This window comes from Acidobacteriota bacterium, from assembly GCA_035471785.1.
Taxonomy (GTDB): domain Bacteria; phylum Acidobacteriota; class UBA6911; order RPQK01; family DATIPO01; genus JANQFM01.
The window spans coordinates 1-98,358 of record DATIPQ010000083.1 but is presented as its reverse complement, the minus strand read 5'-3'; the positions used below and the strand labels follow the sequence as shown (position 1 = coordinate 98,358).

At 62.2% G+C, this 98,358-nt stretch carries 67 protein-coding genes; 42 read left to right on the top strand and 25 right to left on the bottom strand.

Annotation, left to right across the window (positions count from 1 at the left end):
- Positions 1–822: 822 nt before the first annotated feature.
- Genes VLU25_11980 through VLU25_11965 form a run of 4 tightly spaced genes read right to left on the bottom strand, consistent with a single transcriptional unit; the run spans position 823 to position 5,140 of the window.
- Positions 823–1,797 (bottom strand): glycosyltransferase family 9 protein, encoded by a 975-nt coding sequence (locus VLU25_11980; GenBank protein ID HSR68649.1) that lies wholly within the window; start codon positions 1,795–1,797, stop codon positions 823–825.
- A complete protein-coding gene (locus VLU25_11975) occupies positions 1,794–2,819 on the bottom strand; it encodes a hypothetical protein (GenBank protein ID HSR68648.1) in 1,026 nt (341 codons plus the stop codon). The genes VLU25_11980 and VLU25_11975 overlap by 4 nt, the downstream gene beginning before the upstream one ends.
- A 6-nt stretch (positions 2,820–2,825) precedes the next feature.
- Positions 2,826–3,977 carry a radical SAM protein gene (locus tag VLU25_11970; GenBank protein ID HSR68647.1) on the bottom strand — a complete coding sequence of 384 codons (1,152 nt, stop codon included), beginning with the start codon at positions 3,975–3,977 and terminating at the stop codon, positions 2,826–2,828.
- Entirely contained in the window at positions 3,977–5,140 is a 1,164-nt protein-coding gene (locus VLU25_11965) for an HEXXH motif-containing putative peptide modification protein (protein HSR68646.1), read from the bottom strand. The genes VLU25_11970 and VLU25_11965 overlap by 1 nt, the downstream gene beginning before the upstream one ends.
- 223 nt (positions 5,141–5,363) lie before the next feature.
- Here VLU25_11965 and VLU25_11960 point away from each other — a divergent pair, with 223 nt between their 5' ends.
- The 10 genes from VLU25_11960 (at position 5,364) to VLU25_11915 (ending at position 21,058) form a co-directional block, all read left to right on the top strand.
- Positions 5,364–8,435, top strand: coding sequence for a glycosyl hydrolase (locus VLU25_11960; protein HSR68645.1), 3,072 nt, complete (start codon positions 5,364–5,366; stop codon positions 8,433–8,435).
- A 105-nt stretch (positions 8,436–8,540) separates the two neighbouring features.
- Positions 8,541–8,705: a hypothetical protein gene (locus VLU25_11955; GenBank protein HSR68644.1), complete on the top strand. Its 165-nt coding sequence runs from the start codon at positions 8,541–8,543 to the stop codon at positions 8,703–8,705.
- Between the two features lie 68 nt (positions 8,706–8,773).
- A complete protein-coding gene (locus VLU25_11950) occupies positions 8,774–8,902 on the top strand; it encodes a hypothetical protein (protein HSR68643.1) in 129 nt (42 codons plus the stop codon).
- Positions 8,903–8,995: 93 nt separating this feature from the next.
- A complete protein-coding gene (locus tag VLU25_11945) occupies positions 8,996–10,885 on the top strand; it encodes a RiPP maturation radical SAM C-methyltransferase (protein HSR68642.1) in 1,890 nt (629 codons plus the stop codon).
- Positions 10,886–10,909: 24 nt separating this feature from the next.
- On the top strand, positions 10,910–11,677 hold the full coding sequence (locus VLU25_11940) for a class I SAM-dependent methyltransferase (protein HSR68641.1): 768 nt from the start codon (positions 10,910–10,912) through the stop codon (positions 11,675–11,677).
- A gap of 33 nt (positions 11,678–11,710) precedes the next feature.
- Positions 11,711–13,621: a S9 family peptidase gene (locus VLU25_11935; protein HSR68640.1), complete on the top strand. Its 1,911-nt coding sequence runs from the start codon at positions 11,711–11,713 to the stop codon at positions 13,619–13,621.
- A gap of 431 nt (positions 13,622–14,052) precedes the next feature.
- Positions 14,053–14,385: a DUF4920 domain-containing protein gene (locus tag VLU25_11930; GenBank protein ID HSR68639.1), complete on the top strand. Its 333-nt coding sequence runs from the start codon at positions 14,053–14,055 to the stop codon at positions 14,383–14,385.
- A 16-nt stretch (positions 14,386–14,401) separates the two neighbouring features.
- Positions 14,402–14,779: a DUF2007 domain-containing protein gene (locus VLU25_11925; GenBank protein HSR68638.1), complete on the top strand. Its 378-nt coding sequence runs from the start codon at positions 14,402–14,404 to the stop codon at positions 14,777–14,779.
- An 885-nt stretch (positions 14,780–15,664) separates the two neighbouring features.
- On the top strand, positions 15,665–18,709 hold the full coding sequence (locus tag VLU25_11920; GenBank protein HSR68637.1) for an Ig-like domain-containing protein: 3,045 nt from the start codon (positions 15,665–15,667) through the stop codon (positions 18,707–18,709).
- Between the two features lie 42 nt (positions 18,710–18,751).
- Entirely contained in the window at positions 18,752–21,058 is a 2,307-nt protein-coding gene (locus tag VLU25_11915; protein HSR68636.1) for a DUF3105 domain-containing protein, read from the top strand.
- A gap of 2 nt (positions 21,059–21,060) precedes the next feature.
- Here VLU25_11915 and VLU25_11910 read toward each other — a convergent pair whose 3' ends face one another.
- Entirely contained in the window at positions 21,061–21,975 is a 915-nt protein-coding gene (locus VLU25_11910) for a serine hydrolase (protein HSR68635.1), read from the bottom strand.
- 622 nt (positions 21,976–22,597) lie between these two features.
- On the opposite strand from VLU25_11910, the gene VLU25_11905 reads away from it, so the two are divergent.
- From VLU25_11905 to VLU25_11790, 24 genes are all read left to right on the top strand, one after another.
- Positions 22,598–23,227, top strand: a complete 630-nt coding sequence (locus VLU25_11905; protein ID HSR68634.1) for a bacterial transcriptional activator domain-containing protein — start codon at positions 22,598–22,600, stop codon at positions 23,225–23,227.
- A gap of 117 nt (positions 23,228–23,344) precedes the next feature.
- Positions 23,345–25,426 carry a SidA/IucD/PvdA family monooxygenase gene (locus tag VLU25_11900; protein ID HSR68633.1) on the top strand — a complete coding sequence of 694 codons (2,082 nt, stop codon included), beginning with the start codon at positions 23,345–23,347 and terminating at the stop codon, positions 25,424–25,426.
- Entirely contained in the window at positions 25,407–25,628 is a 222-nt protein-coding gene (locus VLU25_11895; GenBank protein HSR68632.1) for an MbtH family NRPS accessory protein, read from the top strand. The genes VLU25_11900 and VLU25_11895 overlap by 20 nt, the downstream gene beginning before the upstream one ends.
- A gap of 26 nt (positions 25,629–25,654) precedes the next feature.
- Positions 25,655–30,277, top strand: a complete 4,623-nt coding sequence (locus VLU25_11890) for a condensation domain-containing protein (protein HSR68631.1) — start codon at positions 25,655–25,657, stop codon at positions 30,275–30,277.
- Positions 30,261–32,894: an amino acid adenylation domain-containing protein gene (locus VLU25_11885; protein ID HSR68630.1), complete on the top strand. Its 2,634-nt coding sequence runs from the start codon at positions 30,261–30,263 to the stop codon at positions 32,892–32,894. The genes VLU25_11890 and VLU25_11885 overlap by 17 nt, the downstream gene beginning before the upstream one ends.
- A gap of 189 nt (positions 32,895–33,083) precedes the next feature.
- Positions 33,084–33,974, top strand: coding sequence for a chlorinating enzyme (locus tag VLU25_11880; protein ID HSR68629.1), 891 nt, complete (start codon positions 33,084–33,086; stop codon positions 33,972–33,974).
- Between the two features lie 12 nt (positions 33,975–33,986).
- Positions 33,987–34,841, top strand: a complete 855-nt coding sequence (locus VLU25_11875) for an aspartyl/asparaginyl beta-hydroxylase domain-containing protein (protein HSR68628.1) — start codon at positions 33,987–33,989, stop codon at positions 34,839–34,841.
- Between the two features lie 28 nt (positions 34,842–34,869).
- Complete coding sequence (locus VLU25_11870) at positions 34,870–35,577, top strand: iron-containing redox enzyme family protein (protein HSR68627.1); 708 nt, start codon at positions 34,870–34,872, stop codon at positions 35,575–35,577.
- A gap of 13 nt (positions 35,578–35,590) precedes the next feature.
- A complete protein-coding gene (locus VLU25_11865; protein ID HSR68626.1) occupies positions 35,591–36,760 on the top strand; it encodes a fatty acid desaturase in 1,170 nt (389 codons plus the stop codon).
- The gene (locus tag VLU25_11860) at positions 36,741–37,556 is read left to right on the top strand and encodes a PhzF family phenazine biosynthesis protein (GenBank protein ID HSR68625.1); all 816 of its coding nucleotides are present in this window, start codon (positions 36,741–36,743) and stop codon (positions 37,554–37,556) included. The genes VLU25_11865 and VLU25_11860 overlap by 20 nt, the downstream gene beginning before the upstream one ends.
- Positions 37,549–38,625 (top strand): amidinotransferase, encoded by a 1,077-nt coding sequence (locus tag VLU25_11855; GenBank protein HSR68624.1) that lies wholly within the window; start codon positions 37,549–37,551, stop codon positions 38,623–38,625. The genes VLU25_11860 and VLU25_11855 overlap by 8 nt, the downstream gene beginning before the upstream one ends.
- 4 nt (positions 38,626–38,629) lie before the next feature.
- Positions 38,630–39,121 (top strand): GNAT family N-acetyltransferase, encoded by a 492-nt coding sequence (locus tag VLU25_11850; GenBank protein HSR68623.1) that lies wholly within the window; start codon positions 38,630–38,632, stop codon positions 39,119–39,121.
- A gap of 153 nt (positions 39,122–39,274) precedes the next feature.
- On the top strand, positions 39,275–40,243 hold the full coding sequence (locus VLU25_11845; protein HSR68622.1) for a fatty acid desaturase: 969 nt from the start codon (positions 39,275–39,277) through the stop codon (positions 40,241–40,243).
- The gene (locus tag VLU25_11840) at positions 40,240–41,241 is read left to right on the top strand and encodes a fatty acid desaturase (GenBank protein HSR68621.1); all 1,002 of its coding nucleotides are present in this window, start codon (positions 40,240–40,242) and stop codon (positions 41,239–41,241) included. Before VLU25_11845 ends, VLU25_11840 begins: the two co-directional genes overlap by 4 nt.
- On the top strand, positions 41,238–42,023 hold the full coding sequence (locus VLU25_11835; protein ID HSR68620.1) for a formylglycine-generating enzyme family protein: 786 nt from the start codon (positions 41,238–41,240) through the stop codon (positions 42,021–42,023). Before VLU25_11840 ends, VLU25_11835 begins: the two co-directional genes overlap by 4 nt.
- 6 nt (positions 42,024–42,029) lie before the next feature.
- Positions 42,030–43,274, top strand: a complete 1,245-nt coding sequence (locus VLU25_11830) for a CmpA/NrtA family ABC transporter substrate-binding protein (GenBank protein ID HSR68619.1) — start codon at positions 42,030–42,032, stop codon at positions 43,272–43,274.
- Positions 43,271–44,131, top strand: coding sequence for a nitrate ABC transporter permease (gene ntrB / locus VLU25_11825; protein HSR68618.1), 861 nt, complete (start codon positions 43,271–43,273; stop codon positions 44,129–44,131). The genes VLU25_11830 and ntrB overlap by 4 nt, the downstream gene beginning before the upstream one ends.
- Entirely contained in the window at positions 44,124–45,086 is a 963-nt protein-coding gene (locus VLU25_11820) for an ABC transporter ATP-binding protein (protein HSR68617.1), read from the top strand. Before ntrB ends, VLU25_11820 begins: the two co-directional genes overlap by 8 nt.
- A 123-nt stretch (positions 45,087–45,209) precedes the next feature.
- Positions 45,210–46,634, top strand: coding sequence for an alginate export family protein (locus VLU25_11815; protein HSR68616.1), 1,425 nt, complete (start codon positions 45,210–45,212; stop codon positions 46,632–46,634).
- 139 nt (positions 46,635–46,773) lie between these two features.
- Positions 46,774–47,640 carry a hypothetical protein gene (locus VLU25_11810; protein HSR68615.1) on the top strand — a complete coding sequence of 289 codons (867 nt, stop codon included), beginning with the start codon at positions 46,774–46,776 and terminating at the stop codon, positions 47,638–47,640.
- A 143-nt stretch (positions 47,641–47,783) separates the two neighbouring features.
- Positions 47,784–48,014 carry a hypothetical protein gene (locus VLU25_11805; GenBank protein HSR68614.1) on the top strand — a complete coding sequence of 77 codons (231 nt, stop codon included), beginning with the start codon at positions 47,784–47,786 and terminating at the stop codon, positions 48,012–48,014.
- A 79-nt stretch (positions 48,015–48,093) separates the two neighbouring features.
- Positions 48,094–53,097 (top strand): amino acid adenylation domain-containing protein, encoded by a 5,004-nt coding sequence (locus VLU25_11800; GenBank protein HSR68613.1) that lies wholly within the window; start codon positions 48,094–48,096, stop codon positions 53,095–53,097.
- A 2-nt stretch (positions 53,098–53,099) separates the two neighbouring features.
- Entirely contained in the window at positions 53,100–57,116 is a 4,017-nt protein-coding gene (locus VLU25_11795) for an amino acid adenylation domain-containing protein (GenBank protein HSR68612.1), read from the top strand.
- An 8-nt stretch (positions 57,117–57,124) separates the two neighbouring features.
- Positions 57,125–66,805, top strand: a complete 9,681-nt coding sequence (locus VLU25_11790; GenBank protein HSR68611.1) for an amino acid adenylation domain-containing protein — start codon at positions 57,125–57,127, stop codon at positions 66,803–66,805.
- 19 nt (positions 66,806–66,824) lie between these two features.
- Here VLU25_11790 and VLU25_11785 read toward each other — a convergent pair whose 3' ends face one another.
- Positions 66,825–67,415 (bottom strand): response regulator transcription factor, encoded by a 591-nt coding sequence (locus tag VLU25_11785; protein HSR68610.1) that lies wholly within the window; start codon positions 67,413–67,415, stop codon positions 66,825–66,827.
- 1,182 nt (positions 67,416–68,597) lie between these two features.
- On the opposite strand from VLU25_11785, the gene VLU25_11780 reads away from it, so the two are divergent.
- Complete coding sequence (locus VLU25_11780; GenBank protein HSR68609.1) at positions 68,598–69,134, top strand: helix-turn-helix transcriptional regulator; 537 nt, start codon at positions 68,598–68,600, stop codon at positions 69,132–69,134.
- A gap of 27 nt (positions 69,135–69,161) precedes the next feature.
- Here the strand turns inward: VLU25_11780 and rlmD are convergent, their stop codons facing one another.
- Positions 69,162–70,565: a 23S rRNA (uracil(1939)-C(5))-methyltransferase RlmD gene (gene rlmD / locus VLU25_11775; protein HSR68608.1), complete on the bottom strand. Its 1,404-nt coding sequence runs from the start codon at positions 70,563–70,565 to the stop codon at positions 69,162–69,164.
- Positions 70,566–70,666: 101 nt separating this feature from the next.
- Between rlmD and VLU25_11770 the strand changes: the two genes are divergently transcribed.
- The 3 genes from VLU25_11770 to VLU25_11760 are packed head-to-tail and all read left to right on the top strand — an operon-like array spanning position 70,667 to position 73,920.
- Positions 70,667–71,845, top strand: coding sequence for an acyl-CoA dehydrogenase (locus tag VLU25_11770; GenBank protein HSR68607.1), 1,179 nt, complete (start codon positions 70,667–70,669; stop codon positions 71,843–71,845).
- Positions 71,842–72,888, top strand: coding sequence for an A/G-specific adenine glycosylase (gene mutY, locus VLU25_11765; protein ID HSR68606.1), 1,047 nt, complete (start codon positions 71,842–71,844; stop codon positions 72,886–72,888). Before VLU25_11770 ends, mutY begins: the two co-directional genes overlap by 4 nt.
- Before the next feature lie 57 nt (positions 72,889–72,945).
- Positions 72,946–73,920 (top strand): alpha/beta hydrolase-fold protein, encoded by a 975-nt coding sequence (locus VLU25_11760; GenBank protein ID HSR68605.1) that lies wholly within the window; start codon positions 72,946–72,948, stop codon positions 73,918–73,920.
- 261 nt (positions 73,921–74,181) lie between these two features.
- Here VLU25_11760 and VLU25_11755 read toward each other — a convergent pair whose 3' ends face one another.
- The 13 genes from VLU25_11755 to nrdR form a co-directional block, all read right to left on the bottom strand.
- Positions 74,182–74,718, bottom strand: coding sequence for a hypothetical protein (locus tag VLU25_11755; protein ID HSR68604.1), 537 nt, complete (start codon positions 74,716–74,718; stop codon positions 74,182–74,184).
- Positions 74,719–74,855: 137 nt separating this feature from the next.
- Complete coding sequence (locus VLU25_11750) at positions 74,856–75,332, bottom strand: CBS domain-containing protein (GenBank protein ID HSR68603.1); 477 nt, start codon at positions 75,330–75,332, stop codon at positions 74,856–74,858.
- A 16-nt stretch (positions 75,333–75,348) separates the two neighbouring features.
- On the bottom strand, positions 75,349–76,347 hold the full coding sequence (locus VLU25_11745; protein HSR68602.1) for a dihydroorotate dehydrogenase-like protein: 999 nt from the start codon (positions 76,345–76,347) through the stop codon (positions 75,349–75,351).
- On the bottom strand, positions 76,344–79,895 hold the full coding sequence (gene nifJ / locus VLU25_11740) for a pyruvate:ferredoxin (flavodoxin) oxidoreductase (protein HSR68601.1): 3,552 nt from the start codon (positions 79,893–79,895) through the stop codon (positions 76,344–76,346). Before nifJ ends, VLU25_11745 begins: the two co-directional genes overlap by 4 nt.
- Positions 79,896–80,003: 108 nt before the next feature.
- On the bottom strand, positions 80,004–80,513 hold the full coding sequence (locus VLU25_11735; protein HSR68600.1) for a hypothetical protein: 510 nt from the start codon (positions 80,511–80,513) through the stop codon (positions 80,004–80,006).
- Between the two features lie 128 nt (positions 80,514–80,641).
- The gene (locus VLU25_11730) at positions 80,642–81,493 is read right to left on the bottom strand and encodes a LiaF domain-containing protein (GenBank protein HSR68599.1); all 852 of its coding nucleotides are present in this window, start codon (positions 81,491–81,493) and stop codon (positions 80,642–80,644) included.
- Positions 81,494–81,514: 21 nt separating this feature from the next.
- Positions 81,515–83,257: a DUF4097 family beta strand repeat-containing protein gene (locus tag VLU25_11725; GenBank protein HSR68598.1), complete on the bottom strand. Its 1,743-nt coding sequence runs from the start codon at positions 83,255–83,257 to the stop codon at positions 81,515–81,517.
- Between the two features lie 3 nt (positions 83,258–83,260).
- The gene (locus VLU25_11720) at positions 83,261–84,112 is read right to left on the bottom strand and encodes a DUF5668 domain-containing protein (protein HSR68597.1); all 852 of its coding nucleotides are present in this window, start codon (positions 84,110–84,112) and stop codon (positions 83,261–83,263) included.
- 36 nt (positions 84,113–84,148) lie between these two features.
- Entirely contained in the window at positions 84,149–84,817 is a 669-nt protein-coding gene (locus VLU25_11715) for a zf-HC2 domain-containing protein (GenBank protein HSR68596.1), read from the bottom strand.
- A 72-nt stretch (positions 84,818–84,889) separates the two neighbouring features.
- The gene (locus VLU25_11710) at positions 84,890–85,408 is read right to left on the bottom strand and encodes a sigma-70 family RNA polymerase sigma factor (GenBank protein ID HSR68595.1); all 519 of its coding nucleotides are present in this window, start codon (positions 85,406–85,408) and stop codon (positions 84,890–84,892) included.
- 193 nt (positions 85,409–85,601) lie between these two features.
- On the bottom strand, positions 85,602–86,069 hold the full coding sequence (locus VLU25_11705) for a DUF2062 domain-containing protein (protein HSR68594.1): 468 nt from the start codon (positions 86,067–86,069) through the stop codon (positions 85,602–85,604).
- On the bottom strand, positions 86,062–87,108 hold the full coding sequence (gene thiL, locus VLU25_11700) for a thiamine-phosphate kinase (GenBank protein ID HSR68593.1): 1,047 nt from the start codon (positions 87,106–87,108) through the stop codon (positions 86,062–86,064). Before thiL ends, VLU25_11705 begins: the two co-directional genes overlap by 8 nt.
- A gap of 15 nt (positions 87,109–87,123) precedes the next feature.
- Positions 87,124–87,639: a transcriptional regulator NrdR gene (gene nrdR, locus VLU25_11695; protein HSR68592.1), complete on the bottom strand. Its 516-nt coding sequence runs from the start codon at positions 87,637–87,639 to the stop codon at positions 87,124–87,126.
- Positions 87,640–87,689: 50 nt separating this feature from the next.
- On the opposite strand from nrdR, the gene VLU25_11690 reads away from it, so the two are divergent.
- Both VLU25_11690 and VLU25_11685 read left to right on the top strand, forming a co-directional pair.
- Positions 87,690–89,240 (top strand): hypothetical protein, encoded by a 1,551-nt coding sequence (locus VLU25_11690; GenBank protein HSR68591.1) that lies wholly within the window; start codon positions 87,690–87,692, stop codon positions 89,238–89,240.
- 27 nt (positions 89,241–89,267) lie between these two features.
- Positions 89,268–90,125: a radical SAM protein gene (locus VLU25_11685; GenBank protein ID HSR68590.1), complete on the top strand. Its 858-nt coding sequence runs from the start codon at positions 89,268–89,270 to the stop codon at positions 90,123–90,125.
- A gap of 17 nt (positions 90,126–90,142) precedes the next feature.
- Here VLU25_11685 and udk read toward each other — a convergent pair whose 3' ends face one another.
- The gene (gene udk / locus VLU25_11680) at positions 90,143–90,796 is read right to left on the bottom strand and encodes a uridine kinase (GenBank protein ID HSR68589.1); all 654 of its coding nucleotides are present in this window, start codon (positions 90,794–90,796) and stop codon (positions 90,143–90,145) included.
- Positions 90,797–90,804: 8 nt separating this feature from the next.
- Complete coding sequence (locus VLU25_11675) at positions 90,805–91,542, bottom strand: hypothetical protein (protein HSR68588.1); 738 nt, start codon at positions 91,540–91,542, stop codon at positions 90,805–90,807.
- 118 nt (positions 91,543–91,660) lie between these two features.
- Here VLU25_11675 and VLU25_11670 point away from each other — a divergent pair, with 118 nt between their 5' ends.
- Positions 91,661–92,647, top strand: a complete 987-nt coding sequence (locus VLU25_11670) for an NAD(P)H-quinone oxidoreductase (GenBank protein ID HSR68587.1) — start codon at positions 91,661–91,663, stop codon at positions 92,645–92,647.
- A gap of 2 nt (positions 92,648–92,649) precedes the next feature.
- Here VLU25_11670 and VLU25_11665 read toward each other — a convergent pair whose 3' ends face one another.
- Positions 92,650–93,438, bottom strand: coding sequence for a DUF2071 domain-containing protein (locus tag VLU25_11665; GenBank protein ID HSR68586.1), 789 nt, complete (start codon positions 93,436–93,438; stop codon positions 92,650–92,652).
- Positions 93,439–93,494: 56 nt separating this feature from the next.
- Between VLU25_11665 and VLU25_11660 the strand changes: the two genes are divergently transcribed.
- A complete protein-coding gene (locus tag VLU25_11660; protein ID HSR68585.1) occupies positions 93,495–95,252 on the top strand; it encodes a DUF3592 domain-containing protein in 1,758 nt (585 codons plus the stop codon).
- Positions 95,253–95,292: 40 nt separating this feature from the next.
- On the opposite strand, the gene VLU25_11655 is transcribed toward VLU25_11660, so the two are convergent.
- The gene (locus VLU25_11655) at positions 95,293–96,978 is read right to left on the bottom strand and encodes a CRTAC1 family protein (GenBank protein ID HSR68584.1); all 1,686 of its coding nucleotides are present in this window, start codon (positions 96,976–96,978) and stop codon (positions 95,293–95,295) included.
- Positions 96,975–98,358 (bottom strand): sigma-54 dependent transcriptional regulator (locus VLU25_11650; GenBank protein HSR68583.1); only part of this gene is annotated, 1,384 nt, incomplete at its 5' end. The genes VLU25_11655 and VLU25_11650, both read right to left, overlap by 4 nt.

Here is a 98,358-nt window from a genome sequence, read left to right as displayed (position 1 = left end):
CGACCAAGTCCGTCAGCCGCTTTTTCACTTGGTCGACTCCTCTATGGTAAGCCCGTGGTAATAATCCACAACGAATAACAGTGTACTCGTTTGAAAGCCCCTGCGCAATAGAAAGGCAATAAATCTCCCCAAGACAGTGACTTAGGTGCGCTGCTTGAGATCCCTTGCACCATCATGAGAACGTGGAGGCACCTGAATGGGGTTCAGGGGGTCGCGAGTTCGAATCTCGCCGTCCCGACCAATCTTAAGCACTCTATCTTCAAATATTTCTGATCGGATGTGTTTGGGCCAGCCGGGCACTTGTACCTCAGCCCCCCCACCATCCACTCGCACAAGAAAAGGCTGATGCGCAGGCTTCGCGTGGGCAACCAGATAGGTGTGATCAACCGAGCCCGCGAGATAGGCGCCATCTAATCGCAAAGGGGAAGCTGGCAAAGGGTTCCTTTTGCCTCACGCTCGCGAAGCATGCGAGTCGACGGAACCTTTACCGCCTCCGCTTGCCCTCAGGGTTCTCGGTTTCCCCCGCTTCAGGCGGCAGGGCAACCAGATTGAAGCCTAGGAAGTTGTCGAATTTCCCCACCTTCAAGGTCCCCGTCAAAACGGGGCGCTCCCAGGTGGCCGAGATGGTTCCGGCACGGATCTACTCCAACCAGGCTTCCCCTCGGTCCCTGGGGTCTTGTTGCACGGACACAGATCCGTCGACGAAGAATAACTCCCAAGGTCCCAGCTTCACAAGATGCGTCCGGCGATCCGAAGTCGCGCGTCGGATCTGGTACGTCAAAGCTGCGATAGGTAAGGCGCTTGACCGGAGGCGCTGTCCTCTCAAGCGCTTGCAGATCTGAGTTTCTCCTCCTCCAGCACCGACTCCATGGCGGATAGGACATCGTTTACTTTAACGGCTTTCATGGAGCCGTTGGCGGAGATGTGTTTGCCGGGGGCTACCAGGAAGCCCCATTCGACCGGGTCGGTGGGGCCGAAGAGGGCTACGCCGGGGATGCGGAAGAGGTCGGCGGCGTGGAGGAAGAAGGAATCCACGCCTAAGAAGAGGGAGGATTTGGAGACTAGAGAGAGGGCTGTTGCTTTGGGTACCTCGTTGCAGTAGGAGATGACACGGTCGGAGGCCAGGGCCTGTTCGAGACCCTGGTCGTCCAGGCCCAGGATGAGGGCGTGGAAGTGGGGGTGGCGGGTTAGGAAACGGTCGAGCAGGCGATGAAACTTCGGGCGGGGCCACATCTTCTCGGGCTGGGTGTCGACATGCAGGGTCAGGACCCGGGCGTTGGCGGGTAGCGAGTTGAGGATGCGCTCGGCCTGGCGTTGGAACTCTCGGGGGATTTCGGGGGGAGCGGTGAAGTCCTCGATGCGGAGGGAGGCGTCGAGTGTTAGAGGGACGTCGAAGGCTAGCTTGGCGGAATGCTTGCTGAAGTCTCGTTCCAGGGTTGTGTCGAAAGGTGGGAAGAATCCGATGGAGGGAGGATGCCGGAAGAGCTCCATCAGGCGGTCGACCGAGGGGCTGTGCCATGGGTTGAGGGAAAGCAGCAAGTCGCAGGGCGCCAGGCGGGCTGCTACGGTTTCGGCATCGAAGAGCTTCCCCTTGCCGCTGATCTCCATCTCTACCTCGCAGACATCGCGAAAGTGCAAGCCTGAGAAGAAGGTCTGGTGGGCGCCGGTTTCGCAGATTAGGGCGAGGCGGCCCGGGAAGAGAGAGGCCAGCGCCCGCAAGGCGGGAAGGTTGACCAGGTGATCGCCGAGTCCGTTGGAAAAGATGACCACTGGGCGGCGTACCTTCAGCATTCTCATCGGCCCCCTTGAAGGGCGGGAGCTGAAGCCAGCAGCCGGACTCCGCTTCGCAGGCGATCCACCGCTACGGGCCAGAAACGGGCGGGGAAGAATGACGGCGACAGGGCCGCCGAGATGTCTTCGACTCGCCGTACTAAATGGCTTGAGGTTAAGGCGGCAAAGAGGGTGTCGATGGCTTCCACGATCTCGTCCTGGCCCGGGTCGTGACGGTCGCCAGCCGCCTCCCAGTCGGGATTGCCGTCGTAGCGGTTGTTGAAATAGTCCAGGTCGAGATGGAGAAGCAGGGGGCCCGCTGGGATATTATCCAGCAGCGAATCCAGGTCGCCGCCCAGCAGGTAGGTCCCCATCAGGGGGTCGGATCGCTCGCTGGAAGGAGTCAATTCGATCTGCGGTCGACGGGCGTGCTCAAAGAGGGGATCGTCGCCTCCCAAGACCGGCTTCATGGCGTAGCGTCCGGGAGGGCGCTGGAGGCAGTGCCGGTGGCAGAGGTGGAAAAGGTTGAGGCTCGGCACTTCGTGAAGCAGAGGACAGATGAAGCTGCCGATGCCCACGGCGCCGCTGCCGATGGCCGACGCCACGGTGCCGGGTTGCTTCAGGTCGAAGGTCTTGCCCGAGATCAAGTCGACCCACTTCCCGGAGCGGCGCGACAGCCGCGGACTCATCAAGTCGCCGTGGCTGTCGAGATGCAGAATGCTGAGCACCGCCGGGGGTTGAACTCGCCCCGAGAGCCAGCAGCTCCAGGAAAGCAGCGTCCAGTTGTCGTTGAGCGAGAGTTGGAAGCCGTCCTCCTGGCGCACCGCCAGCGGGATCGCGCTCACGCTCATATCGTCCGACCACCAGCGAAGGCCCCCTTCCAGGTCGGGGTCGATGTAGAAGCCGGCCGAGGCCGGCACTGCCAGATCGATGGCCCAGCCTTGCTCAACTCTGCGCGAGGAAGCCACTTGACGCTGAAAATAGCGTCCCAAGATCTTGGAGCGCTCGCCGGCGTCCTGGGGGAGAGACTGAAGAGGCACGATCAGCATTGCGCCTCAGCTCCTGTAGCCGGCTTGAGTGTCTTCGGGCTGGTTGAGGGGCGGACGCAGGATGCCGGTCCGGGCCCGCACGTGATCGAAAAAGCGCAGGATGTCCCGGCACCAGACCGAGGGATTGTCGAAGCCGTTGGACAGCGAGTAGCGATGGGGCAGGTGCCCTCCGCCGCAGACATCCCGCTCAGGGCAGGCTTGGCAGAGCTCGGCCAACTCGAAGCCATGGGTGACGGCCTTGTGCACCAAAGGAAGCCCCAGGTGGAGATCGTCGAAGCCGTTCCGGGTGATGTTGAGCTTGCTCTGGGCGAGACCCTCGCGACAAACGCGCAAGGCGTCGAGGGCCTCGATGGAACCGTCGGTATCGATGATGAGGTAGCTCATGAGCGGGTTGCCGAAGGCGTCCGAGCCGGGGCCGGCTCCCAGGAAGCTCTTGATCAAGTCGCCGAAGAGCCGCACCTCCACCTGCGGATTGTCTTCCTCGAACCAGGCGTCGAAGGCGCCGATGAGGAAATCCGCCACCGGGGTGGGTGGGAGTCCGCCGTAGAAGGTGTCGCGGCTGTCGTGTGTGACGTCGGGAAAGAGAAAGTCCATCGACTCGATTCCCAGCGATCTCAGGTGCCGGTAGGCGGCGGCTCCGCAGCGGCCAGGGTTGACCACCGAGAGGATCTTGGGAGTCATTCCCTGCGAGATGAGAAGCTCGATTCCGGCCACCGTCTGGGCGTGGCTGCCGCGGCCCTTATGATCGACCCGCACCGAGTCATGAATCTCCGCAGGGCCGTCCAGACTCACGTGGACTTCGACGTTATGGCGGCGGAAGGCGTCGATCCACTCAGGAGTGAGCAGTATGGCGTTGGTCTGAATGCCGAGCAGCGAAAGGCGTTCGCCCAGCACTTCCCTGGCGCGGGCGGCCAGTTTCCGAAACCGCTCGACCCCGACCAGAGTGGGCTCGCCGCCATGAAAGATCAGAGCCATCGAGCGCTGACCGTGGCTCCGGCAATAATCCCGCATGGCCTCCAGGGTATGACCGAAGACCCTGTCGCTGATGAACTTAGGCTGCTGCAGGTAGCTTTGGTCTTCATGGTTGTACATATAGCAGTAGCTGCAGTTCAGGTTGCAGCGGGAAGCTATCTTGAGAACGATGGCGGAGATGCCCACTAGCTGCTCTCCTCCAGTCGCTGGGCTAGGGGCCGCCACAGGGAAACCCCCAGCTCGGTTAAGCCGCGGGTCTGTCGCAGGGGCTTCTCCAGCTCTTCCACTTCGGGCAACAGCTTGGCTTCCTCGGCACGAGTCTCCAGCCCCGCCTCTCTGCACCGGCGATACATCAGGATGACGTTGGCAAAGGCGTGGTAGGCCAGGAGGATCTTGTCCAGCGGCCTCTCCTTCTTCTTGGCGGGCGAATAGTAGAGCTTGCGGTCGGAACCGTCCTCCACGTTGGAGAGCATGCATCCGATCAAGTAATACTGGTGGCTGGACTCGTGGACCAGCATCTCGGCGAACTTGAGCGGTTCCAGAATCGAGGTCATGAAGACCTCGCCCCAGTGCATGTTGTGGCTGCCGCTGACCATGGCCTGGTTGGGCACCTTGAGCGGGATGATGTCCTGGATGACCCGGTCCACCCAGTCCAGGTACTCCGGCGCCTGCTCTCCCAGCAGTTGGAAGGCCGCCCGCCAGGCCGCCGCCGTCTTCTCTCCCGAGGCATCGATGGGGAAGGGGAAGTTGAGATCATATCCGCCCTCGAAAACGGAATCGGACAGGAAGGTGACCTGATTGTCGCCCATCTGAACCTGGGTCAGTTCTTCCAAGCCGCCGCCGGAGCGCTCCAGCCGCCAAGCGGAACCGCTGGGTCTGCGCAGTGCCAGTGGCCGCACGCCGGTATCGCCCAGCCTGATATCGACGGATCCTCGGCCGCATTCGGCCGCAACTCCGGTGGCCGCGGGCAGGCACCAACGGTCGAATCTGAGGCGTACGGGATCTTCAAACTTGACCTGGAAACGTCCTTCCAGCCCGGCCGCCATCATGGAAAGAGCCAGTTGCGCTGCGCTGAAGAGCACGTTCGATGCAGAGGGGTCCTCAGACGAAGCCAGCCTCTCAACGGCCCCGAAGCTTGTGTTCCAGACGTCGTGCAGAGCCGCGTTATGTTCGAGCCAGCCTGTCAGGCAAGAGGCCAAGCCGTCGCCGGACTGCTCAAGGGTGCTGTCGAAGCGGTTCAAAAAAGTCTCGACCACCCCCCGTGCATGCTCCGAAGTGATTGCATCCAGAATGGTCGGGTCCAAGGGAAGACCCGGATGCGACAATCCTCTGTATATGCTTTCCAGCATTCTTCAACCTCTCCTCATCGGCAAGCGTGGGCTCCAGGTCAAATAGCTTACCCACTTCAGGAAAAGCGGGTTAAGTTTTAAATACCGATTCTGCAAAGAATTCTAGCGGAAGGCTGTCGCAGAAGCAAGAGTCGATGCTTTGGCCTGAAGTGCGGCGGAAACCTTGCGCTGACAGCCGCTCTTCAGTATAAAGAACCGGCCAGAACCGGCTGAAAGACCGTTGATGAGCAGAGCAGCAAAGCACTCACTGGACCTTCCCCTCGAACGAGCCCTTCGCTGGCGCAATATCGGTCCCTTTGCGGGCGGACGAGTGACTGCGGTAGCGGGTGTCGTCACGAAACCGCTGAGGTTCCTCTGCGGAGCGGCCGGAGGGGGCGTATGGAAGACCGAGGACGCCGGCCTCACCTGGGAGAATCTTTCAGACGGCTACTTCAAGACCGGCTCGGTGGGGGCGCTGGCCGTGGCCGAATCGAATCCCGACGTTGTCTACGCGGGCCTGGGAGAAGCGCAGATCCGAGGGGCCGCCACCTCCCACGGAGACGGGGTCTACCGATCCAACGACGGAGGCGGCAGTTGGCAAAGCCTGGGACTGGAAAAGACGCGCCAGATATCCAGGGTCCGGATCGATCCTCAAGACCCCGACCGGGTCTACGTGGCCGCTCAGGGAAGCCCCTGGACACCCAACCCCGAACGGGGAATCTACCGTTCCTGCGACGGCGGCCAGTCCTGGGACCAAGTCCTTTTCGTCGACAAGCAGAGCGGGGCCAGCGATCTGTGCATGGACCCCTCCAATCCCCGCACGCTCTACGCGGCTGTGTGGGATCATCAGCGGCTGCCTTGGAAGATACGAAGCGGCGGTGAGGGCAGCGGCATCCACAAGACAGAGGACGGGGGCGATTCCTGGCAGCAGCTAAGCCGAGGGCTGCCTGAATTGATGGGAAAGATCGGCATCGCTGTTTCCCCCGCCCGCCCGCAGCGAGTGTGGGCGGTGATCGAGGCCGAAGAGGGGGGGCTCTACCGCTCCGAGGACGCCGGCCGGAGCTGGAGACGCGTCAATGAGGAACGCCTTCCCATGGGCCGCGCCTGGTACTTCACCAAGGTGGTCGCGGACCCCCGCGATGCCGACACGGTCTATGTCCTCCACGATCCGCTCCTCAAGTCGGCGGACGGAGGCAGGAGCTTCAGCCACGTCGCCACTCCCCACACCGACCACCACGACCTGTGGATTTCCCCCCAGCACCCCGACCGCATGGTCCTCGGCAACGACGGCGGTTCCTGCGTCAGCCTCAACGGCGGCAAGACCTGGTCGACCCAGGACAACCAACCCACCGGACAGTTCTACCGGGTGATTGCGGATGAACGCTTTCCCTACCATCTCTACGGCGCTCAACAAGACCGCACGACCGTGGCCATCGCCAGCCATGGCAAAGAAGGCGGAATCGGGCGCAAGGACTGGTATACGGTAGGAGGCTGCGAAAACGCCCAGATCGCCCTCGACCCCGGCGACCCGTCCCGAGTCTACGCAAGCTGTTGCAGCGGAATCGTCACCGAATACGAGCGTGAAACCCAGCGCGTCCGCAACATCATGGCCTATCCCCGCCTGGCGCTGGGCTCCCATCCCCGCGACCTGGAATACCGCTTCAACTGGAACGTCCCCATCATCGTTTCCCGCCACGACCCGAGAGTCCTCTACCATGCCGCCAACCTGGTCTTCCGCTCCCGCGACCGCGGGCTGACCTGGCAGGAGATCTCGCCCGACCTGACCCGCTGCGAAGTTGAAAAACAAGGACCCGGTGGAGGCCCCATCACCGATGAAGCCGCCGGGGCGGAGACCTACAACACCATCACCTGCCTGGCCGAATCGCCCTTCGAGGCATCCACCCTGTGGGCGGGGACGGATGACGGACTCGTCCACTTGACCCGCGACGCGGGGACCACCTGGCGAAACGTCACCCCGCCCCGACTCGGCGAAGCGCTCGTCAATTCGATCGAGGCCTCGCCCCACGACCCCGCCACAGCCTACCTGGCCGTCAACCGCCACAAGTTCGGCGACTTCACGCCCCTGGTCTTCGTGACAGAGGATTTCGGCGCCCACTGGGAGTGCCGCTCAGGGGGGATTTCAGAGGAGGCCTTCGTGCGGGCCGTTCGCGAGGACCCCGCCTGCCGGGGACTCCTCTACGCCGGCACCGAGACGGGTACCTACTTCTCGCTGGACGGCGGCCGCGACTGGCGGTCCCTGCAGCTCAACCTTCCTGCCGTCCCCGTCACCGACCTGACGGTTGCCGCCGGCGATCTGGTGGCGTCGACCGAGGGCCGGGGCTTTTGGATCCTCGACGACTTGACTCCGCTGCAGGAGATCAAGAGACAACCCGCTTTGGGCCAGACCTTCCTGTGCAAGCCGAGGCGCTGCTACCGCGTCCAGTTCGGAGAGAGACCCGAGACGGTCGAGATGCTGGGAGAGAATCCCCCCGAGGGCGCCACGCTGCACTATTACCTTTCCCCTGACGCCGCGGCCCATCTCGCCTCTGAGCACAATCACGAGATCCAGCTGGAGATCCTCGACGAGGAGGGTAAGGCTGTCCGCAGTCTGTCAGGGCGCTGTCACAACGACAGCCGGTCGAGAGAGCAGTTCCCGCTGCCGGTCAAAGCGGGTATGAACCGCTTCATCTGGGATCTGCGTTGCCAAGAGATCAAACCTCCTTCCAGTCTCTTTCCTCTCCCGGTACGCAAGTCCTATCGGGTGGGGCCCGGCACTTACCAGGTGCGGCTAACAGTCGGTCGGTGGAAGGCCGCCCAGTCCCTGGAGGTAGCGGACGATCCGCGCAGGGGCTTGACGCGGAAGGACTTTGAGCAGCAGCAAAGCCTGCTTGCCGACATTTGGGAACACCTGGGCGCCGTCTACTCGGCAGCGGCTGCTATGGAGGATCTGAGTCGACAAGCGCAGGCTGCGGCAAAGGAGCACTCCGAAAAAGCCGAGGTCGTCCAGGCCGCTGCGCCGCTGCTGGAAAAGATCAGGCAATGGGAAGAGGAAGTGATACAGAAGCGGCAGAAGGACTTGCAGGACTTCGTGAGGTTCCCACACCGCCTCGACGCCCAGTTGTTGTTTCTCATGATCGCCGTCGATTCTTCGGGGCCGCCGGTAGGCGGCGGAGCCCTGAAACGCTTTGCAGATTTGAAAGCAGAATGGTCGCTATGCCAAGCCCAAGCCCTTGAAATCTCCCGAACAGATGTTCCCGCTTTCAATGCTATAGCCAAAAAGATGCAAGCTCGCGAATTAAATGCTTGCAATTTCTAGGCAAATTAGCTAGACTTCCGAAAATTCACACGATAATTCACAAATAGGAGAATTCTGTTCTCGCTTCGTGTGACTGGCCACATCTCCATTTGGAAAGGAGTGCCCATGGCAGATCGGAACAAAACCGAACCACTGAGCGATTACGAAAGGCACCGCCTGATCCAGATTCTGCAAGCCGAAGTCGCCAACAATTTCGACGAGCACGTCAGATCGATCGGCGACCTTGCAAATCTGACGGCGGATAAGCTGCTGCCCATCAAAAAGGGTTAGCGGACTTCCCGCCGCTGAGATCGTATCCGTTCAGAAACCCAAACTCAGAAAACCGAAAGAGGAAAGAAATGGCTACCAAGAACAAGGAAGACAAATCCAAGATCCTGGAGAAGATTCAGGCTGAAGTGAGAAGGAAGCGCGAAGAAGACGAGATGGACATGCCCCCTAGCGAAAAGCTGATCTATATCAGGTACTAGGGCCTCCTTTTTCCACAATTCTTTTCCGAACCATCCCTACGCCGGGATGGCGCTCGGCTACCCGCCTGACGGTTCTCTGAGGGAGGCGTGTGCATGAAGAACGCCGACAAGATGCTTCGCGACGGTGACGTCATCATCATCGTGCCTCCCTTCGGAAAACTGACCTATCCCTCCCTCGGGGCCCATCTGCTCCAAGCCATCGCCCGTGAGCAAGGTTTCACGGTGCGGGTGCTGTATGCCAACATGGTTTTGGCGGCGGAAATCGGCATCGAGGAATACGAAACCATCTACGACGAATCGCTCGGCATTCTCTTGGGAGAGCGGTTCTTTGCCCGGCTGGCTTTCGGGACGGCTCCACTGGCTCATCGAGGCGGAGACATGTGCAGCATGGCACGTGACTTCGGCGAGGAGAAGGCTGCCAGAGTCGATCTCGACTATGACGAGCGCCGGCGAGTTGACCTGGACCGGGTCAAACGGTTGGAAGGCAAGCTCGACGATTGGGTCGACCGCTTGGTGTCGGCCGTCGTCGAGCGAGCCTATCCCATCGTGGGATGCACCTCGATGTTCCAGCAGATCTCCGCCAGCGTGGCCCTTCTCAACCGGGTCAAGTCGCTGAGTCCAGGGACTCTGACCGTGCTGGGAGGAGCCAACTGCGAAGGCGAGATGGCCGAGGGGATGGAAAGCCTGCAAGCCGAGGTGGACTACATCTTCTCGGGAGAGAGCGAGGAGACCTTTCCCCGCTTCCTCAAGGACGCCTCGGACGGAAACCGGCCGGCCGGCAAGATCGTCCGCGGCTCTCCCTGCCGGGACATGGATGCTCTGCCGCTCCCTTCCTTCGACGACTACTATGAACAGCTCGATTTCTTTCTCGGCGGCGCGGTCTCTCCCCAGGAGACCTGGGTCATGTACGAGACCAGCCGCGGCTGCTGGTGGGGGCAGAAGCAGCATTGCACCTTCTGCGGACTCAACGGCGAAGGTATGGGATTTCGCCAGAAGTCCCCCGAGAAAACGATCGCCGAACTGGAGACGCTGAAATCCTCGGCTCCTACCCGCAACGTCATGATGACGGACAACATCATGCCCTTCGTTTACTTCAAGACGGTCGTGCCCGAAATGGCCGAGCGGGGATTGGATTTGAACCTTTTCTACGAGATGAAGGCCAACCTGTCACTGGAAAAGGTCATATCTTTGAAGCGAGCCGGCATCAACTCGATTCAACCCGGCATCGAAGCGCTGTCGTCGTCTCTGCTGAAGAGGATGCGAAAAGGCGTCAGCGCACGCCAGAACGTCATGCTGCTGCGCTACGGGAGGTCGTCCGGAGTGAATATGACTTGGAACATCCTGTGGGGATTTCCAGGAGACCAGCCCGAGGATTACGAAGAGACACTCGCCGTGGTGCCTCTGATCCATCACCTGCAGCCCCCCAACGCGGTGGGTCACCTGAGCGTCGAGCGCTTCAGTCCTTATTTCTTCCAACCCGAGCGGCACGGGGTCAGCAATATTCGTCCTCTGATGGCCTATCGGGACGTCCTTCCGGCTCACGCGGCCATCGAGAAGATGGGCTACCACTTCGTGGCCGACTATGAATCCGGGGGCTATGACCGTATCGATCTGGTCAGGGCCATCCGCCAGGACGTGGAAGAGTGGAAAGAGCAGTGGAAAAACGAGCAAGCCAGGCCGGAGTTGAGAATCGGCACTTATGAGGACCAATTTGCCTTAATCGACACTCGTGGACTGGAAGGAACCGAAGAAGTGAGGTTGCTGGACCGCCAGGAAGCGGCCTTCCTGCTCACAAGCCGCCGCTTCAGCGGAGACTCCCGAGAACGCCGGGCGGTGGAAGAAAAGCTGGCCCTGGTCATGGATGGCTATTTCGTGCCCCTTCCCGTCGCGGACGCCGAGACGGTCCTGGAATTTGAGGCGGAGGGCTGGAAATCGCCCATGACCGCCTCAGCGCAAGCCACACCCTACTCAGGTCACGCCTGACCGCTCTCTGGAAAGAATACACGCGTGCAGGGACCTGCGCCCCCCACCCCCACCCCATGGTTCTCTGAAGAAGAATTCTGGTCCAGTACCTATCCCTTTCAGTTCCCCCCCAGGACTTTCCGGGCTTGTCGGCGTGAAGTTACCAGCATCATCGAGTTAAGCGGCTGCCGGGCCGGGGCGGCCTTGGATCTGTGTTGCGGTCCCGGCCGTCACTCGGTCCCACTGGCCCAACGAGGCTTCGAGGTCACCGGCGTTGACGGCACCTCGTTTCTGCTCGACAAGGCCAGGGAATATGCTCGATCAGAGGACGTCGAAGTGGAGTGGTTGCAGGAAGACATGCGAAGCTTCAGGCGCTCCCGGCGCTACGATCTCGCCATCAACCTCACCATTTCATTCGGATACTTCGACGATCCTGACGACAACCGGGCGGTGTTGTGCAATGTGTTCGACAGCCTCAAGGCCGGCGGAGTCTTGGTTATCGACGTCGCCGGCAAAGAGGTCATCGCCCGCCAATTCGTCGAGGTCGGATATCTGGAGGAAGATGGGGCGGGACTGGCCATCCAGCGCCGCAGAGTGGTGGATGATTGGAACAGGCTGGAGATGCAATGGCTGGACCTCAGAGAGGGCAAATGCCGCTGCTTCAAACTGCGCAGTTGGATGTACTCCGGCCGCGAATTGAAAGAACTGCTGGCCGACGTGGGATTTTCCCGCGTCGACCTCTTCGGCAACTTCCAAGGCGACGAGTACGGAACCGAGGCTACCAGGCTGGTCGCCCGGGCCCGCAAGGAATAGCGGAACGCCCTCAGGAAAGATGACTTCGACAAGATGACAGCGAAAGCAGTCCCCCGCGGAGCCGATTACGGCACCTGGCCGTCGCCGATAACCTCAAAACTGATCGCCACCCATTCGATCCGGCTCGGGCAGATCGCGCTATCGGGAAAGGATGTTTATTGGGTTGAAGGGCGTCCGACCGAGAGCGGGCGCAACGTCATCGTGCGCGGCGGGGCCGGCGGCTCGGGGCAGGACGTCAATCCTTCGCCCCTCGATGCCCGGACGCGCGTTCACGAATACGGCGGCGGCGCCATGCTGGTCGATCGGGGGCGAGTCTACTTCTCCCATTTCGCCGACCAACGGCTATACCGATGCCGGCCCGGCCGCCAACCCGCGCCCGTCACTCCCGAGGGACCCTGGCGATACGCCGACGCTGTAGCCGATCCTGACCGCGACCGGCTCATCTGCATTCTTGAAGACCACTCCGGCCAGAGGCCTGAGCCCGCCAACGCCATCGCCGCCATCGACCTGGCTGAAGGCGACATTAGGGTGATCGAGCAAGGCAACGACTTTTATTCCGATCCCCGTCTCAGCCCCGATGGCATGCGCTTGGCCTGGCTGACCTGGAATCACCCCGACATGCCCTGGGACGGCACCGAACTGTGGGTCGCCGAGGTGGGCGCAGAGGGAGAGCTGAACAACCGCCGCCTGGTGGCCGGGGGACCGGGGGAATCGGTCCTTCAGCCCGAATGGTCGCCTCAAGGCCAGCTCTACTTCATTTCAGATCGGGACGGCTGGTGGAACCTTTTCAGGCAGGTCGGTTCCTCCGGCTCGGCCAAGGCCCTGCTCCCCATGCAAGCCGAGTTCGCTCATCCCAGGTGGCTTTTCGGCCAGTCGACCTACGCTTTCGAGTCAGCCGACTGCTTGGTCTGCTCTTACACCCGCGACGCCAGGTGGAGTCTGGCCCGCCTTGATACTCAACAGGGGACGCTGGAGACTCTGGACACTCCCTACTCCTACATCGCAGAGGTGCGGGCTGCACCAGGAAGGGTGGTCTTGAGGGCAAGCTCGGCAACCGAGCCGGAGTCCATCGTCGAGCTCGACATGGCGACCGGCCGCTGCTCCGTATTGAAGCGGTCTTTCCAGATCCCGGCGGAGTTCGAAGAATACTTCTCGATTCCCCAACACCTGACTTTTCCCACCGATCAGGGGCGCACGGCCTACGGGTTGTTTTACCCGCCCAGGAATCCACGCTTCCAGGCCCCGCCAGAGCAGCTCCCTCCCCTCATCGTAGTCGGCCATGGAGGCCCGACCTCCGCTTCTTCCTGCCAGCTGTCACTCGAGACCCAGTATTGGACCAGCCGCGGATTCTCCCTGTTCGAGGTCAACTACGGGGGCAGCACCGGCTACGGACGCGCCTACCGCGAACGCCTCAAGGGTGGCTGGGGCATCGTCGACGTCGACGACTGCGTCAACGCGGCCCGATACCTGATAGATCAGGGCAAGGTCGACGGCGACAAGACCGTCATCAAGGGCGGCAGCGCCGGAGGCTACACCGCACTGGCGGCCCTGGTTTTTCGAAATCTCTTCAAGTTGGGCGTCAGCTACTACGGCGTCTGCGATCTGGAACACCTGCTGCGCTTCACCCACAAGTTCGAATCGCACTACCTGGAAGGATTGATCGGTCCCTACCCGAAGCGCCGCGACCTCTACCGGGAGCGCTCTCCGCTTCATTTTGCCGACCGGCTCTCGGTCCCCGTCATTTTCTTTCAAGGGAGCGAGGATAAGGTCGTCCCCCCCGATCAGGCGGAGCAGATGGTGGCGGCCCTTCGCGACAAGGGAAGTCCTGTTGAATACCTGCTCTTTGAGGGCGAGCAGCATGGTTTTCTGCGTTCCGAAACCATTGAACGCAGCCTGCGGGCAGAAGCTGATTTCTACAACGCCCATCTCATCAAGTCCTCCTGAGTGAACGCGCACTTGAACAATAGCAGGGCTGAGGGCGTAGGATGGGGTAGTAACGAGTGACTCAAGGGAGAAAAGCAGCGAAGTGGCCCGCATCCCGGCTATCGAGTGCAAGACCTGGCCGACGACCTGCTGCTGGTCCGCAACAGGGAAGAAATGGCCGCCTTCAGGCTGCCGCTGGAAGCCGGGAAGACGGTAGGCAGTCAGCGCGTTGCCCGATAGGGCCCGGCTTGCTTCGAGGAGCGGAAAAGTTGTGGCAAAATGGCGGTGTGCAGAAAAAAGGAGCCGCTCACATGTGTATCAGACGGATGTCCGCACGGTGTCTCGTCCTTGCTGTCGTTCTCGGCGCAGGGCTTTTTGCTCAAGACTACGGCGCCGGGGTGGCGCTGGAGGAATCGGTTTCGATCGCTGAAATCCTCGCTAGCCCTGAACAGATGAAAGGCAAGCGCGTGCGTATCGACGGTGAAGTGGTGGAGGTTTGCGCCATGGCGGGTTGCTGGATCGAGGTCCGCGACCAGGCGGGCGACCGCATCCGCGTCAAGGTGGATGACGGCGTCATCGTCTTTCCCGAATCCCTCAAAGGAAAGCAAGTCAAGGCCGAGGGAACCGTGGAAGTGCTTCCCATGAGCCGGGACCAGTACGTCGACTGGCTCAAGCACCTGGCCGAGGAAACCGGCAACGAGTTCGATCCCCAATCGGTTGGCGATCCCCCCTACCAGATCGTCCGCCTGCGCGGACTGGGCGCCGAGGTGGCCCAGCCGCATTAAAGATGCGGAGGTTGTGATGTTTTGCCCCCAATGCGGTTGCGAGTACCTGGCCGGGGTCACGCAATGCGCCGACTGTCAGGTGGCGCTGACCGAGACGCTTCCCGAGGACTTCGGCAAGGAGAAGGGCGGACGATGGTTCCTGGAAGGAATCGATCCCGCCGACTGCCAAGAAATCCTTGTCTTGAATAACCCCGGACTGCTCACCGTGCTCAAGTCGGTGCTGGACTCAGAAGGCATCGCCTACTTCCTGCACGGAGAGCATTACGGCACCTACTTCATGATGAACTCGGTACGTCTGCTGGTTCCCAGCAAAGACGCCGACCGGGTGCGTCAGATTCTGGAAGAAGTGACCGCCGAGGAGATGGATGACGCGGGGCACGCTGCCCCGGCCTAGTGCTGCCGGTCGTAAGTTCTGAGCCGGGCCCTCCGTTCTTGTCCCTGACAGGGACGGATTCGCCACCCCAGCGACTGTGTTAGAAGTCAAGTCCGGGCTCGCTGAAGGCGAGCGATTCGCCAGCCCAAGGGACTGTGTTAGAAGTCAAGTCCGGGCTCGCTGAAGGCGAGCGATTCGCCAGCCCAGGGTCAGCCGCGGCGAGCGCCAGCGAGACGGCGGCGCCACCCTGGGTTTCAGACGGCAAGGGTCCGAACGCTGAAAGCGTGGGATAACGCGACAGGGTGGCTCAAAACTTCTGACGCACCGCACCAGGGCCACTAGGTGGCCAGCAAGTTCACACACGAATCAAGTTTCAGCGACCGCGCTGAAGGCCTAATTGCTCTCGGCGGTATGAGGCTGCTCGCCATTACTAGTCTCTGATGTTGCGCGAAGATTCCCATCCCAAGCCCTGCCTCGAAACATCCTGCCGACCATGCTGGCTATGGACGCAACTTGGCCCGCAAGCGCCGGCAATTGTTGTGACTTGTCTTAGGAAGCTCCTGGTGTCGATAAATAACTGGTAGCGCCTCCCCTGCATTAAGTGAATAATACTTGTTAAAGTGACCATAAGGCCTGAAATAATACTTTTCCGAGAACTTCAAGAGCGTATTCAAGTTATCTATAAATCATTGACATATCTACGATCAGGATTTTTTCGAGAAATTATTGCCGTGTTGTTTGGTTGGGCTGGCCGCTTGTAATAGAAAGGAAGTACAAGCTTTTCATTGAAAGGATGTGCGAGCCTTTCACAAAACTCAGGAGGGTACTATGCTGACCAAGCGGGCTTTTCAGATGCTCGTTCTCGCGAGTATCAGCGTGGTTGCCCTGCTTGCGGTTTTAGGCACCTTGTACGCTCAGACTGACTTGCCAAACCGCATCCCGCAACCACCCCCCTACAACACCCAGGAGACCCAGTTTTTCCCCCATCCCTTCGAAGCCGATTGGGAAGGGGTCAACGATCCTGGCACTTGCAGCAATTGCCACAGCCGCATTTACGACGAATGGAACGGATCAATGATGTCGAATTCCTGGCGGGATCCGGGCTGGCGGGGAGCTTTCCTGCTCATCGCCCGCCTGACGGCCAAAGACGGAAATTGCGACACTCCCAATCCGCCCGACGGCACGGCCCGGGCTCACATCAATCCGTTCGCCGACGGCACCAATTGCACCAGCACTTTCGACATCGGCGTGAGCAGTCACCAGACCTCCGGCTCGGGTTCGCTGCTGGACGGGTTCTGTTCCCGTTGCCACATGCCCACCAACTACGCCGACAACATCAACAACGTGATCATCGACCAGCCTTCGGGCCTGGAGCACGGCGAGTTGGATCCCAACTTCGACCCCACCAGCGATGATGGAACCGGACTGGCGTACGCCACCTTGACCTCGCAGATCCGCAACACCGAATCGGGCAAGCGGGGAATCTTCTGCGAAGTCTGCCACGCCATCGCCGAGACCCGCTACACGCCCTACCACAACTACCAGAAGTCGGGGACGGAGTATTTCCCCACCCCCGGCAGCGGAGGCCGCGGGGCTTTGCTCCCGCCCGGTCAGGCCGACATGCAGAACGTGGCCGACGCCAACAGCCCCAACCTGGGCTACGGGATCGGCGCGGGGTCCTATCGCTTTTCGCCTCACGCCATCGGATACCCGGAGCGCTTCGGTCCCCTCTCGGCCGGCGACTTCAGCAGCACGCTCGATCCCTACGTGAGCGACGTGTTCGACATCAACTTCTTCTTCCAGCAAGGGGATTTCTCAGGAAAGCATGATGGATTCCAGCAGATCATGTTCGAGCGCGCCGAGTTCTGCGCAGCCTGTCATGACGTCACCAATCCGCTCACCATCAAGAACACCGAAGGCAAGTGGGTGGGAGGATTTCCCATCGAGAGGACCTACACCGAATGGGCCGGCAGCCGCTATGCAGACCGTCCCGGCAACTCCAACTTCGATCCCGCTTTCAAGCGCGACTGCCAGACCTGCCACATGCAGCAGGACTTCGGCCGGCCGGGGACAGCCCAAACGCTCTACGACGGAGGAGGTCTTCCCGTAGAACCGCTGTCCGACGTGACCTGCAAGTCGGGTCCTGTGCGTCCGGTCTTCTACAGTCACCATTTCATCGGCGGAAACGCCTATGTTCCTCAAGTCATCGGAGCCGACCTGACCTCTCAGGGCAGCGTGCATCCCTATCCCGAGTTGTCGACCTTCAGCTATTCCTCTGAGGATTCCAGCAGCCTTTACTACAACGCTTACTGGGAGAACGTCACCGACCGCGGTCCCCCCACCCACCATGCCCGCATGGCCTGGGACCGGCTGCGCAACGTGCTCGATTTGAGCTTGAGCGGACCCGCCAGCGCGGCCGCCGGCAGCAATGCCGCCATTGACATTACTGTCGCCAACAGCGGCAGCGGACACAACTTCCCCACCGGATTTCCCGAAGGGCGCAATGCCTGGGTGGCGGTGAGAGCCTGGGATCTGGCCACCGGCGACCAACTGGAGATCTTCGATTCCTTCTGGAACCGGACTTCGCTGGGTGTGGGCTACCTGTCACAGTCGAGCGAGGTCGATCCCAACTTCCCCGGCTGCAACTGGGTCATTCCTGCGGGATCAGCCGATCCCTACTCCCGCCAATTCAAGGCCATCGCCTCGCTGGGGGACGGATGTCCCACCCTCGATCTGCCGTACGCCACGGCGCTCAACCTGGTTACCGACGCCAACGGACTCCCCATCGACTCCGGCGGCCTGGTGATCGACCGCGACAATCCGCTCGGACTGCCGCAGTTCACCGACCTGGACGGCGACGGGGATCTCTTCGACGATTCCTACCTGGCCGACTGGCGCCTGCGGCCCATGCCCCACGCCGACGCTACCGTCGACCTCGACCGCTATTCGGTGGTCATTCCGGCCGGGACGGCCGGTCCCGTGGCGGTGACGGCGGCTGTCTACTACCAGTCCTTCGAAGCCATCGTGGCCAAGAAGTTCCTGGGCAACATGGCCGACACCGATACCGATTTCCTGCTCGAGCCCTGCACGCTCAACGGAGCCTGCGACGGGCGGACTCCCACGCTGGAGCCGGCCGTCGTCGAGGGTTCCCCTCCCGTTCCCATGGAGGTGTCGAACTGGGTCATAAACGTCACCGGAGTGACGGATTCCACCGCGCCCTCGGCCACCACCTACCCGGCCAACGGCGCTCTCGACACCTACATCGACACAATTCCCAAGGCCTTCTTCTCGGAACCGGTGACGGGAGTCGACGAGACCACCTTCACCCTGGTGGACGGCGGAGGGATCACGGTTCCATCTTCGGTGTCGCAGATCGGCGACGGAGCGTGGGCCCTTTTCCCCGATCCCATCTTCCTGGAAGGACGCACCGACTACACCGCCACTATCGCGGCGGGCATCTGCGACTACAACAACAACTGCACCACCCAGGACATCGTCTGGACGTTCACCACGGCCAGGACGGCCGAGGAAGGCGTCGGAGACACCTCGGTTCCGCTGGGCTTTCCAGCCAACGGAGGCGGGCCGGGCGGCGACACGGAAGGACCGACAGTCGTCACGGTCAATCCGGCCGACGGCCAGAACAACGTCGACGTCAACAGCAACGTCGTGGTGACATTCTCTGAAGCGGTCATGAACGTGACAGCCTCCACCTTCCTGCTCAATCAAGACGGAGGAGCCGGAAATTGTTCAACGCTGGGTGCATCTGTGGCGGGAACCATCACGGGCAATGCCGGTGATGACGTTTGGACCTTCGATCCCAACGCGCCGCTGCAGAATAACCGTACCGTCTACTGCGTCACCGTCACGACGGGTGTCACCGATCTGGCTGGCAACCCGCTCAACGACGGCGCCAACGACTTCACCAGCAGTTTTCGCACCAAGAAAAACTGAGTCGTCCGAGGGCGGTACAGATTCGAATGCGGAGACTGCGATATGGAGAGTCGGGCTGGAAACGTCCAGCCCGGCTTTCCTCTCAGACTCACCCTGCCTCACTGTTCCAATGGAGGTTGCACCATGCGCTTTCTCTTTTCTCTTGTCGCCGCGGCACTGGCCATGCTGTGGGCAGGCTGCTCAAGCGAGGAGACGGTTCCTCTGGCTTACGTGGCCAGCGGCGGCAACAATCACGTCGCCGTCATCGACCTGCAGAGCGGACGCACCCTGCACAAGCACTACCTCGGTACAGCTCCCTGGAAGCTGCTCTACGACCAGCCGCGCCAGCGGCTCTGGGTGCAGCATTGGTACTCTTCCTCGACGGCGGTCCTCGACCTCCAACAGCAAAAGGTCATCCAGGTTCTTCCCTATCGCGGACCGGGCCTGCTCGATGCCGGGGGAGAACGTTTTCTGACCTTGAGCTGGCCGGGTTCGGCCTTGCACTCCGTCAATGCGCGGACTCTGACTTCCGAAGGACAGCGGGTCACCGAGGTCAACCGCGCCTACGCCTTGGCCCTCGACTCCTCTGGAGAGGATATTTGGATGGCGCAATACGACCCGATGGCTGAGGGTCCGCACAAGCGCTATGCCTATCTGGTTTCCTATCCCCTCGACGAGGATTCCAAAGCGCCTGCCCGCTCCCAGCCTACCGGCCGCAGCCCCGTGGACATCGTGCCGGTCCCCGGACAGCCCTTCATGCTCACCGCCGACCGCGGCACCAACGGGCTCAGTCTGATCAACAGGCTGGGCGACGGACGCGCCGTCCCGGCTTGTCCGGCACCCCAGGCGGTTCTCCTCTCGCCTGAGCAGACCCGCATGGTGGTCCTGTGCTGGGACCGCGGCGAAACCCGCTTCAGCCAGATGGTCAGCTACCGCACCGACTTCGCCACCCGTCCCTGGCCGGTCATCGTGCAGGAGAAGACGCGCCGCCTGCCTGCCGGCCTTACCCGGGGCGCTTTCCTGCCCGGGGGCGAGCATCTCTACCTCCTCGACGAAAGCGGCGGACGCCTGCTCGATGTTGATCCGGTCGACCTGCGGACGCTGGGCGAGATCCCGGTCGGCGATCAGCCCCGCGACCTGGTCATCGTCCCCACGCCGCTCTCAGCGCGCGACCGGCTGGCTGGCGCCGCCTTGGCGCAGCGCCACCAGCTCGAGCAAGCTCTGAGCGTCCTCTTGCAACCCGGCCACGGCTTTGGCGACCTTTCCTGGACCGAAACCACCAGTGTCAATTCCGAAGAGGAGGCGGGCGCCCGCACGCTGCGGATGGCGTTGCTGGCCCCCGACCGCATGCGCAGCGAGTCCGCCGCCGTCACCCGCCTGGCCGCCGGAGGCTGGTCTATAGCGATCGGCGACCAGGGGCGCTTTTGGACAACCCCCCGCCAGGAATTGGCCTGGCTGATTCCCTCACTGCCCAATTTTCAGTTCGCTGAAGCGGTGAGGCAGTTGGCCGGAGATGTTCCCGGCAGCCCCTTCCTGCGGGGCGGACTGGCCGTAGACCTGGTTGCCCAGGTGGAAGAGGAAGGACGCAGCTACCACGTGATTGGGGCTCTCAGCCCTGAACAGCCGCTCAGCCAGCTCTGGATCGATTCCCGGAGCGGACGTCCTGCCAAGCTGGTAGAGCGGTTCCCCGTCTATCAGGTCTCCGGGCATGGAGGCGAGTCCTTCAGCGGACTGGCGGAGACCCGCTACCACGACTGGAGCGCTCACGAAGGGGGCGTTTACCTGCCGGCCCGTCTGCAGCGTCTTTCCGCCGGACGCACGCAAGAGGTCGAGATCAGCGATATCGAGGTCGACGCCGGTTTGCCGCCCTCCCGTTTCGACTTGGCCCGCCTGGGAGGTTTGAAAGCCAGCGCCGCGTATATAAACCCCGCCCGCCCCGAACGCCCGCAAGATCAACCCGGCCTGGCCCTTCCGATCCTGCCTTTCCCCGGCTATCTCAACAATCCCAGGGCCCCGCACCTTCCCTACAACAGCAACCCGCCGACTTCCGGGCCCCGCCTGGCGGGGCTGGCCGCCTGGGGTCTGCACAGCATTCCCGTCCCGCTGGAGCTGCAAGTCCACAACCTGGAACATGGCGGCATCCTGATCCAATACAACTGCCCTCGGGATTGCCCCCAACTGGTTTCTCGCCTGCGGGCCTTCATCCAAGGCCGCGACCAGGTTCTGGTGGCGCCTTACCCCTTTATCGAAACCCGCCTGGCGTTGACGGCCTGGGGACGGCTGCTCACGTTGGAGGAATTCGATGAAGCCCGCATGGAGGCCTTCCTCAAGGCCTTCGGAGGCCATGATCATCACGCCGATGCGCCCTGATCTCAGTCCCCGTTGCTATGGGAGTAAACGAGGCGGGTCAGTGAGGCGATAAGGGCGGCGGACGCTTCACGGTCGTCGAGGCCGCGGGTGAGGACGACCAGCACGAAGGGGCGCGGGCCGTAGACGATGGCGGCGTCGTGGTGGATGCGGGTGATTTCGCCGGTCTTGTTGGCCGCCTCGACCCCCTCTGGAACCCCGGCCGGAATGGCGTCCACGAACTCCTGCCGCTTGAGGATGGCGATCATCTCACGGCTGGCCCGAGGACTGACGGCCTTCTCCTGGGCTATGGCCTCCATCAACAGGAAGAGCCCCTGGGCGTCGGTGGTGTTGCTGAGTCCTTTCTCGTAGGCTTTGATGTCTTCCAGCGGACGGATCACCTGCATGCCCGCGGCGCCCATCTTCTCCACCGTGGACTGGATGTTCTCCACCCCCAGGCGCTCGATGAGCAGGTTGGTGGCCAGGTTGCTGCTGACGGCGATCATGTGCAGGCAAAGCTCGCGCAGAGGCATGCTGCCGCCCAGTCTGGCGTAGACGGCCTGATCGGCCTCTTCCCCTACCGAAAACGGCGAACCGTCCACCAGGCTGGCGAACTCGTTCTCGACCTTGAGCGGATCGTCCAAGCCCAGCCACCCCTCTTCAGCCTGGCGGAAGAGCTCGATCATGACCGGCACCTTCATGGTGCTGGCGGCGTGAAAGCGCTCCCGCTGGTTGATGAACAGCTCCATCTCCCCGTCCAGCGTGCGGAAGGCCAACCCCACCTCGGCCCCGCTCTTTTCGATCAGGGCCTGCACCTCTTCTGGCAAGCCGCCGGGTTGAGCCAGAATCCGGTTGGGGAAAGCAGGGAACGGCCCGCCCAGCATCCATACCATGAATCCTGCTGCCAGCGCCGCTCTTCCCATCCACGCGTTCTTGTTCATAGTCAACACCTCGCAGGGTCATTGTCTCCTTTAGCGGGAGGATGTGCAGCCCGGCCGATGCTTCAACGCTTATCTACCTCAACTGAAATCGTCGAATAGATCAATTTTGACCCTGATGGTCTATTGCTTTCAAGCGCCGACCCATCAAATACTTATTTTCAACTTTTGATCGGCCAATTTCAGCCCCTCCTCCCGAATCCTTCGGGATCGAGTTGTTCTGGGGATAGTCGCTTTCTATCCGCTAGGGTCCTGTAAGCGACGGGGCGAAGCTATGCCTCTCAACTGACAGGGGTTGGAGGCTGGCCGGGAAAGCAAGGAGGACAGGGGGAGTCAGGAGGATGACCCAATGCTGCGGGTAGAGTTGTTCGGGCGGTTTTCAGCCTGTTCCGAAGAGTGTCGGATGCCGCTGCGGGACGGTTCAAAAGCGCAAGAACTGCTCGCCTATTTGCTGCTCAATGCAGGTCGTCCGCATACGCGTGAGATTGTCGCCAGCGTGCTTTGGGACCAGTGTTCGACCGTAGCCTCCAGGGCCTATCTGCGCAAGGCGTTGTGGCAGCTGCGCTCAGCGCTGGAGAGGTGCGATGAGACGTCGGTTCCATGCCTGCGGGTCGATTCTGAATGGTTGCAGTTGTGTCCAGGGCAGGCCATCTGGGCGGATGTCAGCGTTTTTGAGCAAGCTTACCGAGAGGGACGCGGCGTACAGGGGGCGTACCTCGAAGACGGCCTGGCCGAGGCCATGGAGGAGGCAGTGGAACTCTACGGTGAAGGACTGCTGCCGAACCGCTACGAGAACTGGTGTCTGGAGGAGAGGGAGAGGTTTGGCCACAAGTACTTGGCGATGCGCGACCAGCTCATGGACTACCACTTGAGCCGTACGCGTCTCGAAGAGGCCGTCGAGCAGGGAAGGCAGATCCTGCTATGCGACAACTCACACGAGCGGACCCACCGGCGGCTGATGTGGCTTCACCACCTGCGCAACGACAGGACAAGCGCGCTTCGCCAGTACGACTTGTGCACAGCGGCCCTCAAGGAGGAACTGGACGTCGACCCCTCCGAGGCCACTAGCGAGTTGTACGAGAAGATTCGCGACGAAAAGGTGCCGACTTCGATCGACAAGCGGGCATCCGCCATGGTGGCTCAATCCGCCACGGACTCGCTGCGGGAGTTCCAGGTTCATCTGTCTGGTTTGCAGTCCAGCCTGGCCGACATGGAAAGGCGCCTCAAGTCCTTGCTGCTGGAACTGAAGACCTGATCTTGCTCTGCCCCGACGCATTGGGAATGCGGGCAGATACGTCTTCGCAACGAAGCGGGACATTCTCTCCGCCTAAGTCTGAAGAGGCGCTTGACGCGCAAGTCCATGGAGAAAACCATGAATGATCCAAAGCTCCGCGTTCTCTCAGAGGCCGACCCGCGCGCCTCCAACGGTATCGCGTCGCCGGCCGGGGAAGCGGGGCCGCTTCTCGACTTCGTCGGCGTTGGGTTCGGTCCCTCCAATCTCGCTCTGGCGGTGGCGGCGCGGGAAGCGGAGGCCGGCAGGAAAGGGCTCTTCTTTGAGCGGAATTCCAAGTTTCAGTGGCATCCCGGCATGATGATCGAGGGAGCCACCATGCGAATCCCCTTCCTCAAGGACTTGGCGACCCTCCGCAACCCGTCCAGCCCATACACCTTCCTGCAATATGCCAAGGCCCGAGGACGCCTGGAGCGCTTCGTCAACCTGACGGACTTCTATCCCACCCGGTTGGAGTACAACGACTACCTCGGCTGGGTGGCGGAGGCCTTCGCTGAACAGGTGCAATACGGCACAGAGGTCACGAGGGTCTCGCTCCTGACCCGAAAGGGGGAGACCGTGCCCTGGTGCTTTTGCGTGGAGGTCACGAAGACAGCCACGGGAGACACCGCTCAGCACTTGGCACAGAACATCGTCTATGCTCCCGGAGGCCGTCCCCGAATCCCCTCAGGGACGGCTTGCTGCTCTGACCGGGTAGTGCATTCGAGCAGATTTCTTCCCCACTTCCCCAGACAGTTTGAGGACCATCGGAGGAGCTACGATTTCGCAGTCGTGGGCGGGGGCCAGAGTGCCGGCGAGATCCTCGAATACCTGCATCAACGCTACCCGCGGGCGAGCATACACATGCTGATTTCCGGCTCGGCTCCGCGCCCCACGGACGACAGCCCTTTCGTCAACGAGCACTTCTCCTCCAGGCATGCGGACGCCTTTCGTAACTATAGCCCCGAGAAACGAGCGGCGATTCTACGGGAATTGCGGACCACCAACTACGGCGTCATCGAGCTGAGCTTGCTTGAAAACCTCTACCGCAGCAGTTATCTGGACGAGGTTAAAGGCCGCCAACGTCTCTACATTCATCCCTTTTCGCGTGTGCAGGCGATTCAGGCGGGCGAGGAAAAAGTGCGCCTGACGGTAGACGCAAAATATGGCGCCTCGCCAAGTTCGATGAGCTTCGACGGCGTTGTGCTGAGCACCGGATATGATCGCTCCCTCGATCCTGAAATCTTTGCCGAGGTGCTGCCCCTGTGCAAGAAGGACTCCCAAGGCAGACTCCTTCTTTCACGCCGTCACCGGCTGCAGACCGACCCTGAGATGGGCTGCGGACTCTACGCCCAGGGGCTGGGTGAGTCCTCCTTTGGCATCGGCGAGACGCTGATGTCGCTGTTGCCGTTCCGCGCGCGAGAGATCTTCGCGGACATCTGTCGGCGGACGCCAGCCGCCGAGGAGCGTTCGGCGAAGGCCTTATCGGGCGCGTATCCGCCTGAGCGCCACCTGGAGCATTCGAGCGACAAACTCTATGCGGTGATGGAGCGGTTCAGGTTCGCTACGCTGATCTCGGCGCGCAGGGAGGATGAGCCCGTGATAACGCAGGTCCCGCTCATCCTCGACCGCGGCCGCGGAGCCAAGGGAGTCCTCTTCGGGCATATGGACCGCGCCAATCCGCACGTCGAGCTTCTTGAAGGGCGGTGCGTCACGGCCTTGTTTCACGGGCCCAACAGCTACATCTCGCCCCACGTATATGCCACCGACCAACTTCCCACTTGGAACTCGCTCACCGTGCACGTCGAAGGCCTCGCGCGTCTGATCACCGACCGCGAAGAGCTTGTCAAGGGACTCTGCGCCATCGCCGAGCATTCCGATCAGGAGATAGGCGCTTTCCGGCTCAGCCCCGACGATCCCCGAATCGAGACTCTGATCGGGTACATCGTGGGCTTTGAAATCGAGATTGACGAAATCCTCGGCCGTTTCAAGCTGTCGCAAGACCGCGACGAGGCCGACAGGCGCCGCGCCGCCCTTGCCATGGCGCGGCGGACCGAACTCGGCGAACGCGACATTATCGAGCGGGTGCTCGGCCAGTCCTTGAGGGAGGATGAAGAGCGAAGCGACGGCGAAGTCTTCCAAAACCACCAGGGAGAACGGATCTATGACCGACAACAACAGTAGCGATGACCTCTATTACGTGGTTCGCAACCACGAAGAACAGTACTCCATTTGGCGTTCCGACATGCCTGTCCCGGACGGCTGGGAAACCGTGGGATCGGCAGCTCCCAAAGAGGACTGCCTGGAGCGCATCGGCGAACTTTGGACCGACATGCGCCCCGCCAGCCTGCGCAAGAGCATGGAGGCCGCCGAATCTGCCGGGTGATTCCTCTCCAGGACAGGAAGCCTCAGATGATTGAGCAATTTCTGGCTGAGTTGCGCCAACGGCAAGTCCGAATCTGGGCCGAGGGGGACAGGCTTAGGTACCAAGCTCCGCCAGGCGCCCTCGATGAAAGCTGCAGGAGGCGGCTTCGAAAGCATCGCGAGCAGCTTCTCGAACGTCTGGGATCGGCCCTCCGCTCACTGCCGCAAGCCGTTCCCAGGGCCGACCGTAGCCATACGCTCCCGCTTTCCTCAGGACAGCAGCGGATGTGGGCGCAGTGGAAACTGGCGCCCCTCAGTCCGGCTTACAACATTGCATTCACGCTCAAGCTGGAGGGTCCTCTGAGAGTGTCCTCGATGGTGGGCGCCTTGAGCCGGGTCCGACGCCGGCAAGAAGTCCTGCAGACCTATTTCGTGGAGACGCCGGACGGTCCGATGCAGGTCGTCGATAGGGCCCCTTGCAATCTGCCTGCTGAGGAGGTCGCAGATGAAGCCGCTGCCTGGAGGCTGATGAGCGAGGATGCCTCAAAGCCCTTCAACCTGGCTCAGCGCGCCCCATTTCAAGCACGTCTGTTTCGGCAGAACGATCAGCTTCATTGGCTTTTCGTCAAGCTGCACCACATCGTGGCGGACGTCTCTTCGGTTTCCATATTTCTGCGCGAATTGGCCGCATTCTACCAAGCACCAGAAGCTTCCCTGCCCGAACCGGCACTGAGTTACGCCGACTTCGCGGTGTGGGAGCAAGGCCACTTGAAGGGGGCTCGCAAGGAGAAGCTCCTGGCCTATTGGAGGCAAAAGCTCAGCGGACAATGGACCCCCGTGAGACTGCCTTTCGCTGCTTTTTGCGCTCCCCCGGAAGAAGTTCGTGGCGAACGGGTGTCTTTTCACATCTCAAAGCAACTCGGCGCCGGCCTGGCCGAGGTCGGCCGGAGCCTGCAGGCGACGCGGTTCATGCTCCTGGTCAGCGCTTTCCGCATTCTGCTCCTTCGATACACTGAACTGACCGACGTGTTAATCGGCACGCCCGTCATCCGCCGGACTTTGCCCGGAACCGAAGCCCTGATGGGCTACTTCGGCAATACAATCGTGCTGCGCAATCCGCTCAGGCCTTCAGATACCTGGCAGGACGTGCTGGCGGGCGAGCGTGCCGCGGCGCTGGAAGCCTTCGAGCATCAGGACCTGCCCATCGAGACTCTGGCTGAAGAACTCGCCCGGCAAAACCCGCCGCGTAGCGGACCCCTCTTTCAAGTCATGCTTTCCTTCACCGAAGCCTCCTCGCAGGGATATGAGTTCCGCGGACTGCGGGCCGACTTGAGAGAAGTCGAAACTCAAACCGCCAAGTTCGACCTCCTGCTTTCGCTGCAGGAAAGCGAAGCCGGACTGAACGGCATCTTCGAATATCCTCATCACCTTTTTGATCGCAGGGCGGTCCGACGCATGGCCGGCCACTTTGAGCTGGTGTTGACGGAAATGGCCCGTAATCCTCACGGATGCATCACAACCGCCCCTCTCCTGACTCCGCCGGAAAGAGACCTGATGCTGTGGCGATGGAGGGACGCTGAAAGCACCCAAGACATCGAGACGAGCTGTCTTCACGAGTTGTTCGAGGCCCGCGTTCGGGAACGGCCAGAGGCTGTGGCTGTCCGCTTTGGGCAGGAGGTCATCTCGTACAGCAGACTCAACGATGAAGCCAACAGACTGGCAGGCCGGCTGTTGGACCGGTCCGTGAGGCCGGGACAGGTGGTGGCCCTGTGCATGCGGCGCACGCCGCGGCTAATCGCCAGCCTTCTCGGCGTCCTTAAGGCGGGCGCCGCTTTCATCTGCATCGAGCCTCACTATCCGCTGCTGAAAATCCAAGCTCTGCTCGACCAGTGCTGCACCCAGGTCCTGGTCGCTGAAGGCGAGGTGGCCGAATCTCTCCCAAGATGGGAGGGAGAGGTGCTGCTGCCGGACGAGGGGGATGCCCCGCCGCTTGATCGCGGATTGCCGGCAGCCCCCGAGAGTCTAGCCTGCATCATGCTCTCCGGGCGAGATTATCTCGGCATTCCGAAGATGGTCATGATCGAGCATCGAAGCGTCACTTCGCTCCTCGACTGGGCCCACGGCTTTTACCCGGCCGAGGATCTTGCCGCAGTGCTCGCCTCCTGCTCGCTTTGCCGCGGCCCCTCACTCTTCGAAATCTTCGTTCCGCTCTGCTCCGGGCACAGTCTGGTGCTGGCCGAGAACGCCCTCTCCCTTCCTTTCCTGCCGGCAAGGGATTCCGTCACGATGGCGAACACGACACCGGGGAGCGTGCGGGTTCTGTTGCGGAAGCACCCTGAGGCCTTGCCCGAGTCCTTGCGGGTGGTCAATCTCTACGGCGAACGCCTCGAAACCGCTCTCGCCGATCAGGTCTGTCAGCAGGCGGCCGGCTCCTTGCGGGTCTACGACCTCTACGGACTTGTCGAGGCCGGGGCCTTTGCCGCCTGCAAGTTGCGGCGGCCCGGGCAAGCGCCGGCCATCGGCCGGCCCATTTCAAACACCCGCTGCTACGTCTTGGATCAGCGCGGCCTTCCCGTTCCGGCCGGAGTGGTGGGCGAACTCTACTTGGCCGGGGCCGGCTTGGCCCGCGGTTATCTTCATCGGCCTCGACAAACCGCTGAAACATTCACCCCTCCGCCTCATGGAGACATTCCAGACAAGCGTCTCTGCCGGACCGGTGACCGAGTGCGCTGTTTGGAGAACGGCGACCTGCAATTCTGGGGACGCGACGACGAGGTGCTGGAGGACGATGGGATGCTCATCGATGGCGCCCAGGTCAGAGCCGCGTTGCTGCATTGCCAAGGCATCGACGACGCATGGATCGTAAGGGATAAGGACTCCGGTGCAGGTCTGAGGGCCTTTGTCACGGCTAGCTACGAAGGTCTTGACCTCAAATCCGTCAGGCGGCTCCTGGCCGTGCTGCTGCCCCAATCGAAGCCTCTCCTCACCATCGGACGTATCGCCGACACTCCGTTGACGGCCCAGGGCAAGGTAGACGTCTCTGGCCTCCAGACAACTGACTCAAGAGGCATAGCCGCCGCCGACCGGTCACCCCGAACTGAAACCGAGCGGCGGCTGTGCGAAATCTGGAAGCAACTCCTCAGCCTGGAGCGGCTCAGCGTTCACGACCATTTCTTCGACTTGGGCGGACATTCATTGATCGGCATCCGCGTTATGGCCCGGATCAACGAGGACCTAGGCGTTGCCTTGCCTCTGCAGGCCATCCTCAAGCATCCGACCGTTTCGGAGCTGGCAGCGGAAGTTGACCGCTCGCGGGGCCTTGCCAAGAGGTTGCCGCCTTTGCGGGCCCGTTCCGCCGCCGCCTCGCCGACGACGCTGGTGCAGCGCCATTTCTGGTCAGTGGATCGGACGGCTGAGAACCCGCACTTTCTCAACATCGCCAGCTCCTTCGCTCTCAGAGGCCCCTTCGACTTGGCCGCGGGCAAGCAGGCTCTGGAAGCACTGTCGCGGCGGCACCCGATTCTCGGCGCCAAGTTCGATCTGCGGGACGGAAGGCTCTGGCAGCAGTGGGACGACGGCACCTGTGTTGAGGCCGCCCTTTTCGATTTCGCACACATTCGCGACGAGCAGGAGAAACGCCTTTTGCTCGAGGCGGCTCAATCAGAGGCTGCCAGGCCCTTTGACCTGGCGAGAGGTCCGTGTGCCCGTTTCATGATCGCCCGTTTGCAGCAAGATCACCATGTCCTGACTTTGGTGGCCCACCACATCGTGGCCGATGAATGGAGCCTGGGCGTGTTAGGGCGGGAATTCGCCGCCGACTATGAGGCCATTGCCAGAGGACTGGATTCGCCCCTTACTCGGCCCTCCCTCACTTTTGGCGATTACGCCTTCTGGGAGAGGGAGTGCCTGGAGCAAGGCCTTTTCGACGGCCAGGTGGCGCAATGGAAAAGCATCCTGGAGCCGCCACTGGAGCGCATGCGCTTTTCTTGGCGTCCGGCGCGGGACGGCTCCGAGGAGGGGGTGGAAAGCTATCCCCTCAAGATCGCACCTGCTCTCTCTATGAAACTGGCAAAAGTGGCCCGTCGCGAGCAGACGTCCCTCTTCGTGGTCTTGCTCTCGGCCTTGAAAAGGCTTCTTCAGCGGCAAGGCGGGAGTTGCGACGTCCGCGTGGCCACCAATCTGGCGTCGCGTCATCAGCGCCCGCTCGAAAACATGGTGGGTCCGCTTACGGATACGCTGGTTCTGCGCACCAGGGTTTCTCCCCGGCAATCGCCCTTGGGAGCGCTGCGCCGGGTGCGCGAGTCGTTCCTGCACGCCTGCGGACATCACGATGTCCCCTTCGAGGAACTGATGCGACGCCTGAGTACGGAGTCCGGAATAGAACGGAGCGCACTGGCTCAGGCCTTCTTCCTTTTCGATGAACAGCCTGCCGAAATGAACGCCTTCGCCGGGCTGACCACCGAGCCGGCGCCGGTTGAGGCCCAGTCCGGCTTTTTCAAGTCGGCGGTGCACGACTACGACCTCATTCTCTACCTGGCAATGTCCGACAGCGGCTTGAGCGGGCAACTGACGCTTAAGGGCAGGCTCGGCTCGGGCACGGCGGCCGGGGCTTTGTTGGGAAGGTACAACGCATTACTTGAGGAGATCGTCGAACATGCTTTTGCAAGATGAATGGCCAGCCTCGAAGAAAAAGGCCTCCGGCTTCGTCCATGAATGGGTCAGGCATCAATCGGAAGTGCATCCCGAGCGGGCAGCCATCGTCGATAAGAACGGGCGCCCCATCAGTTATGGAAGGCTGATGCAACGCTCAAGCCGTCTCAGGGGGCAGTTGCTGGGGCTCGGTGTGGGGCCCGACAGGCCCGTGGCAGTTCTCATGAGCCGCTCGCCCCAACTGTTCGTCGCCATGCTGGCGGTTCTTGGAGCCGGCGGAGTTTATGCGCCCATCGACCCCTCTCTGCCCAGGAAGCGCATCGCCGCCATGCTCGAGAACTTGCATCCGGCCGCGATCGTGGCGGACGAGGATGCTTCGGGCTGGGATCTCCCCGCCCTTGTCGTCGGCAGCGGCGAGGACGCCGCACCGCTGCTGAATGCACGCTTTCCCCGCCCGTTCCTGCGTCCCCGGCATCTGGCCTACGTCCTCTACACTTCCGGTTCCACTGGTCCGCCCAAGGGAGTGGGCATGAGCCACCGTGGCCTGACCCGTCTGATTCGGTGGCAGATCGCCCAAGGACCTCCAGGACTCGCCACCCTGCAGTTCACCTCCTTGGGTTTTGACGTGACTTTTCAGGAGGTTTTTTCCGCCTTGTGCACGGGTGGCGCTTTGTTTCTGCTCCCCGATGAAGTGCGGCGGGACCCTGAGCGGCTGCTCTACCAATTGAAGGAAAAGTCAATTCAAAGACTGTTCCTGCCTTACGTCGCTCTGCAACAGTTGGCCAAGGCCTCGCAACGGCTTGGCCTTGTGCCGGATTCTTTGCGCCACGTCATCACCGCCGGCGAGCGCCTCATCATCACCAAACCCATTGCCCGCTTCTTTCAGGCTTTGCCGGAATGCCGCTTCGACAATCACTACGGCCCCACAGAAGCCCATCTGGTGACCAGCTACACCTTGGCTGGGAAACCTTCCGCCTGGCCGCCGCTGCCGCCGATCGGCAGCCCGGTGGACGATGTGGCGCTCTACAACCTGGACCCCAATCTGGTTCCGGTGAAACCCGGTCAAACCGGTGAGCTGTTCGTGGGCGGTGAGGGCGTGGGACGAGGCTATCTGGAGGCGCCGGCTGAAACCGCGCGGCGCTTCCTGCCTGATCCCTTCAGCGAGGGGCAGGGCGCGCGCATGTACCGCACGGGGGACTTGGCGCGGGTCGACACGAAAGGGCTTTTCCATTTTCTGGGACGCTCGGACGCCCAGGTCAAGATCAATGGATTCCGCGTCGAGCCTGCCGAGGTTGAAAAGGCCCTCACCGACCATCCCGCGGTAGGCGAAGCGGCGGTGCTGGCCCGCCCGTTGGCTGAGGACGTTTCCGCCCTGGTAGCTTTCCTTGTCGTCCACGGCGAGCGGGTGAGCGACGTCGAAGTGCTGGGGCATTTGCGCTCCCTGCTGCCAAGCTACATGATCCCGGCGCGTCTGGTCCAACTTGAGGCGTTGCCTCAGACCAGCAGCGGCAAGATCGACCGTCTGGCCTTGCAGGAACTCGAACTGCCCCCGATGGACGGCGACGTCAGCACGGGCGACTCTCTGGCCGAGGCCATCAGGCGAATCTGGGAGCGGATTCTGGGTCATGACCAACTCGCTCTGGACGACGATTTCTTCGATGTTGGCGGGGATTCCCTTCTGGCTGCCTGGGCCGTGACGGAAATCGGTCAGTTGGTGGGCAGCGAGATCGAGCTGTCTTTTCTCCTCCACAACAGCACCGTTGCTGAGCTCGCAAGGGCACTGGATACCCGTGAATTTCGGCGCGAGGGCTTGGAGCTGAGGTCGGAAGTCGTCACCATCCGTCCCGGCCCGCCCAAACGGCCTCTCTTGTTCGTCCATCCGCTGGGAGGCGAGCTCTTGGCCTATCGCGAACTGGCCCATGCGATCAGATCTCCCTTTCGCATCCTGGGGCTGCGCTGGCATTGCGGGGAGCAAGGCGATCCAGCCTGCATGGGTTCGATTGAGGAGATGGCCAAAGTCCACTTCACGCAACTCCGCGCCGTTCAACCCCGAGGACCCTACCGGCTGGCCGGATGGTCCTTCGGCGGGGTGCTGGCCTTCGAACTGGCCCGCCAACTGACCGGCTGCGGCGAGCGGGTCGATTTTCTAGGCCTCATCGACGCCAACCCTTTGCGCGATCCCATCACCGGACTCAGGATCGCAGAGAGCCCTCACCTGGATCTGCTCACCGAGGCGCTGCAAAAGATCGAGACCGGGACTGTTGACGCGGGGGATGGAAAAAACGGCCTGTCCCGGTTTTTCGCCGATCCCGCTTGGAACGGGCTGCTGGGTAATAATATCCCGCAAGGTCTGCAGGCGGCCCATCTGAAGAAGAACCTTCGTGTCGCCCGCGACAGCATGGGGGCCGCCATGAAGTATCGTCCCCTCCCCTTTGACGGCGCCGTCGACCTGTTTCAGCCTACGGGTTCATCGCAGGCGGTCCAGGACTCGCTGGCCGTCGAGCTGCACAAGATCGTCCTGGGCCCCATGCGCATTCACGCTGTGCCCGGCGACCACTGCAGCATCCTTCGCCAGCCTCTGGCGGCCTCGACGGCGCGCGCCCTGGACGAAGCCCTCAGCTCCATCCGCTCAGGTTGACGAGGAGACAGGGCAGAAGGAGAGATCGAGAACGACGGGAGATACGGGAGCGCAACGAGGCGGGACGTAGCGGATGGCTATCGTCGTCTGGCCTTTCATGCAGATAGCCGAGCCAGTGGCCTTGCCCTGGAGAGCAGAGGCCGGGCTGCCGCCTTCGAGGCGGACTCGGCCTGCATTCCACTGACGAGGATGAAAAAGATGATCGACTTCGAATCGGAAAGGGAGACCTTCAACCAACAGGGCTTCATCGGCCCCTTCAAACTGTGGGAGCCCGAGGCCATGAAGGTATGGTGGAAGGAGCAGCGGGCGGCGCTTCTCAACCCTGAGAACACCAAGCGGGCCGCTTTCGACAACCCGCTTAACTACGACCGCCACCTCGACATCCCGGGCTTGAGCAGGATCATCTCCGAGCCGGCCATCGTGCGGCGCTTTCAGTCCTTGATCGGCCCCGACGTGCTCTGCTGGCGCACAGAGTTCTTTCCCAAGAATCCGGGAGATGCCGGGACTGGTTGGCACCAGGTCGAAACCTACGCCATTGGCGAAGCCACCGAGGGGATGCTGAAGGCGACTACCCATTCCAACGGCGTCCCCATGGAGCTGACCGCCTGGGTGGCCTTCACCGAGGCCACCAAAGAGAACGGATGTCTGAGATTCCTGCCCGGCAGCCACCGCACCTGGTACTACGACGAGAAGCGCAGGCTGAACTGGGACGACACTCGGATCGAGAATACGTTTTTCGGCTACAGCTACGACGACGCCAAGCTCGACAAGACTTGGAATCCCGACGAGAAAGACATCGCCTACGCCGAGATGAAACCGGGAGAGTTCGTGATCTTTACCGCGCGCTGCGTTCACGGCTCGAATCCCAATACCAGCCGCAAGCAGAGGATGGGCTTCTCGATCCGGGTCATTCCAACCCACGTGAAAGTGTATGAGGGCATGACCGAGTTCGACGAGTTCGGGCATCACTTTGATCTCTCCCGCCACGGGTGCGTCCTGGTGGGCGGCAAGGATGTCTACGGTCACAACCGGGTCAAGAGCGCAAATGTCTGGGGCGAGCCTTTTACCTCCGTTGCCTGAAAGGAAGTCGCGATGCGTACACAAAGAGTCGGACGGTTGGAAATCGATTGGACCAAGGCCGATGCGGAGATTGAAAAAAGCGCCCGCCTCGCTTTCTCCGACGCTTACAGCGAATACCTGTGCGGCGGTCCTTGGAAAAGTTGCATGCTCTGGGCGGCCGGAGGCGACCGGGGCGACGGCCTGGTCACCAACTATGACTTCACGCAGCGCCCGGCGATTACCGAATACGGTCGACAACTGCCTTATCTTTCCGGGCTTGTTGAGCGGTACTTCAATCTCGATTTCCTCAACTTCGCGCGGCTGGCGGTCATATCCAACAGCGTGATCATTCCCCACAGGGATCTGCTGGAATTGGGAGAAATTCCCGAAAAGAAGCGCAACGCCCATCGCCTTCACCTGCCGCTTCTGACCAACGAGCATTGTTTCTTCATGGAGGAGAACACGGTTTACCGGATGCGGGCCGGCGAGGCCTGGTTCTTCGACGCTTCCTGCCCTCACAGCGCGGCTTCCTTTTCCCAGGACAAGCGGGTTCATCTCATGCTCGACTTCTCGGATGTGGATGACGGCCGCAAGCTGCTGCGCTTCATGCCGGAGAAAGAGGCAGGCATTCCGACCGACAGCATTTGCACCCGCCGTCCCATGAGCAGCCGGGAGCATGATTCCCTGCTGACGCTTTCAGGCGTCATTGACTTGGACAACTACCGGGACATATTCGCCGTCCTCATCAAAAGGCACTATCGCCGAGATGGCGGCGACAACTTCATTTGGAAGACGTTTCTCAAGATCGCGAAGGCCAGCGGAAACCGGGATCTCTACCAAAAGGCCTGCGAGTTGCACCGCTACTTCTTGATTGAACGGGCCGCTTGAGGAGCCCTGAAAGGAGACTTGAAGGAAAATGGAAAGCAAGCACAACTCTCACACCTTGACGAACCGTTTGGAGGAGAACTCCGTGCGCCGCCGTTTCGTCGGCCACGACTTCTTCCGGCGCGTGGCCGAGGCGCCGCTGGCGGTCGACAAGGCCGCTGTGATCGTGGGGCAGTGGTGGCATCCGCTGCATTACTTCCCCACCTTCCTGGCTCGCTGCATCGCGGTGCTTCCCGATATCGAATCGAAGAGCGCCATCTCGCGGATACTCGCTCAAGAGGCGGGCGGAGGAAATGTCGGCCGGGCTCACGAAGTGGTCTACATTCACACCATGGAGCGGGCCGGATTCAGCCGCCGGCAAATCACCGGACAAGCTCCCTTTCGGGAGACGGCGGCGCTGGTGGAGGGCTATCGACGGGGTTCTCGCGACCGCTGTTCAGCCCTCGGGTCCATCTTCGCCACCGAAGTGACGGATCTTTTGATGGTCTCGGCCATCGGCAAGGCGGTCGCGGGCGCGACCGGGGTCACCGACCTGGAATGGGTGGAGATTCATGTCGAGCAGGAACCTGATCACGTCGAGGAAGCCAACCACACGATGATGCACGACTTCAGCGCGGCCGAGGAGGGTCTGGTCCTGGAGAGCGCAGAAGAGATGTGGCGGTTGTGGGAGGGATTTTTCAACCGTCTCGGCAAGGAGATTTCCGCGTCTTCTCATGGGCGCCACAAGATTCCTGCCTAAGCGGAGGCTGAGAATGTCTGACGCAATCGATGTGCGGGAGTCGTTCCTGCGCTTCCCGGCTTGGACGCAGCATTTCTGGACTTGGTTCACCGGCAAGGCGTTGCCCCGCCAGCAGCCGCTGATCCGTCATACCTGGTTCAGCTACCTGGTCCTCATATTAGCGATCTACTTTGCAGGACTGTCGCTCTCGGTAGTGGCGGTTTCGCTCCGCTTTCAGTTTTGGTACCTGGCCCTGCTGGCAGGTTGGATTCTAACTCTGTCGGCAGCCCGCAGCATGATACTGGTCATCGCTCACCAGTGCATTCACAAGCGGTTTTCAGGAAACGGAAAACGCGACAACCTTGTGGGCGAGATGGTCACGGTGCTCACCTTCTATCAGGATGCCGACACCTTTCGCGTCGAGCACTTTCACTCCCATCATCGGGAAGCCGTCTTCGCTACCCACGAGGATCCTCCGGTGCAGGTTCTGCTGGGTCTCGGATTCCGGCCCGGCATGACCAGGCGGCGGCTTTGGCTGCAGGCTCTTCTGGTGTTCTTTTCTCCCGCCTTCTACCTACGCGGATTCGTCGACCGGCTGTGGTGCAATCTGGTCAAGGGGACCTGGAGGCGGGTCGGCTTCCTTTCCTGGGCCGCCTTCTGGCTCTCGCTGCCGATCTGGCTTCCCCACGGCGGGACGGTCTTGCTGCTGGCTTTCTTGATTCCGGTCATCCTGCTGGCGCAACTGAGCGCCCTGCTCGACAAGCTGGGGGAGCATGCCTGGCTGACCCAGCGCGATCCCAGGCATGGCACCCGCTACTATCACGTGGCCGCGACCTGGGGACGGTTCTGCGGACGCGCCGTGCCCTCGGCCTCCCCGTGGAAGCCGAGGGGCCTGGCTTCCTGGCTGGCCTGGAGCGCCTCCATGTTGTTTTATCATCTGCCCTCGCGGCTTCTGGTGGTGGTCGGCGACCTGCCCAACCACGATTTCCATCATCGTTATCCGGCCACTCCCGACTGGATGATTGCGGCTTATGGCAGACAGCGTGACATCGACAACGGTCTGAACGGGGGGCCGCCCTATTCCGAAGTCTGGGGATTGGGCCAGGCTATCGACCGGATGTTCCTGGGAATGAGCCAAGCGGATGCCCACCAGCCGGGGCGGGCTCGCGCGGAAGCGATTCTTCATGCAAGCCTGGATAGCTGAAACCTTCGCCGACCAACGTTTCGCGGGTAATGACGCGGCAGTGGTCGCGGCCGAGAGTTTTCCTGCCACCCGGCGGATGCAATCGATTGCCTTGGGCCTGGGCCTGCCCACTACGGCCTTCCTGGTCGGGGACGGCGGCAACTATCGCATTCGTTGGTTCACCCCCCGCAAAGAGCTGAACCTGTGCGGCCACGCCACTATCGCAAGCGCCTGCTACTTGTACGAGGTGGCGGGGGTGAGACGCTCTTCCAAATTATGCTTCCGCACCTGCAGCGGTCCCCTCTACGCCCGGCTCAGAGACGGCTTCATCTCGCTCGACCTGCCTCGGCTTGAGGTGGCTGCCTGTCCTCCTCCCCAGGGGTTGAGAGAGGCCCTGGGCGTCGAGATGGTCCAATGCGCCCGGTCGATCGACGACATCGTGATCGAATTGCACAACGAGGAGGCGGTGGCATCCCTTCGGCCGGACTTCGCTGCACTGGCCCAGATCGAATGCCGCGGCCACGTCGTCACCGCCAGGGCCGGCGCCCAGGATGCAGACTTCGTCTCGCGGTCGTTCTTTCCCGCCTTGGGGGTCGACGAAGACCAGGTTTGCGTCTCAGCCCATTGCAAGCTGGGGCCCTACTGGGGCGAACGGCTGCACAAGAGCCGGCTGGCCGCACTTCAGTTGTCGCCGAGGGGAGGCCGGCTGCTGGTCGAACTCGCCGGTCAACGCGTCAAGGTCGCAGGGCAGGCCCGCATCCGCGAGCGGGTTTCCGTTAGTGTTGGTGCGGCCCTCTGCGGAGGGCGCCATGGCTAGCCCCGGTTGTCCCGTCAACTGCCACAACGAGTGGGATCTTCTTGAAGAGGTCATTGTCGGCGTGGTGGACGGAGCCAGGTTTCCGCCCTGGCACGTTTCTGTCCGGGCGCCGCTTCCTCACCATCAGCGCGCGCTTTTCCGCGCCCGCTCCGGCAGGCCCTTTCCGGCCGAGCGAGTAGCTGCCGCCAAGAGGGATCTGGAAGAATTGGTCCACATTCTGCGCGCGGAAGGAGTCAATGTGCGCCGCCCCGAGCCGCAGGCCCTTCACCGTACCTATGGGGCCCCCGGCTGGACCAGCACGGGACTCTACGACGCCATGCCCCGGGACGTGTTGCTGGTGCTGGGCAACGAGATTCTGGAATGTCCTCTGGCCTGGCGCTCGCGCTACTATGGAACCTCCGCCTTCAGGCCTCTTCTCAAGGAGTATTTTTGCCGCGGGGCCGGATGGACAGCCGCACCCAAGCCCGAACTGCGGGACGAACTCTACGATGAGGGCTGGGAGGAGCCACAAGAGGACGAGCCGCCGCGCTACGTCATCAACGAATTCGAACCGACTTTCGAAGCGGCTGACTTCATCCGCTGCGGATGCGACATCATCGCGCAGAAAAGCAACGTCACCAACGATTTCGGCATCGAGTGGCTTCGCCGTCACCTTGACGGCAAGTACCGGCTTCACGTCTTCGAGTTCAATGACACTCACCCCATGCACATCGACGCCACCCTGATGCCGTTGTCTCCCGGCAAGCTGCTCATTAACCCCGAGCGCGTGCCGCAAGTGCCCTCCATCTTCAAGGGATGGGACGTCTTGCGCGCTCCGCGGCCGGTGTTTCCCCGCACTCATCCTCTTTACATGTCGAGCGGATGGATCAATATGAACGTCCTCATGCTCGACCAGGAGCGGGTGATTGTTGAACGCAGCGATGAACCGATGATCAAGGCCCTGACGGATTGGGGATTCAAGCCCGTCCTCTGCAATTTCCGAGATTTCAACAGCTTCGGCGGATCGTTCCACTGCGCCACCCTGGACGTGCGCCGCCGTGGAGAGCTGCAGTCTTACCTGGCATCATAGGCTTCTGGTGAAGAAAAAACTCATACTGCGCGAAATAGACGAAGACGATCTTCCCGTCTTCTTCCTGCAGCAGCGCGATCCCGACGCCAGACATATGGCCGCCTTCGTCCCCAAGTCGCCACATGACGAGGAGGCCTTCATGAAACGCTGGAAGAAGATCTTGGCCGACGATTCGGTGATCAAGAGAACCATCGACGTGGACGGCGAGGTGATCGGAATGATCTCCTGCTTTGAACGCGAGGGAACTCCCGAGGTGACCTACTGGCTGGGTAAAGAGCACTGGGGTAAAGGCTTCGCCACCCGCGCCTTGAAGCTCTTGCTGGACTTGGTCCCGAAGCGGCCCTTGTATGCCCGTACCGCCAAAGACAACCGGGCTTCCGTCCGGGTCCTTGAAAAGGGAGGCTTTTCCCTGGCAGGAGAGGAAAAGGCCTTCGCCAACGCCCGCGACAAAGAAATCGACGAATGGATCTACAAGCTCGAGCCGGACCGAGACTGAACCTTCTTCCTCAGCCTCCTTTTTCATTCGTCCTTGCGGGAACGGCGCTTGATACGTGCCGGCAACGAAACGAGACCAGTCCGCCGCTAACATTCTTCCCGGTTCTGAGAATTCTTCAAGGTTAGCCGAGACTTAGTGGAGAGAAGTATCGTGATGAGGCTATGCAGGTTTACGCCGCGAGACGCCATTCTGGCGGGGCTCAGCGTCGCCCATCTGACATTGACCTTGACGCTTGCCCTGACCTGGAGGGACGGCTCCGCTGTCACCCGTTTTGCAGGCTTGCCCGTGGTGGTGCTGATGACCGTCTACAACATCATCGTCATCTCTCATGTCTTCACCCACCAGGCTTGGTTCCGGTCCCCTTTTCTCAACCGGTTGGTTTCCATGCTCAATTCCCTCAACATCGCTCAGTCGGTGAAGGCGTATGAGCTTTTTCACGTGCGCAACCACCATCGCTACCACAACGACCGCAAAAGGGCGGACGGCACTACCGGGGACTTCTCTTCGACTTTTCGCGACGGCGAGGGAGACGACCACGCAGGGCTGCTGCGATACGCATTTTGGGGAGCCGCGACGACGCTCTTAGGCGTGGGCCGGGCTCTGCTCTCGGTCTTGCGGCTGTGGCGTGTGGGCGGACGCGAGTCGGAACTCCGCTCGCTGCTGTCGCGGAATCCTCTTAAGAGGCGTGCCGAACAACGCCAGATCCAGCTCGATAGGATGGCTCTGAGCGTCGGCATCGTCCTCTTTCTGGCCCTTGACTGGCAATGGGCGGTCTTTGTTTACCTGCCGGCTCTCTACCTGTCTTTCGCTCTCGTCAACGTGCAAAACTATTACGAGCATTACGGCGCCTCGCCGGAAGACCGTTATGCCAACTCGGTAAGCTACTATGGCCGACTTTATAATCTTCTGACTTTCAACGACGGCTATCACCAGGAACATCATCTAAGCCCCCAGGCTCACTGGAGCCGCCTTCCCCAGATCCGCGCCGGTGGGCTTAGCCAGGCCCAAGGCAAACACCACTTGGTCTCGCCGGTACCGGCTTTGCTCGGGTTCCTTCACCGCGGGCGGGCAGTCCGGTGGCGTGAGAGGCCGGCTGTCAGGCAAGTCAGGAGGGGGGCATGAGCTCGGCTCAAGGGAAGGCTCAGCCGGCCAGGCGACATCGTTTCTCGAAGGAGATCCTGAAAGCCGTCAGGTCTCATTCCCGATTAGACAATTGGCACGGCCCGCTGGAAATCGCCGAGCACTGGCTCGTCATCGGCTTCTGGATTTGGATTTCCCTCTATGCCTGGCGCGTGCTGCATCCCGCCGTTGCCTTGCTTGTCTTCCTGCCGGCGGTCTTCTTTATCGGAGGGCGGCAGCGGGCGCTGGCGGGGGTGCTCCATCAAGCCTGTCACGGCACGCTGATGTCGAACAAGACTCTGGGGCGCCTGCTGGGGACGCTTCTGGGTGGATATCCCGTACTTCAGAGCTACACGGGGTATTGGGCGTCTCACCTGCGCGATCACCACGGCCGCTTGGGCGATCCCCGCCGCGATCCCGACTACCAGCAGTACCAGCGCTACGGATTGTGCGGCCACAACCTCGAGCGGGGAGCCTTGCGCCGCCATCTGCGCTCCATCGCCGGCCCGCGCACCACGCTTTCCTATATCTCCCATCTCCTGCGCTACAGGATTTGGAACCCTGAGGAGCGGCGCCGCGAGTCTCTGATAAGGCTCCTCTTCTTCGCCGCCGCCATAGTCCTGGCCGTATTCGGAGGCTGGCTGGACATTCTCGCCGCCTATTGGTTGCTGCCGCTGATCACCACCCAGGTCTGGATCGGGATGCTGGCGGAACTGATGGAACACTATCCGCTGGTCGAATCGGCCAATCCGCGGCTCGACCTGTACATGTCCTGGAACCGCGATTCAAACTGGTTTGAGAGGTTCATCCTGGGCGAGAAGAAGGGCGAGGGCTTTCACTTGGTCCACCACCTTTTCCCTTACGTTCCCTTATGGAGGCTGGAAGAGGTGGACCGCGTGCTGGCGCGGGATCCAGTCTACGCCTCACTGCCACGGCTGGAAGGGGCGTTGCAGGCTTTGGGGAGCATCTCACAGGCCTTGCCGGCGCGGAGGCAATCATGAGCCGTTGGAGTTTCCATGGCGGCAGCGATCAGTATGGCGAATATGTCGAATTCAATGTAGGCCGTGCTCTGGCGCGGATGCGGTTGGTGAAACCCGGTCGGTTCATGATGGGTTCGCCCGATTCTGAGCCGGGACGCATGGCTCACGAAGTGCTGCACCCGGTAACCATCACCAAGCCCTTCTTCCTGTCGGATACTGCCTGTACCCAACTGCTTTGGCAGGAAGTGATGGGATCAAACCCCTCCTGGTCGAAGGCCGAAAACAAGCCCGTCGAGCAACTGAGCTGGAACGACACCCAGGAGTTCGCACGGACCATCAACCGGGGCCTCGACGGCTGGAGGTTTCGGCTGCCCACCGAAGCGGAATGGGAGTATGCCTGCCGAGCAGGCACTCAGACTCCCTTTTCCTTCGGAGAGAACATTACCACCGACCAAGTCAACTACAACGGCAACTTCCCTTACCCGGGCGGAGAGAAGGGGATCTACCGAGATGAAACCGTCGAGGTCAGGTCTCTGCCTCCCAATGCCTGGGGCTTTTTCGAAATGCACGGCAATGCCTGGGAGTGGATCCAAGACATCTATCAGGAAGACCTAGGCACCGCACCCGCGGTCGACCCCCAAGGTGCCCCGGAGGGCGAGTTCAAGGTCATGCGCGGCGCCTGCTGGGTCGACCCGGCCGAGACTACCCGTTCGGCCGATCGCGACATCGGCAAGACGATGCTGCGCTTCCCTTTCTTGAGCGTCCGTTTCGCGGCCGACCCTGTTCCATTCAATGGAGGTTGAAGACTGATGAGCAAATCATGTGACCGGAGGGCCTTCTTAAAACTCGTCGGCGCCGGCGCCGGCGGGGCCATGCTGTCGTCCTGCGGAAACAGCGGCGATTCGGGTCCTGCTGCGCAGAGTCCCGGCCAAGTGCTGGGTGTCCGCGACGTCGGCGTTCTGAGCGACATCGAAAAGAGGAAGCTGCGGGTCGGCTTCATCCCCATCACCTGCGCGACTCCCTTCATTATGGCCAAGCCGCAGGGCTTCTATGCCAAGCATGGCCTCGACGTGAGCCTCGTCAAGTTCTCCGGCTACGCCGAGATCAGGGACTCTCTCATCGCAGGCGAAATCGATGCCAGCCATATGCTCTCGCCCATGCCTCTGGCCATCACCCATGGGGTGGGATCGGCCGCCGTGCCGACCCGTCTTGCCGTAATCGGCAACGTGAACGGCTGTGCCATCACGATGGCCAAGCGGCACCGGGATATGCCTGCCACCGCCGAGGGGTTTCGGGGCAAGGTGTTGGCGGTGGCCTTCGAATACTCGATGCCCAACTACCAGCTGCGCAACTACCTGGCCGGTCTAGGCCTTGATCCAGACAACGACGTCGACATCCGCGTCATGCGTCCGCCCGACATGCTGGCCAATCTCATTTCGGGCAATATCGACGGTTTTCTGGGGCCCGATCCTCCCAATCAGAGGGCGGTCTACGAGGGCGCCGGATTCCTGCACAAGCTGACGGTCGACCTCTGGGAAGGACATCCCTGTTGCGGATTCGCCGTGCTTGACGATTTCGCCGTCTCCTATCCGAATACTTACAGGGCCTTGTTACGGGCTGTCAGCGACGCCGCTTTGTGGGCTCACGAGCCGACACACCGCGCCGACATCGCCGCCGTCCTTGCGCCCTCCGAGTACCTGAATCAGCCCGAATCAGTGGTAAGGGCCGTGCTTACGGGGCAATTTGAAGACGGCTTGGGCGCGACCCGCTCGGTTCCCAACCGCATCGACTTCGATCCCTATCCGTGGCAGAGCTTCGGCGTCTGGATGGCCACCCAGATGGTGCGTTGGGGATACGTGCCCAAAGAGCGTCTCGAGACCCCCGCCGATTTCGAAGCCTATGTGAGGCCGGTCTTCGATACCTCGGCTTCGCGGGAGGCTCTGCAAGCCTTGGGAGCGACTGCGCCCAGCGAGGTCTTCAAACCGGTGATGATCGAGGGACGCCCCTTTGACGCCCGCGACCCGCTCTCCTGGACGGAAAGGACGCTCACGTGAAGAAACGCAGCTCGGGGGCGATCCGGAGGGCGCGTTTTCATACCCTCCTGACCGACCTGGAAAGATGGCCGGGTTCGATCCTGCAGCGGAAGCAGGTTCGGTCCTTTGCCCTCTTTCTGGTGATTCTCGCTGCCTTCCTGGTGGCTTGGGATCTGGCCGTCCGCTTTCGGCTGGTGCTGACTCTGGCCCCTTCCCCCTATCAGGTCTGGCAACAAGCTGTCGAAATCTTCTCGCAGCCGTTCTTCAGACGGGGCGTGAATCATGTCGGAATCGGCTGGCACCTGCTGGCTTCACTCCGCAGGGTCGCCATCGGGTTCCTGCTGGCGGCGGCGACGGCGGTGCCGCTGGGGTTTCTCATCGGCAGGTCCCCCACCCTGGCCCGGGCTGTGGATCCCTTTGTCCAGGTGCTCAAGCCCGTTTCGCCCCTGGTCTGGCTCCCCATCGGTCTGGCCCTGCTGGGCAAGTCCGAACCGACCTCGGTATTCGTCATTTTCATGTCTTCGCTGTGGCCGTTGCTGCTGAATACGGTTGCGGGAGTGCGCTCGGTTCCCGCCCAATACTGCGATTTGGCCCGAACCCTTGGCGCCAAGCGCTCCACCGTGTTGCGCCGGATCGTGCTTCCCTCGGCTTTGCCCGGAATCGTAACCGGTCTGCGCATCTCGCTGGGCATCGCCTGGCTGGTGATCGTGGCCGCCGAGATGCTGGTCGGAGGGCGCGGCATCGGATATTTTGTCTGGAACGAGTGGAACAACCTCAACGTAGCCAGCATCGTGGTCGCCATCTTGGCGACGGGAGCTACAGGGCTCGTCCTGGACCGCCTCGTGCAGAGGCTGGAAGGGATGGTCAGCTATGAATGACGGCTACCTGGCCCTCTCCGGGATCAGCAAGAGCTTCACCGCCCGCGGAGTCACTACCCAGGTTCTGGACGGGATCGACCTGAGGGTGGCTGATCGAGAGTTCGTTGCGCTGATCGGCTCCTCGGGCTGCGGCAAGTCGACGCTCATTAACATCATCGCCGGACTCTTGACCTTTGACGAGGGATATCTGTCGCTGGGCGGACGCCCCATCAGCGGGCCGGGCGCCGATCGAGGCGTGGTCTTCCAGGACGATGTTCTGCTGCCGTGGCTGACCGCGCTCGATAATCTGTGTTTCGCACTGGACTGCACCATGTCGGCGGCCTCAGTCCGACAGCGGAGGCGGTTAGCGGGCAAGTACTTGAGGCTGGTGGGCCTGGCCGAAGCCTTCGACAAGAAACCCAACCAGCTCTCGGGCGGCATGCGGCAGCGTGTCTGCATCGCACGGGCCTTCGCAATCCAACCCAGAGTCCTTTTGCTGGACGAGCCCTTCGGCGCTTTAGATGCTCTTACCCGCCTGACGCTCCAAGATCAGCTTCTCCAGGTTTGGGAAGCGGAACGCAAGATAGTGGTCATGGTTACCCACGACGTCGATGAGGCCATCAAGCTTTCCGACCGCATCCTGGTCATGAGCGACGGGCCGTCGGCCAAGATCAAGCAGGAGGTCGCCGTCCCCTTCCGGCGGCCGCGTGACATGGGACGGCTGCTTCGTGAGCCCCGCTTTTACGAACTGCGGGCCGCTTTGCTTTCGATGCTGCAAGGGGAGGGCGGATTCAGGCCCGGCAGCCCGGCCGACGGAATCCATTCCAGGATACCCGGTCAGGAGAGGATCGGGGCCGATGCCGCGCTGCTGGCCAGCGCGGCCAGAGCCGGACATTCCTCCAATGACGCATTGGGCTTTGGAGGCGAGATGAGGTACAAAGTTCCTTCTCCCAACTCCGAAGACCAGTCTGAGTAAGACACCTGTCTCGATGCTGATCGGATCAGAAGCTGAAGCGAGATGACGGATGCTACTCGGCCTCGGGATTCCAAGACGACGGTAGATCATGCACAAAGAGGCTTCAATTGCCGAGGAGGAGGCATGAAAAGGAAGTCGGTCAACGCCTCCGCTTTTCGATGCTGGTTGGCCATGATCGTCATATCGCTCTGCATCCGAGGCGTTGTCGCCATTGCCCAGGAGGAACCGGTCACCGAATCGCCCGATAGGATCGGCCCCCCGAAGGAGATGGCTTCAGCCGGCGCTGGGGCGGAGAGCCTCGGCACTCCGGGTCCGCGACCGGTTGCACCCTCGCTGAGCGCCTCCGCCACTCTTCGTGCCCGCTTCGAAATCAAACGCGGAGTCAGGTTCGATGAGGCCCAGGCGGCCGCCGACGAAGATTTTACGCTTTCTCGTTTGCGGCTCCATCTGACCTGGGCTCCCGCCCGCTGGGAGGGCCGCTTGGCGGCTTTTATCGAACTCCAGGACGCGCGCATCTGGGGCGAGGACTTCATCGACGAAAAGGCAGTCCCCAACCTTACCTCCGATCAACTCGACATCCACCAGGCCCATCTGGACGTCGGTTTGGCTCCCGACAGCCGTTTGCCTGCCAAGCTCCGCGTCGGCCGCCAAAAGCTGAACCTGGGCGCACAGAGACTGGTCGCATCGCTGGAATGGGCCAATACCGCCCGTGTTTGGGACGGAGCCCGGCTTACCCTTGGCGACCCGCAAAGGCGTGGAGTCGATTTCTTTGCGACCCGTCTGGTTCCTGTCAGGCCGGACGCCTTCAATGACCATGCGCCGACCGGCAGCCGAATGTTCGACAGCCAGCTTCACGGCGTCTACTTTACGGACAAGACCTTGATCCGGGACGCTCAGCTCGAGGCCTATTGGCTGATGCGCTTTCAAGGCGCCGCCGGCGACAACGTCCATACTTTTGGCCTGCGTGCCGCATGCCTTCGCCCTCAATGGGATGCCGATATGGAGGTCGCCCGCCAGTTCGGCACCTTCGGCGGCCAGGAGCACAGGGCCATGATGCTGCATGTGGGAATCGGACATACGCTCAAGGCCGTGCCCAATTCTCACATCGGGGCGGCTTACAATTTCGGAAGCGGAGACCGCAACGCCTCTGACGCCCGCCACGAGACCTTCGACAACCTCTTTCCCCTCAACCACGCCTATTACGGCCACATGGACTTTTTCGCGCTTCAGAATCTTCACAATGCGGAACTCGTCTTCAAGACCCGTCTTTCACGCCGGGTTTCTCTGCGGGCGGCTTACCAGCGGTTCTACTTGGCTCAGGAGGATTCCGATGCCTGGTACGATGCCGGCGGCCGCGTCTTTCAACAGCCGGCTGGCGACCTCTCTCCAGACGCAGGGAGCGAAATCGACCTCACGCTCAGCTTCGATGTGAGTCGCTTCAAACTGGTGGTCGGCCACAGCCGCTTCTTCACCGGACAATATCTGCGCGATGCCGGCACCTCCACCCAAAGCCACTTTTCCTATGCCCAGATGGAAGTCGGCTTCTGAATCCTTTCTGCCTTGCCCGCAACGCCTGCGGACACGGTCCTGCAACGGGCCGGGAGCGGATTGGCGGCTACCGTAATCCCAGTCCCCTAAAGGCGGCTGAACGACCATCGCCGGCAACCGGAAAGCAAGCAGTATGCGAATGCAGAGCATCGTCCGAAATTCTGATTTCCCCGCATCCTACGATCTGGACATGCTGGAGCGTGCCTATTGTCAGGCCCGCTCGCAGGAGGAAAAATGTGAACTGGAACAAGCGATCAAGGAACGAGGCGGGCCTGATCACTTCCACCACCTGGATGCGGCTTGCCTGTTCGTGTCCCGAGTTCAGTCCTCTGCCGACTATGGGAAGGTCCGCAAGGCCCGCGAATTCTTCGCCCGCCATCAGGCGCTCGGGCTTAGTCCCTTTCAACTTCGCGGCTGCAGGACGGTAGAGCAGATGGAAGGGGTCCTCGCCCTGCAAAGCCGGCTTGCCGGCGGCGACCTGGAGGGCTTTTACCAGGGCGGCGTGAGCCTGCTCGGGCTGGGCGGCTGTTCCGTCATCGTCAAACGAGGCATGTGGGAGGTGTTGGGAGGCACGGCGCTGCACCTTCTGGAGGGCGAAGAAGAACTGATCAAGGTCGGCGGCTACTTCAGATGGAAGGAATGCAGGCCCGAAACGACGGTAGTCAGTATTCAAGGCACCCAGGGGACGCAGGCCGCCCAAGGGGCCGTCTGGAAGCGGCTTGGCATCCACCCCGGAAATGCCCTGCTGCTGCTCTACCTGCAAGTGAGCCGGCTGCTGGGACAAAAGAGGGTCCGGATACGCAGCAGCGCCAGCGTTGAATACAACCAGATGCAGGAAGACAGCGATCTCTACCTAATCCCTCGCAATTACTTCCGCCTCAAGGCGGATGCGGAGACGGGACTCTACCAACTCGATGCGGCGCAACGCGACCGCATTCTCGACAAGTTCTCAGGTAAGCACGCCATACTCGCCGATGCCTTCGCCGACTTGTCGGCGCGCCTGTGAAGGCGGCCCTGCTCAGGGGCTTTCTCGCAACGCCCAGGGATATGGCAGGGCAACGATCGGGGACCAACCCGCCATCTATCATTTTTGCAACGTAATGGGGGCCAGTTCGGCCTCCAAGAACAACCCCAAAAAGGAGTAACAAGATGTTAATCGGAAGCCTAACGGACATTGAAGAATTCAGCAGGCTGGAGCAAAGCCGACGCGACAACGCTTTGCAGGCCATGCTGGATGAGTTCAGGGTCAACCCGGTCATCGACAAGGAGGTCCGCGGCAACAAGGTCATCATGCAAGAGCTGGCCAAGGCGGTCAATCGTACGATTGATCCGGCAGCCGATCCTGAAGTCGCCGTCAAGCGTCTGCGGTCCAAACGCTGATGTTCGACCTGAGGATGGAGGGCGATGACCAATGCCGCCCTCCATCCTCTCCGATGCCTCGGGCTGGAGGGCTGCTTCTATGGCGCTGAAACGGGTGACTGAACTCTTTGAACGCAAAGCGGAGGAGTGCCCCGACGCTGCGGCGATCTTCTCCTCAGGCCAAACGGTCACCTACGGGCAACTGAACCGCCGCGCCAACCAACTGGCCCGCCACCTGATCGCAGGCGGTCTGCAGCCGGCAGGCCTGGTAGGACTCCACCTGGAACGGTCGGTGCGGATGTTGGAGGCCCTTTTGGCCATCCTCAAAGCCGGCGGAGCCTACCTGCCTCTCGATCCCGATCATCCCGTCCGGCGGCTTCGTTGGATGCTGGACGACGCCCGGGTCGATTTCCTGCTCACCCGTCAAGACCTCAAGGAGCGGCTGGCGGGGAGCCGCACATTGCGGGTCGTCGATTTGGATGCCGATTGGCCCGCCATCTCGCGGCAGCCGAAAGCCAATCCTCCCGCCTCCGCCTGTCCGGAGGACTTGGTTTACTGCATCTATACCTCGGGTTCCACCGGCCGGCCCAAAGCAGTGGCCGTGGCGGGCCCAAGCTTGCTTAATCACGTCCTCCACATGGCGGAGGTCCTGCGCATCCATCCTCAAGACCGCGTGCTTCAATTCACGTCGATCAGCATCGACGCAGCGCTTGAGGAGATCTTTCCGGCCTGGTCGCGGGGCGCGGCAGTGGTGCTGCCTCCAGCACGCGTCCCCACTGCGGATCAGTTGCAGGACCTGCTGGATGGCGAAAGGGTTTCCGTCCTGAGCTTGCCCAGCGCCTACTGGCATCACTGGGTCGATGCCCTATGCCGAGCGGGCGGCCAGCGTCCGCAAGCTCTGCGGTTGGTCTTCGTCGGGGGCGATAGGCTGTTGACCGAGAAGCTCGTGGGTTGGCGGGAGCTGCCATGGAGCGGCGAGGTCGAATGGATCGCCGATTATGGGCCCACGGAAGCCACCATCAGTTGCGCGATTTTCAGCGGACCGGTAAAGGCCGATGAGCCCTGCGTGCCGATCGGGCGGCCGATCGCCAACGTCGACATCCATATCTTGGGCGCCGACCTGGAACCGGTTCGGCCAGGCGAGACCGGCGAACTCTTCATCAGCGGGAAGGCCTTGGCTCGGGGGTATCTGAACCGCCCCGCCCTGACGGCCGAGCGCTTCCTCCCCGATCCCTTCGCCGGTCGCGGCGCCCGGATGTACCGTAGCGGCGATCGTGGTCATCTTCTCGCCGACGGCAATATTCAGTTCGCCGGACGTGTCGATAATCAGGTGAAAATCCGCGGCCATCGGGTTGAGCTGGACGAAGTTGAGGCCGCCCTTCGGCGCTGTCCGGGAGTGAGGGAGGCGGCCGTCGTGGCCTACCAGGAAGCGCCCGGCGATATGCGCCTGGCCGCTTATGTTGTGGCGCGGAACTTCTCCCGCTCCGACTTGCGGCGCCGCCTCTCCCGGCGCCTTCCGGCGGTCATGGTCCCGTCCGTGCTCATTCCTCTGAAACGGTTGCCGCTCTCGCCGGTCACCGCCAAGTTGGACCGCAGCCGGCTTCCGGCCCCCCAATCAGCCATGAAGGCCAGCTTGGGCAAAGCCTCCGAGTTGGAACTCGTGGTGGCGGACCTGTTCCAGGAGTACGCAGGAGGTTCTCCCGAATCGCTGGAGCAGGGCTTTTTCGCCTGTGGAGGCGATTCCCTGCGGGCCTTGTGCCTGCTGGGACGCATAGCCGAGGTTGCCGTCATCGAGATCAGCTTTGCAGAGTTTCAGCGGTGCCAGTCGGTGCGCTCCCTGGCGGCGCTGCTGCTTGAGCGCTGGAACGGCGACCCGCAGATCCTCGTCGGCAAACTGGGCCGGAACGGGCAGAGGCGCGCCGCCGGGCTGAAGACGGTTCGGCGCGGCCGCCATCCAGCCTCGCGGGGGCAGCAGCGCCTCTGGTTCCTGGACAAGCTGCACGGGAGGGCCCCCGTCTACTCGGTCCCCTTCGGCTACCGCATCCGCGGAGATCTGTCGCTGGACGAGTTAGACCAAGCCCTCACCCGCATCCTGGCTCGCCACGAGTCCTTGCGTACTGCTCTAGTCGAGCATGAGGGCAAATTGTGCCAGGAAATCGCTCCTCCCATGTCCATCTCCTCTCGCCGAGTAAGCGTCTCCTCTTTCCCCAGCGCCCTGGCAGCGGCAGAGGCGGCGGCCAGGGAGCCATTCGACCTCTCGAGGGCTCCTTTGTTCAGATCGCTTTGCATTCAGGTAGCCGAGGATGAGCACCTGCTGTTCCTCAACTTCCACCATTGCGTGTTCGATGCCTGGTCGCTGGGTCTCTTTTGGCGGGAACTCTGCGCTTTTCTTAACGGCCAAGCCCATTTGCCCGAACCCGGATTCCAGTACGGGGACTACGCGGACTGGCAATCGCGCTGGCTGCGAGGAAACCAGGCGGACCGTCAGCGGGAGTTTTGGCGCCGCCAACTGAGCGGGGAACTGCCCTCTCTGCGTCTTAATCGAGACGTCGTCCTGGAGAGAAGCTTCCGGCCCAAGGGGGCGCTGGAAGATGTGCGCGTAGAAGCCGATCTGAGCTTGGCCATAACCCAGTTGGCCCGCCGTTTGGAGACGACCGAATTCACGGTCATGCTGGCCGCCTTTGCGGCGACTTTATTCCGACACTCCCGGCAGGACACTATCGTCGTGGGTGTACCGGCGGCCTGCCGCCCGCTGCCCGAGACCGAGGCCATCATCGGCTATTTCACCAACACGGTGGCGTTGCCCTTTCGCTTTCCCCCCGGGGTCACTTTCCAGGAGCTGGTTGTTCAGACCTCGCGCTTGCTCTCGGAGGGAATGGCAAACCAGCAGCTTCCTTTCGATGTGGTCGTCGATGAGCTTTCGCTGCCGCGCAGAAGGGAAAGCAACCCGGTCTTTCAGGCGATGTTCGTCTTGCAGAGCACCCCGGCCGACCGGGAACTCCGAATCCGGGACTTGGACATCCAAGAAGTCGTCATCCACACGGAGACCGCTAAAGTCGACCTGACCTGCACCCTGCGCCGCGCCGCGGGCGGTTATGAGGGAGAGTTGGAGTACGCCACGCCCCTGCTCAACAAGCCCGCCGCGCGATCCTTGGTCAAGGCACTGAAAACCTTGTTGCACGACGCCGTCCGCCGTCCGCAGGCGCGGCTGGATGAATTGGCCCTGCTTCCCGCCCGGGAACGGCAAGACCTGGCCGCTACAGCCAATGCCCGGTTCCAAGCCTACAGCGGACTCAAGACACTGCACCAGGGCTTCGAGGAGCAGGTCCGGCGCTATCCCGAGGCTGTCGCCATCGAAGCCCGACAAGGCTTCCTCACCTATCGAGAGCTAAACAGTCGCGCCAACCGTCTGGCGCGGGTCCTGATCGAGGCCGGCGCCGGACCGGAAGCAAGGATCGGCATCTGCATTGAACGGTCTTTCGACCTGGTGGCCGCTCTGCTGGCGGTTCTCAAAAGCGGCGCGGCCTTCGTCCCGCTCGATCCGGCTCAACCCGTGGAACGGCTGCGCAGCATCGCCCAAGACGGCGGGCTGCAGATAGTGGTGACGCGGGATGCGGCCTCGCCCGATCTGGCCCCGCTTTCCATCCCTGTCGGCGGAGCGGACGATGAAGACCTGGACGCTTTGCAAGGGGCCGATCCCGGCGTAACGGTTTCTTTGGACAACCTTGCCTGCCTCTACTACACCTCCGGTTCCACCGGCCGCCCCAAAGGCGTGGCCATCGATCACCGCTGCGCCATGAACAGGCTGCGCTGGCTGGCTGACCGCTATCCCTTGAAAGAAGGCGAAAGGGTCCTGCACAAGACGCCCCTCATCTTCGACGTGGCCATTTGGGAGATTTTCGGACCCCTGCATGCCGGCGCGGCCATTCTCATGACTGATCCCGGTTCCAGTTCCGACGTCGCACACATCCAATCTCTGCTCAACAAACCGGGGACGGTCTTCGCCCATTTCGTTCCGTCCATGCTGGAGGCCTACCTGAGGTCCGCGCCGCCCGCCGACTACCCCGACCTGCGCTGGATCCAGGTTTCGGGAGAGGCGATGGCGGCACACGTTCTCCAGCGCTTCTCGCGGCATTTCGCTGTCGAATTGCATAACCTCTACGGCCAGACCGAGACCTCCGAGGTGGCAGGCTGGGAAGGCCGGGACTTCAAAAACGGAGAGGGGCTTCCCATCGGCACTCAGCTCGGCATCTACCGCCTCTTCATCCTCGACTCGGCTCTGAGTGCCGTGCCTCCCGGAGTGACGGGAGAGCTTTACGTGGCCGGCTGCGGGGGATTGGCCCGCGGCTATTATGGCCAGCCTCGGCTCACTGCCGAGAAGTTCCTGCCAAACCCCTACGCCGTTTCCAGCGGTGAGCGGCTCTACCGGACGGGAGATTTGGCCTGTTTCGACGATCAAGGACTCATCCGTTTTCTTGGCCGCGGGGACCAGCAAACGAAGATTCGCGGCTGCCGGGTGGAGTGCGGCGAGATCGAGTCGGTTCTTTCGCGCCACCCGTCGGTGGCGACTTGCGCCGTTGTCCTACGACCAGACAGCCAAGGCTCAGCCCAACTTGTCGCCTACGTCGTCGGGGACCGCGCCGCCCTGCCCCATCTGGCCGCTCACGCCGAGCGGTTTCTTCCTACTTTCATGCTGCCCGCGGTCTATGTCTTCCGGTCCGAGCTGCCTTTGACGCCTTCAGGGAAGCTGGACCGCCGGGCTTTGCCGCCGCCGCAAAGGCGGGATCTTGAAGCCCGCGTCGGGGGGCTGGAGCCCGAAGGGCAGCTTCAAAGTGCGTTGGCCGATCTGTGGAAGGAGGTCCTGGGTCTGACAAAGGTGGGCCGCAACGACAATTTTTTCGCCGTCGGAGGCAACTCCCTCAAGTGCATCCAAGTGCTGAGCCGCGTCGATGCGGCCTTCGGCGTCCAGTTGTCGGTGCGCGACTTCTTTTCAAACCCCACCATCGAAGGCCTGGCCGACGCCACCGAGCAGGCCATGGTGGCTATGGTGGCGTCACTGCCCGAACGCGAGGTGGAGCGCCGCCTGTCAGATATGGGAAGGTAAACATGAGCGACCTGATTCCTGGCACCCCGGCAGATCTGGACTCAGCCAGGACGCGCCTTATCCAGAGAATGCTCCGTCGAGGACTGAAGCCGTCCCTTCCCGACAAGCTGGTCCCCATACCCCGCGAACGCCGAATACCGCTCAGCTCTGCTCAGGCCCGCATCTGGTTCTTCGCGCGGTTGTTTCCCGACAGCGCTGAGTACAACCTGTTCGAGACCTTGCGCCTTCCTGCGGCCCCGGGCCGGGCGCGCTTGGAGATGGCCTTGCGGACGCTGATGGAACGCCATGACGCGCTGCGCCTGCGGATTACCGAAGAGGAGGGAGAGCCGCTGCAGCAGGACTCGGGCATCCTGGAGCCTCCCCTGCAATGGCATGACCTGACCGGCCTTTCCCCGAAGCTGGCGGAACGGGCCATGAAGGATATCGGCGATGCAGCCGCAGGAGACCCTCTGCCCCTTGAGCAGCCACCCCTCTTTCGCGTCTGCGCCATCCTGATGCCGGGAGGGGAGGCCGTACTGGTCCTCGTCTTTCACCACCTGATCGCCGACTACTGGTCTGCGGCGCTGTTGCTGCAAGAAATGGCCTCCCTGCTGGAAGGAGAGGAACCGGAGCCCCCCGGCGACATCGGCTTTTTGGACTTCGTCGCCTGGCAGCAGGAAGCCGTCGACCGTCGGCGGCTGGACCGAGACCTCGACTATTGGCTGAGCAAGCTCGGAGGGCAGTTGCCGGTGCTTGACCTGCCCGGGGACCGCCCCCGCCCGCCCGTTCCGAGCCGTCGAGGACGCGCCCTCCCCATCGCGGCTTCTCCTCAACTCGTTTCCGACCTCAAGCGCCTGGCGGAACAAGAAGCAACCAGCTTGTTCGTGGTGACGCTGTCCGCTTACAAGGTTCTCTTGCTGCGGCTGACAGCACAATCCGACCTGATCGCGGGAGCGCCGCTGGCCGGACGAGACCATCCGCTGGCCGAAACTCTGGTCGGGTGTTTTGTCAAGACGGTAGCGCTGCGCACCGATCTGTCCGGAGACCCCTCATTCAGGGAGGCTGTGGGACGCACTCATGCCACGGTGATGGAAGCTCAGGATCACCAATCAGTACCTTTCGACAGGGTTGTGGCGGCCTTGAAAGTGCCCCGCGAGTCCGCTTACAGTCCCGTCTTCCAGACCTTCTTCGGCCTGCAGTCGGCCGCTGACGTAGAATGCCGAGGAGCCGAAGTGGGAGGGGTGCTGCTCGAAAGCGAGTCGGCGAAGTGGGATCTGACGGTTTCGTTGACGGAGACGCCTGAAGGCCTCTGCGGATTCTTAGAATACTCTTCCGATCTCTTCGAAGAGAGTACTGCCGCCCGTTTCGTGAAGATGTACCTCAGGCTGCTCTCGGCCATGGCGCAGGAACCTGACCGACGCGTCGGCGCTTTCCCGCTGATCTCCACCCGGGAACGGGACCGCATCCTCAACCGCTTGAATCCCTATCGCTGCCCCGAGTTCCCCTACCGCACCATGGCCGAGCCCTTCGAGGAGCAGGTCGAGCGCACCCCTCAAGCATGGGCGCTGGCGGGAGACGAGGGCCGTTTGACCTATGCCGATCTCAACCGGCAGGCCAACCGGCTGGCCCACTACCTTCGGGGACTGGGGGCCGGACGCAACACTTTGATCGCCCTGTGCTTGGAACGCGGCTTCGCCCTCGTCGCGGCTCTCTATGCCGTCACCAAGTCCGGCGCCGCCTACGTTCCCCTGGACCCGGAACTTCCCGATGGCCGTCTGCAATTCATGATCGAGGACACCCGGCCCCTGCTGGTGCTGGCCGACCGCTCTACCCGCTCCCGCCTTGCCGACAGCGGGCGGCCCGTGATAGCAGTCGACGAGGAAGCCCACCGCTGGTCGGACTTCCCCTCGACAAATCCCGTCAACGAGGGATCTGCCCGCCATCTCATCCATCTTCTCTATACCTCGGGATCAACCGGGCGCCCCAAGGCCGTGGCTTACCCCGTCGAAGGCGCCCTCGCCAACATCTTCTGGCTGCAGAAGTCCTACCCCTTCGGCCCGGGCGATGCCGCTTTGTTCAAGACATCCTATGGATTCGACGTTTCCATCTGGGAGATCTTCTGGCCCCTATACCGCGGCGCCACGCTGGTCGTCTGCCAGCCGGGGGGACATCGCGATCCCCTCTATCTGATCGAGCAGATCGAGCGCTACCACGTCACCACGATCTTTCTCATCCCGACCATGATGCAGGTGTTTCTCGATCAGCTTCCGGCGGGAAGCTGTCCCTCACTGCGCTGGGTCTTCTGTGGAGGGGAGCCCGTGACCCCGCGCATTCGCGACGGTTTCTATCAGCGTTTGGAGGCTCGCCTGATCAATTGCTATGGACCCACCGAGGCAGGGTGCGTGACCGATATGGTCCTGCACCCTGATCCGGGCTCGCCTACCGTGCCGTTGGGCAGGCCCGCCCCCAACTTCAGAGTCTACGTGCTGGACGAACGATTGCAGGTCTTGCCGGTGGGAGTGCCGGGCGAGGCTTACTTGGGGGGCGAGGCGGGGGTGGCCCAATGTTATTTTAGGCGTCCCGCCCTGACCGCGGAGCGCTTCCTCCCCGACCCCTACGGGCAGCCGGGAGGTCGCATGTACCGCACCGGAGACCTCTGCCGTTATCGCGATGACGGCGTCCTGGAACACCTGGGCCGCATCGGCAGGCAGGTCAAAGTCCGCGGGATGCGTATCGAGCCGGCCGAGATCGAAGCCGTGCTCTGCGAGCACCCAGCAGTCGAGGAGAGCGTGGTGCTGCCGGTCGGCAAAGGAAGCGCCGGCAGGATCATCGCCTTCATCGTGCCCGCCGGCGGGGACGCCGTTTCGCCACAGGAACTGATACAGCACGCGGGCCGCATATTGCCTCGCTTCATGTTGCCGGAGTCCTTCATCAGCGTCGACAGCATCCCCGCCAACGTCAACGGCAAGACCGATCAAGCCGCCTTGCTGCGGCTGTGGCAGGAGGAAAAATCCACGCCGCCTCGACAGGGAAAGCTGGTTCCCCCCGCCGACGTGCAGGAACAAAAGCTGCTGGAAATCTTCCAGCGGGTCCTGGGCCTCAGCGAGATCAGCGTCACCGACAGCTTCTTCGAACTTGGGGGCCATTCTCTGCTCATCTTCAAGCTCATTGCGGCTTGCTCTCAGGAACTCGGCCTTCGTCCTTCGGTGGCCGACGTCTTCGCTGCGCGCTCGGTGCGGGCGCTGGCCCAAACCTTGAAGACTGCGCCGGGGGATCCGGAGGCCAGGTTGGTCCCTTTGGCTCCCAGACCCGGCAAACCCGTCATTGTCTTTGTGCATGCCGCCAGCGGTTCGGTCCTTCCCTTCATGGAGGTTGCCAAACGGCTGGGAGATTACTCGATCTTCGGCCTGCAGGCGCCCGATACAAAAGTCAAAAAGATGGCCCACTCCATCGAGAATCTGTCCGCACGCTACACGGAAGTTATCGATTCGATCCGCAACCGGGGCCCGCTGATTGTGGCCGGCTGGTCGATGGGGGGCTGCATCGCCCTGGAGATGGCCAGGCGCTGGAGGCAGCGCAAACGGGAGGTGGCCGCCGTCTTGATGCTCGATACCTGGTTGCCGCCCGGGGCTCTGGCTTCACCCTCGGCGCAGGTTCGGGCCCGCACGGCGATCCGCCAGATGGACGTCCTAGGCTTGGAGGGCTTCATATCATCAGAGTTGCAGGAAGGCAGCGGCGAGATCGAGCGGCTCTCCAGCGCCCTGGAACTCAACCGGGACGCCTTCCTCTCCTATCAGCCGCGGCCGTTCGAGGGAGAAGTGTTCCTGCTGCGCGCCGCTGAACCCTTTCCCGACCCCTCCATCGAGATTCCGCAGGAGTATTCAAGGGACGGCTATGAGTGGGGCGAGTGGGTTGGAAAGCTGGTGACACGCGAGATTCCCGGGAACCATTTCACTTTGATGGCCAAAGACAACGCTCAGGCTTTGGCGGCGACGATCCGCGACCTCTTGGATGCGCGCGTCGCATACACGGAACTGTGAGGGGCGCCATGAACGAAGTGCGGAAACTGCTCACTGAACTCTCTGAAGAAGGCGTTCAGTTGTGGGTCCACCAAGACCGTTTGCGGGTTCGCCCGGCGGACTCGCTCAAGCCGGAAAGAATGGCGCAGCTCCGGCGATACAGAGAGGAGATCATCGCCTTCCTCGAGCAACCTGAGGTGTCCAGGACCACTCCCCTGGCCGCGGGTCCCCGTCCTGATGTGCTGCCCCTTTCCTATGCTCAGGAAGGACTCTGGTTCCTCGATCAGCTCGGCCTTCTCGGACCGGCCTATAATTTCAGAAGCATCGTAAGCATCGAGGGCCATCTCAACTTCTTGGCCCTGCGCCAGGCCTTTGACGAACTTGTGGAGCGCCACGAGATTCTCCGAACGCGCTACGGAACCGTAGAGGGAGTAGGCGCCCAATGGGTGTCCGCGCCGGAACAGGCCCGCTTCGAGGAGACCGATCTTTCAGCCCGCCCGCCCGAGGAAAGGCGAGAGCTTGTCGCCGAGATATTGCAAAGACATGCCGAGCACTCCTTCGATCTCCAGAACGAGTGCCCGTTTCTGGTCCAATTGCTGCGGTTGGAGAGCGATCAACATCTGCTCATCGTCAACATGCATCACATCATGATCGACGGGCCCTCCTTTGCCATTCTCTTCCGCGACTTGGCGGCGCTCTACGCGGCTCTTGCCGGGCACGGTTCCTCGCCGCTGCCCGAATTGCCCGCTCAGTACGCCGACTATGCGGTCTGGCAGCGCAAGTGGCTGCAAGGAGATATTCTCGACAGACAGCTCTCTTACTGGAGGACGCGTCTGGCCGATGCGCCTGACAGCCTCGACCTGCCTTTCGACTTCGTGCGTCCGGCCGTGCCCGACTTCAGGGGCGGAGTGGTCGAGTTCTCCCTGGCGCCTCAGACCGAGACTGCTCTGCGGCATATAGCCCGCCAGCACGGCTCGACCCTCTTCATGACTTTGCTGGCCGCATTCCACCTCCTGCTCGCTCGCTGGAGCGGGCAAAGAGACATCTGCATCGGGGTTCCAGTCGATGGCCGCGGACATCGCGAAGCAGAGGACCTGGTGGGCTTTTTCCTCAACACCGTAGTGGTGCGCGCCGACTTGTCGCACAACCCCTCCTTCAAGCAGGTCCTCAGCCAGGTGCGGAAGCGCTTGCTGGAGGCCTATGAACACCGCGATCTGCCCTTTGACCGGCTGGTTGCCGAACTGCGCCCCCAACGGCAGCTTTCCCGTCAGCCTCTGTTCCAAGTCCTCTTCAGCTATCTGGCCGAGGACGACCTGAAGCTCCCTGGGCTGAAGCTGACTCAGATCGAACCCGATGACCGCACGGCCAAGTTCGACCTGTCGCTCTTCTTCTCGGAGACAGCCGGAGGGCTCCAAGGAGGCTTCGAATACGCCACCGGTCTCTTCCAGCATGCCACCATCGAGCGGCTGGCCCGGCACTTCAAAACCCTCCTGAAGGGAATCGCCGGCGATCCCGGTGCGTCCGTCGCAGACCTGCCCTTGCTCACTCCGCCCGAGTTGCGGCAGATCGTTGTGGATTGGAACCGAGCGGAACTCGACTTTCCCCAGGCATGCATTCATGAACTTATCGAGTGGCAGGCCGAACGCAAGCCCGAGGCCACTGCCGTCGTCATGGGCGAAAAGTCGATCAGCTACGGTTCGCTCAATGCCCTCGCCAATCAGGTCGCCCATCAGCTGCGCTCCTTGGGAGTGGAGCCAGACACCCTGGTGGGCATCTGCCTCAACCGCTCGCTTGACCTGGTGGCCGGCATCCTGGGAATCCTTAAGGCCGGCGGGGCCTACGTGCCGCTCGATCCCACCTATCCCGCCGCCCGCCTGGCCTTCATGCTGGCTGACAGCCGCGCCTCCGTTCTGGTGACCGAGTCGAGTCTGTCGCCACTGCTGCCCAGCGACGATCTCGACGTCCTCCTCCTGGACAGCGACCGGTCGTCGATCGAGTCCAATCCAACCGCTAATCCGGACTGCGGAGCCAAGCCGGGCAATCTCGCCTATTGCATCTACACCTCCGGATCGACCGGAAATCCCAAGGGCATTGCCCTGCAGCACAGCAGTGCTGTGGCTTGTCTTACCTGGGCCGAGCGGACTTTCGGGGATGAGCTGGAGGGCATGCTGCTTTCGACCTCCATCTGTTTCGACCTGTCTATCTTCGAACTTTTCTCGCCGCTGGCCGCCGGCGCTTCGCTGATCCTTGTCCGTGATGCCCTGGCCCTGACCGAGTCTTGGGCCGGGCCTTGGCCGACTCTCATCAACACGGTGCCGTCGGCAGCGCAAGCCCTTGTCGATGCCGGCGCCATTCCCCGCTCGGTCAAAGTGATCAACCTGGCGGGCGAACCTTTGCAGCGCCGATTGGTTCAGCAGATCATCGGACTGGCTCCTCAAGCACGTGTCTACAACCTCTACGGACCCAGCGAGAATACCGTCTACACTACTTTCTGCCAGGTCGACGGGCGCTCTAAGGTCACTATTGGACGACCGGTGACCAATACTAAGATCTACCTCCTCGACGAGCACATGAAGCCGGTTCCGATCGGCTCGCCCGGCCAGATCTATGTCGCCGGCGCGGGGCTGGCCCGAGGCTATTGGCAACAGCCCGGACTGACGGCGCAGAGCTTTTTGCCCAACCCATTCGGACCAGCGGGGGCGCGCATGTACCGGAGCGGCGATCTGGGCAGATATCTTCCCGACGGCTCAATCGAGTTCCTAGGCCGAATCGACTATCAGGTCAAGATCCGCGGCTACCGCATCGAGTTGGGTGAAATCGAAAGCGCGCTGCTGCGCTGTGACGGCGTCAGCGCGGCCGTTGTGGTGGCCCCCGACGAGCCCTCGGGCGACCGCCGGCTGATGGCCTACGTCGTGGCCGAGAAGCCGTCTCAGAATCGTCTGCGGGAGGCATTGAAAGAGACCCTGCCGGATTATATGCTGCCGGCCGCTTACATCTTCCTTGATGCACTGCCCTTGATGCCCAACGGCAAGATCGACCGCAAGGCTCTGCCCGCGCCTGGTTCCAAGAGGGATACCGGCACCCCCTACGCACCGCCGCGCACGCCCACCGAAGGCTTGCTCGCCGAAATCTGGAGCGACGTCCTCAAGGTCCCGCGGGTGGGCATTCACGACAACTTTTTCGATCTCGGGGGGCATTCGCTGCTGGCCACCCAGGTCATCGCGCGCATCCGCAAGTCGCTGCATGCCGAGGTGCGGCTCTCCGAGCTCTTTGTGGCGCCCTCGGTTGCCGAGTTGGCGCGCATCGTACTCGATGCTCAAGTGGTCGGCGACGATACCATCGGACGGGCCGATCCCGCGCTGCCGCTGGTGGCTTCCTTCGCCCAGCAGCGGATGTGGTTCCTCGATCAGTTCGAGCCCGAGAGCGAACTCTACAACGTCGCCGTCGCCTGGCGCCTGCGCGGGCCGCTGGATGCAACCGCTCTTGAGCGCAGCCTCCAAGAGATCGTGCGTCGCCACGACGTGCTGCGCACCGTCTTTACCGAAGTCGACGGAAGGCCGGTACCCGTGGTCCTCGATCAGGGCGAACTGCCTCTGGACATGGTCGATCTGTCCGTTGCGGACGATCCGGAAGCGGAGGCGCAACTGCGGCTGCAAGAAGACGTCAGCCAGCCTTTCGATCTTGTGCGCGGACCGATGATCCGCATCAGCTTTCTGCGCCTGGACCGCCGCGAGCACATCCTGATGATCGCCTTCCACCACATCGTGGCCGACGGATGGTCTCTGGACGTCATTCTGACCGAGCTTTCAATACTCTACGGCAGCTTCGTCGAAGGCAATCCGCCGCCTCTGGCGGAACTTCCTTTTCAGTACTCCGATTTCGCCCGCTGGCAGCGAGATCTGCTGCAGGGCGAAGTTCTGCAGGGGCATATCGAGTTCTGGCAGCGCTACTTGAATGGGGCGCCGGGATCGCTTGACCTGCCCGCCGACCGGCCGCGTCCGCCGGCCTCAACCTTCCGCGGCGGAATCGTCCCCTTCCAGTTCGACGAGAAACTGAGCCAGCGCCTTCGCGAACTCAGCCAAAGCCGACAGGTGACGCTCTTCATGACCATGGCCGCGGCCTTCAACGTGCTCCTCTATCGCTACAGCGGCCAGGACGATTTCTGCATCGGCTACTCGGTGGGAAACCGCGACCGCCTGGAGACCGAAGGCTTGATCGGCATCTTCGCCAATACCCTGGTGCTCCGCACCCGCATCGCTCCCGGCGACACCTTCGGAGACGAACTGGCACGCGTGCGCGATTCGATGCTCGAAGCCGACCTGCACAAGGATCTGCCCTTCGAGAAGCTGGTGGAAGAACTCCAGCCCCAGCGGGACCTGTCCCGCCATCCGATCTTCCAGGTCACCTACAGCTACAGCACCACCCATGGCTCGCGCTCCGGGAAGGCCACCACGCTTCCAAGCCTGGGACAGAAAGAAGTCACTCTGCCCGGTCTTGAGATCAGTCTGGTAGAACCCGAGAACCAGACGGCCAAGTTCGACCTGGCGCTTTTCGTTTCCGACACGGGCGCCGGACAGGCCCTGGAAGGCGATTTCGAATACTCATCTGACCTTTTCGAACAGGAAACCATCGAGCGCCTGGCGGAGCACTTCGAAGTGCTGCTCGGGGGAATCGTTGCCGAACCGGGCGCGGCTCTGGCCCGCCTTCCGCTGCTCGGCCAAAATGAGCGGCGCCAATTACTGGCGGACTGGAACCATAGAGAAGGAGGTCTGCCCGCCGAGAAGACCCTGCACAAGCTCTTCGAGAGACAGGCGCAACGAACGCCGCAAGCCTTGGCCATCAGCACCGAAGGAGGCGAATTGAGCTACGGGCAGTTGAACGCCCGGGCCAACCGCCTGGCTCACCATCTCCTCAGCCTGGGGGTGTCCGCTGAAAAGCTGGTGGGGATTTGCACCGAGCGCTCATTGGACATGGTGGTGGCAATGCTGGCCGTCCTCAAGGCGGGAGGAGCCTACGTCCCCCTCGATTCTGCCTATCCTCCCGCACGCCTGGCTCAGATGATCGCCGACAGCGGCGCCGACTTGCTGCTGACGGAGGACGGTCTGGCCCAAGGATTGGAAGGACATGGCGCCCGGCTGCTTGTGCTGGACCAAGACCGCGCCTGGGAACAGTCGCAGCCCGACGCCAATCCGCAACGGCCGCTGCATCCCTCCACTCTGGCCTATTGCATCTACACATCGGGCTCCACGGGGCGGCCCAAAGGGGTTGCCCTGACCCACGCCAACGCAGTCGCCTTTGTCAGCTGGGCCCGGCGGGCCTTCTCGGAGAAGGACCTGGAACGGGTCCTGTTTTCGACCTCTATTTGTTTCGACCTCTCCATCTTTGAATTGTTCGTACCCCTGGCGAGCGGAAGCACGGTGCTGCTGGAGAAGAATGCGCTGGCACTGACGGAAAGGCACCTTTCGCCGCCGCCCACGCTGCTCAACACGGTGCCTTCCGCGGCTCAGGCGCTCTTGCATGAGGAACTGTCGCTGCAAGGGCTCCTCACCATCAACCTGGCCGGCGAGCCGCTGCGCGAGGAGCTGGTTTCGCAACTTCGGAAGGCCGTGCCGGGAGTTCGCATCTACAATCTCTACGGTCCGACGGAGTATACGACTTATGCGACTCTCTGCCGGGTGGACGGGGCGGAGAGGATCTCGATCGGCCATCCTCTCGACAATACCCAGGTCTACGTTCTCGACCCCTACCTGCAGCCCGTCCCCATCGGAGTCACCGGCGAGATATGGCTGGCTGGCGCGGGACTGGCGCGAGGTTACTGGAATCGTCCCAGCCAAACGGGCGAGCGGTTCCTCCCCAATCCCTTCGGCCCACCGGGAAGCCGGATGTACCGGACGGGCGACCTGGGACGCCGCCGCGGCGACGGCTCCCTGGAGTTCCTGGGGCGTAGCGACCATCAGGTCAAGATCCGCGGTTATCGCATCGAGCTGGGCGAGATCGAAAGCGCGCTGCGGCGCTGCCCCGGAACCACCGAGAGCGTGGCGGCATTGCGTGAGGACGTTCCAGGCCAGCCCCGCCTGGTCGCCTACGTGACGGGCGAGGAGGCCACCATCATGCGCGAGGCCCGCGGGTTCCTGCGCAGCCTGCTGCCCGAATTCATGATTCCCGCGGCCATTGTCTTCTTGCAGGAGATGCCGCTGACGCCCAACGGCAAGATTGACAGAAAGGCCCTTCCCGCGCCTGACGGCAGCAAGCGGGAAACCGAATACCTGCCGCCGCGCACACCAACGGAATGCGCCTTGGCCCAAATCTTCAGCGAAGTGCTTCAAGTGGGGCGAGTCGGTCTCGATGACCACTTCTTCGAACTGGGCGGACACTCGCTGTTGGCCACCCGGGCTGTGGCTCGTATCCGCCACAAGCTGCAATGCGACTTGCTGCTGCGCGAACTCTTCTCAGCCCCTACCGTGAGCCGCTTGGCCGCGGCGGTGGAAGCAGCCCAAAAGGTGCGCCTTGAGCCGATTCCCCGGACCGACCGCCGCCGCCCGCCGCCGGCCTCCTTTGCCCAGCAGCGGATGTGGTTCCTCAACCAGCTCGATCCAGAAAGCGGACTCTACAACATGCCTGGCGCCTGGCGCCTCAAGGGACCGCTCGACGTCGACGCGCTGACGAAAAGCCTCAACGAGATCGTGCGGCGCCATGAAAGTCTGCGCACCGCCTTCCAGGCTCCCGAAGGGGTGCCGCTGCAGATCATCGCCGAAGAAATGAACATCGCGCTTCCCCTAATCGAAGTGGCCGCCAACGGCGATGCCGAGGCTCAGATTCACAGGATCGTACAGCAGGAAGGCCGGGAGCCCTTTCAACTCGACAAGGGACCCCTTGTACGAGCCCGCTTGATCAAGATCGCTCAGGATGAAAATGTGCTGCTTCTGACCTTTCACCATCTGATTGCCGACGGCTGGTCAATGGATATTCTGGCTCGTGAACTGAGCCTTCTCTATCAAGCCTTCAGCGCGGGACAGGATTCACCTCTGCCCGAACTGGGACTGCAATACGCCGACTACGCCGCCTGGCAGCGGGAACGGCTGGAAGGCGGATCTTTGCGCGAGCAGCTCAACTACTGGACCCACTACCTTCGGGACGTTCCCGAAACGCTGCATCTGCCGTCCGACCGCAGGCGTCCGCCGGTGGCGTCCCATCAGGGGTCGTGGATTGGATTCGAGTTGGATGCCGAGGTCAGCGACCGGCTTCGCCGGCTCAGCCGCCAGAAGGACGTGACCCTGTTTATGACTCTGGCCTCGGCCTTTGGCATCCTGCTGCATCGTCTGAGCGGCCAAGACGACCTCTGCATAGGCTATCCGGTGGCAAACCGGGACCGGACCCAACTGGAAGAACTGGTCGGCCTGTTCGTGAATATGCTGGTTCTGCGCCTGCGCTTCAGTCCCGCTCTGACCTTCGAAGACCTGCTGGAACAAGTGCGAACCTCCGTTCTGGGCGCCAATGCCCATCAGGACCTTCCCTTCGAAAAACTGGTTGAAGAGTTGAGTCCGCAACGCGATCCGGCCGCCCACCCGATTTTCCAGGTCACCATTAGCCTCCTCGAGCACAAGGACCCAGACTTGTCGGGCCTGGACATGACACGCTTGCAGCCCTACGACCGCACTTCGAAATTCGATCTCTCCCTCTTCATCGTTGAAACCGAGGGCGTCATCTCCGGAGGCTTCGAGTACTCCACCGCCCTTTACAGCAGGGAAACCCTGCGGCGCTTGATCGGCCATTTCTCGGTTCTGATTGAGGGGCTGGTGGAGGATCCCAGCGGCGTAGTCGATGCCTTGCCGCTGCTCACACCTCATCAGCGCAGCCGGCTTTTGACGCGATTGAACGATACCGCTGCCGATACCCTTGCGGCGGACGCCGTGCATCTGCTAGTTCAGGAACAGGCGGCCGAGAATCCTGACGCGCCCGCCGTAACCGGCGAAAACGAGTGCCTGAGCTATCAGGAATTGAACCGGCGGGCCAACCGGCTTGCCCGCCACCTGCGCAGCCTGGGAATCGGCGCCGAGTCGCTGGTTGCCGTCTGCCTGCCGCGGTCGCCGGAGATGGTGGTGGGGCTGTTGGGCATTCTCAAGGCGGGAGGGGCCTACGTCCCGCTCGATCCCCAACTGCCGCCGGCCCGCCTGGCCCTCATGCTGGACGAGAGCCAGGCGTCGCTGGTGCTGGTCCAGGAGGCGACCAAGGATCTCGTCGCCCCAGGCTCGGTCGAGGTGTGTTGTCTCGACAGCCAACGGGCGGCGCTGGACCAACAATCGCCGGCCGACCTGATTGGCTGCAGCAAGCCCCTGAATCTCGCCTACTGCATCTTCACTTCCGGCTCCACTGGCAAGCCCAAAGCAGTCGGAGTCACTCACCAGGGCCTCCTCAACCTCGTCTCCTGGCATCGGGAATACTATGGACTGGGACCCGACGATCGGACCACCCAACTGGCTGGCTTTTCCTTCGATGCTTGCGCCTGGGAGGTGTGGGCTTGCCTGACGGCCGGAAGCAGCCTGCACCTGGCGGACGAAGAAATCCGGCGGTCGCCGGCCAAGATCCCCTCCTGGCTGGCAAAGCGTGAAATCACTCATTGCTTTCTGCCCACCCCTCTGGCCGAGGGAGTGCTGGCCGAGCAATGGCCCCAGGCCCCGCCCCTGCAAGCGTTGCTGACGGGCGGCGACATACTCCATCGCCGCGGCCGGCTGGACGACGCCTTTGCGCTGGTCAACCATTACGGACCGACCGAGTGCTCCGTTGTGACTACCTTCGGAGTCGTGGAGCCGGGTGGCGACTCCACACGCCCGCCCGCCATCGGCAGGCCGATCGCAAACACGCAGGTCTATCTTCTCGACCTCCGCGGAGAGCCGGTGCCGCAAGGAGTTATCGGAGAACTCCATATCGGCGGACAGGGTGTGGCACGGGGTTACTTGAACAGCCCCCAACTTACGGCAGAACGATTCTTGCCCAATCCTTTCAGCGCTGAGCCAGGCGCCCGACTCTACCGCACGGGAGACTTGGGACGATACCTGCCCGATGGCGAGATCGAACTCTCGGGACGGGTTGACCACCAGGTCAAGATTAGAGGTTACCGCGTCGAGCTCGGCGAAATCGAGACGATCCTCGCCTCCCACCCGGATGTCCGCGAGTGCGCAGTTGCGGTCCTGGAAGAGCCTTTGAGCGGAAAGCGGATCGTAGCCTACGTGGTGACAGAAACAGACAGCGAGTCCAACTCGGAAGAATGGAGGGCTCACCTGAGGGAAATGCTGCCCCATCCCCTGGTGCCCTCCGCTTTCCTGACGCTGGACTCCCTGCCCCTGCTGCCGAGCGGCAAAGTCGACCGGGCCTTGCTGCCCGCCCCCGAACGCGGGGTCCGCGGCCAAGGCCAGGACCACGTTGCTCCCCGCACATCCGTCGAGAAAGCCATCGCTGCCGTCTGGCTTGAGATTCTGCCTCTTAACCGTGTGGGGATTCATGACGATTTCTTCGCCTGTGGGGGGCAATCTCTGTTGGCGGCTGAGGCGGTTTCCCGAATCCGCGACGCTTTGGGCGTCGAAGTGTCGCTACGCACCTTCTTCGAAGCAGCCAGCGTCGCCGGATTGGCCCAAGCAGTTGAGAATCTGCTCTGGCTCAGGCAGGGCCCGCCTGCTGCCGAGGCGCAGGACGGCGTCTCCGGCGCCATCTGATCCGCCAAAGGGTCCCGCTTCACTCAGAACCGGAGGCCAGGCCGCTTTTCAGTTGGCCCAGGAATCGGGATCGGAGAAGGCCTTTTTCGTATCCGCACCAAACCGCTTTTCCGCGGCGGCCCACCTTGAGCTTGGCCAGAAGGTTGTGGACGTGATTTTTGACGGTGGAAGGAGAAATGTCGAGGCGCTGCGCGATTTCCTTGTTGCTCAACCCCTCGGCGATCAGCTCCAGGATCTCAAGTTCGCGAGGCGTCAGTTCGGGATCGGTGTCCATGGTCCCATCGCAGGACTTGACCAGCTCCTGAATCCGCGCCATGACCCTTGAAGCAATGTTGGGCGCGCACTTGAACTCATTGTTGTAGGCTGCCTCGATGACCCCCACCAAGTCGTCGAAGGACTCCTTCTTGAGCAGATATCCGCAGGCCCCGGATTGGACGTACTGCAGGATCTTCCGCTCGCAGTCCTCCAATCCCAGAATGAGGACCTTGACATTCGGGCAGACCGAGCGAAGCCTGCGGATGTTTGAGGGCAACCCCCCCGTGGATGGACCCGCTTCGACCAGCAACATGACGGATGACTCGCCGATGTCCTCGTGCCTGAGCCTGCTCATGCTGGTGGCCGAGCCGGTCACCAGAATCGAACTGTCGCCAAGCTGTTTTGAGAGAGCATCGAGCAAATATTGCCGTCCAATTACGAGGATAACGCGGAGATTGTTGTCTAGAGCTGTCTTTTGACCCATAGCCTTCTTCTCCTTCGGTGAAAATGGCGGCTGTCGGATCAACGCGACGTCCTAAGATTCTGAATGGCTGTGAGAATCTCCTCTTCAGTGGCGCTGTCAAGTTCCTGCACGAGTGTCTCTCGAGTGAGCAACAAGGGCTTCTGGTACCTTGGAACGACGATGAGAGCCATGTGCGGATTCTGATCTAGAAGATGACTGCAGATACCAGGAACTGCGGCATTCTCCGAAAACATCACCAGCAGGTCAGGCTGATAATTCTCAACCGCCAATAACGTCTCGACTGGATCGGATGTCCTCATTTCGGCAGCCAAATCAATGCCGCCATGTGTCCTGACGCGCGCCTTTAGCCTTTGAAAAAGCTCGGAGTCGCTGTCGGTAGTGAGTAGAAGGCGTGTTTGGACCACCAAACGGCTCCCTAGGGCCACCAAGTGGCCACCAAGTTCACACACGAATCAAGTTTCAGCGACCTAGCTGGAGGACCACTTGCTCTCGGCGGTATGAGGCTGCTCGCTAATTTTAGAAATATTATCAGGACTTTGCGCAACTTGCTATGGATCGAGTGGTCCAAAAAAGATTCAGATACCCCTTTGCGGGCTAACTCGGTTGGTACAGGATCCGGAGGCCGCCGCGTGCTTTGCCGGCTACCTGCCGTGACCAGGGACATCCAGTAAAGACGTACCTTTCAGAGGAGCTCGACGCTCCCGATGGAAGCCACTTCAACCTCCTGCTCATCCTCCTTGCGATAGGCCTGACCAACGTCCCGCAGGGTTGCTCAGGATTGCTGGCGATAGCTGTTTAGAGCTATATTTATTGCAATAGTGAACCGGGCTTGGTGTTGCCAGGCGGAAACTGCCTTAGGGGTTGGCCGCTTATTGGCCGGAATGTCAACACGGCGCCCTCCGTCCAGCGGCGAGGAAGCGAACGGTTCAGTTTCTTTCTTGGAAGAGATCCATGCTTTTTGTAGCCTGCACAGACAAATCGCGGAGTGCCATCGCCTCGGCAGCCAGGAAGGCCGGATTTCAAAAAACCGGGTTTCTGAACAAGGGCAACGATTTGCTTGCCTCAATCCGGCGCAATCATCCCCAAGCCGTAATCGTGGAAGACAGCTCGCTTGAATGCAAAAAAACCAAGTTCGTCAGTACTGTTACCAATTACCCAGGCATCAACATCATCCTTTGCGATCTCGAGACCTCTTCCGACCCCACCGTCTCCAGTTTTGCCGGGTCGCTTTACAGGTTGGACGGCTTCGCCCCCAAGGAGGTAGTGAGTTTCACTCACTGGCTGATGGACGAGAGCGCCGGATTGACGCCCCGCCTGACAAGCGCTCTCTTCGCCTGTCTCTCCGATCTCTCCTTTCAGAGGGAACAACTGAACGTGATGAGGTCGTTGAAGTTGACTCCCCGCGAGTTGGAAGTGCTTGGACATGTGGCCCGCGGACGAAGCAATGAAGAGATTTCGGGGTCCCTATGCGTTTCCAGACACACGGTGAGGAGGCACATCCACAAGATTCTGCGAAAGCTCAAGGTCCGCAATCGCACCGAGGCCGTAAATCTGGCCTATCGGAAGCGCTGGCTCCTGCTGACGGCCTGATCGGCTACGATTGCCGGCCGCTGAACCTCAGGCGCTCAGTTGCAGCGCCACCACGTTCTCGATGTGGTAGGTGTGGGGAAACATGTCAACCGGTTGAACGGCCTCTATTGTGTATCTTTGCGAGAGGATTTGCAGGTCGCGGGCCTGGGTGGCCGGGTTGCAGCTGATGTAGACGATGCGCGGGACGTTGCTTTCCAGCAGCGCTTTGGCCACGTCCTTGTGCAGTCCCGTGCGGGGCGGATCGAGCACCACCAGCGCGGGCAGCCCCAATTGCCGGGTGACGCCCGGCTGCAAAGCTTCCACGGCATCCATGGCCAGGAAGCGGCAGTTTTTCACGCCGTTGTCGAGGGCGTTGCGGGCGGCATCCTCGATGGCCCGCCGGTGCAGGTCAAAGCCCGTGATGTGGGCGGCCGAGTCGGAGAGGAAGAGGGAAACGGCTCCCACCCCGCAGTAAACGTCGAAGACCTTCTCGTCGCCCTTCAAGTCCGCCATTTGCCGGGCCACGCCGAAGAGCTGCTCGGCTTGCAGGCTGTTGGGCTGAAAAAACGTCGTGGGGGCAATGCGGAAGGTGTGGCCGCCGATCCGCTCCTGAATGGATCCCTCTCCATGGTAGACGGTCTCATCTCCTGAGGCCACCGGCGAACGGGTTTCGTTGACGCTGTTGACGAAGGTCGAAACCTGGTCGGGAAAGCGCTCCAGCAGCGCCTGGCAGATTTCCTCCATGCGTTCCGGTTCCGACCGCTTGGTGACCAGATTGACCAGGCGCTGGCCGCTGCGCTTGCCCTCGCGGATGACCAGGTTGCGCAAAAATCCCGCGTGGTTGCGCGTGTCGTAAGCGCTCCACCGGCGACGGCGGGCGAACTGACGCACGAAATTGACGATGGCGGCGCTGGTCTCGCTCTGCAAATGGCACTCGTGAAGATCGAGGATGCGGTCGAAGCGCTTGGGAATGTGCAGCCCCAAGGCGAAGTCGCGGTCGAAATCCTCTCCGCTCTCGATCTCCTCTCTGGTCAGCCAGCGGGCGTTGCCGAAACTGAACTCCATCTTGTTGCGGTAGTAGTAGATGTCGGGCGAAGCCAAGGTGGGCCGCACCTCCAGATCGCTAAGGCGTCCGATGCGCTGCAGCAAATCACCCACTTGGCGGCGCTTGGAATCCAACTGTCCCTGATAGTCGTAGTTCTGCCAGGTGCAGCCTCCGCAAACGCCGAAGTGGCCGCAGAGAGGATCGGTCCGCTGCTGCGACGGCTCCAATACCTCCTCCACAACAGCCTCGGCGTGACGCTTCTTCTTGCGGATGACCAGGCCTCTTATGCGGTCGCCGGGTACGCCGTTGCGCACGAAGATCACCATGCCTTCATGGCGCGCCACCGAGGACCCCTCGAAAGCCGCCGACTCGATCTCCAATTCCAGCGTCTGACCTTTCTTGACCATGGCCGTCGATGATAGCAGAGGCGGCCTTCGGTCCGGGATGGCACAATGATAAAATGGCCTTTTAGGAGCCTTTAGGCCTTGACAAGGAGGAGATACATATTATGGTCGTCGTAGAAGCCCAAGAAAGACCTGTGCCCCTGACCGTGCTGAGCGAGGAAGAAGAGCTCTTCCGGGAGACGGTCGCCGATTTCGCCAAAACCAACCTCAAGCCCCACGTCGAGGAGATGGATCAGGAGGGCAAGTTCCGTCGCGAGTTGGTGGAGGAGTTTTTTCAGTTGGGACTGATGGGGATCGAGATTCCCGAAGAGTACGGCGGCGCCGCCACCAGCTTCTTCATGTCCATCCTGGCGGTGGAAGAAATGAGCGTGGTCGACCCCTCCGCCGGAGTCATCGTGGACGTCCAGAACACCCTGGTCAACAACGCCTTGATGCGATGGGCTTCAGAGGAACAGAAGTCGCGCTACTTGCCCAAGATGGCCGCCCAATGGGTGGGAGCCTACGCCCTCTCCGAGGCCGGGTCCGGGTCGGACGCCTTCAAGATGACCTGCCGGGCCGCCAAGGCCGGCGACGACTGGGTGCTCAACGGCCAGAAGCTTTGGATTACCAACGCCATGGAAGCCGACCTCTTCATCGTCTTCGCCCAAACCGATCCCGAAAAGGGCTACAAGGGCATCACCGCCTTCCTGGTTGAAAAAGACATGGACGGCTTCTCGGTGGGCAAGAAAGAAGACAAGCTGGGCATCCGCGCTTCCTCCACCTGCGAGATCATCCTCGAGGACTGTCATGTGCCTGAGGACAATGTGCTGGGTCCGGTGGGCAAGGGATACAAGATCGCCATCGAGACCCTCAACGAAGGCCGCATCGGCATCGGCGCCCAGATGATCGGCCTGGCCCGCGGAGCGCTGGAATGCGCACTCGACTATTCCCAGGAGCGGGAGGCCTTCGGACGCAAGATCGCCGACTTCCAGGGCGTCCACTTTCCTTTGGCCGAAGCCGCCGCCGAGCTGGAAGCGGCCCGCTTGATGGTCTACAACTGCGCCCGCCTCAAAGACGCCGGACGCCCCTTCGTGAAAGAAGCCGCCATGTGCAAGTACTTCACTTCGCAGGTGGCCGAGCGGGTGGCCTCGGTGGCGTTGGAAACCTATGGCGGATACGGGTACACTAAGGAATACCCGGTGGAGAAGTACTTCCGCGATGCCAAGATCGGCAAGATCTACGAAGGCACATCCAACATGCAGTTGGCCACCATCGCCAAGCTCCTGCTGGCTGAGCGCGCATGATCGAAGACCTGGCGCTCCCATTGCTGCAATGGTACGCCTCGGCGCGCAGGGAACTTCCCTGGCGCGCCAATCCCGACCCCTACTGGGTTTGGCTGTCCGAGATCATGCTGCAGCAGACCCAGATCAAGGCCGCCCTCCCTTACTTCGAGCGCTTTATCGAGGCTTATCCCGACATCGAGGCCCTGGCCGCCGCCGACATCGATGAGGTGCTGACCCTTTGGTCGGGATTGGGCTACTACCGCCGGGCCCGCAACCTGCACAAGGCGGCCCGGGCCATCTGCCGCCGGCACGGCGGACGCTTCCCCCGCGCCTATGAGGACGTGCTGGCCCTGCCCGGCATCGGACGCTACACCGCCGGCGCCATCTGCTCCATCGCCTTCAACCAGCCCCACCCCGTGGTGGACGGCAACGTGCGCCGCGTCATGGCCCGCTACCTGGCCGTCGAGGAGGAACTCAAGGGCAAGAGGCTGGAGGAAATCTGGAGCCGGCTGCAAGACTGTGTGGAAGACCAGCGCGTGCGTCCTCGGGTGGCCGACTTCAATCAAGCCCTGATGGAACTGGGAGCCCTGATCTGCACTCCCCGCTCCCCCGACTGCCGCCGTTGTCCCCTTCAAGGCAGTTGCCGCGGTCTGGAGAAGGGAATCGCTCAGGACCTGCCGGTCAAGTCAAAGCGGCGCAAGGTCGAGGAGTTTCATTTTCTGGTGGCGGTGGCCCGCCGTGATGAAGAGTTCCTGCTCCACCGCGACGACAGCGCCCCTTTCCTCAAGGGATTGTGGGAGTTTCCCCGCGTCGATCTGCCCCGCGACGCCCACGACCTGTCGGTCTTTTCAAGGCATCACAAACTGCGCTTCAAGCGCCTGCAATCGCTGGCTCCCGTCCGCCACCAGATCACCTTCCGCAAACTGCATTTCCACCCGGTGACGGTCAGTTTGCAAGGTCCCTTGCCACCGGGCGACTATGCCTGGGCCGGCCTCAACCAACCCGGCTACCCCGTCCCCGCTTACGTCACCAAGATCGAGTCCGCCGCCCGCCTGCTCTTTTGAGCCGAGCCTTGGAAGAAATGGAACGAAGCGGCGAGTGACGGGTATAATCCGTCAGTGATGAAAAACAGCGTCAAAGCTAAGGTGCGTTGGCTTGGGGTGGCCGTGGCCGCGGCGGCTCTTTGCGGCTCGCTGTGGGCCCAGCCCAGGCGGATGGAGAATCCCGAAACGATCCAACTGCCCGCAGGAGCACGGGTGGAGTTCGACACCTTCTCGTCGGAGTCGATGGGAGAGAGCGTCGATTACAGCGTCTTTCTGCCGCCCTCCTACGACAAGGCCCCGGAGCGCCGCTTTCCAGCCGTCTACTTCCTGCACGGACTCTTCAACGACCACACCAGTTGGGCCGTCGAACGCTACGGCAACATTCCCGAGCGGCTGGCCCAGTTGATGCTGGACGGCACCTTGCCCGAGTTCCTGATCATCAATCCCTCCGGCGGACGCGGCTTTTACACCGACACCCATGACGGGTCGGTGCACTACGAAAGGGCCATCTACGAAGACGTCATCAAGGCCGCCGAAGAACGCTACCGCCTGCGCAGCGAGCGTTCGGCACGGGCCCTGGGCGGCACCTCGATGGGCGGATACGGAGCCCTCAAGATCGCCTTCAGGCAGCCCCAGCTCTTCAGCGCCGTGGCGGCGGGCTCGCCCATCGTTCTGCTGGGCGACGACCCGCTGGCCTCCATTCCCGACGACGAAGGAAGGCTGTCCCAGTACCTGCGCCGACTGGTGGGCGGACTCTACGGATCGCCGGTCAACACCGAACATTGGCTGGCCAACAGCCTCGAGAAGCTGGCCCAAGAGGCCTCGCTGGACGACGGTCTCGGCATCTATTTCTTCTACGGAACCGCCGACCGCTACGGTCAAGCCCTGCCGCTGGAAGAAGGCGTGCGCAAGCTTCATCAGATTCTCGACCAGCGAGGCATCGAGCACCGCTTCGAAATCATCGAGCAAGGACCCCACGGCTGGGACCTGGTGGTGCAGAAGCTGGACGACATGTTCGCCTTCCTCAGCCGATCTTTCCGCCAGGTCGACTGACCCTAATGCAGTGCGTCAGGAGTTTTGAGCCACCCTGTGGCGTTATCCCACGCTTTCAGCGTTCGCACCTTTGCCGTCTGCAACCCAGGGTGGCGCCACCGTCTCGCTTGCGCTCGCCGGGGCTGACCCTGGGCTGGCGAATCGCTCGCCTTCAGCGAGCCCGGACTTGACTTTGAACACAGTCGCTGGGCTGGCGAATCTGTCCCTGTCAGGGACAAAAAACGGCGGCCCTGGCTCAGAACTTATGACCGGCAGCACTAGCTACCGGGTCTGCTGCCGGGTATGGCGACGCATGCTGCTGTGCTCTTGGCCATGCTCGTCACGCCAGGTCCACTGGCTGGTGAAATGATCGTCATCCTGGAAGCGGAAAACGGCACGGTGGATGTGGCCTTCGTGATCTCCCCGCTGCGGCGTCTCGAATTCAAACTCCACCATCTCGTCGCTGATACGGCGGGCCGCCAGGCGGGGCTGGGTGCCGGAGGTGCAGTAGTGATCGAGGAAGAGACGTCCCCCGTTGACGTAGATGGCGCTCACCATCATCGCCTGTTCGGGACTCGCGAAGGCGCCCCGCTCCGAAGGCGCGTGCAAGAAGTGCTCGAAGAGCGCCGTACCGCCCGAGTAAAGGCGATAGCTCACTTCGGTCGATTCGCCGCCATCGACCTCAGCTTTCCATTCGCCCTCCAGTCTCTTCATGAGCTCAAAGCCCTCTTGAGCCGATCCCTCTTCTTGCGCCCACAGCGGCAGGGTCAGCACTGCCAGCAACAAAACCGTGATCATTCCCGTCACTCTCGTGCTCATCGGTAAACCGTCCTTTCTCAGTTTGATAAAAAACATTTTATCAATCAGCATCGATTTGTCAAGAGCTCATTTCAAAGCGGCTGAGAAGAGTGGCGAACTGTGGGGGGCGCGCATCCCTGCGGAGGTCGTGCCACAGGTCAGTCTTCATCTTCATCCCGGGCCAGGATGCTCAGCAGATCGAGGGTGGTGATGATGCCGGCGATGGCATCTCCTTTGGTGACGAAGAGACGGTGGACGCGCCCGGCGATCATGGCGCGGGCGATATATTTGACGGGCGTGTCGTGAGGCACGGTGTAGACGGTAGGAGTCATCACGTCGCGCACCAGAGTGCCCCCGTTATCGATTTGCAGTGAATCGAGGTCCTCGGCGTTGAGCTTGTCCTCCCACCCTTGCAGATAGTCGGCGGAGGCGGACAGGCTTTCGTCCCCTTCGGCGGCATGGGCGGCGATGTCGGAGTAGGAGATGACCCCCACCGCGGAGCCGTCGCCATCCACCACAGGCGCTCCCGAGATGGCATTGCCGGCCAGGATGGAGGCGGCTGTCTGCAAGGTCATGTCGTCGCGGACCTTGATGACTTCGCGGTTCATCAGTTCATAGGCTTGAATCTCACGCATGGCGGACCCCTTCCTGTCAGTTCACCCGGTAGGTGCGCAGCGCCCTCATGTAGTTGGCGCGTTCAAAAGCCGCCGGATCGGGGCAGGACCGCTGCGAGAGGCTGCCTCTCATCTGGCGGACCGAATCGTACTCTCGTTCCTGCATCCATTCTACTAGCTCGGAGAGGACTTCTCGAACATGATCGATTCCGTTTCGCAGCAGGGCTGAGCAGAGCATGGCCACGTCGGCGCCGGCCATAACCATCTTGAGTGCGTCCTGAGCCGTGTGGACGCCTCCCGTGCCCGCCAGGCTGCACTGCAGATGACCGAACAGGATGGCGATCCAGCGCAGCGGCAGGCGTAGCGACTGGGAATTGCTCAGCAGCACGTTGGGGACCACCTCCAGCTCCTCCAAATCGATGTCGGGCTGGTAGAAGCGGTTGAAGAGCACCAGTCCGTCGGCCCCCGCCAGGTCGATGCTGCGGGCCAAGTGGGCCATGGCGCTGAAGAAGGGAGAGAGCTTGACGGCCAGCGGTATGCTGACGCTGGAGCGCACCTGCCTGATCACTTCCAGGTAGCGCCGCTCGATCTCCTGGCCCGACACTTCGGGATCGGTAGGAAGGTAGTAGAGGTTGAGTTCCAGGGCCGCGGCGCCGGCTTCTTCGATCAGTTGGGCATACTTGGTCCAACCCCCCAGGGAATGCCCGTTGAGACTGCCGATGACCGGGATGTCGACGGCTTCCACGGCGTGCTGAATGTGCTTGCAGTATTCCTCCGGCCCCAATTTGAAGTACTCGGGTTCCGGGAAGTAGCTGAGCGATTCGGCATAGCTCTCGGTGCCTTGGGTGAGATGGTGGTGCAGTTCGTAGGACTCGTGGGTAATCTCCTCTTCGAAAAGCGAGTAGTTGACCACGGCGGCAACGCCGGCATCCTCCAGGCGGCGGTAGTTGTCGAGGCTCTCGGAGAGCGGAGAGGCCGAGGCCACCAGCGGATTTTTGAGTTGCAATCCAAGGTAGGAGGTCGTCAGGTCGGTCATGTGTTCACCTCCGGGCGCTGAGCCATTTCTTCATAAAGGCGCCGTTTGCGGGCCAGGTCCTGGCGGGCCATATCCAGCAGATGGCGGGCCTTGGCGGGATCGGTCTTGCTCAGCATCTTAAAACGGTTTTCACGGTAGGCATAGTCCTTGAAGTCAAGCTTGGGTTTGCGCGAATCGAGTTGGAAGGGGTTGTGACCATCCTCCTCGCGGCGCGGGTCGAAGCGGTAGAGGGGCCAGTAGCCGCACTCCACGGCCGCCTTCTGGTTCTGATTGGCGGTGGTCATGTCGATGCCGTGGGCTATGCAGTGGGAGTAGGCGATGATGAGCGAGGGGCCGGGATAGCTTTCCGCTTCCAGAAAGGCCTTGAGGGTGTGCTCGTCCTTGGCTCCCATGGCGACCGAGGCCACGTAGACGTGGCCGTAGGACATGGCGATCCGCCCAAGGTCTTTCTTGGGAAGCGGCTTGCCCCCGGCGGCGAACTTGGCCACTGCCCCCAGCGGCGTGGCCTTGGACATCTGTCCCCCGGTGTTTGAGTAGACTTCAGTATCCAGCACCAGCACGTTGACGTCGCGTCCCGAAGCCAGCACGTGATCGAGTCCTCCGAAGCCGATGTCGTAGGCCCACCCGTCGCCGCCGATAATCCACAAGCTCTTTTTGACCAGCATATCGGCCAGCGAAAGCAGCCTCAGGGCTTGGGGAGAATCCATCTGCTCCAGCTTCCCTTTGAGTTGCTCCACCCTGCGGCGCTGCTCGAAAATGCCTGCTTCGTCGCTTTGTCGGGCTCGCAGGATCTCCTGGGCCAGCTCTGCCCCGATCTGTGGCGCCAGTTGCTCGACCAGCTTGCGGGCGCTGTCGGTCTGCTTGTCGAGAGCCAGCCGCATGCCCAATCCGAACTCGGCGTTGTCTTCGAAAAGCGAATTCGACCAGGCCGGCCCTCGTCCTTGGGAGTTGCGGGTCCAGGGAGTGGTGGGCAGGTTTCCGCCGTAGATGGAGGAGCAGCCGGTGGCGTTGGCCACCAGGGCCCGGTCGCCGAAAAGTTGGGTCATCAGCTTGATGTAGGGTGTCTCGCCGCACCCGGCGCAAGCGCCTGAGAACTCGAAGAGCGGCTCCAGCACCTGAGCCTGGCGGACGCGCTGATGATTGACCTGCCCGCGCTCGATGTCGGGGATCTGCAAAAAGAAGTCCCAGTTGCCCTTTTCCTGCTCGCGCAGCGGACGCTGAGGACGCATGTTGATGGCCTTGAGCCGCGCTTCGGACTTGTTGCGGGCGGGGCAGACGTCGACGCACACCGCGCATCCCGTGCAGTCTTCGGGAGCCACCTGGATGGTGTACTTGAGCTCCTTCCACTCCTTGTCCCGGGCCGGACAGGAGAGGAATGACTGGGGCGCGCCCTCCAGATGGGCGGGGTCGTAGACCTTGATGCGGATCACCGAATGGGGACACACCATGGCGCACTTGCCGCACTGGATGCAGACGTCCGGATCCCACACGGGAATCTCCTGAGCGATGTTGCGCTTCTCCCAGCGCGCCGTCCCCGAGGGGTAGGTCCCGTCGCAGGGCAGCGCGCTGACGGGAAGCTGGTCGCCGCGCCCGGCCATGATTTCGCCCGTCACTTGACGCACGAACTCCGGCGCCTGCTCGGGCACGGCCAGGGGAAGGGTCAGGTCGCCTCGGGGCTGACTCGGAATCTCGACCTGGTGAAGGTTCTCCAGGGCCTGCTCGACGGCCTGGAAGTTCATGCGCAGCACCTGCTCGCCCCGCTTGCCGTATGACTTTCGGATGGAGTCCTTGACGGCCTCGACGGCCTCCCCCCGGGGCAGTATGCCGCTGAGGGCGAAGAAGCACGTCTGCATGACCGTGTTGATGCGCACTCCCAGGCCGATGCGCCGGGCCGTGGCGTAGGCATCGATGACATGCAGGCGCAGCCTCTTGTCGATGATCACCTGCTGCACCTCGCGCGGAATACGTTGAAAAACCTCCTCGGGGCCGAAGGGGCTGTTGAGCAGGAACAGCGAACCCTGCTCAGCCTGGCTGAGCATGTCGTACTTGCCCAGGAATCCGAACTGATGGCAAGCCACGAAGTTGGGACGGTGAATGAGGTAGGTCGAATGAATGGGCCGCGGGCCGAAGCGCAGGTGGGAGACGGTGACCGAACCGGCTTTCTTGGAGTCGTAGACGAAGTATCCCTGCACGTGATGGCTGGTCTTCTCGCCGATGATCTTGATGGAGTTCTTGTTGGCGCTGACGGTTCCGTCCGAGCCCAGGCCGTAAAAGACGGCCCGGGTCACGTCGTCAGGCTCGGTGGAAAAATCCTCATCGTAGTCGAGGCTGGTGTGGGTCAGGTCGTCGTTGATGCCCACCGTAAAATGGTTCTTGGGTTTGGCCGACTTGAGTTCATCGAAGACCGCCTTGATCATGGCCGGGGTGAACTCCTTGGAAGACAGCCCGTAGCGTCCCCCGATGACGCGGGGCATGCCGGCACCGTTGTTCTGGGCCCTCTCGGCCAGCGCTTCTACAACGTCCAGGTAGAGAGGCTCGCCCGAGGCTCCCGGTTCTTTGGTGCGGTCGAGGACGGCGATGGACCCGACGCCGTCGGGAAGGGCCTCGAGGAAAGCCCGGGCCGCAAAAGGACGGTAGAGGCGCACCTTGAGGCACCCCACCTTCTCGCCCTGGGCTTGCAGGTGCTCGACGGTTTCCTGGGCCGCCTCGCAACCCGATCCCATGAGGACGATGACGCGTTCGGCGTCGGGTGCGCCCAGGTAGTCGAAGAGGCGGTAGCGGCGTCCCGTCAACTGGGCGAAGCGCTGCATGACGTCCTCTACGATCCGGGGACAGCGCTGGTAGTAGGCGTTGACGCTTTCGCGGGCCTGAAAGAAGACGTCGGGATTCTGGGCCGTGCCCCGTATCACGGGCCGGTCCGGGGTGAGCGCCCGCCGCCGATGAGCTTCCACCAGCTTCTCGTCCACCATGGCTTTGACCACTTCGGCTTCGGGCAGAGCGGCCTGGGAAATCTCGTGAGAGGTGCGGAAGCCGTCGAAGAAATGCAGGAAGGGAATGCGGCTTTCAAGGGTGGCGGCCTGAGCGATCAGGGCCATGTCGGCGGCTTCCTGCACCGAGGCCGAAGCCAGCAGCGCCCACCCCGTGGCCCGCACCGCCATCACGTCGGAATGATCTCCGAAGATGGAAAGGGCCTGGGCCGCCAGCGAACGGGCCGCCACGTGGAAGACGGCCGGGGTCAACTCTCCGGCGATCTTGTACATGTTGGGGATCATCAACAGCAACCCCTGGGAAGCCGTGAAGGTGGTCGTGACCGCTCCCGCCTGCAGCGCCCCGTGGACGGCTCCGGCGGCTCCGCCTTCCGACTGCATCTCCTGCACCAGAGGAACCGATCCCCACACGTTGGGCTGGCCCGCCGAAGCCCACTGGTCGGCCAATTCGCCCATGGGCGAAGAAGGAGTGATGGGATAAATGGCGATCACCTCGCTGGTCTGGTAGGCCATGGAGACAGCCGCCTGATTTCCGTCCAGAATAGTGGTCTTGTTGCTCATGATGATACCTCCTAGACAGCAACACCGGTGCCCGAACAAACCCCTCCACTAGCGCCCTTTCACGGCGGGACCAGCGCAATCCCTGGGGCATTTGCCCCAGGCAAGCCGTCAAAAGCCGGAATCGAGCAGCGATGGGATGAGTGTTTTGAGGGTGAGGGCCAGCCGGTCGAGGTTGGAGTCGAGGTGTTTCCAGAAGTCGGTCAGGCGGGACCGGGAGGTGTCCGACACCACTTTAAGGGCCAGGACGGGTACTTGCAGGTTGGCGGCGGTGCGCAGGGCGGCGGCGCATTCCATATCGCAGACAGCGGCGCCGGTCTTCAAGTGGAGGCGTTTGCGGGCCGAGGGGAGAAGCACGGGCCGCGCCACGGTCAAACCCAGGTCGGTCAATGTCAGCAGTCCGGGTCCCAGCTTCTGCGCTTGCAAAGCCGCGGCGGCCAGCAGCGCCTCATCATGGGGGTGGAGAGATCCGTCTTGAAAGCGCCAGGCCCGCGGCAAGACCACCTGGCCCATGTTCAGCGAGGGATCCAGCCCGCCGGCCGTTCCCGTGAAGATGAGCAGGCGGGGGCGTCGCTCGCTCAACAAGGCGGCCAGCCTGCTCTCGCTGCGCCGCGCTCCCACTCCGGTGTGACGGAAATCGAGCCTTTGAGAAAGTTCGGGACTGCCCGCCTGTTCGGTCAGGCGCCGTTGCAGGCGGACGGTTTCTCGCCTGAGAGCGCAAGCGATGAGAATGGTGTCGTCAGGCGCGCTTAGATCCAGTTGATCTCGACTCCCCCGATCCCGGTTTCCAGCCTGATGGAGATGACTTTGCGGGCATCGTCGATGTTGTTGCTGCGGTAGCGGCCGCCGCCTTCCTTCTGGAAGTCGTTCAAGTCGAGTCCCGAGAGAAAGCTCTCGGAGGCCCGAAGGCGCACGCCGACGTCGCGGGGAATGCGGATTTCCACACCGCCCACGCCCACTTCGATCTCGATTTCACCCGGGTTCTCCCAGGCTCCCGAGAAGTCCAGCTCGGCTCCTCCCACGCCTCCCTCGAAGCGCATGCTCTCAAAATTGAGGTTGCCCAGGCCGGTGGCCTCCAGGGCACCGACGCCGGCCTCGATCTTGAAGCTCTTGCAGCGCACGGGATTGGCGGTCAGCATGGTCAGCCGGGTGGCGCCTACGCCCGAGGCGAGGCGCAGTTCCTCGACTTTCATGTCGGAGAGATCGATTCTGGCTTCGCCCACGCCGGCTTTGGTCGTCAGGGCCAGGACGGCCTGGGGGTTGAGGCGCAGGTCGAGTTCGTTTTTGCCGCGCGCGGTGCCGCTGGAGGTCTTCTCCAAGGTGACCTTCAGTTTGGCGGTATCTCCATCGCGGGACATTGAGACCTTGGGCTCGTAGGCTTCTTTGTTGTAGCGGGCGTCAAGCTTGTAGGTGAAGTCGTTTTCACCGGGTTGGATCATGAGCTCTCCAACCGACATGTCGACCTCCGCCTGCAAGCGGGTTTCGCCCTGAGACGGTTCAGATGACTTCATGTCTGCGTAGGTTACCTTCCCGAAATCGCCGATTTGAATGCAGGAAGCAGTCAGCAAGAGCAGGCTTGCCAGGGTCAGTTTCTGAATCATTTCTATTCCTTTCATACCGCCTCATCCGACGGCCTTGATGCGGATCCCAGCGAATCGGTTCTGCAGGCGGATTTCGACGCCCCCCTCTCCCTGCGAGAAGCGCAGCGCTTCATCGCTTTCCTCAATGTTGCCGAAGTCCGATTCGATCTTGGCTCCCTGAGTCTGGGCAGTCAGGTTGAAGGCGGCCTGGCGGGGGATCTCGAGCACCAGCGCTCCATTGCTGTTCTCGACCAGAAAAGCTCCCCGCAGCGGAGTCCGGGCCCCCACCCGGATGTCTCCGTTGGTGTTCTGCACATCCAGGGGGCCGGGGACCTCTTCTATGCTGATGTCGCGCAGACTGGTGTGGGCCACCAGCGGGCCGTTGATCCGCTCCGCTTGCAGGCCGATGCTTTCTCCGCGGACGGTGAGTCCCCCTTGCAGGTCTTCGGCCAGGATGTCGAAATGGCGCCCGTCGATCTCCACCAGTCCGGCGATTTCGTTGAGCCTGACCGAATCGCAATTATTGGTTGAGAGGCGCAGAGTGCCTCCCAGCGCGCGGGCCTCGAAGTCCTTGTAGGAGTTGCTCACGGTCACGTCGCTGCTGATGTCGGAGAGGCTGACCTGAGAGCCGACGGCGTCGATCTCGACGATCCCCTCGATGTCGTTGAGGCGCACGCTGCCGTGGTAGTTGGAAAGGCGCATGTCGCCGTCTACGCTTTGGGCCCTGATCTCTTCGTGCTGGGTGGAAAGCTGCACCAGACCGGTGACGTCTTCGGCGTGCACCGAGCCGCGTTCGTTGCTGACCGTGAGATCGCCGTTGATACGCCGGACCAGCACTGGTTCACGGCGGCTGGTGATGTCGACCGATCCGTCGATGAATTCGGCCACCACTTCGCCGCGGTTGTTTTCCAGCTTGACCGGGGCCTTCATGCGCGAGGCCCGCAGGTAGCCGTAGCCGTTGACGGCTTGCAGGGGCATGTCGTCCGGCAAGGTGATGACCATGTCGGTGCGGAAGCGGAGGTTGCTGGAGACCGAGCTGCGATTGGTGGAGATCCGCAACACCCCCTCCGACACCTCGCTTTGCAGGCGGATGCGGTCTGCCACCTCCCGAGCCTCGCTTCTTCGCGATTCATTGACGATCTTGACCAACTCGACCCGCACGCCCTCTTGCCCCTCTCCGCCCGAAATGCGCACGTCGCCGTAAAGGTTGGCTACGTGAATGCTGGTGGCTCCTTCCAGGTCGACCGAATAGGCTTCTTGCCAGCGGGGCGCGCGCTCCCAGCGGTCGTCTCGCTCCAGGAAGGGAGGCAGAAGGTTCCAATGGGCATCGTCGATGGTGCGGGCCGAGAGGCCGATGAAGATGAGGACGATGATGCCGAAGATCTCGCCGCCCCGAAAGCGCATGGCCGTCCCCAGGCGGAAGTAGTCGATAATCTTGCCCAGCCCGAAGGTCACGATGACGAGCGGCCAGTAGAAGGCGAAAAGGGGCAGAAAGTCGTACTCCCACAAGAAGTCGAGGGCGATGACGGTGCCCAGGAAGGTGAAGAAGAGTCCACCCAGCAGGCTGGTCTTGTCGGCGTTGTTGGCGGCTTCCTGGGGGTCCCAGGTGTAATGGCGCACCAGCTTGGTCAAGCCGATCCATAGGAAAAAGGCGGGGATGATCAGGCGCAGAATCTCGATGACCGAGATGTCCCAGTCCATGACCTGGTAGAGGAAGAAAAAGACCCCTACGCCGATCAGGATCACCCCGGTGGTCAGAGTTGAAAGACTTCGTCGTCCAGCCATGGTTCAGCTCTCCTTGCCTTCTGCCTCGTGGTCCTCTTGGTCCGCTTGGGGGGAGGAGGACTCGGAAGCGGTTTGCCGGGTCGGGGCGGGTGGCTGGGGCGGCTCGCTTTCCGGCGCTGCACTCGGCACCTCGGGCTCAGGCGGCGCTGAGGCTTGAGGAGGCTGAGGCGGCGCAGCGGCAGCGCTTCCCCCGTAGGCGTTGCCGGCAGGTCTTCCGCCATGGGAAGCCTGAGTCTGCTGCTCTCCGTTTTCGCCGCGCCGGTAAAAATCGAAGATCAGATAGACTCCGATGGCCACGAAGACCAGCGGCCACAGATAGTCGAACAAGTCGCGGATGCTGACCAGGCGCAGGTTGTCGAGAAAGAAGAGCGCTCCCAGGCCGATCAGGGCGATGCCCCAGATGGGAACGTTTTCGCGGGCTCCATTTCCCACGGGCTGGCCCGTTTGGGCTCGGCGTATCTTGCGCCTGATGATGTCTTGAGCCGAACGGTAGGCGTCGACGATGGTGTAGAGGTAAAAGACGATGGAGGCGAAAATGAAGATCACCGAATAGTCGGCCAGCATGACCAGTCCGGCGAAGATGGCGAAGTGTTGCACGGCCTTGACGTATTGGTTGTTGTAGACGGCCCCCAGTCCGGGCAGAAGTCCGAAAAGCGCGGCCCGTCCGGCCGAGTAGTTGCTGAGGTCGGATTCGCTGGCCAGTCCGGCCAGTTCGGCGCCCGCCACCAGGCAGTCGGTACAGTAGTAGCGACCCTTGATGGAGTGGGCCCGCTCGATGGGTTGCGGCAGTCCGCAAGAGTGACACTGCACCTTGCGGCCCTGCTGCGAATCGCTGGGATTGGATTGGGTAGTCATAGTTTCTCTAGTCTCTTAAGTGGCGTGTATTTTGCCCTATCGATCCTCTTCCGGCGCTTGCGGAGAGCTGGCTGGGTTGCCCTCTCCAGGCTCTTGAGAACCTTCCTCATCGCCTTCCTGACGCAGCTTGTCCTCCTGCTCCTGCACGGAATCCTGATAGCTCTTGAAGAGTCCCGTTACCAGGTGGTAGTCGAGGCGTCCGGTGACGTCCTCGGCCCACAAGGAGATCTCGTTCCACATGCGCTGGCGGGCGTCCTGCATCTTGCTCCAGTAGGAAGAAACCTGGGTGGCGGCTCTCTGTCCGCCCTCGCGCAGATTGGAGAAGGTGAGGTCGGAGGCGCTCAGCCCCGAGAAACCCGGTCCCAGCACGTTGACCATCAGCGACAGGAAGACGAACATGATTCCCGTGGCGAAGGCGAAGCGCTGGGTCAGGAAAGGCTGCAAAGTGGGCAGCAGCAAGTCTCTCCACAGGGAGCGCTTGTCGGGGATGCCCGAGGTCTTGCGCAGGATCGCCTCCACGAGTCCGGGGGGCGGGTCGAGTTCCGGAAACGCCTTGAAGTCGGTTTGCATGCTGCGCAGTTCGTCCATCAGCAGGCGGCAGCGGGCACACGACTCCAGGTGCTCTTCCAGAGCGCTCTGGACGGGCGGCTTCAGTTCGCCTTCCAGATAATCGCTGAGCAGTGTTTCCAGTTGTGCGCAATTCATATTCATTCGCTCGCTCCGCGGCGGGTTCGGCCGGGCCGGGACGCCCCCGCGGTCTCGCGTTACCGTTTCCGTTCAGGCCTCAAGGCCCTTGCCCCGCTTTCGCTGGTCGGTCAGGACCTTGGCCAGTTCCACTCTTCCGCGGTTGATGCGCGATTTGACCGTACCTAGCGGAATGTCGAGGAGATCAGCCATTTCTTGATAGGTCATCTCCTGCAAGTCGCGCAGCACCACCGCTTCTCGCAGCTCCGGCGTAAGCTGGTCCAGTCCGTCCATCAGGAACTCGGCCTTCTCCTTCACATAGAGATTCTGGAAGGGATTGGGAAGTCCTGATTCGGCTTTGAAGTCGATGGCCTCCAATTCGTCGCTTCCGGCCACTTTGCGGTCGTGCTTGCGGGCCCGGTAGTTGTCGATCAACAGGTTGCGCCCTACCCGCATGACCCAGTTTCTCAGCGGACCAGCCTGGGGCCGGTAGCTGTCCAGGTTCTGGTAGACCTTGAGAAAGACGTCCTGCGTCAATTCTTCGGCCAGATCGAAGCGTCCGGTGTATCGGTAAGCCATGTTGTATATCTTCCGGTTGAGGCTTTCCACCACGCTTTCCCAGGCACGGGAATCTCCATTGATGCATCGCTTGGCAAGCTTTGCGTCGGTTGTTTCCAAGGCGTCTTCCTCGGCCTCTCATAGTGACCCTTTCACCGTATGCGAACGGATAGGGCCCTGAAAATGTTCCATGACGCGGACGGAACGCTGCCTCTGATTGTGACAGATCGGGGTAAAGGCTGGAAGATCAGTCCTTTGGCGGGGTAGGGGGGAGGCGTCTCCTGCCGTAGCGGCGCAGCAGGTGGAGGGCCGTCGGATAGGCCAGCGCTCCCAGCAGGATGGCTATGACCATGGAACCGAAGAAGGCGGGAACCAGCAGATCCCACTGGCCGGCCAGGCTCCGCCAGTAGGCCGGAGAGAAGAGATCCTCCAGGCCGGGATGGGGAAGACTGCTCGCTACCGCACCTCCCAGCAGCAGGTAGCCGAACCAGGCTGCGAAAGCGTAATAGGGCACCATCCACCAGGGATTGTTGGTGTAGACGCCGAGCAGGATGGCTACCCGGTTGAGGCGGAAAAAGAAGGCGATCAGCAGGCCGAGAATGGTGTGCAGACCGAGGAAGGGCGAGAAGCCCAAGAAGACGCCCACGGCGTAGGCCAGGGCGGTGCGGCGGGGAGACTCGCCCAGCCCGAGGAGCTTGCGCAGTTGTTTACGCATTCCCGTCTCCGAAGTGCTGGTAGCCGGAGATCTTCAGAGGACGCCGCTTTCCCCGGAGGTCGCGCAGGAAGATTGCGGGAGGCCCCTGCTCCAGGTGTCCGATGAGCCCGCAATGCTGTCCCCGAGGCAAGGGGCATTGCTCCAGTTCCAGGACGCGCTGGGGATCGAGGCTGAAGAGCAGGGCGTAGTCCTCGCCTCCCTTGAGGGCGGCCTGCAGGCGTGGCTCGGTCTCGTCGGCCGCCTCTTCCGGCTCCTGAGCGCGCAGAAAGTCGTTCAGGGCCCGCTCCTCGAGGACGGCCGCGAGGCGGCTGCTGCGCAGCAGGTGGCCCAGGTCGGCGCAGAGTCCGTCGCTGAGATCGATCATGCTGCGGGCCAGCTCCCGGCTCTGCAGCCAGCATCCCGCCTGCAGCGGCGGCTGAGGACGCAGCAAAGCCTCCCACAGGCGTCCGCGGCGGGGATCGCCCTTGCCCTGCCGCAACTCCCCGCCATCCTCGACGGCGCTCAGGTCGGGATCGTGGCGGCGCAGGGAGAGGAGTCCGCGGCGGGCCAGGCCCAAGTGTCCGGCCACCGCCAGCCCCTCGCCCGCCCGTCCGCCTGAGCGCAGCACTGCTTCGCCTTTCTCGAGGTATCCCCAGGCCGTGACGGTGATTTGAACCTGAGAGGCGGCGGCCAGATTGCCTCCGATGAGCGGACAATGCCAGTGGCTGCAGGCTTGCAGGAGGCCTTCCAGCAGACAGTGTGCCCACCGCTCGCCGGTATCCTGGGGGAGGCACAGGCTGAGCAGGGCGGCGTGAGGACGCGCCCCCATGGCCCCCAGGTCGCTGAGGCTGACGGCCAGGGCTTTGTGTCCCAAGAACGCCGGCGAACTCCAGCGGCGGCGGAAGTGCACGTCCTCGACCAGGGTGTCGGTGGTGACGAGCAGGCGCCGGGCGAAGGAAGGGTCGAAGACGGCGCAGTCGTCCCCGATGCCGGTCAGGAGTCCTTCGGGAACCTCTTGGCGGCGCTGGGCGATCCAGTCGATAAGTTGGAATTCGCGCATGTCGGGTGAAGGGCTTCAGGCCTTTTCCAGGGATTCCTCCTCGGCGGCTCTCCCCTCTTCCACCAGTTTGCTGCGGGTCTTTTCCACAAAAAGCTGGTTGATGACCTTCATGAATTCCCCAACGTCGTCGAATTCCAGGTAGACCGAAGCGAAGCGCAAATAGGCCACCTTGTCCAGTTTGAGCAGCTTTTCCATGAGCATGCGGCCTACTGCCTGGGAAGAGAGTTCGCGCTGGCTGCTTTCCATCAAACGCCGCTCCACCGCGTCCACGATCTCCTCAAGGGTCCGCGCCTTCACAGGACGCTTCTCGCAGGCTTTGAGCAGTCCGCTGAGCAGCTTGGAACGGTCGAAAGCCTCGCGGGTGCCGCTCTTTTTCACCACCATGAGAGGAATTTCGTCTATCCGTTCGTAGGTCGTGAAGCGCTTCTCGCAGTGCAGGCACAGGCGCCGCCGCCGCACGACGCTCCCTTCGGCAGCTTCGCGGGTGTCGACGACCCGGTCGCGAGGATGTCCGCAGAAAGGGCAGCGCATCCGACATAGATACCATTTCCGGCGAATGGGATACAATGGCGCCTGCCGATATGAAACGTCTTCTCATCTATCTCGCCGCCCTGCTGGCAGGGTCAGCTTGGCTCTCGGCCCAGCAGGCATCCGATTCCCCGGGGGCGGACGATCCCCAGAATCTGCTCAACATACAGTTCCAGGAAGACCTGCGCGTTTTCACCGTGATGGCGGCCATCAATGCGGCCGGATTCGACTACGAAAAGGACGGCCAGTCCATGTCGGACGTCCGCCAGTCCGTCCGCTCAGCGCTGGAGCAGAGCCTGGACGAGTCGATGAAAGCCCGCCTGGCCGCCAGCTTCCAGCAGCATGCCCAAGTGGCCTCTCCCCGCGACCGGCACGTGGCCTACACCTCCCTGGCTCTGATTCTCTCGGGACCGCCCGACTTCCAGCTCAATATGAAAGAAGCCGACATGCCCGGCGACACCTGGCGCGTGCGCGGCTTTCAGTCTTTGCTGGCCGATTTTTTCAAGATGGGCAAGATCGACGAGCTGTGGGACCGCTACCGCTCGCGCTACACCACCGAGCTGGCCGGATACGTCCCCGTGCTGCGGGAGTCCATCCGCCGCACGCTGGACTACTTTCGCATTCCCGTGCGGGTCATGGTCGATCGCCGCATCATCCTCATCCCCGACCTGCTCAACGCCCACGACATCGTCAACGCCCGTAACCTGGAACGCACCTATTACGTGGTGGTGGGGCCCACCGACGATCCCTCCAACAACGTCGTTCAGTTGCAGCATGAGTATCTGCATACCCTGGTCGATCCGCTGATGGCGCGTCAGAGCAAGGTATTGGAGGAGCACCGCGGACTCTTCGAGCTGGCCGAGGCGCAGCCTCAAATGCGCTCGGTCATCCAGCAACGCTACGAACTGATGGTCATCGAATCGCTCATCGAGGCCATTCAACTGCGCATGAACCCGCCTCCGGAGGAAGCCATGAAGGAGCGCACCGTCCGCCTCTTTCGGGAAGGTCTGGTGCTGTTTCCTTTCTTCTACCGCTCCCTGGCCGATTACGAAGAGAACGAACTGCTGGCTCTTCCCTCCTTCCTCGACATCATCCTCCAGAACATCGACGAGAAGTCGGTGGAGGAAGACCGCAGGGCCGTCGTCCGCATGGAGCAGGAGATGGAGGCCGAACGGGCCGCAGCCGAGGCTGAATTGGCGGCCAAGAACGAGGACGTGCGCCTCCACAACCGCCGGGTGCAGTTGCTGCAGGAAAGCGGACGGATGATGTCGGAGAACCGCCTGCAAGAGGCCGAAGAAACCCTCCGCACGCTCCTCTCCGAATATCCGGATGAGCCGGCGGCGCTCTTCTACATGGCTCAACTCAAGTCCAAGGTCGGACTTCATGACGAGGCTTACGGCTGGTACCGCAAGACCTTCGAGTCGCAGGCCGAAGCCTGGATCAAAGCCTCCTCGCTGCTGCGCATGGGACGCATCGACGCCGCCCGGGGACGCTTCGATCAGGCCCGCCAGCGCTTTCAGGCCGTGCAGCAGTTGGAAGGCGACTTGCGGGGAGCGGAGGAGGAAGCCCGCGACCTGCTCAGCAAGCTTCCGCCCGCCCAGTAGAGGCCGGCTTTCGCAGGTCCGGCTGCCATGCAAGTTACACGGACCACTGTCAAGAACATCCTCACTCGGGCCTCCGGGTATCTGAAAGAGGTCTGTTCCCACTCCCTGCAACCCTACCGCGGATGCACCCTGGGCAACTCGCTCTGCGGAGTGGGCTGCTATGTGCGTCACAACCAGTGGGTCACCCGGGGACGTCCCTGGGGAAGCTTCCTGGAAGTGCGCGAAAACGCCGCCGCCTCCTACCTCGAGCGCTATGCCGCCGAACGCCGCTGGGCGCGCCGCCTCCGGGGAGGCCTGTCGATCTTTCTCTCCAGCGCCACCGAGCCTTTCCTGCCTCAGGAAAAGCGTTATGGGATTACCGGGGAAGTGCTGCGGGCCATGTTGCAGAGTCCGCCCGATGAATTGATCTTGCAGACTCACAGCCATCGGGTTGGGGACCACCTCGAGCTGCTCCACCAGTTGGCCCAGGCGACAAGCCTGCGCGTTCATATTTCTATCGAGAGCGACCGGGATCGCCTGCCGGGGCTTCCGCCTCCCGCCTCCAGCGTGGAAAAGCGTTTTGAGGCCGCGCGGCGGCTCAAGCAGGGCGGACTTTTCACCGTCGTCACCGTCTCGCCTATGCTGCCCGTCCGTGAGCCTGAGGTCTTCTTTCAACGGATCGCCGACTGCGCCCAGGCGGTCGTGCTCGACCATTTCATCGGCGGAGACGGCACTCCCGACGGCCGCCGCACCCGGGCCACCGGGCTGCCTGAGGCTATGGAGAAGGTCGACCCCGAGTGCCTGAATCTCGACTACCGCGACCGCATGGCCGAGGTGGCCCGCCGCTACCTCCCCGGACGCGTCGGCATCGGCGCCTCGGGATTTGCAGGCCGGTATGAAGGGTGAGGAAGTACCCTGGCCCTTCAGGTCACCCAATCGGCACGGGGGCTGAGGGTGCTGGTGCCGTCCACCAGGGAACGGATCTTGGCCAGCAGCACGTCGATCGCCACCCTGTTGGCTCCGCCCTCCGGAATGATCAGGTCGGCGAAGCGCTTGGAGGGTTCCACGAACTCGCGGTGCATGGGCTTGACCGTCCTCAAGTACTGCTGGATGACGCTCTGCAGGCTGCGTCCGCGCTTTTCCATGTCGCGCTTGAGGCGGCGGATGAAACGCACGTCGTCATCGGTGTCGACATAGAGCCGCAAGTCCATCAACTCGCGCAGATCGGGATCGCAGAGGATGAGGATGCCGTCCACGATAATGACCCGTTCCGGTTGCGCAGCAATGGTTTCCTTCTTGCGGGCATGGGCGGCGAAATCGTAGATGGGTACCTCGACGGAGCGGCCATCGAGAAGCTCTTTGAGGTGCTCGATGAGCAGAGAGGACTCAAGCGAGTCGGGATGGTCGTAGTTGAGCCGGCAGCGCTTCTCGAAACTGAGATGGCTTTGGTCCTTGTAGTAGGAGTCGTGCTGCAGCAGGGTGACGGCGTCGGCTCCGATCTCGCGGATCAGCTTTCGCACCACGGTGGTCTTGCCGGACCCGGTGCCTCCGGCAACGCCGATGATGATCGGCCTCATGACATGCTCTAGCCCTTCATAAGCAGTTTCTTCAGGACCCCTTCGCGGGTCAGCGTGTATTCGCCGGGCAGGGTTTCCTCCACCGCCGGACGGTAGCCCTTCACCGTCCAGCCGGTCTCCGCCAGGCGTTCCAGGACCCAGGCCCTGACGCGGGGACGATCCTCGCATTCCAGGTAGGCTTCCAGGATCTTCTCGCGGCGGCTCTGGTCGTCGCCCGAGAAAAAATAGTCCATGGCGGCCAGCAAGACGTCGTCGTCGTCATCCTCAAGATAGAGGGCCACCGCCTCGTCCAGCTCGGGTGAGCGCTCCACGTCATTGACGGCCCGCAGCACCTGAGCGATGGGATCGGAACTGGAAGGCGGGTTCTCCCACTGGTAATGAAGCCATTCCACCAGCTTGTCCCGGTATTCCTCCGCGGGCAGGATGCGCCGCAGCCCCTCCAGCGGCCAGTAGACTTGGCGTTCCGAGCGCAAAAAGCGCATCAGCGGATCGACCATCTCCCGGCCCATCTGCTCGATCCATCCCACTAGTTGCTGCTTCTCCTGTTCGTCCTGAGTGGTGGGCGAAATGTTGACCTTGAAGCGGTCGAGAGCGCCCAGGCAGGAGTCGGGAGTCCCCATCTCCAGCAGCCGCTGCACCGCATTGATGCGGTTGGCGGCCTCGCCGTGAGGCTCCCGAGCCTTCTTGCGCAAGCGTTCGATCTGCTTCTCGGGCGAACGTGAGAACAGTGATGACAGCCAACTCATAGACACTGCTTACGATAGCTCTTTGGGCGTAGGCTTTCAAACCCCCTCCCGCTGGCGCAAGAACAACCTCCAAGCTCCCGACTCCCAAGAGGGGACTGTCCTCCCTATAATGACCGATATGAAAGCCATCGTGATCAGTGAGCCCGGCGGACCCGAGGTGTTGCGCCTGCGCGAGGTGGAGGAACCTGGGCTGGAGGGCGACGAGATTCTGGTGAGGGTTTCGGCCACCGCCCTCAATCGAGCCGACTGCTTGCAGCGGCGCGGACTCTATCCGGCGCCTCCCGACGCTCCCGCCGATATTCCCGGTCTGGAATTCGCCGGTCAGGTGGAAGCCCTGGGTCCCAGAGCCTCGCGCTTTCGGGCCGGCGACCGCGTCATGGGACTTCTCAGCGGAGGCGGCTATGCCGAAAAAGTGGCCGTCCCGGAGAGCCAGGTGCTAGACATCCCCGAAGAGTGGAGCGATGAAGAAGCCGCCGCTTTTCCCGAGGCCTACTTCACCGCTTACGACGCCCTCTTTCCCCAGCTCGGCCTCAAGATGGGAGAGCTCATCCTCATCCACGCCGTGGGCAGCGGCGTCGGTCTGGCCGCCCTGCAGCTCAGCAAAGCCGCCGGAGCCGGGGTGCTGGGAACGGCGGGCAGCCGCCAAAAGCTCGAGAAAGCCCGCCAGTTCGGACTGGATGAGGCCATCTGCTACAAAGAGCAGGACTTCGCCCAAGAAGTCGAACGATTCACCCGAGGAAAAGGCGTTCAAGCCGTTCTCGACTTCGTGGGAGCCGACTATTTCGCCCGCAACCTTCAGGTTCTGGCCCCTCTGGGCCGCCTCATCATCGTGGGACTGCTGAGCGGAGCCCAATGCCCGGCCGACCTTTCCCAAATCTTGCGCAAACGCCTGCGGGTCATGGGAACGGTGCTGCGGGTTCGCGACGGCTGGGAAAAAGCCCAGTTGACGGAACGGGTCAGGCAATGCGTGCTGCCGCTGGCTGCTTGGGGCGAAATCGTTCCGGTGCTGGACAGCATCTTCGACCTCTCCCAGGCCCCCGAAGCCCACCGCCGCATGGAAGCCAACCGCAACTTCGGCAAGATCGTCCTGCGCTGCAACGGGTGAACTTAGCTGGGCCGGCCGGCCCGCCAGGTGTTTTCCGTCAGCCGGGCTACAGTCCTGAATCCGAGAATCTCGACCTCGAGGAGATCGCAGTGATGGAGCAAGGGATCCGTTGCCGACACGGCCAGGCCATGCGACTCCAACAGGTTCGACTGCAGACTCAACAGCTCAGCCTGCCTCAGAGGCCAGGGACGGTGACGCACACGGGCTTGAATGAGGCGGTCCTTGTGGGCCGTGTAGAGGCAATAACGTTCGGTCAGAAAGAAGTCCAGCGAATCCGGCAAGACCTGGGGCAGAGGTTCCCCAACCTTCCAGGACGCCTCAAAGTGCGCCTCAGCCACACCCCGCTCGATTCGTCTGCTGCTGTAACGGATGACGGCAGCGTCAGGGACACATTGCATGTCAGCGTGAAAGTAAGGCAGATGATAAAAGCGCCGGGCCACTTCCACCATGAGGCGGTGGGATGCGTCCAGGGAGAAGAACCAGACACCGGGCTGGCGGTGCCGGTGAACGTAAGTACGCACGTTCAACTCCACCATGGCCCGCAATCCGGGGATAGCCGGCAGGCCGGGGCGGCGGATGCCGTCCATGGTAAAGGGAACGGCGCCGATCCAAGCCTGCCCGTCGAAGGTGTCGACCGTGAGTCCCGAGGGCAGGCGCGACTGAATCGCCTGCGGCGGCAACGGCCAATGAAGGAAGAGCAGGTTGCGCCAATTCTGCCGCATGATCGGCCCAGCGCCGTCAGTCTCCCGCATCCTCACTCGGTCGCTTTCCTGGGGGGCCTCGGCGTTCATGACGATCACGATAGCATTCTTGCCGCCGGGACGGGATTGGGCGAAAATGGCGGCCCGTGAAACCGCTCAAAAAGTCGATCAAGAAAGACTCCGCCTGGGGCGGAGGCTGCCTGATTCTCTTCGGGTTGCCCTTCCTGGGCGCAGGGGTGCTGGTCGGATCCATCGCCTTCGGGTCCATGGCCGACTGGTGGGAGATCAGCAGCGGTTGGGTCGAGGTGCCGGCCACCATTCTGCAAGCCGACCTGGAGACCCATACCGGCGATGACAGCACCACTTACTCGGTCAAGGCGCTCTACGAGTACGAATTTCAAGGCAAGTTTTACGAGAATGATCGAGTCGCCCTGACCGGCGGAGCCGACAACATCGGCAGCTTCCACCACGACGCCTACCGCGAGCTGGACGAGCACAGACGCTCGGGAGAGCCTTTCATGTGCTGGGTCGATCCCGATGATCCCGGCCGCTCCATCCTCTATCCCGACCCCCGCTGGGGATTGTTGCTCTTTATGGGCGGTTTCTCGCTGGTCTTTTCGGGCGCGGGATTGGGCGTCATGATCGCGGGCCTTTTCGGCTGGAGAAAAGGAGCCGTCCAGGAGAAGCAGGAAAAGCGCCATCCTTCCCAGCCCTGGCTGTGGAAAGAGGAATGGAAGGATAGCCGCATCAAGGGCTCCTCCCGGCGCCAATTCTGGTTCATGGCCTTTTTCGCCGGCGTCTGGAACTTGATCTCCTGGCCGATAGCGCTGCTCATCATTCCCTCGGAGTTGGAACAGGAAAACCTGGCGGTCCTCATCGCGCTGCTCTTTCCCCTGGTGGGCCTGCTGTTGGCCTACGCGGCCGTTCACATGTACTTGAAGTGGCGCAAGTTCGGGGACACCGTGCTGGAAATGTCGAGCATGCCGGGCGTGATCGGAGGCTATCTTTCAGGACGCCTGCTCACCGGCGTCAAGTCGGTGCCCCCGGACGGCTTCCGGCTCAGCCTCAACTGCGTCCACCAGCGGGTCACCGGGTCTGGGGACAACCGCAAGACCCGGGAGACCGTTCTCTGGCAAGAAACCGCCCATGTTCCCCCCGAGCGGGTCGAGCCGGGAATGAAGGGGTGCATGATCCCGGTTCGTTTCGCCATACCCTACGACGCCCAAGGCACCGACGAGTCCAACCGCAACGACAAGGTGATCTGGAAGTTGAAGGCCTCGGCCGAAATGCCGGGGATCGACTACTCCAGCGATGTCGAAGTGCCGGTCTTCAAGACCTCCGACAGCAATCCCGACTTCAAGTTCGAAGAGAGCTTCGAGATGGAGCCGGAGAGCGTTGACGAGGTCGTCAAGAGCCTGTCCGACTACGGAATCGAGGTGGAAGAAACGCCTCGGGGACGCCGCTACCGCTTCAAGCCCAAACGGGTGAAGGGCCTCTTCCTCGGCATGGCCCTGGTTTTTCTCGTCTGGACCGGGATCGTGGCGGCCATAGCCTGGGCAGGCGCGCCTCTCTTCTTTGTGGCCGTCTTCGCCCTCTTCGACGTCCTCCTGGTAGTCGGCTTCTTCAGCCTCTGGCTGGGGGAGAACGTGGTCATCACCAGTCCGGGCGGGCTGTCGTTCTCAGGCGGAATGCTGGGCCTCTCCCGCTCGCTGACCGATGTCTTCCCCGTCGACATCGAAAAGCTCGACATCTCCCCGGGCCTGACCGTCAACGACCGGGTCTACTATCGAATTCAACTCGTCACCTGCGACGGAAAAAAGCACACCCTGGCCTCCCAACTCGACAACAAGCGCCTGGCCCGCCGCCTGGTCCGCGAGTTCGAGGAGCCCTGGAAAGACGCTTAAGGACCGGCCCTCCTTCGCCTGGCTGCCGAGGGCTTCGCGGTTAGGGCTCCTGCACCGTATGCAGACGATTAACAGCAGGGTCTTCCAAGACCTGGCGCACTCCCGATGGCCACACGATCTCGACGCGGTCGACCTTTTCAATCTCACCCAGCCCGAAAGCAATGACCGCTTCGCTGGCGGAAAGATAGGAACGCCCCGAGGTCAGCTCGCGGACCCAGGTCGATGACCCGGCGGTCAGCCGCAAACGGGCTCCGTAGCCGCTGCGGTTGCTCTTGTTTCCCTGAAGGCGCAGACGGATCCAGTTGCCCTGGGGGTGATCGTTGCGCAGCAGGCGGGCGGGTCCGCCGTTTTCGGTGATGACGAGGTCGAGGTCTCCGTCGGCATCGATGTCGGCCCCGGCCAGTCCGCGTCCCACGATGGGCACCAGCAGGGGACTCTGCGGCGGTTCCTGGGAAGGCTCGAAGCTGCCTTCCCCCTTGTTCCAGAAGAGCTGGGCCGGCTGACGGTAGGATTGGCTGGCCTGGGTGCGGGCGATGTCGGGCTCGATGTGTCCGTTGACGATGAGGACGTCGAGGCGTCCGTCGCTGTTGAAGTCTTCGCAGAGGAGTCCGAAGGCCAGCGTCATCAAGGTGGGGAGTCCGATGCCCGAAGGGGCCGCGTCGTCTACGAAGAAGCCATTCCCGATGGCGCGGAAATAAGCTGACATCTCGTGTGAGAAGTTGCCGATCACCACGTCGCTGAGGCCGTTTCCGTCCAGGTCGCCCGAGTCGATTCCCATGCCTCCCCGGGCGGCTCCCGATTCGCTGTAGGCCATGCCGCTGTCGATGCCTTCCTCCCTGAAGAACGCGTTGCCGGCGTTGATGAAGAGGAAGTTTCGGACCGTGTCGTTGGCCACCGCGATGTCGGGCCATCCGTCCTGATTGTGATCGAGCACCACCACCCCCAGCGCCTTCCCCTTGTGCTCGGCCAGGCCCGCGGCGGCGCTCACGTCTTTGAAGGAGCCGCCTCCCAGGTTGCGGTAGAGCTTGTTGGCCACGCTGGGATAGACCTCGGGGGTGCAGTAGGTGCGATGAACGCCGTCAGGACTGCAAGGGATGTCGCCGTCGGCGGACCACTCCACGTAGCGTCCCACGAAGAGGTCGAGGTAGCCGTCGCGGTCGTAGTCGAGCCAGGCCGCGCCCGAGCCGAATCCGCCCTCGCTCAATCCGGCGCGCTGGGTCACGTCCTGAAAGCGCCCCCGGCCCAGATTGCGGAAGAGACGCTGCTGGCCCACTCCGCTCAAGAAAAGGTCGGTGAGTCCGTCGTTGTCGAAGTCTCCCGCCGCGGCGCCCATGGCGTAGAAGGAGGCCTCCAGTCCCGACTGTCTGGTGACGTCTTGAAAGCGTCCCTCTCCCAGGTTGCGGTAGAGGGCTCCCTGGGGCCCTTGGGCGCTGTCGCCCCTGAGAGGGGCCCCGTTGAGCAGGTAGAGGTCGGCCAGACCGTCCCCGTCGAAGTCGAAAAAGGCCGCTCCCGAACCCATCGTTTCCGGCAGCAGGCGGTCGTCGGAGGCCGCGTTGAAATGTCTGAAGTCGATGCCGGCTTGGGCGGTGATGTCAGTGAAGGTGGGGCTGGGAATCTGCTCCTCGGGTGCCTCTTCATCCGAGGCCGAGGCGGCGTCCTGTGCGGACGGTTGGCAGGCGGCGGCCAGCGCCGCCGCAAGCATCAGCGCGGGGAGCAGGGACTTCATCGCTGTTGCCCCCAGTTCTTGAGATCGTGTTTGTTCAAGTAGTAGGGCAGGTTGCGCTCGTCGATCCCCAGGAGTTCGGCGGCCTTCCGCCGCACGCCTCCGGCTTCTCTCAGGGCCTGCTTGAGGATGCGGCGCTCCTCGCAGGCCAGCGATTCGCGCAGATTGAATCCGCTGGACTGAGGCTGGGCCTGCTGCTGCACGTTGGCAGGGATGTGGCGCATGGTCAAGACCTTTTCCTGCTCCAGCAATACGGCTCTTTCCAGCACGTTGCGCAGTTCCCGGATGTTGCCGGGCCAGTCGTAGTCCTGCAAGGTGCGCATGGCCTGAGGTTGGATGGAGCGGATGGGCTTGGCGAAGCGCAGGCTGAATTCCTCCAGGAAGGCCTTGGCCAGCACCTCGATATCGTCGCGGCGCTGGCGCAGGGGAGGGATGGGGATGGTGATGACGTTGATGCGGTAGTAGAGGTCCTTGCGGAAGTTGCCCAGCCGTATCTCTTCTTCCAGGTCGGCGTTGGTGGCGGCGACGATGCGCACGTCCACCGTGGTGGAGCGGGTCTCGCCCACCCTCTCGAAGGTGCCCTCCTGCAGCACCCGCAGCACCTTGGACTGGGCGGCGGCGGGCATGCAGGCGATTTCGTCCATGAAGAGCGTGCCCTGGTGAGCCACCTTGAAGCGTCCTTGGCGGTCGTTGAGGGCGCCGGTGAAGGACCCCTTGCGGTGTCCGAAGAATTCGCTTTCGAAGAGGTCGAGCGGCACGGCGCCGCAATTGACGCGCACGAAGGGCCGCTGGGCGCGATGGCTGAGGCGGTGAATCAGGCGCGACACTTCGTCCTTGCCCACCCCCGATTCTCCCAGCAGAAGGACGCTGGAATCGCTGGGAGCCGCCGCCCGCACTACCTCCAGCACCTGCTTCCAGCCCTGGCTGACGCCCAGGGGTTCACGTCGGCGGTCGGCGGCTCCCGCTCCCGAACGCAGGTAAGCCAGTTCCCGCCTCATGCCGCTCTCCTGCAGGGCTCGTTCCACCACCAGCAGCACCTTCTCAGGATCGGCCGGCTTTTGCAGAAAGTCGCAGGCGCCCGACTTCATGCACTCCACCGCCGAGGGCACGTCGGCGTAGGCCGTCAGCACCACCACCGGGAGAGCCGGCGCGCGCTTGCACAGCGAGCGGGTCAATTCGATCCCGTTCATTCCCGGCATCCGCAGGTCGGTGATCACCCCGTCCAGGCCCTGCAAGGAATCGTCTTCCTCCAGTTCCCCGGGGTCGGCGGCGGTGCGCACCTGGTACCCGTTGCGTTCCAGGATGCGGGCCAGCGAGTCTCGTACGTACTCTTCGTCGTCTACAACCAGAATGGTGCCTTTGCTCTTCATGTCGTTGCGTCGT

Excerpts from the sequence above, each read along its gene's own strand:
- VLU25_11980 (HSR68649.1), bottom strand. The coding sequence starts at position 1,797 with ATGAGAATGCTGAAGGTACGCCGCCCAGTGGTCATCTTTTCCAACGGA.
- VLU25_11975 (HSR68648.1), bottom strand. The coding sequence starts at position 2,819 with ATGCTGATCGTGCCTCTTCAGTCTCTCCCCCAGGACGCCGGCGAGCGC.
- VLU25_11965 (HSR68646.1), bottom strand. The coding sequence starts at position 5,140 with ATGCTGGAAAGCATATACAGAGGATTGTCGCATCCGGGTCTTCCCTTG.
- VLU25_11960 (HSR68645.1), top strand. The coding sequence starts at position 5,364 with ATGAGCAGAGCAGCAAAGCACTCACTGGACCTTCCCCTCGAACGAGCC.
- VLU25_11955 (HSR68644.1), top strand. The coding sequence starts at position 8,541 with ATGGCAGATCGGAACAAAACCGAACCACTGAGCGATTACGAAAGGCAC.
- VLU25_11950 (HSR68643.1), top strand. The coding sequence starts at position 8,774 with ATGGCTACCAAGAACAAGGAAGACAAATCCAAGATCCTGGAGAAGATT.
- VLU25_11945 (HSR68642.1), top strand. The coding sequence starts at position 8,996 with ATGAAGAACGCCGACAAGATGCTTCGCGACGGTGACGTCATCATCATC.
- VLU25_11935 (HSR68640.1), top strand. The coding sequence starts at position 11,711 with ATGACAGCGAAAGCAGTCCCCCGCGGAGCCGATTACGGCACCTGGCCG.
- VLU25_11930 (HSR68639.1), top strand. The coding sequence starts at position 14,053 with ATGAAAGGCAAGCGCGTGCGTATCGACGGTGAAGTGGTGGAGGTTTGC.
- VLU25_11925 (HSR68638.1), top strand. The coding sequence starts at position 14,402 with ATGTTTTGCCCCCAATGCGGTTGCGAGTACCTGGCCGGGGTCACGCAA.
- VLU25_11915 (HSR68636.1), top strand. The coding sequence starts at position 18,752 with ATGGAGAGTCGGGCTGGAAACGTCCAGCCCGGCTTTCCTCTCAGACTC.
- VLU25_11910 (HSR68635.1), bottom strand. The coding sequence starts at position 21,975 with ATGAACAAGAACGCGTGGATGGGAAGAGCGGCGCTGGCAGCAGGATTC.
- VLU25_11900 (HSR68633.1), top strand. The coding sequence starts at position 23,345 with ATGAATGATCCAAAGCTCCGCGTTCTCTCAGAGGCCGACCCGCGCGCC.
- VLU25_11895 (HSR68632.1), top strand. The coding sequence starts at position 25,407 with ATGACCGACAACAACAGTAGCGATGACCTCTATTACGTGGTTCGCAAC.
- VLU25_11890 (HSR68631.1), top strand. The coding sequence starts at position 25,655 with ATGATTGAGCAATTTCTGGCTGAGTTGCGCCAACGGCAAGTCCGAATC.
- VLU25_11885 (HSR68630.1), top strand. The coding sequence starts at position 30,261 with ATGCTTTTGCAAGATGAATGGCCAGCCTCGAAGAAAAAGGCCTCCGGC.
- VLU25_11880 (HSR68629.1), top strand. The coding sequence starts at position 33,084 with ATGAAAAAGATGATCGACTTCGAATCGGAAAGGGAGACCTTCAACCAA.
- VLU25_11875 (HSR68628.1), top strand. The coding sequence starts at position 33,987 with ATGCGTACACAAAGAGTCGGACGGTTGGAAATCGATTGGACCAAGGCC.
- VLU25_11870 (HSR68627.1), top strand. The coding sequence starts at position 34,870 with ATGGAAAGCAAGCACAACTCTCACACCTTGACGAACCGTTTGGAGGAG.
- VLU25_11865 (HSR68626.1), top strand. The coding sequence starts at position 35,591 with ATGTCTGACGCAATCGATGTGCGGGAGTCGTTCCTGCGCTTCCCGGCT.
- VLU25_11860 (HSR68625.1), top strand. The coding sequence starts at position 36,741 with ATGCAAGCCTGGATAGCTGAAACCTTCGCCGACCAACGTTTCGCGGGT.
- VLU25_11855 (HSR68624.1), top strand. The coding sequence starts at position 37,549 with ATGGCTAGCCCCGGTTGTCCCGTCAACTGCCACAACGAGTGGGATCTT.
- VLU25_11845 (HSR68622.1), top strand. The coding sequence starts at position 39,275 with ATGAGGCTATGCAGGTTTACGCCGCGAGACGCCATTCTGGCGGGGCTC.
- VLU25_11840 (HSR68621.1), top strand. The coding sequence starts at position 40,240 with ATGAGCTCGGCTCAAGGGAAGGCTCAGCCGGCCAGGCGACATCGTTTC.
- VLU25_11835 (HSR68620.1), top strand. The coding sequence starts at position 41,238 with ATGAGCCGTTGGAGTTTCCATGGCGGCAGCGATCAGTATGGCGAATAT.
- VLU25_11830 (HSR68619.1), top strand. The coding sequence starts at position 42,030 with ATGAGCAAATCATGTGACCGGAGGGCCTTCTTAAAACTCGTCGGCGCC.
- VLU25_11820 (HSR68617.1), top strand. The coding sequence starts at position 44,124 with ATGAATGACGGCTACCTGGCCCTCTCCGGGATCAGCAAGAGCTTCACC.
- VLU25_11815 (HSR68616.1), top strand. The coding sequence starts at position 45,210 with ATGAAAAGGAAGTCGGTCAACGCCTCCGCTTTTCGATGCTGGTTGGCC.
- VLU25_11810 (HSR68615.1), top strand. The coding sequence starts at position 46,774 with ATGCAGAGCATCGTCCGAAATTCTGATTTCCCCGCATCCTACGATCTG.
- VLU25_11805 (HSR68614.1), top strand. The coding sequence starts at position 47,784 with ATGTTAATCGGAAGCCTAACGGACATTGAAGAATTCAGCAGGCTGGAG.
- VLU25_11800 (HSR68613.1), top strand. The coding sequence starts at position 48,094 with ATGGCGCTGAAACGGGTGACTGAACTCTTTGAACGCAAAGCGGAGGAG.
- VLU25_11795 (HSR68612.1), top strand. The coding sequence starts at position 53,100 with ATGAGCGACCTGATTCCTGGCACCCCGGCAGATCTGGACTCAGCCAGG.
- VLU25_11790 (HSR68611.1), top strand. The coding sequence starts at position 57,125 with ATGAACGAAGTGCGGAAACTGCTCACTGAACTCTCTGAAGAAGGCGTT.
- VLU25_11785 (HSR68610.1), bottom strand. The coding sequence starts at position 67,415 with ATGAGCAGGCTCAGGCACGAGGACATCGGCGAGTCATCCGTCATGTTG.
- rlmD (HSR68608.1), bottom strand. The coding sequence starts at position 70,565 with ATGGTCAAGAAAGGTCAGACGCTGGAATTGGAGATCGAGTCGGCGGCT.
- VLU25_11770 (HSR68607.1), top strand. The coding sequence starts at position 70,667 with ATGGTCGTCGTAGAAGCCCAAGAAAGACCTGTGCCCCTGACCGTGCTG.
- mutY (HSR68606.1), top strand. The coding sequence starts at position 71,842 with ATGATCGAAGACCTGGCGCTCCCATTGCTGCAATGGTACGCCTCGGCG.
- VLU25_11760 (HSR68605.1), top strand. The coding sequence starts at position 72,946 with ATGAAAAACAGCGTCAAAGCTAAGGTGCGTTGGCTTGGGGTGGCCGTG.
- VLU25_11755 (HSR68604.1), bottom strand. The coding sequence starts at position 74,718 with ATGAGCACGAGAGTGACGGGAATGATCACGGTTTTGTTGCTGGCAGTG.
- VLU25_11750 (HSR68603.1), bottom strand. The coding sequence starts at position 75,332 with ATGCGTGAGATTCAAGCCTATGAACTGATGAACCGCGAAGTCATCAAG.
- VLU25_11745 (HSR68602.1), bottom strand. The coding sequence starts at position 76,347 with ATGACCGACCTGACGACCTCCTACCTTGGATTGCAACTCAAAAATCCG.
- nifJ (HSR68601.1), bottom strand. The coding sequence starts at position 79,895 with ATGAGCAACAAGACCACTATTCTGGACGGAAATCAGGCGGCTGTCTCC.
- VLU25_11730 (HSR68599.1), bottom strand. The coding sequence starts at position 81,493 with ATGATTCAGAAACTGACCCTGGCAAGCCTGCTCTTGCTGACTGCTTCC.
- VLU25_11725 (HSR68598.1), bottom strand. The coding sequence starts at position 83,257 with ATGGCTGGACGACGAAGTCTTTCAACTCTGACCACCGGGGTGATCCTG.
- VLU25_11720 (HSR68597.1), bottom strand. The coding sequence starts at position 84,112 with ATGACTACCCAATCCAATCCCAGCGATTCGCAGCAGGGCCGCAAGGTG.
- VLU25_11715 (HSR68596.1), bottom strand. The coding sequence starts at position 84,817 with ATGAATTGCGCACAACTGGAAACACTGCTCAGCGATTATCTGGAAGGC.
- VLU25_11705 (HSR68594.1), bottom strand. The coding sequence starts at position 86,069 with ATGCGTAAACAACTGCGCAAGCTCCTCGGGCTGGGCGAGTCTCCCCGC.
- thiL (HSR68593.1), bottom strand. The coding sequence starts at position 87,108 with ATGCGCGAATTCCAACTTATCGACTGGATCGCCCAGCGCCGCCAAGAG.
- nrdR (HSR68592.1), bottom strand. The coding sequence starts at position 87,639 with ATGCGCTGCCCTTTCTGCGGACATCCTCGCGACCGGGTCGTCGACACC.
- VLU25_11690 (HSR68591.1), top strand. The coding sequence starts at position 87,690 with ATGAAACGTCTTCTCATCTATCTCGCCGCCCTGCTGGCAGGGTCAGCT.
- VLU25_11685 (HSR68590.1), top strand. The coding sequence starts at position 89,268 with ATGCAAGTTACACGGACCACTGTCAAGAACATCCTCACTCGGGCCTCC.
- udk (HSR68589.1), bottom strand. The coding sequence starts at position 90,796 with ATGAGGCCGATCATCATCGGCGTTGCCGGAGGCACCGGGTCCGGCAAG.
- VLU25_11675 (HSR68588.1), bottom strand. The coding sequence starts at position 91,542 with ATGAGTTGGCTGTCATCACTGTTCTCACGTTCGCCCGAGAAGCAGATC.
- VLU25_11670 (HSR68587.1), top strand. The coding sequence starts at position 91,661 with ATGAAAGCCATCGTGATCAGTGAGCCCGGCGGACCCGAGGTGTTGCGC.
- VLU25_11665 (HSR68586.1), bottom strand. The coding sequence starts at position 93,438 with ATGAACGCCGAGGCCCCCCAGGAAAGCGACCGAGTGAGGATGCGGGAG.
- VLU25_11655 (HSR68584.1), bottom strand. The coding sequence starts at position 96,978 with ATGAAGTCCCTGCTCCCCGCGCTGATGCTTGCGGCGGCGCTGGCCGCC.